The sequence below is a fragment of the Streptomyces sp. NPDC031670 genome, from assembly GCF_055580545.1.
This window is the reverse complement of the sequence record NZ_JBVILC010000001.1, coordinates 131,718-245,634: the sequence shown is the minus strand read 5'-3', so window position 1 is coordinate 245,634 and position 113,917 is coordinate 131,718. Positions and strand designations below refer to the sequence as shown.

Below are 113,917 nucleotides of genomic sequence, written 5' to 3'. Positions count from 1 at the left end.
GGGCTTCGGCGTGACCTGGACCGGCGGCGTCGCGGTCTGCGGACTCGCCCTGGCGGCGGTCGGCTCGGCGGGGAGCACGGCGGGGATCGCGGCCCTCACCGCCGTCTTCCTGGGCTGCGTGAGTGTCTCCGGGACCTGCTCGATGTCGCTGCGGCAGGAGGTGACCCCGGACCATCTGCTCGGCCGGGTCACCTCGGCCTTCTGGACCATCCACTATTCGGCGGCGCCCATCGGCGCGGCCGTCCTCACCTGGGCCGCACAGCGGTACGGCACGGGGCCGGTGTGCTTCCTCGCCGGGGTGTGCTGTCTGCTGGTCGCGGTACTGGCGCTGTTCACCCCGGTCCGCACGCGCCGTCCCGAACAGGCGCGGCCGGTCGTGGGCGGCCCTGTCCCGAGCGCCCCCGGCCAGGCCCAGACCCATAGTGGATCATGTCGGGATGACTGATGACGCACAGTTCCCGACGTCCGCCCCGCTCTTCTCGCCGGCCACGGTGGAGCGGCTGACCGGATACACCCCGGCCGACCAGAGCGAGATCCTGGGCGGCGGCGCCGACCCGTTCGGGGTCGCGCACACCGGTCTGACCTGGCTGCCCAAGGAGGACCACTTCGGTGTACGCCACGGGGGCCGGCTGGTGGCGCACGCGGGACTGCTGCCGCTGCGGATGTTGCTCGGCGGCGTCGGCGCACCGGTGATGGGCCTCGGCGGGGTGGCGGTCGCCCCCGATCTGCGCGGCCACGGTCTGGCGCGGCTGGTCGTCGGCGCGGCGCTCGACCACGCGCGCACCAGGGGACCGCGGCACGCGCTGCTGTTCTGCCGGCCGCCGCTCGTCGCCCTCTACCGCCGCCTGGGCTGGCGGACCCTCGACCGGGACGTCGAGGTGGAGCAGCCGGCGGGACCCGTCGTCATGCCCTTGGTGACCATGTGGATACCGCTGCACGACGACGAGCCCTGGCCGGACGGCCCCGCGCGGCTGCTCTCGTACCCGATGTGAGGCCCGGGGGCGCGCTCAGGCCATCTGCGGCGCGGGCTTGAGGACGGCGAAGGGCGCGCCGTGCGGGTCGGACAGCCAGGCGATGCGCCCGACGCCCGGTACGTCCGCCGGGGGCATGAGCACCGAGCCGCCCCGCTCGCGCGCCCGGCCGGTGGTGGCATCGGCGTCGGCCACCGCGAAGTACGGGATCCACCGCGGCTCCATGCCCTCCCGGGCCGTGGCGAGTCCACCGAACGTGGCGTCCTGCTGGTCGCCCTCGGCGGTGGAGAGCACGGTGTAGGTCATGCCCGGCGCCTCCATCTCCTGGGAGCGCCAGCCGAAGAGCGAGCGGTAGAAGGACAGCGCGGCCGGTACGTCCTTGGCGTGCAGCTCGGCCCAGCACAGCGAGTCCTCCTGGGACGTCTGCTCAAGGCCCTTGGTGGAGGCGGGCTGCCAGACGGAGAACTCGGCGCCGCCCGGGTCGGTGAGGCACGCCATCCGGCCCGCGTCCATGACGTCGAAGGGCGCCACCCGGACGGTCCCGCCGGCCTGCTCGACCGCCTTCGCGGTGGCGTCCGCGTCCGGGGTCTGGAAGTACACCGTCCAGGCCGGGCTCGCGCCCTCGTCGTTCAGCGCGCCCAGGGCGGCGACCGTCCGGCCGCCCTTCTGGAAGAAGCCGTACCCGCCGGCCTCGGGGCCCGCGGACTGGAAGTCCCAGCCGAAGACTCCGCTGTAGAACTCCGCGGAGGAGGCCGTGTCGGGGCTGCCCAGATCGAGCCAGTTGGGTGCGCCGGTGACGAAATCGGTGGTGAGCATGGGTGAGTGCCTGCCTCTCGCGGATCCGGCCGTACGGGCGGGAAGTCCGCGGCCGGGCCGGTGTGCTCCCGGGGGCGAACCAGCCCATACCGGATCGTAGTGACAGAGCCGCGCGCCGGGAACGCGGAAGGGCGGAACGGGTGACGGCCCGGAGGGCCGCCCTCGTCCGCCCGCGCTCGGCGCAGGGGCCGCGCACCACCTCTACCGCGGGCTGTCAGCGGCGCGGCACCGCGGGCCGCCGCTCACCGAAGCGCCACGGACGGCGGGTCCGGACCGCCTTGCGCTCCTCGCGCGGCGGCTCCCCGAGGTGGTGGAAGCCGCGCCCCACCCGGCGGCCCAGCAGCAGATAGCCGAGCAGCGCCCCGGTGGTGTTGAGCAGCACGTCGTCCACGTCGAAGGCACGCCCCTCGACGAGCGCGCCCTGCACCAGCTCGACGAAGACCATCACGGCGACCGTGTACAGCAGGACGCGTACCGCCCGCAGCCGCCGCCGCACCAGCACCGGCAGGATCAGCCCGAAGGGCACGCCCAGCAGCAGGTTGCCGCCGATCTGCCGGCAGGCGGCGAGGAAGGTGTAGTCGTCGGCGTACTCGCGCAGCGAGTGGCCGGGCCGCAGGTTCGACCCCGCGATGTTCCGTGAGGCGGGCGAGGGGGTGAGGGTCAGCTCGGCGAGCACGACGGAGAACGCCACCAGCGCTGCGACCGCCACCAGCATGATCAGAACGCGAACTGCCGTGACACGCCGGTTCGTTCGCGTCTGTTCCCGCTCGGCTTGAGTGGTCATGCCGAGCGGATTCCCCGTAACGCGGACGGTACGCCCCGGCGTGCGGGGCGCGCCTCACGCGAGCAGGGTGAGGGCTCCCGGCAGGACGCGCGCGGTGACCGGCAGGACGGCCTCGACCTCGCCGTCCGCCCCGTACGGCAGCGGTCGGTCCGCCTCGATGCGCACCTCGCGCCCGCGCAGGACCTCCACCTGGGGGCGGCGGACATGGCTGCCGTCCTCCAGCTCCCTCATGACGGTGAAGAACAGTCTGCGGGGCGAGTCGTGGAGGATGACCACGTCCAGCAGTCCGTCGTCCACGGCCGCGCCGGGCGCGATGTGCCGGCCGAAGCCGTAGAACCCGGAGTTGGCGGCGATGACGCTGTAGCCGCTGCGCTCGTGGACCGTGCCGTCGACCGTGACGCGGTAGTGGGCGGTGCGCCAGCCGGCCACCGCGCGCAGTCCGCCCATGTAGTACGAGGCGGCGCCGCGCAGCCGCGAGGCGTTGGCGTACCGGTTGGCCACCGCGTCCACCCCGGCGTAGACGCTGCCGAGGACGGCGACCTTGTCGTGCACGGCCGACTCGACCTCGATGGCGTCGACCTTCCTCGGCTCGCCGCGCAGCAGGATCCCGGCCAGCGCGCCGGGCTCGGAGGGCAGTGCGAGGGCGCGGGCGAAGTCGTTGCCGCGCCCGGCCGGCACGATGCCCACCAGGGCGTCCGTTCCGGCCAGAGCCCCCGCCACGCAGCCCGCCATACCGTCGCCGCCCACCCCGAGCACCACCCGGCCCCGCTCCGCCGCCCGGCGGGCGAGCGTGCGCGCGTGATCGAGGCCGCGGCTGTACTCGACCTCCAGCTCCGCGCCTCCCTCACGCAGCAGCCGGGCCAGCGGGATCAGGGCGGCGGCGCCCTGTGACCCGCCCGCGGTGGGGTTGACGACGGCCGTGAACTGTCGCATGGCTACGCTCCGATGGGCGACGACGGTGTGCTTGCGGGCGGGGGGAGTGGGGTGCCGCGCGCCTCAGTGGGCGGGCAGCGGCGGCAGCAGGATGCCGGGGTTGAGGATGCCGGCCGGGTCCAGCCGGTCCTTGACCGCGTGCAGCACCTCGACGCCGAGCGGGCCGATCTCCCGCGCGTACCAGTCGCGGTGGTCGGTGCCGACGCCGTGGTGGTGGCTGATGGTGCCGCCCGCGCCGAGGATGGCGTCGTTGGCCGCCCGCTTGGCCGGGGCCCAGTGCGCCACCGCGTCGGCGCCCTGGGCGCTGACCACCGTGAAGTACAGCGAGGCGCCCGCCGGGTAGACGTGCGAGACGTGGCACATCACCAGCGGCGGGGTGCCCGCCTCGGTGAGGGTGGTGGTGAGGGCGGTGCGCACGGCCTCGTACAGGGCCGGGATGTCGGACCAGAACGCGGCCGTCTCCAGCGTCTCGGCGAAGGCGCCCGCGTCCAGGAGCGCGTCGCGCAGATAGGGCGCGTTGTAGCGGCCGTGGGCCCAGCCGGTGCCGGGGTCCTCGCCGAGCGGTTCGCCCCCCGCCGCGCTCAGGGCCGTGTGTGCGCGCGCCCGGCGGTGGGCGACCTCCTCGGCGGTGCCCTCGTACCCGACGACGGCCAGGCAGCCCGCGTCGGCGGAGAGGCCGCTGCCGATGGCGTCCGGCTTGGCCAGTCCGATCATGGTCTCGGTCTCGTCGGAGAGCCGCAGCACGGTGGGCAGCGGCCCGTCCTGGGCGAGGGTGCGCAGGGCGGCCCGCCCCTCGGCGAAGGACGCGAAGCGCCAGCCCTCGTAGATCTTGGTCGCGGCCGTGGGGTGGATGCGTACGGTCACCGAGGTGATGACGCCGAACGCCCCCTCGGAGCCCAGGACGAGCTGGCGCAGATCCGGTCCGGCGGCCGAGCGCGGGGCCCGGCCGAGGTCCAGGGTGCCGCGCGGGGTGGCGACCTGAAGGGCCGTCACCATGTCGTCGAAGCGTCCGAAGCCCGCCGAGGCCTGGCCGCTGGAGCGGGCGGCGGCGAACCCGCCGACCGTCGCCCACTCGAAGGACTGGGGGAAGTGGCCCAGCGTGTAGCCCCGTCCGGCGAGCAGCGCCTCCACCTCGGGGCCGCGCAGACCGGGTTGCAGGGTGGCGGTGCGCGAGACCTCGTCGAGGGCGAGCAGGCGGTTCATCCGGCGCAGGTCGAGCGCGACGAAGGCAGGCTTCTCGTCGGTGCCGTCGGTGCCGTCGGGAACCTGGGGAGCCAGTCCGCCGACGACGGAGGTGCCGCCGCCGAAGGGGACGACGGCCACGCGGTGCTCGGTGCAGGCCGCGAGGACGGCCAGGACCTCGTCGTGAGCGGCGGGCAGCACCACGGCGTCCGGCGCGTCGGTGACCTCGCCGGAGCGGATGCGCAGCAGGTCGGGGGTGGACTTGCCCCGGGTGTGGCGCACCCGGGTCTCGTCGTCGCCGCGGACGTGCGCCTCGCCGACCGCCGCCACCAGGGCGGCGCGGGCCGCGTCGGTCAGCCGGGAGGGGGCGGGCGCGACGGCCGCCAGCTCCTTCGCCGGGGCGTCCGCCGGGCGCACGCCCAGCAGGTCCCGCAGCAGCCCCGTCACCTCGCCGGGCAGTGGTGCCGCCTTGGCCGGATCGCCCCAGCCGCTCCACAGCATGTCCACCGAACCCACCTGATCACCCGCTTCGTCGCGCAGTCGTTCCGGTCCCACGGCGTGGGGGGCGGCTTGCCGTCGCCCGTTCCGTCGTTACACTGTGACAGATGAAGCCCATTCGTCACAACCGTCGGGACGACGAGGCGGTGCTCGACGCCGCCCGGGACTGCGTTCTCGCCGTCGGCGTCCGCCGGACGACCCTCACCGACGTCGCCCGCCGGGCCGGGGTGTCCCGGATGACCCTCTACCGGCGCTGGCCCGATGTGCGCACCCTGGTGGGCGACGTCATGACACGGGAGTGGGTGTCCGTCACTGTCGGGGACACTCCGCGCACCGACACCAACCGTCCCGTGCGCGAGCAACTGGTCGAGGGACTCGTGACGGGGCTGCGCGCCTTCCGGGCCCATCCCCTGCTCCGCAAGATCCTCGACGTCGACCCGGAACTGCTGCTGCCGTACCTCTTCGACCGGCGCGGCGCCAGCCAGGACGCGCTGCTCGCCTTCGTGCAGGAGGCGCTCGAACAGGGGCACGCCGACGGGTCCGTCCGCGCGGACCACCCGCTGCGCCAGGCCCGGTCCCTCTTCCTGGTGATCCAGTCCTTCGCGCTCTCGCTCCAGACCATGACCGACGCGGCGGACCCCGACCTCGCCGACGAAGCGTTCTACGACGAGCTCCGGCACATCCTCGAGAGGACCCTCGCCCCATGAGCCGTACCGAACCCCGCTCGGACTCCTTCTCCCTCACCGCCACCCGCCGCTCCCGCGACCTGGACCGGCTCGCCGCCGGGACGACCGTCGACGTGCTGGTCATCGGCCTCGGCGCGACCGGCGCGGGAGCCGCGCTCGACGCCGCCTCGCGCGGTCTGTCGGTCGCCGCGATCGACGCGTACGACCTGGCGTTCGGCACCTCCCGCTGGAGCTCCAAACTCATCCACGGCGGACTGCGCTACCTCGCCTCCGGGCAGCTCGGCGTCGCACACGAGAGCGCGGTGGAGCGCGGGGTGCTGATGGAGCGCACCGCCCCCCATCTGGTGCGCGCGCAACCGTTCGTGCTGCCGCTCACCTCGCTGACCTCGCGGCGCAACGCGGCGCTCGCCCAGGCCGGGCTGCGCGCCGGCGACCTGCTGCGCGTCTCGGCGGGCACCGCGCGGCGCACCCTGCCCGGCCCGCGCCGCCTGTCGGCCGTCGAGACCCTGCGCTCCGCGCCCGGACTGCGCCCGCACGGTCTGTACGGCGGACTGCTCTCCTGGGACGGCCAACTGGCCGACGACGCCCGCCTGGTGACCGCCATCGCCCGCACCGCCGCCGGACACGGCGCCCGCGTCCTCACCCGCACCCGCGCCCTGTCCGTCACCGGCTCCGGCGCCCTCGTACGCGACGAACTGACCGGCCAGGAGCTCACCATCCGGGCCCGGGCGGTCGTCAACGCCACCGGCGTCTGGGCGGACCAGCTGGTCGACGGGGTCAAGCTGCGCCCCTCGCGCGGCACCCACCTGGTGCTGCGCGGCACCACCCTGCCCGGTCTGACCGCCGGGCTGCACATCCCCGTCCCCGGCGAGAGCAGCCGTTTCGTGCTGGTCCTGCCGCAGGGCGACGGCCGGGTGTACGTGGGGCTCACCGACGAGCCCGTCGACGGACCGCTCCAGGACGAGCCCACACCCCCCGAGTCCGACATCGGCTTCCTGCTCGACATCCTCAACACGGCCCTGGACACCCCGGTCCACCGCGACGACGTGGTGGGCGCCTTCGCCGGGCTGCGCCCGCTCCTGGACGACGCCCCGGGCGACGCGGCGGGCAGCCGCACCTCCGACATCTCCCGGCGGCACGCGGTGCTGACGTCGAGCGAGGGCGTCGTGACCATCGTCGGCGGCAAGCTGACCACCTACCGGCGCATGGCGCAGGACGCCCTCGACGCCGCGCTGGCCGCCCGGGGCATGGAGGCCGCGCCCTGCCGAACCGCCCGGCTGCCCCTGGTGGGCGCCGCGGCTCCGGCGGAGCTCGCCGCCCTGCCGGTACCGCGCAGACTGCTGACCCGGTACGGCACCGAGGCCACCGCCCTGCACGCGCTCGGCGAGGCCGACCCCCGGATGCGGGAGCCGGTGGCGGACGGGGTCGAGACCACCCGGGCCGAACTGTGGTGGGCGGTCCGGCACGAGGGCGCGCTCGACGCGTCCGACCTCCTGGACCGGCGCACCCGTGTCGGCCTGGTGGCCGCCGACCGCGCCGCCGCCCTCGACGCGGCGCGGGAGACGCTGGACGCGGCGGCGCACGCGCCCGCCGGGCCCTAGTACTGCAACGGTTCTTTTCCTGATGGTTGGCCAGGTGCGGGTGGTGTGTGGCCGCGTCGTTGGTAGTGGCTGATGCGGGCTTGGTGTTGTCGTCGGCGACGCCAGTGTGACCAGTGCAGGACGTGGTCGAGCGTGGCTGGTCGGCGGTGGGTGAGCCGGTGGATCAGACGTCTGAGTTCGGGAAGGCTCAGCGCGACGAGCCCGGAGGATCCGTTTCTGCTTTCCCGGCGTCGAGCTCGCGGGCCCGCAGGACGGTCAGGCAGGCGTGGGCGGCCATGGCCAGGGTCATGTGGCGGTGCCATCCGGGGTAACGCCGGACCTGGTAGTCGTCCAGACCGCACTCCTGCTTGGCGGTCTGGAAACACTCCTCGACCGCCCACCGGCTGCCGGCGACATGAATGAGCTGGTCAAGTGTGGTGTCCGCGGGGCAGTAGGCGATGTAGTAGGAGATCTCCTGGGGCCGACGGACACTGCGGCGGGCGATCACCCAGTGCCGCCGGTTTTCCCGGTGCCAGGGCCGGACCTCGCCCCTTGCCCAGTCGAATACGCGGGGCCCATGCGAGCCGTTCCCGCAGGACCGGCGCTTCCACTTCTGCCGGGGCAGATCGTGGAACAGGTCGTGAACAGGGTGGTCGATGGCCCAGCGGGTCACGACGGTGTCGTGCCGGGTGGTGGCCATGACGTGGAAGACGTCCGCCTGCTCCAGCTCGGTCCGCCAGCTCTTGGAGTAGCCGTAGCCGGCGTCCGCGGTGACCCATCCGAACGGGATCTTCTCCTCGATCGCCCGGCGGATCATCGCCCGGGCCGTGGCGACCTTGGTCTCGAAGGCGACCGTGTCGTCGATGCCGGCCCGTCGGCGCCGTTCCCGGTCGTCGGTCCAGGACGCCGGGAGGTAGAGGCGCCGGTCGATGAGGGTGCGGCCACGATCGGTGGCATAGGCGAGGAAGACTCCGACCTGGCAGTTCTCTGTCCGGCCCGCGGTCCCGGAGTACTGCCGCTGGACCCCGGCCGAACGGTCTCCTTTCTTCAGGAAACCGGTGTCGTCGACGATCAGTACCGCCTTCGAGTCGCCGAGATGCTCGACGACGTACTCACGCACGTCGTCCAGGACCGCGTCCGCGTCCCAGCCGATCCGGTTCAACAGCCGGTGGATCCGGTCAGGTCCCGCATGACCTGCCTCTTCCGCCAGCGTCCAGCCGTTCTTCCGTTCCAACGGAGCGATCAGCCCCCGCATATACGCGAGCGCTGATTCACGCGGCTCCGACCTGGCAAAACGGTGAACGAACCGCTCGTGCAGAGCCCTCAGTTCACCCGCCCACGACCAAACCTCAGACAGTTCCCCACCCATGACCAGACCAACGAACCACCCGCCCAACCGTCACGACAAAGACCGTTGCAGTACTAGGGCGTGTTGTGAAGGTCCCGCCTGCCCCGCGGGCGCACGGCGCCACTTTCGCAACACGCCCTCGCCGCCGCCGGCACCCCGCTCCTCGCACGGGCGGTGCTGGGGGCCGGATGGAGCAGCGCGAAGGCGACCGGCGGCCCGGCGTCTGATGCTGGATCAGGGGAGACGGGCGAGCCGGACTCGGCCGCCGCCATGCCTTCAGGAGGTACCCACGTGGTCGCACACCTGCCCGGACGCCGCGCCCGGCTGCCGCTGGCCGTCGCCGCTCTCCTCGCCGCCGCGTCGGCCGGCGCGCTCGTTCAGCCCGCGCAGGCCGCGCAGACGCCCCCCGCGCCGCACGACCGTACCCTCCAACGGGACCTCGACCGGCTCGTGGGCGCGGTCGGCGGCCCGCCCGGGGCCATCGCGGTCCTCACCCGTGACAACCGCGCCGAGGTCTACCGGGCCGGGGTCGCGGACATCCGGACCGGGCAGCCGCCCCGGCCCACCGACCACATGCGGATCGCCAGCGTCGCCAAGGCGTTCAGCGGCGCCGTGGCCCTGCGCCTCGTCGACCAGGGGCGGCTGACCCTGGGAACCACCCTCGGCAGCCGTCTGCCGCACCTGCCCGCCGCCTGGCACGCGGTCACCCTGCGCCAACTGCTCCAGCACACCAGCGGACTCCCCGACTTCACCGCCTCTCCCGAATTCCGCGAGATCCTGACCGAGGACCCCCACCACGTCTTCGACTCGCGTCGGCTGCTGGAGTTCGCGGCCGACGAGCCGCTCGCCTTCCGGCCGGGCTCGCGCTACCAGTACTCCAACTCCGACAACATCGCTGTCGCGCTGCTGGCCGAGGCGGCGACGGGGTGCCGCTACGAGGACCTGCTGAAGCGCCTCGTGTACCGCCCCCTGGGCCTGGAACAGACCAGCCTGCCCCACGGCTTCCGGCTGCCCCGCCCCTATCTGCACGGTTACGCGGTGGACCCGCCCGCCCCGCCCGAGGACGTCACCGAACTCTTCGACACCTCGGGCGTCTGGGCGTCCGGCGCCGTCGTGTCGACCCCGAGGGACCTGAGCCGGTTCATCCGGGGCTACGCCGGGGGCAGCCTCTTCTCCCCGTACACCCGAAAGGAGCAGCGGACGTTCCTGCCCGGCGCCGCCTCCGAACCGGCCGGTCCGGGCGCCAACTCGGCCGGACTGGCCCTCTTCCGTTACGCCACCCGCTGCGGTGTGCTCTACGGCCACACCGGCAACACCGCCGGGTACACCCAACTGGCCGCCGCGACACCGGACGGCAGGAAGTCCCTCACCTTCTCGATCACGACCCAGACCAGCAAGAGCCTCAAGCCGGCACTCCTGGCCCAACTGCGCAAGGTCCAGGAGACCTTCGCGTGCGCGCTGCTGCGCCGCTGACGACTGACGGGTAGTCAGCCGATGTCGAGGGTGAGGGGCGGTCGTGCCGGACGTCCTCGGCGGGCGGCGGGACGGCCCGAGCGTCGGGGCGCGCTCTCGCGCTGACGGACGTGACCTGCGCGTACGCCACCGCGAGACGGTCCGGCCACCGGGTCGCGCGCCCTACACTCGTGCCACCACGACGACAGGACGGAGCCGGATGTCCGCCCCCACCGAGCCGAGCAGCGCCTCGGGAGCGCCGGGCCGCGGGCCCGATCCGCGGGCCGAGCGCAGCCGCGCCGCCGCCCTGGCCGCCGCCCGCGATCTCCTCATCGAGCAGGGCTGGTCGGCGGTGACCCATGTCGCGGTGGCCGCCCGCAGCGGCGTGGGCCGTACGACCCTCTACCGCCACTGGCCCGACGCCTCGGGCCTGGTCCGCGACGTCATCGCCGCGCGGATCTCCACCGCGCACACCCCGCCCACCGGCGTCCTGCGCGACGACCTGATCCGTGAACTCGACGGGCTGCGGAGCCTGCTGCACGACCCGGTGAGCGACCGCGGGCTGCGCGCGGTCATCGAACGCGCCGGGGTCGACCCGGTCTTCGCCCAGCTCAAGGAGGCGCTCTACCGCGAGGGATCCCGCGTCTTCCGTACCGTCCTCGACGCCGCCAAGGCACGCGGCGAGCTGGCCGCGGAGCTCGATCCGGACCTGGCCGTCGACCAGCTGGCGGGCCCGCTGATGTACCGGCGGCTGCTGGCCGGGCGGCAGGTCACCGCCGAGTATGTCGAGCGTGTGGTCGACGACTTCCTGGTGGCGCACGCCCCCTGCTGAGCCCCGGCCCGTCCCGGCAGGCGTAGGGGGAGCGCGCGAGGACGCGGCTTCTCCCCTTGACCTTGTCACTGGCGGCAGGGTTGAAAAATCCTCGCCATGAACACCGCGACCACCGCACCCACCGCGTCCCGACCCACCAGGACCGTCGTCGTCACCGGAGCCGGTACCGGCATAGGCCGGGCCACCGCGCGTGCCTTCGCCGACGAGGGGGCCCATGTGCTGGCCGTGGGGCGGCGGCCGGAACCGCTGCACGAGACCGCCGACGGCCGGGCAGGGATCACACCGCTGGTCGCCGACATCACCGCCGAGGGCGCGCCCGCGCGGATCGTCGGGGCCGCGCTCGACCTGCACGGACGCCTGGACGTGCTGGTCAACAACGCCGGTATCGTACGCAGCGGTTCGCTCGCCGGCCTCGACCCGGAGGGGATCGCACCGCAGATCGCCACCAACCTGGTCGCGCCCGCCCTCCTCGCCCGGGCCGCTCTGCCGTCCCTGGAGGCGTCCGGCGGGGTGATCGTCAACATCAGCACCTCGGTGGGGCAGCGGGGCTGGCCCGGGAACTCGCTCTACGCGGCGACCAAGGCGGCGCTGGAGGCGCTGACCCGCGGCTGGGCCGTGGAGCTGGCGCCCCTGGGCATCCGGGTGGTGGCCGTCGCCCCCGGAGCGATCGAGACCCCGATAGGTGAGCACCAGGGCCTGACGCCGGAGCGGCTGGCCGCGTTGCGCGCGTGGCAGCGGGCGCACACCCCGCTGGGCCGGATCGGCCGGCCCGAGGAGGTCGCCCGGACCATCACCCACCTCGCCTCGCCCGCCGCGTCGTTCGTCACGGGAGTGATCCTCCCGGTCGACGGAGGGGCAGTGGTGGCGTGATAGGAGTTGCCCCGGAGGTGGGGCGGGTGCGGATCGGTGAGTTGGCGCGAGAGACCGGGACGACGGCGCGGGCGTTGCGCCACTACGAGCAGGCCGGTCTGATCACGTCGGAACGGGCCGCCAACGGTTACCGCGTCTTCGACGACCGTACGGTGGTCCGGGTCCGCAACATCCGCCATCTGCTGGGCGCGGGGCTCACCCTGGACGACGTCCAGGTCTTCCTGCCCTGCCTGGACGGCGACGTGGCCGCAGCGCCTCCCTCGGACCGGGGGCTGCGGGTCGCCCGGGAGCGGCTCGCGATCCTCGAAGAACGCATCGCCGCCCAGACGGAAGCCCGGGACCGGCTCCGGGCCGCGCTCCACGGGCGAGCAGGCGACCGGATCCGTCCGGGGGCCTGACTCCGGCCTGAACGGGTCCTTCGGGCGGCGCCGGGCCCCCGGGACGGGCACTTCGGGCGGCGCCGGGCCCCTCGGCGCCAGTACTCCCGCCGACAGGGGACCCGCCCCCGGCACGGGGGACTCCCGCCGAACGCCGCGCCACAGCCCCGCCGTTCCGCCGCCCGGGCAACAGTTTTACCCGCCCCTGATGGCATGCCCCGGTCAAATCTGCCAGGCTTTCCGGCAGCCGCCGCCCCGGACCGCCCCGGGGAGGCGCGCACGAAATCTCACCGTACGAATCTCACCGCAGGAAATCTCACCGCAGCCATCGCGCGAGCGATGTCCGCAGTCCGCGGCCCGCCTCCGGCGCACCCCAGCCGTCGGGCGGGCACCGAGCACGCCGGAACCCCGGCCGCGTCAAAGGAGTTACGTGTGAGACCCACCCCCCACCAGGCCCTCGCCGTGAGCGCGCTGTCCGTGGCCGCGCTGGCCGCCTTCTCGCTCGCGGGCACCGCGGCGGCAGCCGCACCGCGGCACACCTCACGGGCCGCAGCCGCGTGCACCCCCGCGCAGGTCGTCGCCAACGGCGGCTTCGAGAGCGGTACTTCGCCGTGGAGCCAGTCGCAGTCCGGCCTGATCACCAACCGGGCCGGCCAGAGCGCCCACGGCGGCGGCTACTTCGCATGGCTGAACGGCGTCGGCAGCACCCACACCGACACCCTCTCCCAGAGCGTCACGATCCCCTCCGGCTGCGCCACCGCCACCCTCACCTTCTGGCTGCACATCGACACAGCCGAGACGACGTCGTCCACCCAGTACGACAAGCTCACGGCGAAGATCGGCAGCACGACCCTCGCGACGTACTCGAACCTGAACAAGAACACCGGCTACGTCCAGAAGTCCTTCGACGTGTCGTCCTTCGCGGGTCAGACCGTCAACGTCGCCTTCACCGGCACCGAGGACTCCAGCCTCCAGACGAGCTTCGTCATCGACGACGTCGCCCTCAACACCTCCGGCGACACCACACCGCCCGGTGACTCCACCCGTACACCGGCCTCGCCCGCGTACACCGTCAGCCTCAGCAGCAACACCAGCGGTACGGTGTGGACCGGCCACGAGAGCGCGACCTTCACCAACGCCTCCGCCACCGCGCTCAGCGAGGTGTATCTGCGGCTGTGGGACAACTACCACGGCACCTGCTCCGCCATGCCGATCACCGTCACCAACGTCACCGGCGGCACCGCGGGCTCCCTCTCGGTGGGCTGCACCGCCCTGCAGATCGCCCTGCCCACCCCGCTCGCCCAGGGGCAGAGCGCCACGATCGGCTTCGACCTGGGCATCACCGTCCCCAGCGGCGCCGACCGCTTCGGCCACGACGGGGCGTTCAACAACATCGGCAACGCCCTGCCCGTGCTCGCCGTGAAGGACGGGGCCGGGTGGCATCTGGACCCGTACACCAACAACGGCGAGTCGTTCTACTCCCTGGCCGCCGACTTCAACGTGACCCTCGACCACCCCACCGCACTGCTGGTGCCCGCCACCGGCACCTCGGTCGACACTCCTGGGTCCAGCGGCCGTACGGTCACCACCGCGACCGCCTCCAAGGTCCGTGACTTCGCCTGGGCGGCGGGTCCGTTCAGCAAGATCTCCGGCACCTCGCCCGCCGGGACCGCGATCAACATCTACTCCGTCTCGGGCATCAGCTCCACCGACGCCCAGTCGATGCTGAGCACCGCCAAGAGCGCCGTGGACACCCACGCGGCACGCTTCGGCGCCTACCCGTACGGCGAGCTGGACGCGGTGATCGACAACAACTACTGGTTCGGCGGCATGGAGTACCCCGGCTTCGTCCTCGACCTGGTCAGCACCACCGCGCTCACCCATGAGATCGGCCACCAGTGGTTCTACGGCATCGTCGGCGACGACGAGTACACCAGCCCCTGGCTGGACGAGGCCTTCACCGACTACGCCACCGACCTGGCGCTGAACAAGACGGGCAGCGGCTGCTGGAACAGCGTCTCCTGGGCCTCGTCCGCCGAGAAGATCACCAACTCGATGGCCTACTGGGACGCGCACTCCTCGCGCTACTCCACCGTCGTCTACGGCTACGGCAAGTGCGCCCTGCACGACCTGCGACGGGTCCTCGGTGACACCGCCATGGCCAAGCTCCTGAAGGACTACGCCACTTCGCACTGGTACGGGGTGTCGACGACCGCCGAGTTCAAGGCGGCGGCCCAGGCCGCCACGACCACGGACCTGACGTCGTTCTGGACGCAGCACCGCATCGACGGCTGACACCATCCGCGCGGTCCGCGCGGATCACTCCCGCCCGTCACGGCAGCGGCTGTGGCGGGCGAGGGCCGGTGTAGTGGGCACTGGGACGCATACGCAGCGGGGTCTCCCCGTACTCCTCCAGGGCGTGGGCGATCCAGCCCGCCGTACGGGCCACCGCAAACACCGTCTCGCCCGCCTCGGCGGGCATACCGCACGCCACGCTGAAGACGGCGAGCGCGAGATCGACATTGGCGTGCAGCTCCGTGTGCCGGGCCGTCGTGGCGATCACGTCATGGGCCGCGGCCAGCGCCTCCTCGGCCTGCGGGACCTCCGCGAGCAGCGCGAACAGGGCCTGGGCACGCGGGTCCTCGCCGGGGTAGAGCCGGTGGCCCAGACCCGGCACCCGGCGGCCCGAGCGCAGATGCGCGGCGACCACCGGGGCCGCGCCGCCGCGCTCCAGGACCTCGGCGAGCATCTGGTGGGCGAGTCCACTGGCGGCCCCGTGCAGCGGCCCGTCGAGCGCGCCGAGCCCGGCCGAGACGACCGCGTACGGATGGGCGCGTGCCGAGGCCGCCACCCGGGCGGCAAGGGTTGACGCGGCCAGATCATGGTCGATCAACAGGGCGAGGGCCGTGTCCAGTACGTTGACCGACGCCTCGTCGGGGAGCCGGGGCGTGAGCCGGTGCCACAGCTGCCAGGCGAGCCGCTCGGCGCCGCGCTGCCGCCTGCCCGCCGACGGCAGCGCCCCGACCAGGGTGGGGATCAGCATCCGGGCGCAGCCGAGCACCGCCGCCGGCTCCAGGTCGAAGCGGAGCGGATCGGCGGCCGAGACGGCGACCGCGGCGGCCCGCAGTCGGTCCATGGACCCGCTGTGGGCGGGCAGCGCGCCGACCGCGAGGCGCGCCGCGTCGAGGAACGGCTGGGGCGCGGTGAACCGGGCGCCGCGCGGCAAAGTGCCCGTCCACACCCACTCCGCGACCTCCTCGAAGCCGTAGGCACCGGCGAGTTCCACCGCGTCGACCCCGCGGTAGTAGTAGCGGTCCTTGTCGATGAGCGTCAGCTCGGTGCGGAAGTTCAGCTCGCCGCCGCGCACGGCGGGCTCACGGCGGGCGCCGCGCCGGGCCAGCGCGTCCACCTCCTTCGCGTCGAAGGTGGAGCCCCGTCCGCCGGGCGCCCGCTCGCTGCTGAGCTGGCCGCGGCTGACGTACGCGTACACCGTCTCCGGCTTCACGCCGAGGCGGTCGGCCGCCTCGCGGGTGGTGAGTCGCGACTGATCCGTCATGGGGTCACCGTATCCAAGATCGATCAATGTTGATTCAATCAATATTGACAGCCATCTCGTCAATCATAGACAGTCGAATCAACATTGAGGGAGGAAGAGAGATGTCGACCACCACCACGGCAGTACCCCGCGGACTCGCGGGCGTCGTCGTCACGGACACCGCACTCGGGGACGTCCGCGGGCGCGAGGGCTTCTACCACTACCGCCAGTACTCGGCCGTGGAGCTCGCGCACAGCCGCGGCTTCGAGGACGTATGGCACCTGATGTTCCACGGCGAACTGCCCGACGCCGCCGCCCGCGCCGAGTTCACCGCCCGCACCGCCGCCCTGCGCCATCTGCCCCGGGAGGTCGGCGAGGCGCTGCCCGCCATCGCGGCGGCCGGCGCGGCCTCCGGGCCGCTCGCCGGACTGCGCACCGCGCTCTCCCTGCTCGGCGCCGCCCAGGGCTTCCGCCCGGTCTACGACCTCGACGCCGACCGGCGCCGCGAGGACGCCCTCGCCGCCTGCGCGGCCGTCCCCACCCTGCTCACCGCGCTGTACCGGCTCGGCCAGGGCCTCGACCCCGTCGAGCCGCGCGACGATCTGTCGTACGCCGCCAACTACCTCTACATGATGACGGGTTCGCAGCCCGCGCCCGACCGCGTCCGGGCGATCGAGCGCTACCTCATCTCCACCGTCGACCACGGCTTCAACGCCTCGACCTTCACCGGGCGCGTGGTCGCCTCCACCGGCGCGGACATGGCGGCGTCCCTGGTCGCGGCGGTCGGGGCACTCTCCGGTCCGCTGCACGGCGGCGCCCCCAGCCGCGCCCTGGACACCCTCGACGCCATCGGCTCGCCGGAGCGGATCGACGCGTGGGTGCGCGAGCGCGTCCTCGCGGGCGAGCGGATCATGGGCTTCGGCCACCCCGTCTACCGCACCGAGGACCCGCGCTCACGGATGCTGCGCGGTATCGCCGAGGGCATCGGCGGCCCGCTGGTGGCGTTCGCCGTCGAGGTGGAGAAGCACGTCGAGGCGATCCTCGCCGAGCTGAAGCCCGGCCGGGAGCTGCACACCAACGTGGAGTTCTACGCGGGTGTGGTCATGGAGCTGTGCGGGGTGCCGCGCGAGATGTTCACCCCGACGTTCTGCGCGGCCCGGGCGGTCGGATGGAGCGCCAACATCCTGGAACAGGCGGAGGACTCGAAGATCATCCGCCCGGCGGCACGCTATGTGGGGCCGCCCCCGCCGCAGCCGGTACCGGCGCCCTGAGAAGGGCCCGCCCCGCCCGGTGGACACGGGATCCGGTCGCGCGGGGCGCCGCCGCGACCGGGCCGGACGCCGCGGCGCTCCCGCGCGGGCCGGGGCCCGGGCGGGAGCGCCGCAGGACGCGGGTTCCGGCCGGGAGCGCTGAGAAGCGGGGCCCGACCGGGTACCGGCGTCAGCGCCAGATCGTCTGGACCGAGTCGAACTGGACCCAGGTGATCGGGTTGCCCGTGTTGCCGCCGAAGATGGTCACCGAACCGGCGGTGTTCACCTCGAAGCGGCAGGAGTTGATGCCGGCGCTGTTGTTGCGCGGCGCGGTGGCGCGGATGTACGACGTGGGCCGCGCCATGGCGGCGGGCAGCGTGGCCACCTTGGTGTCGGCGGCGAAGTTGCCGTTGATGATGCCGCGGCCCTGGAGGAACGTGGTGCCCGCGATGGTGACGAGGCGGACCTGCGGGGTCGCGCCGGTCTGCGCGGTGACACCCGGCTCCAGGACCAGGTCGGCCCAGTCGCCGGCCTCCACACCGGCGGCGGACGCGGGGGACGCGGCGGCGAGGTTGGCGACCGCGACGGCGGCGGGCACGGCGAAGGCGGCACCGAGGATGCTGCGGCGGTTGTAGGACATGGTGGTTGGTCTCCTTGGCGAGGCCTGGTGCGAAATGACGGGGAGGAGCGCGGGCGCGGTCAGCGCCAGACGGCGCTGAAGCTGTCGAGCTGGACCCAGGTGATGGCGTTGGTGTCACGCCCGCCGAACAGGCGCAGCGCGCCGTCGGTGCCTGCCTCGACGCGGGCGACGCAGTAGCCGCCGCTGTTGTTGCGCGGGACGTTGCAGCGGGCCGCCACGCTCGGCGTCAGCGTGTCGGGCAGGGTGCCGAGGACCGCGTCCCCGTCGAAGGTGCCCTTGACACCGCCGCTGAGCTGCAACGTCGTGGTTCCGGCGACGCTGATGAGCCGGCCCTGGGGCGGGTTCACGTCGGCGGTGACACCCGCGGCGAGCGCGATGGGCGTCCAGTCGGTCATCACCTTGACGCCGTCGACCTCGGTGGTGTCGGGGATCGTCAGCAGGGTGCAGGTACGCGGCCCGGGGTCCTCACAGGCGAAACCGAAGTGCAGGTTGGTGACACCGTTGCGGGTGTCCACGTGCATGCCCTCGGGCTCGCGCCATTCGAGCCCGGGCGCGGCGGTGATGAACTGCTGGTCCAGCACCTTGCCGGTGGCCCACTCCTGGGCGGTGATGTAGGTGTTGCCCGGGGGAGGGTTGCGGGTGGCGGTGCTGGACTCGCCGTTGAGCATGTACAGCACGCCGCGGTGGGACGCGTACCCCTGGAACACGCCCAGGTTCGCGGGCATCTCGATGCGCTGGAGCGGCTCGAAGACGCCCGCCGAGGCCTTGGCCAGGTCGTACCGCTCGAAGTGCGTCGCGCCGTCGGAGTAGAAGCGCACCACGAGCTCGTTGGAGCTGCGGTCGATGGTGGGCGTGGCGAAGAGCGCGGTCGGCGTGGGGCGGTACGGCTTCGCGTGCAGCGAGGAGCCGTAGTCGAGCACCGAACCCGAGCGGAAGTCGAAGTTGGTGATGGAGGTGCCGAAGCCCTCGTTCTTGCTGTTGGGCTGCGACGCCGTCTCGGTCCACAGCCGGATGGTGCCGTTGCGGTTCTCGACGCCGAGGTTGACACCGTGGCCGAAGCCGCGCAGATACATGTACCCGGTGATCGTGCCCGCCCGGTTGAGGCGCGTCACGCACATGTCGCCGTTGCGGTTACGGGTGTCGTAGTCGACCGGCGCGGACTCCCCGCTGAGGGTCAGACCGCCCTGCATCAACTGGAGCACGAAGATGTCGCCCGACACCGGATCGGTGTGGAACCCCTGCATCACGGTGCTGTTCTTGAGCGGGCGGCGGTGCAGCAGCTTGCCGACCGGTCCCGCGATGTCTATCTGTCCTTCAATGGTGACGCTCAACGACGCCGCTCCTTCATGCACGCCTCGGTGCTGCCGTGATCGGAACGGCGTCAGTGTCGCATGGGTGTTCCCGTGCCGGGAGCCTCGGTGCGCCGTTCACGGTCTGGACCCCGTCCGGCGCACCAGCAAGCCCGACATGTCGGGAACGGCTCTGCGGTGGCCCCGGCTCAGCCGGTCGGCGTGGCCTTGGAGCGCATCGCCAGGAAGTTGCCGCGGTAGGCGTCGTGGGTCGCGGCTCCCTCGACGCGCAGCAGCGCCTCGTCGTTCTCCCTGAGCGAGGAGAGGTCGAGGTTGTGGGAGCCGGTGAACGTCCACTTGGTGTCCGGATGCCCGGCGTAGTTGCCCTCGATGAGCAGGTACTTGGAGTGCACGAACAGGTCGTCCCCCTCGGTGTCGGCCGTGCCGTTGTCGAGGTGGAGGCGGTACGGCTTGATCCGCGGGTGGTTGCCGAGGGTCGCGAGCTGGCTGGTGTCGTTGTAGACGACCTCGATCCAGCAGTCCTGGTCGGCGAGCTGCCGCAGTCTGCTCGCCACCTCGGCGCGGGTGAAGGCGTAGGCGGCGACGCGTACGACGGTCTTGTGCGAGGCGGAGCCGACCGTGGTGTTGCCCGTGCAGGAGACGTTGTCCAGTACGTCGACCATGAGGTCACCGGTCTGCTGGGGGAAGAAGTAGTACTTCTCGCCCCCGGACGTGGTGCCCTGCCGGTAGTAGTCGGTGGTGCGCTTCTCCGCGGCGAGGTCGTTGAAGTACGCCGTGTAAGCGGTGTAGAGGTCGGTGTTGCCCACCGAGGTATAGGCGTTGTTCCAGAAGCGGGAGGTGTTCGCCGCGGTCTGGTTGGCGGACGTCTGGATCACCACGTCCTCGGCGACGCCGGGGTCTCCCACCCGGGAGAAGAGGAAGAACTTGTTGTGGTTGATGTGGTTCTTGCCCGGATCGAGCGTCGTGTCCGCGATGCACGCGCGGTCCTTCGGGCACACATGCAGCCAGGACGGCTGGGTCATGTCCTTGCCGAGGGTGTCGGCCAGCTGGGTGGCGGCCGTGGAGGTGGAGTACGTGTAGTCCAGGACGACCCGGACCTGGACGCCCCGGTCGTGGGCGCGGCGGAGCGCGTCGCTGTAGCCGGTGTCGGTCAGGGCGTACATCGCGGCGCGCAGGGTGCGCCCGCTCTGGGTGTTGTCGATCGCCCCGATGATGTGGTCCTTGATCGCGTTCTGCTCGGCCGCGGTGCCCTGCGGGTCGTTGAAGACCGCGCCCGTGGTGGGCATCGGCGCCGGGTCCGCCACGGCGGCCGGGGACGGGACGAGCAACGCGGCCAGGAGGGAACCGGCGAACAACGCGGCGGAACATATACGTCTGATGTCTCTCACTCCTCGACGAAGGCCTTCGGTGAAGATCGATCCTGCTGTGAGCAGGTGCACGATAGCCCCCTGGGGCCGGCGCCCCGACGGCACCGAGCGAAATCGGTTGCTTCGCACGCGGTGTGTCTTGCGTCACACCAGCCCCGTCTGTTGCGTTGCTGCCGATTTGCGCAATCTCGGGTCCGCGTCGGGCGTGGTCCGCTCCAGCGGCAGGTCAGGGCTTCGCTACCGAGGGTAACCAGGCAGTGCCAGCAGGGGAGTTGAGGTAGCGGCAGGGCACTGCAAACGCATGTTCGCCTTCGGAACGCAAGTGCCCGGCGACCTTTCCGGGATCCGCGGTTGCACATTCCGGCGCCGCCGGGCGTCATCTGTTCGAAGGCCCGCACCGGTGCCTTCCGGGGCCGTCGGGGGGCGGGACGGGCGGGCCCCGACGTGCACCAGGAAGGAGCCGAAGGTCTCGTGACGATCGATCGGGTAGGCGATGTGGTCCTGGCAGTTCTCGCGATGCGGGTGTTCGGCCGCGACGCGGCCCTGTTACTGCGGCGGGCGGCTGCCGCCGGCGTCCGTACCGGCGTGAGCGAGTTGCTGCGCACGGACGGCGAGGGAGACCGGTGAGCCAGGATCTTCCGCACCGCGCGCCGGGCAGACCCGCCATGACGAACCAGCAGCTTCCGGTGGACTTCAGCGCCTTCCACCATATGCACCGGCCGGTCTATCTGCGCTGGGCGCAGACCGTCCTCAACCACCGCGCGGACGCCGAGGAAGCCGTCGACGCCGCCTTCGAACAGCTCCTGATGATCTGGACGGTCGTCCTGTCGAAGGAGAACCCCGCCGCGTACGCCTGGAGCGTGCTGCGCAGCCGCACCCTCGACCTCGCCCGCGCCCGCAGCCGGCGCCCCGCCCTGCTGGAGGAGGCCGCCTTCGAGACGGTGGCCCTGGCCCGCACCGCCGACCCGATCGGCCAGCTGGAGGAGAGCCTCGCGCTCTTCCACGCCGTACGCCAGCTCCCGCCGCGCCAGATGGACGTCATGCTCCTCCTCCACCTGCACGGCCTGACCCCCGCACAGGTCGGCGACCACCTCGGCATCACCGCCGCCGCCGTCCGCTCCACCGCCCGTCACGCCAAACGCCGCCTGCGCCACACCCTCGGCCTCGCGGCCCAGCACACCGAGGAGGGACACGCTGATGACGTCGCCCATTGACCAGGTGCTCGCCCGTGCCCGCCTGTCCCACCCGCCCTGCACCGAGGCCGACGTCGAGGCCGCCGAGCAGCGCCTCGCCGCCCGCGTCGGCGCCGCGGCACCCGCCTGCGGGGCCCGGCCGGGCCGTTCCCGGCGGGCCGCCTGGCGAGCCCTGCTGTCCGAACCGGGGCCGCGACTGGACGAGGTGAGCGCCGCCCAGGACCTCACCGTCGTCTGCGAGATGTTCGTCATCCACCCCGACGCGCTCGACGACCTCAAGCTCTTCTTCGCCCGCGCGCTGCCCGAGCCGGCCGGCGCGCGCGTCCTGGGCTGCATGCTGCATCTGACCGGCCGCCCCGAGTCCGCCCGGTTCTGGTGGCAGTACGCGGCCGGCGCCGGGGACGCGGCTGCCACCTTCTGCCTGGGCCTGCACCACCGCGCCCTGGGAGAACACCCCGAGGCCGACTGGTGGCACATCCAGACCGACACCCTCAGCACCCACCGGGCGACCGCCGGGGCCGCCGATCCCATCACCACCCTGCGCATCCTGCGCGCCCTGCGCACCGGCCCGCTGCCGGTGCCCGACCTGGTCCACGCCGTCCTCGACTACATCCCCGCGGCCCTCAGCTACGTCGACGACGACCTCGACCTGCCGCTGCCCGACCCCGACTTCACCGACCACATCACGGCCCTCACCACGCACGCCGCCACCACGAGCTCCCCCCGCACCCCGCCCGGCCGCACCCCGGCGCCCCTGCCGGAGCGCCCCACCCGCGCCCGCCCGACGCCCTTCACGACGGGCCGGCGCGTCAGGGGCGAGCCGTGACCGCACGGCCTCCCGGGCGGCCGAGGAAGGCGAGGACGCGCCGGGTGAGCAGCGCCGCAGCCTCCTCCTCGTACGAAGGCAGACCGCTGTCGGCGAAGAGGTGCTCCTTGCCGGGGTAGAGGAACAGCTCGGCGTCCGGGGCCGACTCCACCAGGGCACGGGCCGCGTCCACGTCCCCCTCGTCCATGAAGAACTCGTCCGCGTCCATCCCGTGGATCTGGACCGCAACCCCCTGCGGCCACGCGTCGCCGAACTCCGTGACCGGGACGCAGGAGTGGAACAGCAGCGCGCCCCGCGCCCCCGGCCGGGTCTGGGCGAGGGCCTGCGCGGGCAGCACGCCGAGCGAGAACCCCGCGTAGACCAGCTCGGCGGGCAGGTGCTCGGCGGCTGCCCGCCCCCGCTCGACGAACGAACCGAAGCCCTTCTCCTGCGCGTAGGCCGCACCGTCCGCCAGCTCGTCGAAGACCTGGCCGTCGTAAAGATCCGGGACGTGGACGGTGTGCCCGGCCGCCCTGAGCGACTCGGCGAAGGCGAGGACCCCGGAGGTCAGGCCCTGCGCGTGGTGGAACAGCAATACCTCGGCCATGTCTGTCCTTTCGGGCACGGAACGCGGGCGGCTCCCATGGCACCGAGTATGGACGCGGGCACTGACAATCCTCCGTCCCCCCCGTCGGGCGCGGCCGGCCCGCCGACCGTCACGTCAGCCCACGGGCTGGGGGCGCAGAGACGGCCGGGACGGCTGGGACGGTCCGGGCGCGCCGGGCGTCGGAGCGGTCAGGGTGCCGGCTCCCGGTGGGACGGGAACCGCCGCGAAGATCGCGTCCTGCTGCGCCTGGAGCTCTCGGGCCCGCTCGGCGCTCGTGGTGGGCAGCCGCTGCTCCTCGTACAGCTTGTGCGTGGTCTCCTGGGCGTACTTGCTCGCCGGAGTATGGAACTGCACCTCGAAGAGGTGCCGCGAACGCGGGGCGCGCCAGCCCGAGTTGATGGCCCTGTAACCCTTGGCGCGGGCCCAGGTGTTGGACCACTTGGTGGTGTCGTTGCCCCACGCGGACAGCGCGGAGGCGGCGAGCGCGACGCCCTTCGTGTAGCGGCTGTCGGGCCACTGCAACGTGTAGCGGACCGAGTCGCTGATCCCGGCCAGCGCGTCGTTCACGGGCTGCCCCGGGTGCTCCAGCAGCGAGGTGGCGACCTTGCGCTTGAGCGAGTCGGGGGACTTGAGGCGGTGGTCGAACCCGATCAGCTCGGCGCCGCTGAGCAGCGCGGCCGTCCGCACCTCGGGGCTGATGGAACGTTCGGCGTTTTTGGCCCGCTCGATGAAGGCGTCGACCTGGGCGTTGTCGGCGGCGTTGAGCGAGAGCCCGTCACCCGTCCAGCCACCGCCCTCCTTGAATACGGGGGCGGTCCCGGGGGCGGTGGCGGCGACCGTACGGCCCGTTCCCGCACGCTCGGCCGGGGAAGCGGAGGCCGCGCCCTGCACCGGGCCCATGCCCAGTGCCGCGGCCAGCGCGGCGGCGGTCGCGGCCCGTGAAACGGTACGACTGATGTTCATCGGTACCCGGTGTTCCTCTCTCAACTGCGGCCGTCCGCCGCCCGGGGAGAGATCCCGGGCGGCGAACGGCCTCTGACGAGAGGCACAACAGGAGGAAGGGGCGGCGAGTTGTCACCCGGGCCCCGGCTGGGTGAATGCTGTCCTGATCACACCGCGGTACGGCTTGATCGTGGCAGGTCCCTGGCGGGGAACGCGGTGGCTCAGCGGCAGACGGCGCCGAGGTGCCGGTAGAGCGCCTCGTGCCCCTCGGCCGCCGGGTGCAGACCGTCGACGAGCAGGTCGCTCCTGCCGTGCAGCGGCTCCCACATGTCCACGTGGTCGATGTGGTTGCGCCGGCACCAGGTCCGTACCGACTCGCGCAGCTCCAGCGCCCGCGCCTCGGTGAAGCGCAGACCCCCGTAGTCCCGGGTACGTTGCTCGTCGAGCCACACCGGTCCCATGACGACGAGCCGGGCGTTGTGCGCGAGGGCGGTGGCGGCGAGGGTGTCGAGGCTGTCCGCGAGGCGCGCCGGGCCGTCGTCGTCGGCGGGCCGCGCGGGGGAGAGGGACACGGCCGAGTCGTTGATACCAGCGGCGACCAGCAGGGTGTCCGGCAGACGGGGACCCAGCAGCGCCGGTGTCTGTTCGCTGACCTCCGCCAGGGTGCTGCCCGGGATGGCCAGGTTGAAGACCCGGTGGTCGGCCTCGTTCGCGGCGATGTGGCTCGCGGCCAGACGTGCCGCCCACCCTCCCCGCGGATCGCAGCGCCCGTACGCGATGCTGTCGCCCACGATCACGATCCGCGCCGCCGGGCGCAGCGGCTTCGCGTCCAGGTACGCCCAGGCGCTCTCCCCGGAGGAGAGGAGGACGCGACGGCGTGCGTAGTCGTCGACCTCGTAGGCGTCGGCCGCGGCGAGGTCCTGTTCGGTGAGACGCAGGACCGCGCCCTCGACCACGGCGCCGTACGCGCGCTCCAGGGTGAGATGGACGTTCAGGCCACTGGTGGCGATCACGGACGGATCGCTGATCGGCAGCGGCCGGGTGGTGTAGCCGCGCAGCGACGCGGCGGCCGTAGGCACGGCCCGTCCGAACAGGGCGGTCTGCACCCGCTCGTCCCTCAGCGTGCCGAAGGAGAAGAGGGCGTGGGGGCGTGAGGCGGTCACGGTGGGGTGCGGGGCCTTTCTCGACGGGTTGATCAACATCAACCCTAGTCGTTCTCCCGGACCCCCAGGTGGGCCTCCACACGGGCGTCGAGCAGAGCCGAGCAGAGCCGAGCAGAGCCCCGAAGAGCCCCGAAGAGCCCCGAAGAGCTCTCCCACCGCCCTTTCACCCGCACGTCGGCATCGCTTCACGTATCCGTCCCCCCACGGCCGGTCCACGGCCCGCACACTGACCACCAGTCCGCGCGCGAACGGTGACGAGAACCGGCCACCGTGCCGCGACCGGGCGCGTCGACCCGATCCCGCCCCTTCGCCCAAGGACACCAGGCCCGTGCCCGAACCCGTCACCCTCCACGGCCGCACCCTCCGGCTCGAACCGCTCGCCGAACACCATATCGAGGCTCTCGCCCTGGCCGGCGCCGAGGACCGCGGCAGTTATGTGTTCACCCCCGTGCCCCACGGGGTCGAGGCGACGCGGCGGTATGTCGCCGACGCGCTGGCGGCAGCGGCCACGGGGCGGGCCCTGCCGTTCGTCACCGTGCGGGCCGTGGACGGGCTGGTCGTGGGCTCCACGCGCTTCTGCGAGCTGGACTACTGGCAGGGCCCCGTGCCCTGGCCGCCGGCCCCGCGCGGACCGCTGGGCCCGGTGGCCACGTCGATCCCCGACGCGACGGAGATCGGCGGCACCTGGCTCTCGGCCCGCGCCCAGGGCACCGGCGTCAACACCGAGGCCAAACTGCTGATGCTGCGGCATGCCTTCGAGACCTGGGGGGTGCGGCGCGTGTCCCTGCGTGCCGACGCCCGCAACCTGCGCTCCCGCGCCGCCGTCGAACGCCTCGGCGCGACCCTCGACGGCGTCCACCGCGCCCACTCGCGCGGTCTCGACGGCAAGGTCCGTGGTACGGCCTTCTACTCCATCCTCGACGAGGAGTGGCCGAGGATCCGCGAACGGCTCGAAGAGCGCGTCGGCGCGTGGCCGAGGCCGACGGACGTACGCTCGCTCATCCCTGCGTGAGGGCGGGCGCGCGGAAAACGGTTTGACGCCGGAGGCCGTCCGCCGGTCGGATGGCGAACCATGAGCACAGCGCGCACGCACCCCGGTCCCCACCCCGCCGACGAGGCGCTGGTACGGCGGTTGGTCGCCGGGCGGTTCCCGCGGTGGGCGGGGCTTCCGGTGGCGCGGTACCCCTCCGGCGGGACCGTCAACGCCGTGTACCGGCTGGGCGAGGACATGGTCGTACGGCTGCCGCTGGAGCAGGGCGGGGCCGAGGACGTGGTGCTGGAGCAGACGTGGTTGCCCCGGCTCGCGCCACTGCTGCCCACGGCCGTCCCCGAGGTGCTCGGAGCCGGGGAGCCGACCGAGGAGTTCACCCGGGCGTGGTCGGTGTACCGGTGGCTGGAGGGTGAGCACCCCGAGGCGGGCGCTCTGGAGCAACCCGTGGCGCTGGCCGAGGACTTGGCCGGGTTCGTGGAGGCGATGCGGAGCATCACCCTGCCGGGCGCGCCGCCGGCGTACCGCGGCGGGCCGCTCACCTCGCTCGACACCTCGACCCGGGAGGCGATCGAGGAGCTGCGCCGCATCCCCGGGGAAGGGGTCGACTGCGACGCCGTGCTCGCCGTCTGGGAGGACGCGCTGCGGGCCCCCGACTGGGACGGCCCGCCGGTGTGGCTGCACGCCGATCTGATGCCCGGCAATCTGCTCGTGGACGGCGGCCGGCTCACCTCGGTGATCGACTTCGGGTGCATGGGCGTGGGCGACCCGGCCTGCGACCTCTTCCCCGCCTGGAACCTGCTGCCCGCCGACGCCCGGAAGGTCTTCCGCGACGCGCTCGGCGTGGACGACGCGACCTGGAGGCGCGGCCGGGGGCGCACCCTGTCCCAGGCCGTGATCGCGCTGCCGTACCACCGCACGGCCAACCCGGCGATGGCGGACAACGCCCGGCACGTCATCCGATCGGTGCTGGACGAGAGCTGAGAGCAGCCCCCGCCGGTGCTCCCGCGACGCCAACCCCCCTACGCCGAAGGGGGGTTGGCGTTCGCCGTGCTCCGGTGGGCCAGCCGGTCGGCCGCCCGGCGGCCCCGGGGCTACGACTGGGACGCCGAGGTGATTCGAGCGGGTGCTGCGGGCGCTCCAGCGCCCCGCCCAGAGGGAGGAGTCGGCCCGGCGGTACGGGTTGTAGAGCACCCGTGGGGTGGGTCGGCCGGCGCCGCCCCACCCCGTTCACATCAGCGCTGCACCGACGAGAAGTTGTCGAGCTGGACCCAGGTGACCGGGTCCGAGGCCTGCGGGCCGTAGACCATGACGCGGCCCGCCGTGTCGGCCTCGACACGGGTGGCGTTGACGCCGAGGTGGTTGTTGCGCGGGCAGACACCGCGGGTCGTCTTCGGCGGACGGATGGTCGCCGGGAGGGTACCGAGCTGTGCGTCACCGGAGAAGTTGCAGGTGACGATGCCGCGCAGCTGGAGGAACTCGGTGCCCGCGATGCTCACCACCCGGGCCTGCGCGGGCGTGCCCGCGCTCGCGGAGACACCCGCGGCGAGCGCGATGTCCGTCCAGTCCACCACCGTCTGGACGCCGGTGGCGGCAGCGGCGGCGGGCGGGGCGGCGAGCAGCGGCACACCGACGGCGGCGGTCGGGACCGCGAGGGCCGTGGCGAGCAGGGAACGGCGGCTGGTGGCGCGCGAGGGCATGGTCGATCCTCCGGATCGCGAAAGGTGGTGAGGGCGGAAGGGATCCGGCGCGGTCATCGCCAGGCGGCCGAGAAGCAGTCGAGGTCGATCCAGGAGATCGCGTTGTCCGCGGTGGCGCCGAAGGCCCACAGCTCGCCCAGCTTGTTCGCCTCGACCCGGCACACCCCGACCCCGTAGTACATGTTGCGCGGGGTGTTCTGGCGTACGGGCCGGGTGGGGAAGAGCCGCTGCGGCAGCGTCGCGACGAGGGTGTCGGCGGTGAAACTGCCGGAGAGCGTGCCGCGCAGCTGGAGGTAGGTGGTGTCGGCGAGGGCGACCAGCCGGCCGCGCGGGGCCTCGGCGCCCGCCTTGACACCGGCGGCGAGAGTGAGGTTCTCCCAGTCGGTCAGCACCTTCACCCCGTCGACGGCCGGCTGCGTCGGGTACCAGCCGATGGTGACGTTGCGCCGCCCGGTGGTCCCGGGGACGGTGTCGCTGAAGCCGAACAGCAGCCGCGTCTCACCGGAACCGGGGTCCACCTCGACGGCCAGTCCCTCCGGCTCGCGCCGCTCCAGACCGTCGGCGCCGGTCACCACCTGCGAGTCGATCCTCGCCTGGGTGTCCAGTGAGTACGAGGTGATGTACGCGGTTCCCGGATAGGTCGTGGTCGGGTCCTTCTTCCACTGGTAGACGTAGAGGACGCTCCCCAGGGTGGTGTACCCCTGGAAGGTGAGCCCCGTCTCCGCGCCCGCCGGCAGTTCGAAGGTGCTGCCCACCTCCACCCACTCGCCCCGCGCCGCCTTCGCCAGGTCGTAGCGGGTGAAGCAGCGCACGCTGCCCTTGAAGTAGACGATCGTCAGGGTGTTGTTGGCGAGATCCACCGACGGGCCGGTGTTGCGACCGCCCGGCGGGCAGAACTTCTGCGCGGCGGGCACGTCGGCCTGGTCGAGCGTGGCCCCGTCGACGAAGCGGAACCGGGTGACGGCCTGACCGAAGGCGTTGCTGACGCCGTCGTTGGGGGAAACCGGACCGACCTCGGTCCACAGGTAGGTGTCCGTCCCGACCGGCTCGGCCCCCATCGAGATCCCGTGCCCGAAGCCCGTGAGGTACATGCTGCCCGTCAGCCGGCCGGTGGTCCGGTCGATGCGGTTGAGGTACATGTTCCCGAGCGGCGTCTTGGCGGCGCTCTCCATCTGGAGGACGAAGACGTGTCCGTTGGCGGCGTCGGTGGCGATCGCCTGCGGAGCGGGGTTCTTCGTCAGTGCGACGGTCTGGATGAGCTTGCCCGTCACTCCGGACAGATTGATGCCGTTTATGTCGGTAATGGCCATGGGTTCCCCTTCTGTGGGGCGCGATCCCGCCCCACCGACCGAGATCGTACGCATGTGCCACACCCGAAAACGCACCGGAGCGGGGGGGGGGGGGGGGGGGGGAGGGGGGGGAGGGGGAGGGGGGGGGGGGGGGGGGGGGGGGGGGGGGGGGGGGGGGGGGGGGGGGGAGGGAGAGGGGGGGGGGGGGGGGGGGGGGGGGGGGGGGGGGGAGGGGGGGGCGGGGGGGGGGGGGGCCCCCCCCCCCCCCCCCCCCGCCCCTCCCCTCGTCCATTGAGTCGTGCGCTCGACCTACGAGGGCATGGACTTCATTTACGTAGGTGAAGTTTCCCTACGTAAGCAAGGTCCCCCACGGTTTCCACCCGCGTAGATCAAGGTTCGGCCGCGCTCCTCACATCGGGCCCGAACATCTCGTGATGTCCGACATCGGAGGCGTGCCGCAGTCGCACACAGGTGCTCACAGCATCGGGGCGCGTTTAGTGTGGCCGACGTAACCACTCGTGATCGCCGCACGTGACATCGAAGTAACGGGCATTTCGTACGGTCGGAGCCCAAGGGATCCCGGCCGAGACGAGAGGGGACACCCGTTGACCGCACAGGGCACGCGGGCCGCCACCGACCAGGTGCGCACGGTCTGCTCGTACTGCGGTGTGGGCTGCGGGATGGTCCTCGACATCACCGTGGGGCCGGATGGCCGGCGCACGGTGCTCAAGGCCTCCGGCGACAAGGCACACCCCGCCAATTCCGGTCGGCTGTGCACCAAGGGGGCGACGACGGCGGACATGCTGGCGGCTCCCGGCCGCCTGAGCACCGCGCTGGTACGGGGTGAACGGGGGGCGGAGCCGGTGCCGGCCGGGGTCGACGCGATGATCGCCGAGACGGCGGGCAGGCTGCGGGCGATCGTCGACGAGCACGGCCCGGATGCCGTCGCGCTGTATGTGTCGGGCCAGATGAGCCTAGAGGCGCAGTATCTGGCCAACAAGCTGACCAAGGGCTTCATCGGGACCAACCAGATCGAGTCCAACTCCCGGCTGTGCATGGCCAGTGCCGGCAGCGGCTACAAGCTGTCGCTCGGCGCGGACGGCCCGCCCGGCTCGTACCAGGACTTCGAGAAGGCCGACGTCTTCCTGGTCATCGGCTCCAACATGGCCGACTGCCACCCCATCCTCTTCCTGAGGATGATGGAGCGCGTCAAGGCGGGGGCGAAGCTGATCGTCGTCGATCCGCGCCGCACCGCGACCGCCGCCAAGGCCGACCTCTTCCTCCAGATCAAGCCGGGTACGGACCTCGCCCTGCTCAACGGTCTGCTCCATCTCCTTCAGGAGGGCGGGCACACCGACCCCGCCTTCATAGCCGCGCACACCGAGGGCTGGGAGGCCATGGGCGAGTTCCTGGCCGACTACCCGCCCGGCTGTGTCGCCAAGACCACCGGCATCCCCGAGGACGACATCCGTACGGTGGCGCGGTGGATCGGCGAGGCCGGCGAGTGGATGAGCTGCTGGACCATGGGGCTCAACCAGTCCACGCACGGCACTTGGAACACCAACGCCCTGGTCAACCTGCATCTGGCGACGGGCGCGATATGCCGGCCGGGCAGCGGCCCGTTCTCGCTCACCGGTCAGCCGAACGCCATGGGCGGTCGAGAGATGGGCTACATGGGCCCTGGGCTGCCCGGTCAGCGCTCGGTACTGGTCGACGACGAGCGGGCCTTCACCGAGGAGCTCTGGGGGCTGGAGCCGGGCACGCTGCGTACGGACGGGGCGGGGCTCGGCACAGTCGAACTGTTCCGGCGGATGGCCGACGGTGACATCAAGGCGTGCTGGGTGATCTGCACCAACCCGGTCGCCTCCGTCGCCAACCGGCGCACCGTCGTCGAGGGGCTGAGCGCGGCCGAGTTCGTCGTCGTTCAGGACGTGTTCGCCGATACAGAGACCACCGCCTACGCGGATGTGGTGCTTCCGGGCGCCCTGTGGACGGAGGCCGAGGGCGTCCTCATCAACAGCGAGCGCAACCTCACCCTCGCCCGGCAGGCCGTCGACCCGCCCGGTGAGGCGCTGCCCGACTGGCAGATCATCGCGCGCGTGGCGTGCGCGATGGGGTACGAGGAGGCGTTCACATACACCGGTCCCGAGGACGTCTTCGAGGAGATCAAGCGCGCCTGGAACCCGAAGACCGGCTACGACCTGCGCGGGGTCACCTACGAGCGGCTGCGCGCCACACCGGTGCAGTGGCCCGCCCCGACCGCCGAGGGCCCCGACCGCAACCCCATCCGGTACGTGCCCGAGGACGGCGGCGGCCCGGTGTTCCCGACGGCGAGCGGACGGGCCGTCTTCCACGCGCGCCCGCACCTCCCGGCCGCCGAGATGCCCGACGACGACTTCCCGTTCGTTCTCAACACCGGGCGGTTGCAGCACCAGTGGCACACCCTCACCAAAACGGGGAAGGTGGCCAAGCTCAACAAGCTCAACCCGGCGCCGTTCGTGGAGGTGCACCCCCAGGACGCCGAACGCCTCGGTATCAGCGACGGCGACGGGGTGGAGATCGCCTCCCGGCGTGGCCGGGCGGTGCTGCCCGCCGTGGTGACCGACCGGGTGCGGCCGGGCTGCTGCTTCGCGCCCTTCCACTGGAACGACCTGTACGGCACGGATCTGAGCATCAACGCGGTGACCAGCGACGCGGTCGACCCGATCTCGCTCCAGCCCGAGTTCAAGGTGTGCGCGGTGTCGCTGACGAAGGCGGCGGCGGAAGTGACACGGCCCGTCATGCCGGGGACGGCGACGGGGCTGGGCGGGACGGCGGCAGCGGCGGGCGACGGATCGGGCGGGGCGGGCCTCTCCGGGACGGCGGGACTGGCCGCAACGACGGGCCTGCCCGGGACGGCGGGGATGCTCGTTTCGGCGGGCGTGGGCACGATGGCGGCGGCAGGGGCGAGCAGCGCGCCAGGCGCGAACGGAACAGCAGGCGCGAGCAGCATGGCTGGGGCGCCCGCCGCAGGCACCGCGCTCCTCGATGCCCCCGCACCCCTCCCCCATGCCGTCCCCACCCAGCGCACGGCCCCCGACGCACACCTGTCGGCAGGCCAGGGTGCCGCGCCGGCCGTCGTGTTCGGGCTCGGCACGCCCCCGCCGGTCCTCACCGGGCCCGAACGCCAGTACCTCGCCGGGTTCCTGGCCGGACTGGAGTCGGGCGCGCCCGGCATCCCCGTACTGCCTCCGACGGCGCCGTTCAGCGAGGAGCACGCGCTGTGGGTGAACGGCGTGCTGGCCGGGATGTACTCGCGCACGACCCCGCGCCCCGCCCCCGCGCCCGTCGTGCAGCCTCCCGCCCCCAGGGGCCGGGACGTGCTTCTGCTGTGGGCCTCGCAGACCGGCAACGCCGAGCAACTCGCGGTGGCCGGCGCCGAACAGCTCGCCGCCGCCGGGCACCGCATCCGGCTCGTCGCCATGGACGACACCACCCCGGACACGCTGCCCACCGATGCCGAGATACTGCTGATCACCAGCACCACCGGGGACGGCGAGGCACCCGACAACGGCGCCGCGTTCTGGGACGCGCTGGCCGACGACGGGGCGCCGCGTCTGGAGGGGCGCCACTACGCGGTCCTGGCCTTCGGGGACTCGTCGTACGACGAGTTCTGCGGCCACGGCCGACGCCTGGACCAGCGCCTGGCCGAGCTGGGCGCCGTACGGCTGCTGCCCCGCACCGACTGCGAACCGGACTTCGAGGACGGGGCGCAGGAGTGGCTCGGCGGGGTGCTGGCCAAGCTGGAGGAGCTGTCGGCCGCTGCCGCCGCGGCTTCCGGCGCTGCGGCCGGTCCCCCGTCCGATGGCGCGGTCGCCGGTCACTCGCCGGATACGGCGCTGGGTGCCCCCGGCATCATCGTCCCCGGCGCGCCCGGAAATACGTCCGGGGAATTCGCGGAGGGGCGGGAACTCGCGGCGCTGGCCGCCCGTTCACCGGGTACAGCGACAGCCTCGGTCCTCAACACCACCACCATTCCCTCCAGTTCCGGGACGTCCCGACCCCAGGGCATCCCCTCCGTCTCTCTCCCCACCGTCCCGCTCCCCAGCTCCCGTGCCGCCGCCATCACGGCCCGGCTGACGGGGAACTCACTGCTCAGCCTCCCCGGGTCGAGCAAGGAGGTGCGACGGTTCACCTTCGACACCCGCGCGAGCGACATCCCGCTCACCTACGCGGCCGGGGACGCGCTCGGCGTGCACCCGGTCAACTCACCCGATCTGGTGGCCGAGTGGCTGGCCGTCACCGGTCTGGATTCCAGCACGCCCGTCGAGATCGGCGGGGTCGGCGAAGTCCCGTTCGGTACGGCGCTGCACGAACACCTGGACATCACCCGTATTGGACCCGACCTGCTCAAGTTCGTGGCCGAGCGGACCCACGACCGTCGTCTGAAGGACTTGCTGCGCGCCGACAACAAGTGGCAGCTGGCGCAGTGGTCCTGGGGCCGCCAGGCGGTGGATGTGGTGGCCGAGCACGGGGTGCGCGCGAGCGCGTCCGAGTGGGCGGGCGTGTTGCGCGGCCTGCGCCCCCGGCTGTACTCGATATCGTCCAGTCCGCTCACCGACCCGCACGAGGTGTCCCTGACGGTCTCGGTCGTCCGGTACGAGAACCGCCTGGGCCATGCGCGTGCGGGCGTGTGCTCGGCACTGCTGGCGGACGCGCCACCGGACGCGCCGGTGCCGGTGTACGTCCAGCGCACCCGGCACTTCCGGCCGCCCACCGATCCGGGGACGCCGATGGTGATGGTCGGCCCCGGCACCGGGGTCGCCCCGTTCCTCGGTTTTCTGTACGAGCGCCGCGCCCTGGGCCATCACGCCCCGAACTGGCTGTTCTTCGGTGAGCAGCACCGTGCCACCGACTTCTACTACGAGGACGAGCTGACCAAGCTGAGCGCGGAGGGCACGCTCACGCGCCTGGACACCGCGTTCTCCCGTGACCAGCGCGCCAAGGTGTACGTGCAGGACCGGATGCGCGAACACGGCCCGCTGCTGTGGTCCTGGCTCCAGGACGGGGCGCACTTCTATGTGTGCGGTGACGCCTCCCGTATGGCCAAGGACGTCGACCGGGCGCTGCGGGACATCGCGATGGCGCACGGCGGGCTGGACGAGGAGTCGGCGGCGGCGTATCTGAAGCGGCTGACGGCCGGGAAGCGGTACGTCCGGGACGTGTACTGAGCGGGGCCCCGAGCCCCGGGCGTACGAACGGAAAACGGAGACCACTGCCTGACAAGGCGGCGTAGGCGGGGACGCCGGCGCCCAGGCCCGGCCGACGACGGACGACGCTGCCGCCCCCCGCTCACACGCTCACACGATGGACTCGCCAGGACGCCCAACTATATGTTCGGGGAGATCGACTGGAAGATCAGCAAGGTTCGGCAAGGCCCCGGAAGGAACCACCACGCATGGGTCGCAGCACGACCAGCGCACTCCCGACCACCGACGCCGAGGCGGACCACGTCCTGCTGGCCGTCCACGGCCGGGCCGCCCACATCACCCTGAACCGGCCGAAGGCGCTCAACGCGCTGACCCACGCCATGGTCCGCCGGATCGACGAGGCGCTGACGGGCTGGGAGCACGACCCGGACGTGGCGACGGTCGTCCTCACGGGGGCCGGCGAACGCGGGCTCTGCGCGGGCGGCGACATCCGCGCGATCTACGAGGACGCCCGCGCGGGTGGCACGGCCTCGGCGGACTTCTGGCGGGACGAGTACCGTCTCAACGCCCGGATCGCCCGCTGGCCCAAGCCGTACGTGGCGGTGATGGACGGCATCGTGATGGGCGGCGGGGTCGGGGTCTCGGCCCACGGCAACGTGCGCGTGGTCACCGAGCGCTCCCGTGTCGCGATGCCCGAGACGGGGATCGGCTTCGTTCCGGACGTGGGCGGTACGTATCTGCTCAGCCGCGCTCCCGGCGAACTGGGCACTCATCTGGCGCTCACGGGCACGCAGGTGGGGGCGGCGGACGCGCTGCTGTGCGGGTTGGCGGACCATTACCTGCCCTCACCCCGACTCCAGGACTTCCTGGCGGAGCTGGAAAGCACCCCCGTACAAGAGGTACTCCCCCGCCTCACCCACCAGCCCCCGCCCGGCGAACTGGCCGCACACCGCGACTGGATCGACCACTGTTATGCGGCGGACACGGTGGAGGAGATCGTGGATCGTCTGCTGGCCACGGGCGCCCAGGAGGCGAAGCAGACGGCCGAGACGCTCCTGACGAAGTCCCCCACGTCTATGAAGGTCACGCTGGCGGCGATGCGTCGGGCCCGCGCACTGCCCACCTTGGAGGCGGTGCTCGCCCAGGAGTACCGCGTCTCCTGCGCGGCCCTGAGCTCGCCGGACCTGGTCGAGGGCATCCGCGCCCAGGTCATCGACAAGGACCGCGAGCCGAAGTGGCGCCCGGCGGCGCTGGGGGATGTCCGGGCCGGGGATGTGGAGAGGTTCTTCGGCGGTTCGGATGCCGGGGAACCCTTGTTCGCGTCCGGCAGTTGAGGGCCGGCGCCCGGCCCCCGCAGGACACTCTCGGGCCTCGGTCACTACGGGACCAGGACGACCTTGCCGACCACGGTGCCGGATTCCGCCAGCCGTACCGCTTCCCCGACCTCGGTGAGCGGTACGCGCGCGGCGACCTGGGGGACCAGCCGGCCGTCGGCGAGGAGGGCCAGGACCTGGGCCAGATCGGTGTGCAGCTTGGCTCGGAAGGCGCCGAGCCTGCGCCGCCCGGCCCAGATGTTGTAGAAGTGGGCGCCCTTGCCGCCGGGCAGCGCGTTCCAGAGTGCCAGGCGGGCGAACAGCTTGAGGACCGGCGCCTTCGACGAACCCTCGACGTCTCGGGTCGAGGCGCTGCCGTACGAGACGAGGGTGCCCTTGGCGGCGAGCAGGCGGTAGGAGGCGACGATGCCCTCGCCACCGACGTGGTCGAACACGGCGTCGTACCCCTGCGGGGCGTGGGCGCGCAATTGGGCGTCCATGTCGGGGGCGCGGTAGTCGACGGGGACCGCGCCCAGTGCCCGGACGGCGTCGTGGTGCTTGGCGGAGGCGGTGCCGACGACCCGGGCGCCCGCGATACGGGCGAGCTGGACGAGCGTTGAGCCGACACCGCCGTTCGCGCCGTGTACGAGGACGGTGTGTCCGGGGCGGACCTTCGCCAGGCGGTGGAGCATCTGCCAGGCGGTGATGCCGTTGACCACGAAGGTCTCCGCGTCGGCGGAGTCGACGGCGGCGGGCACCTCGGTCAGGTCGCCGGCGTCGACGGTCACATGGCTGGCCCAGGCCCCGGTCTTGGTCAGGACCGCGAAGCGCCGCCCGAGCAGTTCGCCGGGGACACCCTCCCCCAGGCCGACGGCCCGTCCGATGAGGTCGTAGCCGGGGACGAAGGGGAAGGGCGGCTGGTCGTAGTACTTGCCGCGGCGCATCTGCTGCTCGGCGAAGGAGACCCCGGCGGCCTCCATCGCCAGCACGACCTGCCCGGGACCGGCCGGACGGGCGGGCCGGGTGCGTACCTGGATGCCGTCCGGATCCACGATGCCGGGCAGCACCGCTTCGGTGACGATGGTGGTGCCGATGGTGGTGTCGGCGGGGACGCGGGGCTGGGAGTCGTCCATGGGTGTTGAGCTCCTTGTCAGTTGGCGAGCGTGCGTGGGGGCGGGCAGCGGGCCGCGGTGGGGCTGTAGGCGGTGAGGACGACCTCAGGCAGCCATGTGTGGTCAACCACTCACTCTGGCCCCACAAAAGGGCCCGGGTGTGCCGACACCGGAACCGCCAGTCGGCGGGCGGCGGCGGACAGCGGGTCAGTAGTGCGTGATCCCAGCGGTCAGAGTGCGGGTCCAGGGCGCGGAGATCGCTTCGGCGTCGAGGGAGACGAGCAGATGACAGAGCATGCCGGTGGCGAAGAACTGCTGGACCTGTTCGTCGCTGCCCCCCGAGGCGCTGCGGACGTATTCGACGGTACGGGCGTACCCCGCCCGGACCGCCTCCCGGATCGCCGGCTCGGAGACGGCGGCGGCCTGGGCGTGCAGCTGAACCAGCATGAGGTCGTTGTCGCTGATCAGGCGGGCGTACGCGTCGCCCATGGAGGCGAGGACCACTTCCGGGGCACTGCTCTCGGCATTCGCCGCGCCACCTTCGAGGGCGGCGCGAACCCGTACGAAGCAGTGCTCGACGACCGCGGTGAACAGCACCTCCTTGTTCGGGAAGAGGCGGTAGACGTAGGCCTGCGAGATGCCGGCGGCCTTGGCGACCTCCGTGGTGGTGGTCCCGAAGTAGCCCCGGGCCGCGAACGCCCCGATGGCCGTACTCAGAACGGTTGCTCGGCGTTCGTCGGCTGTGGACAGCTGGCGGCGTTCCGTCTTCATGTGAGTACTCAATCACTCACTCCTCAGGTCGTCAAGCGCGAGCAGTGGAAAAACGAGCGCCAGTAGTGAGGAAACACCCGCCTCTGACCGGACTGAGTGTCGCGGACCTGGAACTCCGGCACGCCGGCGCGCCCTCAGTTCCGGGCGAGCCTCGCCTGAGCGAGGCCCCGCCCGGAACTCACAGCCACAGAGACTCAGGCGTCTCAGACGTCCTTGGCGACCGGCACCGGCTCAAGAATCGCCACGCACTCCACATGATGCGTCATCGGGAAAAGATCGAACGCCCGAAGCGTCCGCACCCTGTACCCGCCCTCCGCGAAGTACCCCAGATCCCGGGCCAGCGCCGCCGGGTCGCACGCCACATACGCGATGCGGCGCGCGCCGAGGCCCGACAGGTAGCGGACCGTCTGCTTGCCCGCGCCGGCGCGCGGCGGGTCCAGGACGATCAGGTCCGCTTCGGTGATCTTCGTGCGGGGCAGGACCTGCTCGACCTTGCCCTGTTCCACGCGGACGCGCGGCAGGTCCGCCAGGTTGTGGCGGGCGTCCTCCACCGCGCGCTTGGAGGACTCGATGCCCAGCACCGCGCCCTGCTCGCCGACCCGCTCCGCGATCGCGCCCGCGAAGAGGCCGACTCCGCAGTACAGGTCGAGTGCCATCTCGCCCTTGCGCGGCATCAGGCCCTGCATCACGGCCTTGACCAGGGTGTCCGCCGCCTGCGGGTGGACCTGCCAGAAGCCGCCCATGCCGACGCGGTAGGTGCGCTCGTCCGCCCGCTCGCGGACGAAGGCGCGGCCGTGGACGCGGTGGACGCCGCCGTCCTTCTCCTCGACCCGCAGGACCGAGACCGGCTTGTCGAGTTCGACGAGGGGGAGGCGGCCTCCCGCCCGCGGGGTCAGGACCACCTGGCGGTCGTGCGAGCCCGTCGCCGCGATCGCCTCGACGGACTCCATCTGGGGCCACTCGCGCTTCTCGATGCCCAGCTCGCTGACGCCGGGCGCCGCGATCATGCAGTGGTCGATGACCTGGACGTCGTGCGAGCGGTGCTTGCGCAGGCCGGCCCGGCCGTCCTCGTCGACCGCGTACTGGACGCGGGTGCGCCAGGCCGGGACCTCGCCCGCGGGGAGCTTGTCGCCCTCGGCGGGCATGACCGTGCCGTCCCAGCCGGCCTCCTCGGGCGTCAGCCCGGCGAGCCGGCGCAGCTGCTCGGTGATGACCTCGCCCTTGAGGCGGCGCTGCGCGCCCGGCTTGGCGTGCTGCCAGTCGCAGCCGCCGCACTTGCCGGGGCCCGCGAACGGGCACGGCGCCTCGACCCGGTCCTTGGACGCGGAGAGGATCCGCACCGCGTCGGCGCGCAGGTAGCGGGAGTCCTCGTCGCCCTCGGTGACGCGCGCCACGATCTTCTCGCCCGGCAGCGCGTGCCTGACGAACAGCACCCGGCCCTGCTCCGTGCGGGCGATGCAGTGCCCGCCGTGCGCCACGGGGCCGACCTCGACCTCGTACTCCTGCCCGACCAGCGAAGCCGAGGACGGGGACGAAGACGAGGACGAGGACTCAGGCTCGTTCTGCATGAGGGCGGGACTCCAGGGTGCCAAGGGGAAACGCGGAAGGGGGCCGCCGTCCCCGTGCGGGCCCCTTCGCGGGTCCCCTGCGGACGGCAGCCCCCCAGTCTACGTCCCCGCGGGGACAGGACCGGCCGCTCAGCCCTTGCCGGTCGGCTCCTTCGGCCGGTGCGCGGAGACCGGGCCCCGCCGCACCGAACCCGGCGCGTTCCACTCCTGCCGCCTGCGGGCCCGCTTCTTGGCCACCTCGGAGGACTGGAGCTGGTACGGGACCGACGTCACCATCACGCCGGGCGTGAAGAGCAGACGGCCCTTCAGGCGCAGCGCGCTCTGGTTGTGCAACAGGTGCTCGTACCAGTGGCCGACCACGTACTCGGGGATGTAGACGCTGACCGCGTCGCGCGGGCTCTCGCGCCGCAGGCCCTTGACGTACTCGATGACCGGGCGGGTGATCTCGCGGTACGGCGAGTCGATGATCTTCAGGGGGACGTCGATGCCGCGCCGGTCCCACTCGTCCTTGAGCGCCTTGGTCTCGGCGGCGTCCACGCTGACGCTGATCGCCTCCAGCTGGTTGGTGTGCAGCAGCTTGGCGTAGGCGAGGGCGCGCAGGGTCGGCTTGTGGAGCTTGGAGACCAGGACCACGGAGTGGACGCGCGAGGGGCGGACGTACTCGTCGGGGCGCTCCTCGGCCGCCGCGATCTCCTCGGCCACCTTGTCGTAGTGCTTGCGGATCGCGGTCATCGTCCCGTAGAAGATCACCATCCCGAGCAGCGCGACCCAGGCGCCGTGGGTGAACTTGGTGGCGAGCACCACGACCAGGACCAGGCCGGTGAAGAAGGCGCCGAAGGTGTTGATGGCCCGGCTGCGGACCATGTGGCGGCGCTTGGCGGGGTCCTGCTCGGTGGCGAGGTGGCGGTTCCAGTGCCGCACCATGCCGGTCTGGCTCAGGGTGAAGGAGACGAAGACGCCGACGATGTAGAGCTGGATCAGCCGGGTCGAGTCGGCGCCGTAGATCACCACGAGCAGGATCGCGGCCCCGGCCAGCAGCACGATGCCGTTGGAGAACGCGAGGCGGTCGCCGCGGGTATGCAGCTGGCGCGGCAGGTAGCGGTCCTGGGCGAGGATCGAGCCGAGCAGCGGGAAGCCGTTGTAGGCGGTGTTCGCGGCCAGGAACAGCACGAGGGCGGTGGCCGCCGCGAGGATGACGAAGAGGAAGCTGCCCTTGCCGAAGACGGCCTCGGCGACCTGGGAGATCACCGGGTTCTGGACGTAGCCGGAGCCCACCGGGACGCCGTTGTGCAGCAGGTCGGTGGCGGGCTTCTCCGCCATCCGCACCTTGGTGGCCATGGCCAGCGCGATGATGCCGCAGAACATGGTGACCGCGAGGGCGCCCATCAGGGCCAGCGTGGTCGCCGCGTTCTTGGACTTGGGCTTGCGGAAGGCCGGGACGCCGTTGCTGATCGCCTCGACGCCGGTGAGCGCGGCACAGCCGGAGGAGAAGGCGCGCAGCAGCAGGAAGACGAGCGCGAAGCCCGCCAGGCCCTGGTGCTCGGCGTGGATCGTGTAGTCGGCCGTCGGGGCCTTCATGGTGTGGTCGAGGACCATGCCCTTGAAGGCGCCCCAGGCGATCATGACGAAGACGCCGCCCACGAAGACGTACGTGGGGATGGCGAAGAGCTTGCCGGACTCCTTCACCCCGCGCAGGTTCATCAGGGTCAGCAGGACGATCACGACGACCGCGCACAGCACCTTGTGCTCGACGACGAACGGCACGGCCGAGCCGAGGTTCTCGATGCCGGAGGCGATCGAGACGGCGACGGTCAGGACGTAGTCGACGAGGAGCGCGCTGGCGACGGTGAGTCCCGCCTTGGGCCCCAGATTGGTGGTGGCGACCTCGTAGTCACCGCCGCCGCTGGGGTACGCGTGCACGTTCTGCCGGTACGAGGCGACCACGGTGAACATCAGCACCACGACCGCGACGGCGATCCAGGGGCTGAAGTGGTACGCCGACACACCCGCCACGGACAGCACCAGGAGGACTTCTCCAGGTGCGTACGCAACGGACGAGAGGGGGTCGGACGCGAAGACGGGGAGCGCGATGCGCTTGGGGAGGAGCGTTTCTCCCAGCTTGTCGCTGCGCAGCGCCCGGCCGATCAGGATCCGTTTGGGCACGTCGGTCAGTTTGGACACAACAGAGAAGCGTAAGGGCATCGTGTTGACGCGGCCCACCCGCCACCCCCCATCGGTACGAGAGAGCCGCCCACACGGCGGTGGCGGCGTGTCGGCGCGCCCCGCGCGGCGGCCCGTGCGGAGGCCCGAGCAGGAGCCCGAGCAGCGGCCCGAGCGGCGCGGCCGGGCCGTCGTCGGCGGGGCGCCGGCCCGCGAAGTGATCCCGGACACCTCGCGCGGCGACCGGCGCGGCGGACCCCGCGGCGCCACCCGGCGGGCCCGGGGCGCGGGCCCGGGGCGCGGGCCCGGGGCGCGGCTTGGCCGACTTCGGTGCCCGGCCGCAGTGAACGCCGTCCCGCTTTCCCGCGTCTCAGCCTGCGCGACGGGTGTGCGGAGGACGGGGTCCGGTGGGATGCTCACCGACTGCGCCGGGGGAAGTACCGACGCTGGTGAGTGCATCGCGCCGTGAGCCGCATAAGCTCGTCACCGGGCAACGCCGAGAAGGAAGTATGTGAGGGGACGTGCACATCGTCATCATGGGCTGCGGGCGAGTGGGAGCCGCTCTCGCGCAGACCTTGGAGCAGCAGGGGCACACGGTCGCCGTCATCGACCAGGACCCCACGGCCTTCCGCCGGCTCGGTTCCGGGTTCAGTGGGCGCCGGGTCACCGGCGTCGGCTTCGACCAGGACACCCTGCGTGAAGCGGGGATCGAGGAGGCCGGCGCGTTCGCGGCGGTCTCCAGCGGCGACAACTCCAACATCATCGCGGCCCGGGTGGCCCGGGAGATGTTCGGGATCGAGAACGTCGCGGCCCGTATCTACGACCCGCGCCGCGCCGAGGTGTACCAGCGGCTCGGTATCCCGACGGTCGCCACGGTCCGCTGGACCGCCGACCAGATGCTGCGGCGGCTGCTGCCGTCCGGCGCGGAGCCGCTGTGGAGCGACCCGAGCGGCGCTCTGCAGCTGGCGGAGGTGCACACCTCCGCGGCCTGGATCGGCCACAAGGTCAGCAAGCTGCAGGAGGAGACGGGCGTACGTGTCGCCTTCCTCACCCGGCTGGGCGAAGCGGTGCTGCCGAGCTCCCAGACGGTCCTGCAGGAAGGCGACCTCGTCCACGTGATGCTGCGGACGGACGAGATCGAAAAGGTGGAGGCGGCCTTCGCCCAGGGTCCCGAGGAGGGCGATCACTGATGCGCGTCGCGATTGCCGGGGCCGGCGCGGTGGGTCGTTCCATCGCGGGCGAGCTGTTGGAGAACGGCCACGAGGTGCTCCTCGTGGACAAGGCGCCCACCGCCATCTCGGTGGAGCGGGTGCCGCAGGCGGAGTGGCTGCTCGCCGACGCCTGCGAGATCACCTCGCTGGACGAGGCGGCGCTCCAGCGCTGCAACGTGGTCATCGCGGCCACCGGCGACGACAAGGTGAACCTGGTCGTCTCGCTGCTCGCGAAGACCGAGTACGGCGTGCCGCGCGTGGTGGCCCGGGTCAACAACCCGAAGAACGAGTGGCTGTTCAACGAGTCGTGGGGCGTGGACGTCGCCGTGTCGACCCCGCGTCTGATGTCGGCGCTGGTCGAGGAGGCCGTGAGCGTCGGCGACCTCGTACGGCTGCTGCGCTTCAGCCACGGGGACGCCAACCTCGTCGAGCTGACGCTGCCGCCGGAGTCGGCGCTCGCGGGCACCCAGGTCGGGGACGTGGCCTGGCCGCAGGACACCTCGCTGGTCACGATCATCCGCGGTACGCGGGTGCTCACCCCGCAGCCCGAGGAGACCCTGGAGGCCGGTGACGAGCTGCTGTTCGTGGCCGCGCAGGCGCGCGAGGAGCAGTTGGAGGACCTGCTGTCGGTCCGGCGGGAGGACGCGGCGGGCTGACGCCCGCTCACCTCACCAGCGACGCTCACATCACAGGGAAGGGGCGGGGAGTACGTGACGTACTCCCCGCCCCTTCCCTGTGGCGTGTCACCGGCGAGGGCCGGAACGGGCCCCGCTCCCCTACTGCGCCGCCTCGGCGGCCTTCGCCGCCTGCGCCGCCTTGGCCGCTTCCTCCTCGGCCTCCATCTCCGCGAACACGTCGATGGGCGGCGGGGCCTTGGCCAGGAAGATCCAGGTCAGCCAGACAGCGAGCAGGAACGGCGGGATCTTCAGGGCGATCAGCACCCAGCCGAGCTGGGAGGTGTTGGCCCACCAGTAGAGCGGGAAGAGGATCGCGCACTTGGCGAGCAGGATCAGGCCCCAGGCCCAACTCGCCTTGGCGTACGCCTTCTTGCGGCCGGGGTTCCTGGTGCGCCAGGACAGGTTCTCCTTGAAGACCGGGCCCAGCATGAGGCCGATCAGCGGGACCCCGAAGACCGTCGTCACCAGGTACGCCAGCGCCAGGCCCAGCGTGTAGAGCATGCCCGGCAGATAGAAGTCCTTGGCGTTGCCCGTCATCATGGCGAAGACCACGCCGAAGGCCACCCCGAAGACGCCGCTGAAGGCGTGCTTGACGGTGTCCTTGCGGACCAGCCGGACCACGACGAGCAGCAGCGACACCGCTACGGCGGCGATCGCCGAGCTGTGCAGGTCCTTGTTGACCGTGAAGATCGTGACGAAGAGGAGGCCGGGCAGGCAGGTCTCCACCATGCCCCGGATCCCGCCGAACGCCTCGAAGAGGGCGGCTTCGGTGACGGCTTTGGCGTCGGCGGCGCTGCGTGCGTGCTGAGCGGCGGTCGTGGTGGTCGGCTTGTCGACTGACGTCACCGGCTACTCCTGTCCGAGCGGTCGGAGTTCGTATTTGGGGTTGAACAGCACCCGCCGGCCGTGGCTCATCGAGATCCGGCCCGAGGCGATCAGCTTGCGGCCCGGCTCTATGCCCACGATCGAGCGCCGTCCCAGCCACACCACGTCCAGCGGGGCGGTCCCGTCGAAGAGCTCGGCCTCCAGCGCCGGGACGCCCGCCCTCGGGCGCAGGGTGACCGTCCGCAAGGTACCAGTCACCTTGACTATCTGGCGGTCGTCGCAGTCGGAGATGCGGGTGCACCCCGTGGCCTGCGTGTCCTCCTGCAGTTCCGCGGAGTGCAGTTCCTCCTGCGAGGTGGACAGCCGGTCGAGCATCCGGCGGAAGCGCCCCGCGGGCTTCTCGGTTCGAAGGTCAGCACTCATACAGAAAGCGTACCGGCCCCTACCGACACGGGAGGTGTCCGCGCCCGCTCCCCTCCCGGGGGCGTTCCGGGCCCGTCACCGCACGGGCACGGCCGCTCACGGTTCGAAGCGGTAACCCATGCCCGGCTCGGTGATGAAGTGGCGCGGGTGCGAGGGATCGAGCTCCAGTTTGCGGCGCAGTTGGGCCATGTAGACACGCAGGTAGTTCGTCTCCGTCCCGTAGGAGGGGCCCCAGACCTCCTGGAGGAGCTGCTTCTGGCCGACCAGTCGGCCGGTGTTGCGCACCAGCACCTCCAGCAGGTGCCATTCGGTGGGCGTGAGGCGTACGTCCCGGCCCTCCCGGTTGACCTTCTTGGCGGCCAGGTCGACCGTGAAGCCCTCGGTCTCGACCGTCACCACGTGGTCCGCGCCCTCGCCGCCGACCGGTTCGGCGCGGCGGACGGCCGCCCGCAGCCGGGCGAGCAGCTCGTCCATGCCGAACGGCTTGGTGACGTAGTCGTCGGCGCCCGCGTCCAGCGCCTCGACCTTCTCGTCGGAGGTGTGGCGGGCCGAGAGGACCAGGATCGGCACCCGGGTCCAGCCGCGCAGCCCCCTGATCACCTCGACGCCGTCCATGTCGGGCAGACCGAGGTCCAGGACGACCACGTCGGGGTGGCGGGCCGCCGCGAGGTGGAGCGCGGTCGCCCCGTCGGGCGCGGCGTCCACCTCGTACTTCCGCGCCTTGAGGTTGATCACGAGGGCGCGGACGATCTGCGGCTCGTCGTCCACCACGAGCACCCGGGTCATACGGGTCCTGCTTTCTGTCGAGGGGCCGTACGTCATGAGGCGGCCCGGGCGGAGAGGCCGGCGGCGACCGGGGCGCGGCCGGGGACCGCCCTGAGGGTGAGGACCATGGTCATGCCGCCGCCGGGGGTGTCCTCGGCGGTGAGGGTGCCGCCCATGGACTCGGCGAAGCCGCGGGCCACCGCGAGCCCCAGTCCCACTCCGGCGCCGCGCGGGGCGTCACCGTAGCGCTGGAAGGGCTCGAAGATCCGTTCCTTGCTGTCGTCGGGGACGCCGGGGCCGCGGTCGGCCACCCGGACCTCCACCCGGTCGCCCAGCGCGCTCGCGGCCACCAGGACGGGCACGCCCGCGGGGCTGTACTTGACGGCGTTCTCCACGAGGTTGGCGACGGCCCGCTCCAGGAGTCCGGCGTCGACGGCGACCATCGGCAGGCTCTCCGGCACGTCCAGTTCGACGCTGTCCTCGGGGACGCCGCCGAGCGCCATGGGGACGACCTCGTCGAGGTCGATCTCGCGGATGATCGGGGTGACCGTGCCGGTGTTGAGGCGGGACATGTCGAGCAGGTTGCCGACGAGGTGGTCGAGCCGGTCGGCGCCCTCCTCGATGCCCGCCAGGAGCTCGGCCTCGTCGTCCTCGGACCAGTCCACGTCGTCCGAGCGCAGCGAGGTGACGGCGGCCTTGATGGAGGCCAGCGGGGTGCGCAGGTCGTGGCTGACGGCGGCGAGCAGCGCGGTGCGGATGCGGTTGCCCTCGGCGAGCTTGCGGGACTCCTCGGCCTCGTCGACCAGGCGCCGGCGGTCGAGGACGACGGCGGCCTGCGCGGCGAAGGCGCCGAGCACCCGGCGGTCCTCGGCGGGCAGCACCCGTCCGCTCAGGGCCAGCGCCATGTGGTCGCCGACCGGCATGTCGACGTCGGCGTCCTCGGGGCGGGCGACGGGGTGCGGCCCCACGCTTGCGGCGCGGGTCCACGGATCGAGGTCGCCCGCCCGCTCCAGCAGGGCGACGGACTCCATGGCGAAGGTCTCGCGGACCCGTTCCAGGAGCGCGTCGAGCGCGGTCTCGCCGCGCAGCACACTGCCCGCGAGGAAGGAGAGGATCTCGGACTCGGCGCGCAGCCGGGCCGCCTGGTGGGTGCGGCGGGCCGCGAGGTCGACGACGGAGGCCACCGAGACGGCCACCAGGAAGAAGATCGCGATGGCGAGGAAGTTCTTGGGGTCCGCGATGGTGATCCGGTGCAGCGGCGGGGTGAAGTAGTAGTTCAGCAGGAACGAGCCGAAGGCCGCCGAGGCGAGCGCCGGGAGCAGTCCGCCGAGCAGGGCCGCGGCGACGGTGAGCGTCAGGAAGAGCAGCATGTCGTTGGCGAGCCCGAGGTCCGCGTCGACGTTGGTCAGCAGCAGGGCGAGCAGCGCGGGTCCGGCCACGCCCGTGAGCCACCCCGCGACGCTGCGGGCCCGCCCCAGCCGGGCGCCGCGCGCCACGGGCAGCCCGCGCCCCTTGGCGGCCTCCTCGTGGGTGACGATGTGGACGTCGAGGTCGGGCCCCGACTCGCGGGCCACGGTCGCGCCGACGCCCGGTCCGAAGACGTACTGCCAGCTCTTGCGGCGGCTGGAGCCGAGGACGATCTGGGTGGCGTTGACGCCCTGGGCGAACTCCATCAGGGAGGCGGGGACGTCGTCGCCGATGACATGGTGAAACGTTCCGCCGAGGTCTTCGACCAGCGTGCGCTGGACGGCCAGATCGTTGGGCGAGGCCGAGGTCAGCCCGTCGCTGCGCGCCACGTACACCGCGAGGATCTCGCTGCCGGAGCCCCGGGCGGCCATCCGGGCCGCGCGCCGGATCAGGGTGCCGCCCTCGGGCCCGCCGGTCAGCCCGACGACGATCCGCTCCCGGGCCTGCCAGGTGGAGCGGATGCCGTGCTCGCCCCGGTACCGCAGGAGGTACTCGTCGACCCGGTCCGCGACCCACAGCAGCGCGAGTTCGCGCAGCGCGGCGAGGTTGCCGGGGCGGAAGTGGTGGGACAGGGCCGCGTCGACCTTGTCGGAGGTGTAGATGTTGCCGTGCGCCATCCGCCGGCGCAGCGCCTGCGGCTCCATGTCGACCAGCTCGATCTGGTCCGCCCGCCGCACCACCTCGTCGGGCACCGTCTCGCGCTGGCGCACGCCGGTTATCGAGGCGACGACGTCGCCCAGCGACTCCAGGTGCTGGATGTTGACGGTGGAGACCACGTCGATGCCCGCCCGGAGCAGCTCCTCGACGTCCTGCCAGCGCTTGGCGTTCCGGGTGCCGGGGACGTTGGTGTGGGCGAGCTCGTCCACCAGGGCGACGGCGGGCCGGCGCGCCAGGACCGCGTCGACGTCCATCTCGGTGAAGGCCGCGCCCCGGTACTCGATCTCTCGGCGCCGGACCTGCTCCAGACCGTGCAGCACGGCCTCGGTGCGGGGGCGGCCGTGGTGCTCCACGAACGCCACCACGCAGTCGGTGCCGCGCTCCACGCGCCGGTGGCCCTCGGAGAGCATGGCGTACGTCTTGCCCACGCCCGGTGCCGAACCGAGGTAGATCCGTAGCTTGCCGCGTGCCATGGCCCCATCGTCCTTCGAAGAACTGCTGCGTACGCGGTGCCGACCTTACGGGCACCGATTCCGGCAAACCGGACGGGGGGTCCGGCTGAGCCGCCGTATTGACGCGATTCTGATGGGGGCGGGCCGGGCGGTCAGCCGTGGTCGGTGATCCGGCCGTCGCTCAGCTCCAGGACGCGGTCCGCCAGTCCGAGCAGCTGGGTGTCGTGGGTGGCGACGAGGGCGGTGACGCCCTCGCTGCGTACGACGGCGCGCAGCAGCTCCATCACGGAGAGCCCGGTCTCGGCGTCGAGCTGGCCGGTGGGCTCGTCGGCGATCAGGAGAGCGGGCCGGTTGGCGAGCGCCCGGGCGATGGCGACGCGCTGCTGCTGACCGCCGGAGAGCTCACCGGGCCGCTGCTGGGCGTGGTCGGCGAGGCCGACCAGGGCGAGCAGCAGCTCCACGCGCGCGTCGCGCTCGGCCGGGTCGGCCTTGCGCAGCCGCAGCGGGACGCCGACGTTCTCGGCGGCCGAGAGGATCGGGATCAGGCCGAAGGACTGGAAGATGAAGCCGATCCGGTCCCGGCGCAGCGCGAGGAGCCCTTCCTCCCCCAGGTCGGCCAGGTCGGTGGAGTCGACGGTGATCCTGCCGCCGTCCGGCCGGTCCAGTCCGCCGACCAGGTTGAGCAGGGTCGTCTTGCCCGATCCGGAGCGCCCCTTGAGGGCGACCAGCTCGCCGCGCGGCACCTCGAAGGACACCCCGCGCAGCGCGTGGACGGCGGCGGCGCCCTCCCCGTAACTGCGGCGCAGGTCCGCCACGCGGACCATCGGCCCGCTGCCCGGCTGCTCGGCCACGGCCGTGCCGCGCCCGCTGGTGCTCTCGCCCATGCCCGCTCCCCCGTACGTCCGTTCCCCGGCCGCGCCAGTATGTGCAGCGGACACGGTTGCGGGCAATGCGCACGGGCCGGAAAACGCCGACGGGCCGCGCCCCCGGAAGGGGACGCGGCCCGTCGAAGGACCGGTGGGGTCAGCGCACCTCGGTGATCTCCGGGCCGCGCTGGAGCTGGCCCATGCCGCCGGAGAAGCGCGAGCCCTCCTGCTCCTCCTGCTGGACGCCGTCGGGCATCATCTGCGCGTCGTCGGGGAGCTTCAGGACGATCGGGTCGCGCGGGGCCATCGGGCCCTCGCCGCGCACCACGACCGTGTCCTGGAAGATCTGCTCCAGCAGCCCGGCGGCCTGCGGCTGCACCGCGCCCTGGCCGGAGATGACACCGCGCAGGAACCAGCGCGGGCCGTCGACGCCCACGAAACGGACGAGCTGCACCCCGTTCGTACCGTCCGGGAGCTGGACCGGCACCTGGGCGCGCAGCTCCCAGCCCAGCGGACCCTCGACCTCGTCGATGATGCCGCCCTGCTGGGTGATGCCGGAGGCGATCTCCTCGCGGACCTCGCCCCAGATGCCCTCGTTCTTGGGAGCCGCGAAGGCCTGCAGCTGTACGGCGCTGTCGCGCAGCACGACGGTCGCCGCGACGATCGCGTCGCCCGCGACCTCGACCCGCAGCTCCATGCCCTCGACCCCGGGGACGAACAGGCCGCCCAGGTCGACCCGGCCCTCGCCGGGCTCGGAGACCTCGGAGACGTCCCAGGGACCGTCCGGCCGGGGCGCCGGCGGCAGGTTCACCCTGCGCGGCTCGTCCCCGTCACCCGCGTAGTCGGCATCGGCGTAGTCGCCGTCTCCAGCATCGATGCCGTCGACGACCTGCTCGGCCTCGCCCGCCGTGTCGTCGGCGGAGCCGCTCTTCTTGCGACGTCCGAACACGTCACTGTCCTTCCCGGTCGGATACGACCGAAGCGTATCGATTCCCACCCTGTTCACTGCCGAGGGCCCTGCCCACCGCGGCATGACCGCCGGTGGAACCGAAGCCCCCCTCGGCCCGCGCCGAACCGGGAAGCTCCGCCACCTCGTGGAAGCGGACCTTCTCGACCTGCTGGACGACAAGCTGGGCAATCCGGTCGAATCGCTCGAACCGCACGGTCTCGCGCGGGTCGAGATTGACCACGATCACCTTGATCTCCCCACGGTACCCGGCATCCACCGTCCCCGGGGCATTCACCAGGGCGACACCGCAGCGTGCGGCCAGGCCCGACCGGGGGTGCACGAAGGCCGCGTACCCGTCGGGCAGGGCGATACTCACCCCGGTGGGGAGCACGGCCCGCTCCCCGGGGGCGAGTTCGGCGGCCTCCGTGGTGACGAGGTCGGCCCCCGCGTCGCCGGGGTGCCCGTACGCCGGAATCGGCACCTGCGGGTCTACTCGGCGGATGAGGACGTCTACGGGGTTACGGCTCACGGGTTCACCTCGAAGGCGCGGGCGCGCCTGACCTGGTCGGGGTCGGACATGACGGCCTGGATCTCCTGCGGGCGGCCGTTCTCGATGAAGTGGTCGACCTTCACCTCGATGAAGAGGGCGTCGGCCCGCACCGCCACCGGCCCGTCGGGGCCGCCTATCCGCCCGGTCGCCGTGGAGTAGATCTTCCGGCCGTCGACGGCGGTGACCTCGGCCGCCAGGAACAGCACGGTGTCCACCGGCACGGGCCGTACGAAGTCGGTCTCCAGCCGGCCGGTCACCGCGATGGTCTGGAGCAGCCAGTTCAGCGAGCCGAGCGTCTCGTCGAGCGCCGTGGCGAGCACCCCGCCGTGCGCGAGACCGGGCGCGCCCTGGTGGGCGGCGCGCACGGTGAACTCGGCGGTCACCGTCACGCCCGCACCGGCCCGCGCCTGAAGGTGCAGTCCGTGGGGCTGTCCGTCGCCGCAGCCGAAGCAGTGCTCGTAGTGCGCGCCGAGCAGTTCGCCCGGGGCGGGCGCGTCGGGGTGCCGGACCGGCGGTTTCGCGTCGGCCGGGGGCGTCAGGGACGCAGATCTAGCAGTCACAGCCGCTGACCTTACCCGCGCTCCGGGGCGCCGGTCGCGCCGTGCCAAGCTTGCTGTCATGCAGCCGAACGCCCCTCAGTACACCGAACGCCTCACCGCTCCCCGCTCGTGGTGGCTGATCGCCGCTCTGGTGGGGGTGGCCTGCGCGCTGATGCTGCTCCCGCTGGGCGGGCTGCCGCTCCTGGCGGGCCTCATCGGCGGGACGGCGGTCGCGGCGGTGGTGGTGAGTTCCTACGGCTCGGTACGGATCCGGGTGGTGGCGGGCACGCTGGTGGCGGGCGACGCCCGTATCCCGGTGACCGCGCTCGGTGAGCCCGAGGTGCTGGACGCGGAGGAGGCCCGCGCCTGGCGGCTGCACAAGGCCGACCCGCGCGCCTTCATGCTGCTGCGCAGCTACGTTCCGACGGCGGTACGGGTGGAGATCACCGACCCCGAGGACCCGACCCCGTACGCCTACCTCTCCACGAGGAACCCCGAGGCCCTGAAGGCGGCACTGGACGGGGTGCGGGCGGGCCTCTGAACCCTCGGAAGGCCGGCTGGGCCGCGGCCGACGTGGTGCGCGCCCTCAGCGGCGCGGAGCCGTGCGGTCGGCACCGCCGGTTCGGGGGCGGAGGACCGGCCGGGAGGGGACGGCGGTCAGTGCCCGAGCTCCTTGGGCAGCTCCCCCGGCCGCAGCGGATCGGCGGGCTGCTCCAGGGGCGGGAGCGAGGGCAGCGCGTCCCACGGCACCTGGTGCTTGCTCAGGTCCGCCCGGACATGCGCGGCCACCTTCTTCGTGTCGCGCCGGTTCATCACCGCGCCCACCGCCGCTCCGACCATGAACGGTGTCAGGTTCGGCAGGTTGCGGACCATGCGCTTCATGATCTGCTGGCGCAGCTCACGCTTCATCTGTCCGCCGAGCGCCGCGTTGAGGGTCGACGGCTTGGTCATCCGCACGCCGCGCTCCTCGGTCCAGGACGTCAGATACGCCATGGAGCGCTCTTTCAGTCCGCCCGGCGGACGCAGCCCGTAGACCTCGTGGAGCTCGGCGATGAGTTTGAGTTCGATGGCGGCGACGCCGGTGACCTCGGCGGCCAGCTCGGCCGGCATGGCCGGCGGAACGGGGAGCATCGCGGCGGCGCCCACGCCCGCGCCCACCATCGAGGTGGCGTTGGCGGCTCCGGAGATCAGTTTGTCCGCGATCTCCTCCGGGCCGAGGCCCGGGAAGTGCCGGCGCAGGGTGGCCAGGTCGCGGACCGGAACGCGCGGGGCGATGTCGATGACGCGGTCGGCGAGGTGGCCGATTGCGGCCCAGGCGCTCGCGCCGCTTCTGCGGACCCCCTTCTTGAGGGCCGGTACGCCCTTGGTGGCGGCGGCTCTGCGCAGGGCGCCCAGGCGTCGGGCCCCGGCCGCGGGCCCCGCCTGGCCGTCCAGTGCTGCTTCGAGCGAGGCCGGTCGGCCCCGCTCGTCCTCATGTCCACGTGCGGCAGAGCTCACCGCGGGGAGAGCGGAGGGCTCGGTGGGCGCCTGCGCGCCCCCTGCCGGGCCTGTGCCGCCCTGTGACGCCTCGGGTGAACCCGGGGCACCCTTTCGCCGGAACGGTCGCTTCCGGGGCGGTTCGGCGCCTGCCACGACCTGCCCGATCAGTCGCAGTCGCGGCAGATCGGCTGGCCGTTCTTCTCCCTGGCCAGCTGGCTGCGGTGGTGCACGAGGAAACAGCTCATGCAGGTGAACTCGTCGGCCTGCTTGGGCAGGACCCGGACGGCGAGTTCCTCATTGGAGAGGTCCGCGCCGGGCAGTTCCATGCCCTCCGCGGCCTCGAAATCGTCCACGTCGACGGCCGAGGCGGACTTGTCGTTCCGCCGGGCCTTCAGTTCTTCAAGACTGTCGGAATCGACGTCGTCGTCGGTCTTGCGTGGGGTGTCGTAGTCCGTTGCCATGTCGCTCTCCCCCTCTGGGTGGTTGCGGTGTCTCCAGCGCACGTAACGCGTGAGAGGCCGGACTTGTGCCCGACCCGAGGCGGAGATTTTGCCTCACATCAAGGTCTGTTACTCAATCGACACCCAGCCGCACTCCTCAAGAGTGATCGTCCTGGATGGCGATCGGGACCGTACACGGTCCGAATGTCGCACTTCACGGGCGTCACCCCGTGTACTTCCCGTGATCTCACCCCCCGGAAACCCGGACTTTTCCCGGTTTTACGGGGGAAGCCTTGATCACGGAGAGTAGATGGCCGGAAAATTGCCCCTGTGATTGATCACACACGGATATCTTCGGAACAGGTCCCGAAAATTCCGCTCAAAGCGAACTTCTCGACTGGGTCGAAAAGCGTCTCAGGCAGGCAGGGTGACACGCATCACGAGCCCGCCTCCCTCACGGGGCTCCGCGATGATACGGCCTCCGTGGGCCCGCGCGACCGACCGGGCGATGGACAGGCCGAGTCCGACGCCCTTGTCGCTCCCGGTCCGCTCGGTGCGCAGCCGCCGGAACGGCTCGAAGAGGTTGTCGATCTCGTACGCCGGAACCACCGGCCCCGTGTTCGAGACCACCAGCACCGCCTGCCCGTCCTTGAGCTCGGTGGTGACCGAGACCCAGCCGTCGTCGGGCACGTTGTAGCGCACGGCGTTCTGCACCAGGTTCAGCGCGATCCGCTCCAGGAGCACGCCGTTGCCCTGGACCACCGCGGGCGCCCGCTCGCCGCGGATCTCCACGCCCTTGGCCTGGGCCTCGCCGCGGGCCTGGTCGAGGGCGCGGGTGGCGACCTCGGCCAGGTCGACCGGCTTGCGGTCGACGATCTCGTTCTCGCTGCGGGCGAGCAGCAGCAGGCCCTCCACCAGCTGCTCGCTGCGCTCGTTGGTGGCCAGCAGCGTCTTGCCGAGCTGGTGGAGCTCCATGGGCGCGCCGGGGTCGGAGAGATGGACCTCCAGGAGCGTGCGGTTGATCGCCAGCGGGGTCCGCAGCTCGTGCGAGGCGTTGGCGACGAACCGCTGCTGGGCGGTGAAGGCCCGCTCCAGGCGGTCCAGCATGTCGTCGAAGGTGTCCGCGAGCTCCTTGAGCTCGTCGTCCGGGCCGTCCAGCTCGATCCGCCGGGTCAGGTCGGTCCCGGCCACCCGGCGGGCGGTACGGGTGATCCGGCCCAGCGGCGACAGGACGCGGCCCGCCATCGCGTATCCGAAGGCGAAGGCGATGACGCTGAGGCCGACCAGCGCCATCAGGGAGCGGGTCAGCAGGTCGTCCAGGGCGTGCTGGCGCTGCTGGGTCATACACGCGCTGATGGCTTCGTTGAACTCCGTGATGTTGCCCGGTGTGGTCGGGAGCTGGCAGCTGCCGCTCGTCACCGTGACGTTCTGGCCGCCGACGATCTTGAACGGCTGGTTCCCGCCGGTGTGCAGCGCGGAGGCCGCCAGCAGGTAGATGATCGACAGCAGCAGGATGCCCGCGATCATGAACATGCCGCCGTAGAGCAGCGTCAGCCTTATCCGGATGGTCGGGCGCACCCAGGGGAAGGGCGGCTCGGCGCCCCGGGGGTCCCAGGTGGGCTTCGGTGGCGCCGTGGGTGGCGCTGGCGTCGTCGCCATCGCCGTCAGATCCGGTATCCCGAGCCGGGCACGGTGACGATGACGGGCGGCTCACCGAGCTTGCGGCGCAGGGTCATGACCGTCACGCGCACCACGTTGGTGAACGGGTCCGTGTTCTCGTCCCAGGCCTTCTCCAGGAGCTGCTCGGCCGAGACCACCGCGCCCTCGCTGCGCATCAGCACCTCCAGGACCGCGAACTCCTTGGGGGCCAGCTGGATCTCCTTGCCGTCGCGGAAGACCTCGCGCCGGTTGGGGTCGAGCTTGATGCCGGCGCGCTCCAGGATGGGCGGCAGCGGCACGGTGGTACGCCGGCCGAGCGCCCGCACCCGGGCGGTCAGCTCGCTGAAGGCGAACGGCTTGGGCAGATAGTCGTCGGCGCCGATCTCCAGGCCCTCGACCCGGTCGCTGACGTCGCCGGAGGCGGTGAGCATCAGGACCCGGGTGGGCATGCCCAGCTCGACGATCTTGCGGCAGACGTCGTCGCCGTGCACCAGGGGGAGGTCCCGGTCGAGCACGACCACGTCGTAGTCGTTGACCCCGATGCGCTCCAGGGCCGCGGCGCCGTCGTACACGACGTCGACGGCCATGGCCTCCCGGCGCAGTCCGGTGGCCACGGCATCGGCGAGCAGCTGCTCGTCCTCGACGACGAGTACGCGCACGGCGCATTTCCTTCCCTAGTGGGCCCTCGCGGGCCTGCTGATGTCCCCTGGCGCCCGGGGGGCACGCGCGGGCGTTCCTGAGCCCGTACGGGCCGTCCTGTGGGCGCGGGAGCGGTGACTGTGTGCGTCCATCCTGCCCCTTAGGGCCATAAACCGGCGGTAAGACGGTGCTGGCCCCCGGGCGCCGCCCGACCTGCGGGTTCCGGGGCCGCCCGGGAATTCCCGGGATTGCCGGGCGAGTTGAGGTTTCTCGCGGACCGGGCCGGGGGAGGACGACTGCACACCCGCGATCACGCCCTGTATGGGGTATGCCACTGCCTGCTGCTCGTGATCGTGATCCACCGTCGGCACACCCCCGTGCCACCCGCCACCGACCCACGACGAGGGGGCGCACCATGGACGCATTCACCGCAGGACTTCTGCAGCGCATCAGGGCCACGGAGACGGACCTCACGCGGGCCCGCGAGACCGGCGACGACTTCCTCGCGGAGGTCGAGCAGGCCGAGCTCGACGATCTCCACCGCCTCGCCGCCGAGCACGGCGTCGAGGTGGCCGCCGCGGCACACTGACGCGACGCGAACTGCGCGGGCCCCCGGCACAGCAGGACGGTGCCGGGGGTCCCCGCTTGTCCGGACCGGACCGGACCGGCCGGCCCCGGCCCCGGCCCCGGCTCAGTCGTGCCAGGCGCCGTACTCCTCCAGGAGGGCCTGGAGGGGGCCGAAGAGCTCCGGGGTCGCCGCGATCGTCAGCTCCCGCGAGGGCGGGTCGCCCGCGCGCCCGCCGGTCACGGCGCCCGCCTCGCGGGCGATGAGGTCGCCCGCCGCCAGGTCCCAGGGGTTGAGGCCGCGTTCGTAGTACGCGTCCAGACGCCCGGCGGCCACGTCGCACAGGTCGATCGCCGCCGAGCCGCCGCGCCGGATGTCCCGGAACCGGGGGATCAGCCGCTCCACGACGGCCGCCTGGTGGACCCGGACCGACTGGACGTAGGCGAAGCCGGTGCCGAGCAGGGACTGCTCCGGCGGGGCGGCCGGGCGGCAGCGCAGCCGCCGCTCCCCGCAGAACGCGCCGCCGCCGAGGACCGCGTGGTACGTCTCGCCGCGCATCGGGGCCTCGACGACGCCCGCGACCCGCACCCCGTCGCGCTCGGCGGCGATGGAGACGGCCCAGGTGGGGAGCCCGTAGAGGTAGTTGACGGTGCCGTCCAGCGGGTCGATGACCCAGCGGATCCCGCTGGTGCCCTCGCTGGAGGCGCCCTCCTCGCCGAGGAAGCCGTCGGCGGGGCGGCGCTCGGAGAGGAAGCCGGTGATCAGCTTCTCGGCGGCGATGTCCATCTCGGTGACGACGTCGATGGAGCTCGTCTTGGTGGCGGCCACGCCCAGGTCGTCCGGGCGCCCGTCGCGCAGCAGCGCTCCGGCCCGGCGGGCGGCCTCCAGGGCCAGGGCGAGCAGCTCCCGGTTCTCCTCGTGTTCGGTCCGCCGGGTGTCGGGCTCGGTCATGGTGGCTCCTTACGCGTACGGGCTGTCGGCGCCGGCCGCGGCGGGCCGGGGGGCGCGGGCCGGGCAGCAGCCGACCGGGCAGAGGTCGTGGGAGGGGCCGAGGGCGCCCAGGGCGCAGCGCTCGGGGCGCTCGCCGCGCTCGGCGGCGGCCCGCTCCAGGACGAGGTCGCGGACGGCGGCGGCGAACCGGGGGTCGGCGCCGACGGTGGCCGAGCGCACGACCGGCAGTCCGAGCTCGGCGGCCTTGGCGGTGGCCTCCGTGTCCAGGTCGTACAGGACCTCCATGTGGTCCGAGACGAAGCCGATGGGCACCATCACGGCCGCGGGCACGCCCTTGCCGTGCAGCGCCTCCAGGTGGTCGCAGATGTCCGGCTCCAGCCAGGGGGTGTGCGGGGCGCCGGAGCGGGACTGGTAGACCAGCTCCCAGGGCCGCTCGACCCCGGTCTCCTCGCGCACCGCGTCGGCGATCAGCCGGGCCACGTCCAGGTGCTCGCGCACATAGGCGCCGCCCTCCCGGTGCTCCTCGGCGGGGCCGGAGGTGTCGGCGGAGGCGCTCGGGATCGAGTGGGTGGTGAACGCCAGGTGGGCGCCGGCGCGGACCCCCTCGGGCAGCCGCTCCAGCGCGGCGAGGACGCCGTCGACCATCGGCCGCACGAAGCCGGGGTGGTTGAAGTAGTGCCGCAGCTTGTCCACGCGCGGCGGCTCGATGCCCTCGGCGGCGAGCGCCGCCAGCGCGTCCGCCAGGTTCTCCCGGTACTGGCGGCAGCCCGAGTACGAGGCGTAGGCGCTGGTGGTGAGCACGGCGATCCGGCGGTGGCCCGCCAGGGCCATCTCGCGCAGGGTGTCCGTCAGATAGGGCGCCCAGTTCCGGTTGCCCCAGTGCACCGGGAGGTCCAGGCCGACCCGGGCGAAGTCCTCGCGCAGGGCGTCCAGCAGGGCGCGGTTCTGGTCGTTGATGGGGCTGACCCCGCCGAACAGGAAGTAGTGCTGCCCCACCTCCTTTAGCCGCTCCCTGGGGATGCCCCGGCCGCGCGTCACGTTCTCCAGGAACGGGACCACGTCGTCCGGGCCCTCGGGGCCGCCGAAGGAGAGCAGCAGCAGGGCGTCGTACGGAGCCGCTTCGCCGGCCGCTCCAGGAGCTTGATCGCGCAGATCGGACATGGCACCGATCCTGCCATCCGCCACTGACAGGCGCGGAACCGGCCGGAACCGGAGCGGGCCGGGCAGGGTGCGCCGGGAGGGGGTGGGAAAACCGTATGCGCGGGGACACCGGACACCGTAAGTTCAACACCGTAAGCTTTAGGTATTAAGTACACGCTTCAGCCTCACGGGCTGAGCAGGCAGCCGGAGCACCCATGCCCAGTCCCTACCGCGCGATCTTCACCGCGCCCGGCACCAAGCGGTTCTCCGCGGCCGGGCTGCTCGGCCGGATGCCGCTGTCCATGATGGGCATCGGCATCGTCACGATGGTCTCGCAGCTCACCGGCCGCTACGGCCTGGCCGGGGCGCTCTCGGCGACGCTCGCCATGTCGGCCGCCGTACTCGGCCCGTACATCTCGCGCCTGGTCGACCGGCACGGCCAGCGGCGCGTGCTGCGGCCCGCGACGCTCGCCGCGGTGGCCGCCGTGGCCGGACTGCTCGTCTGCGCCCAGCAGGGCGCCCCCGACTGGGCGCTGTTCGTCTTCGCGGCTGGCGCGGGCTGTGTGCCGAGCGTCGGCTCCATGGTGCGCGCCCGCTGGGCCGAGCTCTACCGGGGCGACGGGCAGAGCCTGCACGCCGCGTACTCGTGGGAGTCGATCGTCGACGAGCTCTGCTTCATCGTCGGGCCGATCCTCTCCATCGGGCTCTCCACCGCCTGGTCCGCCGAGGCGGGACCGCTGATCGCGGCCGGCTTCCTGGTCGTCGGCGTCTTCTGGCTGACCGCGCAGCGCGCCACCGAGCCCGTGCCGCACCCGCGCGAGCACCACACCGGCGGCGCCGCCCTGCGCTCCCCCGGGCTCCAGGTCCTGGTCGCCACCTTCGTCGCCACCGGCGCGGTCTTCGGCGCGGTCGACGTGGTCACCGTGGCCTTCGCCGACGAGCGCGGCCACAAGGCGGCGGCCAGTCTGGTGCTCGCCGTCTACGCGCTGGGCTCCTGTCTCGCGGGAGCCGTCTTCGGGCTGCTGCGCCTCAAGGGCGCTCCCGCCACGAGGTGGCTGGTGGGGGTGTGCGCGATGGCGGTGAGTATGATCCCGCTCCAACTGGCCGGGAGCCTGCCGTTCCTGGCCGTGGCGCTCTTTGTCGCGGGCCTGTCCATCGCGCCGACGATGGTGACGACCATGGCCCTCGTCGAACAGCATGTACCGCGCAGCAAGCTCACCGAGGGCATGACCTGGACGAGTACCGGGCTGGCGGTCGGTGTGGCGCTCGGGTCGTCGGCCGCCGGCTGGGTGGTGGACGCGGCGGGCGCGCGCTCGGGGTATCTGGTGCCCGTCGTCTCGGGAGCGCTCGCGGCCACGGTGGCGTTCCTGGGGTACCGCCGGCTGCGCAGGCCGGCGCCGCAACGGGAGGGGCTCGGAGCAGATGAGCGGAGCGACCAGCAGCACGTGGCGTAACTGGGCGGGCAACGTCACGGCCCGGCCGGTGCGGGAGGCCTCCCCCGCCTCGGCGGCCGAACTGGCCGAGGTGGTGCGCCGGGCCGCCGAGGACGGCCTGAAGGTGAAGGCGGTCGGCACCGGCCACTCCTTCACCACGGCCGCCGCCACCGACGGCGTGCTCATACGCCCGGACCTGCTCACCGGGATCCGGGAGATCGACCGTACGGCCATGACGGTGACCGTCGAGGCGGGCACGCCCCTGAAGCGGCTGAACGCCGTCCTCGCGCGCGAGGGCCTCTCGCTCACCAACATGGGCGACATCATGGAGCAGACGGTGGCGGGGGCCACCTCCACGGGCACCCACGGCACCGGCCGCGACTCCGCCTCGATCGCCGCGCAGATCGCCGGGCTCGAACTGATCACGGCCGACGGTTCGACGCTGACGTGCTCGGCGAAGGAGAATCCGGAGGTCTTCGCGGCGGCCCGGATCGGCCTCGGGGCGCTCGGCGTCGTCTCGGCGATCACCTTCGCCGTGGAGCCCGAGTTCCTGCTCACCGCGCGCGAGGAGCCGATGACCTTCGACAAGGTCACCTCGGAGTTCGACGCGCTGCACGCCGAGAACGAGCACTTCGAGTTCTACTGGTTCCCGCACACGGGCAACTGCAACACCAAGCGCAACAACCGCAGCGCGGGCCCCACCGCCCCGCCCGGCAGGGTGAGCGGCTGGATCGAGGACGAGTTCATGTCGAACGGCCTCTTCCAGGTCGTCTGTTCGCTGGGGCGGGCCGTCCCCGCGACCATCCCCGCCATCGCGAAGGTTTCCAGCCGAGCTCTCTCCGCCCGTACGTACACCGACATTCCGTACAAGGTCTTCACAAGTCCCCGCCGGGTGCGGTTCGTCGAGATGGAGTACGCGCTGCCGCGCGAGGCCGTCGTGGCGGCGCTGCGCGAAGTGCGGGCGCTGGTCGACCGGTCGAACCTGCGGGTGAGCTTCCCGGTGGAAGTGCGCACCGCCCCCGCCGACGACATCGCGCTCTCCACGGCCTCGGGGCGCGACACCGCGTACATCGCCGTACACATGTACAAGGGCACGCCCTACCAGGCGTACTTCACCGCCGTGGAGCGGATCATGACCGCGCACGCGGGGCGCCCGCACTGGGGCAAGGTGCACAGCCGTGACGCCGAGTACTTCGCCGGGGTCTATCCGCGCTTCGGCGAGTTCACCGCCCTGCGCGACCGGCTCGACCCCGACCGGCTCTTCGGCAACGCCTACCTGCGCCGCGTCCTCGGCGACTGAGGGCGCCCGGGGACCGACGTCCTACGGAGACGGGGCCGCGTCCGGGCCCGCTCCCGGTCCGGTGCCGGGGCCGACGGGGTCCGGCCGCGGGGACTTCGCGTCCGTGGAGGCGGACGGCGTCGAGGGGGCCGAGGGGGCCGGGCCCGGGGTGCCGCCCGGGGAGGCCGTACCTCCGGTGGAGGGGGTCGGGGACGGGGTGGGGCTCGTCGGGCCGGCGCCGCCGGTCGCGGGCGTCCCGCCGGGGTCCGGGGTGGCGGACGGGCCCCTGTCGCCGTCCTTGCCGGGGGTGGGTGGGGCGGACCGCCCGGGTCCGGAGTCCCGCCCCGGCTCCGGCGCGCCGTCCCCACTTCCGCTCCCGCTCCCGCTGACCACCGAGCCGACGGTGGTGCCGCCCCCGCCGCCGAGCTCCGCGCCGGACGCCAGTTCGTACGTGGTGATGCCGCCCATCGCGACCGCGAAGACGACGGCCGCGGCGAGCCCCGAGCGCTTCCAGCCGCGCATCCGGGTGCCGTGGACGGTGGCCGCGCCGAACTCGCCCTCGCGGGTGGACTCGTACGCGGGGCGGGCCGGATCGCGGCGCGCTCTCGGCAGTGACTGGACGGTGACGTCGCGCAGTTGTTCCCCGGTACGCCGGAACAGGTGCTGGAAGACCGTGCCGCCACAGGTGGCGACGACGCTCACCACGCCGGCGCCGACGATCGTCCCGTAGACACCGAGCCGGGAGGCGAGCACGGCAGCCGCGATGGCCGCGAGCGCGCTGCCCGCGACCTGGGGCACACTCAGGTCCAGGCGCCTTTCATCCAGTTTGGTCCCGGTATCCGGCTTCTCACCCATCTACAACCTCTGTTCGCCCTTCTCCGCCAGCTTGTACGTAGGGGGGACCTATGGGCGAAGCGATTAGTTCCGTTTCTGGCGATTCTGTGAAGCACGCCACGTAGGAAGTGCGTATTCGCCCGGCGCGCGGCGTCCAACTCCCGCCCCCGGGGAGAACTTCGGCGGCGCGGCGGTCCACCCACGTGGCCCGAATGGAGTACTGTGGCGAGCCCTGGGCCTGGTCTCCCTCACGGGTTTCCGGGCTCTGCGGGAGGGGGCCGAAAGCGGCACTCGAACCGGCGGCGCCGCGGCACCGCACGGGCGCCTGCTGTGCGGAGCGACCATGTCGGTCACTCTGCGTCGCGAACAGGTAACCGTGCCATAACGGCGTTCCAGGGCCCATGCCCGACACGCCGGGCAACTCGGCAAGGTTGTGGCAGGCTGCACCCGGGCAGGCCACACTCGACTAGCGGAAGCAGCGACGCAGGTGACGTCGGCAGGCACCACCCGGGAGGTCCCCATGCCCGAACTGCGTGTCGTGGCCGTCTCCAACGACGGCACACGACTGGTGCTCAAGGCTGCGGACAGCACGGAGTACACGCTTCCGATCGACGAGCGGCTGCGCGCCGCCGTGCGCAACGACCGCGCCCGGCTCGGGCAGATCGAGATCGAGGTCGAGAGCCACCTCCGGCCTCGCGACATCCAGGCACGGATACGTGCGGGTGCCTCGGCCGAGGAGGTCGCCCAGCTCGCCGGGATCCCGGTGGACCGGGTCCGGCGCTTCGAGGGCCCGGTGCTCGCGGAGCGTGCCTTCATGGCCGAGCGGGCGCGCAAGACCCCCGTGCGACGCCCCGGCGAGAACACCGGCCCCCAGCTCGGCGAGGCCGTCCAGGAGCGGCTGCTGCTGCGCGGCGCCGACAAGGACAGCGTCCAGTGGGACTCCTGGCGCCGCGACGACGGCACCTGGGAGGTCCTGCTCGTCTACCGGGTGGCCACCGAGCCGCACGCCGCCAGCTGGACCTACGACCCGCCGCGCCGGCTCGTCCAGGCCGTCGACGACGAGGCCCGCTCGCTGATCGGCGAGACCGACGACACCCCCGAGCCGAGCTTCCCGTTCGTGCCGAGGATCGCCAGGCTGCCCCGGGACCGGCCGCTGGACCGCGCCCTGGACCGGCAGTTGGAGCGGCCGATGGAGCGGCCCACCGCTCCCGTGGCGCCCGAGCCCGTGGCCGCCGCGGACGAGAGCGACTCGCTCACCAGCCTCCTGGAGGCCGTGCCGAGCTTCCGCGGCGACATGGTGGTGCCCGAGCGGCCCGCCCTGCCCGCGGAGGCGCCGGAGGGCGAGCCCGAGGCGGAGCCCGAGGTCGAGGAGCCGCCCGCACCGGCGGCGTCGGCAGGCGCCGGCGCGGCGTACGCGGACGTCCTGATGCCCCGTTCGGTCACCGGCCACCGCGACCGCCTCACCGGCACCACGGACCGCCAGGCCGAGGCGGACGGCGTCCGGCCCGGACGGCGGGCCGCCGTACCGAGCTGGGACGAGATCGTCTTCGGGACACGGCGCAAGAAGCAGGAGTAGGACGGCCCGTACGTCCGCCGCGCGGTACGTGCGGCACCGGGGGGCCCGCGCCCGGCGCGGGCCCCCCGGTGTGCGCTACTGGGGGTCGGGGCCGGTCGCGACCGGACGCGACTCGTCCGAGGACCACTGCGACCAGGACCCGGCGTAGAGCGCGGCGGGAATGCCCGCGACCGCCAGCGCCAGCACCTCGTGGGCGCCGGAGACCCCCGAACCGCAGTACACCCCGACCTCCGTGCCCGAGGCGCCCAGGGACTTGAAGCGGTCGGCGAGGACCTCGGGGGGCAGGAAGCGTCCGTCGGGGCCCACGTTCTCGGTGGTGGGGGCGGAGACCGCGCCGGGGATGTGGCCGCCCACCCGGTCGATGGGCTCGACATCGCCGCGGTACCGCTCCCCCGCCCGGGCGTCCAGCAGCAGTCCGGACCGGGCGAGCGCCGCCGCCCCGTCCGCGTCGAGCAGGCCGACCGCGCCGGGCTCGGGGACGAAGTCGCCCTCGGCGGGCGCCGGGACCTCGCTCGACAGGGCGCCCGTCCAGGCGGCGAGGCCGCCGTCGAGCACCCGTACGTCCCGGTGACCCGTCCAGCGCAGCAGCCACCAGGCGCGGGCCGCGGCCCAGCCCTGCCCGCCGTCGTAGACGACGACCGGCCTGCCGGCCGACACGCCCGCGCGGCGCATCACGGCGCCGAACGCGGTGACGTCGGGCAGCGGGTGGCGGCCACCGGCGCCGGGCGGTCCCGCCAGCTCCGCGTCGAGGTCGACGAAGACCGCACCGGGCAGATGCCCGGACTCGTACTCGGCCCGGCCGTCGAAGGGGGCGGCGCCGGCCGCCTTCGCCAGACTGAGCTGCCAGCGGACGTCCAGGAGGACCGGGGGACGGTCCCCGGCCAGCTCGTCCGCCAGTTCGGATGCGCTGATGATGGCGTTCATGAGGCCATCCTCGCGCAGCGCGCGGCGCCGCGTAACGGCCGTGAAACGGATGAGAAATGCCAAAGCGGGCATCCTCCTTCGGGAACGCGCCAAATGCGGCGCGGCCGGGGCGCGCTTGGCCGTCGGTGGTGCAAGCATCTGCGGGAAGGCGGGCGTCGGCGTGGCCGGGTCGCCCGTCTCTTCAGGGCGCGTTCTCACAGCGATGGTCCGAGGAGAGAGTCACGATGTCCCAGGCAGAGACCCGGCGCACGCCCGGCACACCCTGCTGGGTGAGCCTCATGGTGCATGCCCTGGCTCCCACCCAGGAGTTCTACGCGGCGCTGTTCGGCTGGGAGTTCCGGCCGGGGCCCGCCTCGCTCGGCCCGTATGTGCGGGCCCTGCTCGACGGCGCGGAGGTGGCGGGCATCGGGCAGCTCCCGCCCGACCAGCATCTGCCGATCGCCTGGACCACGTATCTGGCCACCGACGACGCCGACGCCACGGCCGAGACGATCCGGCACTGCGGCGGCACGGTCGGCGTCGGTCCCCTGGAGGCGGGCGACGCGGGGCGGCTGGTGATCGCCTCCGACCCGGACGGCGCGGTCTTCGGCGCGTGGCAGGCCCAGGCGCACGTCGGCACGATGGTGGCGGGCGCCCCGGGCACCCCCGTCTGGAACGAACTGGTGACCCGTGAGACGGCCTCGGTCGTCAAGTTCTACGAGTCGGTGTTCGGCTACGAGAGGGAGGCGGTGGTCCCGGCCGACCCCGACCATGTGACGCTGCGCATCGAGGGCCGCCCGGTCTGCTCCCTGCACGGCGTGGGCCATGCGCTGCCCCGGGACAAGGGCGCGCACTGGATGACGTACTTCGAGGTCGCGGACACCGACGAGGCGGCCCGGCGGGTGACGGAGCTGGGGGGCCACGTCCTGCAGTCGCCCCGGGAGGGGGCGAGCGGCCGGGTGGCGACGGTGACGGACCCGGAGGGAGCGGTGTTCACGCTGGTGAGGTCGACGGTCTGATCCCCGCGCCGGGTCCCCGCCGGCCCGCGGGCCGGGCGAGGCGGCCCGGACGCGCTACGCGTCGATGGGCAGGACGTCCGGCGACAGCGCGGCGGCCCGCGCCGCCGCCGCCGTCATCCGGCGGCGGTGGTGGCGCCGGCACAGCACCTCGTACCCGATCTCGTCCTCGGACTGGTTCACGTCACCGACCACGACCTGCGCGCCCTCGACCACCATCTCCCCGCCGCGGGTACGCGCGTTGTGGGTGGCGCGCGCCCCGCACCAGCAGAGCGCCTCGACCTGGAGCACCTCGACGCGGTCCGCCAGTTCGACCAGCCGCTGCGAGCCGGGGAAGAGCTTGGAGCGGAAGTCCGTGGTGATGCCGAAGGCGAAGACGTCCAGGTCGAGGTCGTCGACGACCCGGGCGAGCTGGTCGATCTGGCCGGGCGCGAGGAACTGCGCCTCGTCGGCGATCACGTAGTCGCAACGGCCGCCCTTGGAGAGGTGGGCGACCAGGTACCCGTAGAAGTCGAAGCCCTCCGCGGCCTCGACCGCGTCCGTCACCAGCCCGAGCCGGGAGGACAGCTTGCCCTCGCCCGCGCGGTCGTCCCGGGTGAAGATCATGCCCTGGAGGCCGCGCGCGGAGCGGTTGTGCTCGATCTGAAGAGCGAGGGTGCTCTTTCCGCAGTCCATCGTTCCGGAGAAGAACACCAGCTCGGGCATGGGAGGGTGACGGCCTTTCGGATCTGCGCACGCGTCCGCGTACAGGAGACGGAGGAGAGACAGGGGGAGGGGCGGGGAAGAGAGGTTACGAGCGTACTTCGAGGAGCGGCACCAACTGCTCGACGGGGGTCATCGAGCCGTGCATCCCGACCATCGCGGACTCGTGCGGCTCGTTCCGCGAGGCGATGATCACCACATCGGCGTGGGCGGCGGCGACGACGTCACCAATCCTCCCGTACACCCGCTCGTCGCAGGCGCCCGGCTGTCCGAACCAGCCCGCCGCGATGGCCTCGTCGCGGCTCGCCACCCAGAACTGCTCGCCGAGCACCTCGCGCCAGACGGTGAGCACATCGGACTCGGCGCCGGGAACCGCGTACACATGGCGGGCCCGGCCCTCGCCGCCGAGCAGGGCCACTCCCGCGCGCAGCTCCCAGTCCTCGTCGAAGTCGATACGGGACTCCTCGTCGAAGGGGATGTCGATCATGCCGTGGTCGGCGGTGACATAGAGCGCGGAGCGCGGCGGGAGCTGCTCGGCGAGCCGCTGGACCAGCCGGTCGACGTACATCAGCTGGCCCCGCCAGGCGTCGGAGTCCACGCCGAAGCGGTGGCCCTTGCCGTCGACCTCGCTGTAGTACGTGTACACGAGCGAGCGGTCCCCGGCGGCGAGTTGGGCGGCGGCCAGGTCCATGCGGTCCTCGCCGGTCAGCCTGCCGTGAAACGTTCCGCCACTGAGCGCGACCTTGGTGAGCGGGGTGTGCTCGAAGGTCGGCGAGGACACCTGGGCGGTGTGCACGCCGGCCGCGTCGGCCAGCTGGAAGACCGTGGGGTAGGGCTGCCAGGTGTGCGGGTCGGTCCACGGCTTCCAGCGGAGCTGGTTCATCAGCTCGCCGGTCCGCGGGTCGCGCGCGGTGTAGCCGGGCAGGCCGTGCGCGGCGGGCGGCAGGCCGGTGCCGACGGAGGCGAGCGAGGTGGCGGTGGTGGCCGGGAACCCGGCCGTGATGGGCCGTCCGGTGCCGCCGCGCGAGCCGGCGAGCAGCCCGTGCAGATAGGGCGCCTCGTCGGGGTGGGCCTTGATCTGCTCCCAGCCGAGCCCGTCGATCAGGAACACGCAGTTCCGGTCGGCCGGGGTCAGCTCCGCGATGGCGGTGGTCGTCCCGGGCACGCCCATGCCCGCCGCGAGGGTGGGCAGCAGATCGGCGAGCGAGCCGCTGCCGTACTCGGGCAGGGGGGCGGTGTCGAGGGCGAAGGGCTCGGGGTCCTGCCAGGTGGGCTGGACCATCAGCGGGCGGTGGCCGCGGTGGCTTCGGAGAGGGCCTGGGCGAAGCCGAGGGTCTGGCGCACGGTGTCCGGGCCGTCCCCGGCCTCGCTGACGCGCAGGCTCAGGTCGTCGGCGGTGGAGCTGCCGGTGTAGCCGTGGTCGGCGTCGCAGTTCGGGTCGCCGCAGGCGGCGGGCTCCAGGTCGATCCGGGAGACGGCACCCCAGCCGATGGTCAGGACGACCTCGCGGGGCAGGGTGCCCGGGGTGTACGACTCGGGGTTGGCCACCACGCGGCTGACGACGACGGACGAGATCCGGTCGAGCTTCACGGACTCGGTGGAGGTCGTGGCGTACGGCGTCGGGGAGCTGGTGTCCGCGTTCTGCTCGTCGGTGTGGCTGACGATGAAACGGTTGTCCGTCAGGACCAGGACCGTCACATGGCGGCGGACCTCGTTGGCGTCGAAGGTGGTCTCCTGGTGGACCAGGTACGACGCGATCGGCTCACCACCGACGGCGGCCTCCACCGCCTCGGCCACAAGGGCCGGGTAGTAGCCGCTGCGCTCGATCGCCGCGCGCAGCCCCTGGGTCATCGTGCCGGTCTTCGCCATGGACTCCATCCTACGGGGCCCCGGGGCCCGATCGACTCAGTAGCTGGGCAGGCGCCTCGGGCCCAGGTCGGCGCGGGGCGGCGGGGGCGCGAGCCGCAGGCCGGCGCCGAGTACGGACAGCCCCTGCTGGGCGACGACGACCGGTTCCAGGGAGACGACGACGACCTCGGGGTGGTCGTCGACCAGCCGCGAGACCCGCAGCAGCAGCTCTTCGAGGGCCGCGGTGTCCACCGGGGCCGAGCCGCGCCAGCCGAAGAGGAGGGGGGCGGTCCGGATCGACCGGACCAGTTCGGCGGCGTCCCGGTCGGTGGCGGGGACCAGGCGGTGGCCCATGTCGCCGAGCAGCTCGGAGGCGGCCCCGGCGAGGCCGAAGGAGAGCACGGCGCCGACGGCCGGGTCGATGGCGGCGCGCACCACGGTGTCCACGCCGCGCGGGGCCATCGCCTGGACGACCGGCTGGAGCTCCTCGGGCTTGCCGAGGGCGTGCGTCAACTCCGCGTACGCGCGGCGCAGTTGCTCCTCGTCGGCGAGGTCGAGGCGGACGCCGCCGAGATCGGGGCGGTGGCGCAGGTGCGGGGCGGTGGTCTTGAGGGCGACGGGGTAGCCCAGGCGGGCGGCGGCCGTGACGGCGGCGTCGGGGTGGGGGGCGGGCAGGGCGGGGCGTACGGGGATGCCGTACCGGGCGAGGAGGGCGGCGGCGTCGTCCGGGGGCAGCGTGGTGCCCCTGGGGTCGGCGCTCCCGAGCAGCCGCTCGATGTCGGCCGCCGCGCCGGTCTCGTCGATGTCGTCGTACTGCGGCACCCTGCCCTGCTCGGCGGCCTGGCGGCGCCACTGTCCGTAGCGGACGGCTTCGGCGAGCGCGCGGACCGCGCGTTCCGCGGCGGGGTAGGCGGGGATGCGGTGGGGGGTGGCGGGGGGTGCGGGTACGGGTGCGGGTTCGTGGTGGCCGGCGGGCTGTCCCCCGCCCCGCTCCTTCCCGAGACCCTCCGGGGGTGGGGGTGGGCTGAGGAGGGAGGAGTTCCCCGGTGGCCGCGCCCCCGGACCCGCCGCGGGGTTTCGCCCCGGGGCCCCTGTGGGGGTGTGCCCTTGTGACCCTGCGGGGGTGCGGTCCGGGGGCTCGGCGGAGGTGTGCCCTTGCGGCCAGGCGGGGGCTGAGGCGGTCGGGGGCTGTGCCTCCGGGAGCGTCGGCTGGACGCGCGGGGGCGGCGGCGTGCGGCGGGCCGTGCTCGCCGCGCTTGCCAGGGCCTCTGCCAGGCCGCCCAGCTCCACGTGAACCACCGCCACCGGCTTCGTGGGGGCCGTCGTCGTGGCCTGGTGGAGAGCCGTGGCCAGGGCCTCGTCGGGGTAGCCGGGCTCGCCCACCCAGGGGATCGCCGTGACCACCACCGCGTCGCAGAACTCGTCCGCCAGGGCCCGGGCCAGGGCGTCGCGGAAGTCCTCGGGGGTGGCCGCCGTCGTCAGATCGACCGGCGGGTGGGGCCGCAGGCCCTCCGTGAGACAGGCGTCGTACGTGAGGAGGCCGAGGGACTCCGAGTTGCCGAGGATGGCGACGCGCGGCCCCGCCGGGAGCGGCTGGCCCGCGAGGAGCACGCCCGCGTCGACCAGCTCGGTCACCGTGTCCACCCGGATCACGCCCGCCTGGCGCAGCAGCGCCGAGACCGCCGCGTCCGGCACCCGGGTCACCGGGACCGCGTGCCCGGGCGGGGTCGAGCCGCTGTGGCGGGCGCCCTTCACCGCGACCACCGGCTTCACCGCCGCCGTCCGCCGCGCGAGCCGGGTGAACTTCCGCGGGTTGCCGATCGATTCGAGGTACAGCAGGACGACGTCCGTGTCCGCGTCCTCGTACCAGTACTGAAGGATGTCGTTGCCCGAGACGTCCGCCCGGTTGCCGGACGAGATGAACGCCGACAGGCCCGCGCCCCGCCGGTGCAGTCCCGACAGGAGCGCGATGCCGATCGCGCCCGACTGGGTGAACAGGCCGATCCGGCCCCGCTGGGGCGGCTCGGGCGCGAGGGAGGCGTTCAGGCGCGTCCCGGGCGCGGTGTTGATGACGCCGAACGCGTTGGGCCCGATCAGCCGCATCCCGTACGACCGCACCTGCCGCAGCAGTTCGCGCTGGCGCTCGCGTCCGGCGGCGCCGCTCTCGGCGTACCCGGCGGACAGGACGACCAGTCCCTGCACCCCGTGCTCGCCGCACTCCGCGACCGCCTCCGGCACCCGTTCGGCCGGGACCGCGACGACCGCGAGGTCGACCGGCTCCCCGAGCTCGCCGAGCGAGCGGGCCGCGCGGACGCCGTCGATCGTGGAACCGCCTCCGGGCAGGGCCCGGTTGACCGCGTACACCTGTCCGGTGAAGCCCGCGCCCAGGAGGTTGCGCAGCACCGTGCGGCCCACTCCGCCCGGCGCGCGGCCGGCGCCGATCACGGCCACCGAACCGGGGGCGAGCAGCCGCTGCACCGAACGGGCCTCGGCGCGCTGCTCACGCGCGCGCTGGACGGCCAGTGACTCGGCGGTGGGCTCCAGATCCAGCGTGAGATGGACCGAGCCGTCCTCGAAGGAGCGCTTCTGCTGGTAGCCCGCGTCCGTGAACACCTTGATCATCTTGTTGTTGGCGGGCAGCACCTCCGCCGCGAACCGTCTGATCCCCCGCTCGCGCGCGACCTCCGCGATGTGTTCGAGCAGCGCGGAGGCGACGCCGCGCCCCTGGTGGGCGTCCTGGACCAGGAACGCCACCTCGGCCTCGTCGGCCGGGGCCGAGGCGGGCCGCCCCTGGGCGTTGATCCGGTCGTAGCGGACGGTCGCGATGAACTCGCCGCCCACCGTCGCCGCGAGTCCCACCCGGTCCACGTAGTCGTGATGGGTGAAGCGGTGCACGTCCTTGGCGGAGAGCCGGGGGTAGGGCGCGAAGAAGCGGTAGTACTTGGACTCGTCCGAGACCTGCTCGTAGAACGAGACGAGCCGCTTCGCGTCGCCCGTGGTGATGGGCCTGATCCGCGCGGTCCCCCCGTCGCGCAGCACGACGTCGGCCTCCCAGTGGGCCGGGTACGCGGGGTCCTGCGTCTTCTCCTGCGGAGCCTGCATACCGGCAGCCTACGGGTCGCGGGGCCGGTTGGGTCGGGTCAAGGTAGGGGGCAGGGTGGAGAGGGTGGCCAGGGCCGAGGGGCCGCCGGATCCGGGCACCGACGTCGGCACGAGCACCGCACAGGACATGAGAGACTGGTCTAGACAACCGTGAGAGATCTCGAAGGGCATCACCATGGCTGAGCGCCGCGTCAATGTCGGCTGGGCCGAGGGCCTGCACGCCCGCCCCGCTTCCCTCTTCGTCCGCGCCGCCACGGCCTCCGGCGTCCCGGTGACGATCGCCAAGGCCGACGGCAACCCGGTCAACGCCGCCTCCATGCTCGCGGTGCTCGGCCTGGGCGCGCAGGGCGGCGAGGAGATCGTGCTGGCCTCCGAGGCGGAGGGCGCCGAGGCGGCTCTGGACCGGCTGGCCAAGCTGGTCGAGGAAGGTCTCGAGGAGCTCCCCGAGACCGTCTGACGGCTGACCGCACCCGGCCGGCCGGACCACCGGCCCCGGAGCGCCGCGTCACCGCACTGCGTGCCACCGCACTTCGCGATCGGAGCCGCGGACCCTGAATTCCGGGTCCGCGGCTCCTTTCCTTTCCCCCCGCGTAGGCTCCGGCTTATTCGCCCAGTGACACGGACCCGCCGCCCCCGCCCCCACTTTCCGGGCTGATTTCGGGCAGCACGGAAGAACCCCGCCGAATCACTTCTTTGTATACGGCGACCTTGTTAAGCACGGACGCTCGCGGTGTTTACTGCATGTTGCGGGATCCTCACGTCCGCCGGACGCCGCAGCCGATGGGCGGAAAACGCGCGCTCGGCGTGGCGGGCGGCCAGCGACCTGGCCCGTTCGGCGTCGCCGCGCGCCAGCGCGTCCACGATCGCCGCGTGCTCCGCCCAGCACTCGGCGGGCAGCGCCGGCCGCTCCACCACGTACATCCAGGCGATCTTGTGTCGCAGCTGGGTGAGCAGCGCGATGAGGCCGGGGCTGCCGGAGGCCTGGGCGAGCGTCTCGTGGAACCAGCCGTCCAGCGAGCGCAGATCCTCGCCCTGGGCCCGCCGGACACGGTCCTGGCCGAGCCTGACCAGCCCGCGCAGCACCTTCAGATGGGCCTCGGTGCGCCGGGCGGCGGCGCGCGAGGCGGCCAGCGGCTCCAGCATGGCGCGCAGTTCGAGCAGGTCGGCCGCCTCCTGCTCGGTCGGCTCGGCGACGCAGGCACCGGCGTGCCGGCGCGTGGTGACGAACCCCTCGGACTCCAGCGTGCGCAGCGCCTCGCGGACCGGGACGCGGGAGACCCCGTACCGCCGTGCGAGCACTTCCTCGGTGAGCCGGCTGCCGCGCGCGAAGAGCCCCGCGACGATGTCGTCGCGGATTGCCGTGCATACCGATTGCGCGGGAATGCGCATGACCGAACCTCCGCCTTAATCCCCGCGAAACGCGGTCGATCGACGCCTGTTCGGCGACTCTATTCCAGCGCCTGTTAATTCCCGGTGACGTGCCGTATGCAATGCATATCTTTTGGCCACCGGCGGGGTACGTGCGCCGGACGGCACGCCGAAGCCCCCGGCGCGACGCGGCGGGGGCTTGCGGTTCGGTGCGGGGACGGCCGGGTCAGACGTTGACGCCGTGCGAGCGCAGGTACGCCATCGGGTCGATGTCCGAGCCGTACGTCGGGGCCGTGCGGGCCTCGAAGTGGAGGTGCGGGCCGGTGGTGTTGCCGGTGTTGCCGGAGAGGGCGATCTGCTGGCCCGGCTCGACGCGCTGGCCGACGTACACCCCGATGGACGAGAGGTGGCCGTACTGCGTGTACGTGCCGTCGTTCATCCGGATCACGATGTTGTTGCCGTAGGCGCCGCCCCAGCCCGCCTCGACGACGGTGCCCAGGCCGACCGCGTGCACCGGGGTGCCCTCGCCCGCGTGGAAGTCGATGCCGGTGTGGCTGCCGGAGGACCAGATCGAGCCGCCGGTCTTGTAGCCGGTGGAGACGTAACCGCCCTCGATCGGGGCGACGAAGGAGTTGAGGCGCTTACGCTCGGCCTCGCGGGCGGCGCGCTCCTTGGCGGCGCGCTCCTCCTTGGCCCTCGCCTCGGCCTTGCGCTTCGCCTCGGCGGCGGCGCGGGCCTTGTCGGCGGCGTGCTTCTGGGCGGCGGCCTGGGCGTCGATCCGGTCGGCGAGGGAGTCACCGATCACGATGGCCTGGGTGATGCCGGTGTCCTCGACCGAGGCGGCGGCGGGCGCCGAGCTGTCGGCGGCCATGGCCGGCGAGGCGAGGGTGCCCACGACTCCGGCGGTGGCGAGGGTGGCGATGCCCGCTATGTTCGCGCTCTTGCGCGACACGGCGCTGGGCCGACGGTGCTTCCCGGTGGCACGGGTGAACGCCATGGAGAGGCGGTTCCTTTCCTTCCATCTCGCCTACCGGGTTAGCTGACGGGTTCGGAGCTGGAAGGTCTCCTACGGGCCCCTCCGCGGGACGGAGGCGTCCGATTCACCCCAGGGACTGAGTGGGTCCCCGGCTCCCCTGGCTCGCGCCAGTTGGGGACTCGGCGATGACTGTCCGGTGCCGCGGCTGCGACGGGTGGTGACGGACAGCCGGACTGACGCTAGACGGCTGATCTTTCAATCACCAAACAGACACGACTTTTTGTTGCGCACGCCACATGACAGACAGGCAACCTCCCCAACAAAACGGGCATAAAGGGGGACCCCGGTGGCCACTCGGCCACCGGGGTCCTCACCCGAATCGTCCGCCCGTCCTCGGCGGACGGCTCAATCAGCCCGCCACGACGGTGACTTCACCGATTCCGAGGGCCTTGACGGGCTCCTCGATCTGCGCCGCGTCTCCGACGAGGACCGTCACCAGACGGTCCACCGGGAAGGCGCTGACGACCGCGGCCGTGGCCTCCACGGTGCCGGTGTCGGCCAGGCGCGCGTACAACTGCGCCTGGAAGTCGTCCGGGAGGTGCTGCTCGACCTGGTCGGCCAGCGTCCCGGCGACGGCGGCGGCCGTCTCGTACTTCAGCGGGGCCACACCCACCAGGTTCTGCACGGCGGTCTCGCGCTCGGCGTCCGTCAGCCCCTCGGCGGCGAGCTTGCGCAGCACCGTCCACAGGTCGTCCAGGGCCGGGCCGGTGTTGGGCGTGTCCACCGAGCCGCTGATGGCGAGCATGGCGGCGCCGGTGCCCTCCGGACCGGAGCGCAGCACCTGGCCGTACGAGCGCACTCCGTAGGTGTAGCCCTTCTCCTCGCGCAGGACGCGGTCCAGGCGGGAGGTGAGCGTGCCGCCCAGGCAGTACGTCCCGAGGACCTGGGCGGGCCAGACGCGGTCGTGGCGGTCCGGACCGATCCGGCCGATCAGGAGCTGCGTCTGGACGGCGCCCGGCCGGTCCACGATGACCACGCGGCCGGTGTCGTCGGCGGTGACCGGCGGCATCGGACGCTCCTCGGCCGGGGTGCCGGTCCAGGCGCCCAGGGTGTCCGCCAGGATGGCGTCCAGGTCGGTGGCGCCCAGATCGCCCACGACCACCGCGGTGGCCGCGGCGGGGCGTACGTACGCCTCGTAGAAGGCCCGTACCGCCGCGGCGTCGATCCGCGCGACGGTCTCCTCGGTGCCCTGGCGCGGGCGGGACATGCGCGCACTGGCCGGGAAGAGCTCCCGGGAGAGCTGCTGGGCGGCGCGGCGCGCCGGGTTGGCCAGCTCGTGCGGGATCTCGTCGAGGCGGTTGCGCACCAGGCGGTCGACCTCGGCGTCGGCGAACGCGGGGGCCCGCAGCGCCTCCGCGAGCAGCCCGAGCGCCTTGGGGAGCCGGGAGACCGGCACCTCCAGGGAGACCCGGACGCCCGGGTGGTCCGCGTGCGCGTCCAGGGTGGCGCCGCAGCGCTCCAGGTCGGCGGCGAACTCCTCGGCGGAGCGCTTGTCGGTGCCCTCGGAGAACGCGCGCGCCATGATCGTGGCGACGCCGTCCAGACCGGCCGGTTCGGCGTCCAGCGGGGCGGCGAGGAAGATCTCGACGGCCACGACCTGCTGGCCGGGGCGGTCGCAGCGCAGCACGGTCAGCCCGTTGGGCAGGGTGGAGCGGCCGGGGGCGGGGAAGGCCCAGGGGCGCGCGGTGCCGGCGGCCGGCTGGGGGTGGAACTGCATGGTCACGCCGGTCTCGCTCACTGCTCTGCTCCCTCTGCGGCGGCCTCGGCCGCCTCGTCTGCTGCCGCGGTGGTCGGCTCGTAGACCAGCACCGCCCTGTTGTCCGGGCGCAGGGTGGCCCGGGCCACGTCCCGCACCTCCTCGGCGGTGATGTCGAGGACCCGGTCGACGGCGGTCAGCGCGAGCTGGGGGTCGCCGAACAGCACCGCGTACCTGCAGAGTTCGTCGGCGCGGCCCGCCACCGTGCCGAGCCGGTCCAGCCACTCGCGCTCCAGCTGGGCCTGGGCGCGCTCCATCTCCTCGGCCGTGGGGCCCTCTTCGGCGAACCGGGCGAGCTCCTCGTCGACGGCCGACTCGATGTCGGGGACGTCGACGCCGCCGGACGTCTTCACGTCCAGCCAGCCGAGCGAGGGGGCGCCGGCCAGGCGCAGCAGACCGAATCCGGCCGCGACCGCGCTCTGGTCGCGGCGGACCAGACGGTTGTGGAGGCGGGAGGACTCGCCGCCGCCGAGGACGGTGAGCGCCAGGTCCGCGGCGTCGCACTCGCGGGTGCCGTCGTGCGGCAGCCGGTAGGCGGCCATCAGGGCGCGCGCGGGCACGTCCTCGTGGACGACCTCGCGCAGCTGCTCGCCGATGACGCCGGGCAGCGTGCCGTCGCGCGGCGGCTGCTTGCCGTCGTGGGAGGGGATGGAGCCGAAGTACTTCTCGATCCAGGCGAGCGTGCGATCGGGATCGATGTCGCCGACGACCGAGAGGACCGCGTTGTTCGGCGCGTAGTACGTACGGAAGAAGGCGCGCGCGTCCTCCAGGGTCGCCGCGTCCAGGTCGGCCATGGAGCCGATCGGCGTGTGGTGGTACGGGTGGCCGTCCGGGTAGGCCAGCGCGGTGAGCTTCTCGAAGGCCGTGCCGTAGGGCACGTTGTCGTACCGCTGGCGGCGCTCGTTCTTGACGACGTCGCGCTGGTTCTCCATGGACTCCTCGTCCAGGGCGGAGAGCAGCGAGCCCATGCGGTCGGCCTCCAGCCAGAGCGCGAGCTCCAGCTGGTGGGTCGGCATGGTCTCGAAGTAGTTGGTGCGCTCGAAGCTGGTGGTGCCGTTGAGGGAGCCGCCGGCGCCCTGCACCAGTTCGAAGTGGCCGTTTCCGTGGACCTGGTGCGAGCCCTGGAACATCAGGTGCTCGAAGAGGTGAGCCAGGCCCGTACGGCCCTTGACCTCGTGGCGGGAGCCCACGTCGTACCAGAGGCAGACCGCGGCGACCGGGGTCAGGTGGTCCTCGGAGAGCACCACGCGCAGGCCGTTGGCCAGCCGGTGCTCGGTCGCTGTCAGGCCGCCGGAGCCGGCCTGGGCGGTGGCCGTGTGACCCATGGGCATGTACGTCCCTTCGATCGCGGTGAAGAAGTCCTGCCACTGTATGCAAGCGCACCGACACCTGGCGAAGTTCCCGGGTCGCGGTCCGCGTTGTCAGTGGGACGGTCCACAATGGTCGGCGTCAGCAGCAGACCTTGTTGGTGGTCGCTAAGAAGAACACGTTGGTGAAGGAGCCGCAGCCGCGATGGCCCGCCGCAGCACGAAGACCCCGCCGCCGGACGATTTCGAGGAGAAGATCCTCGACATCGACGTCGTGGACGAAATGCAGGGCTCCTTTCTCGAGTACGCCTACTCGGTGATCTACTCGCGGGCCCTGCCGGACGCCCGCGACGGCATGAAGCCGGTCCACCGCCGCATCGTCTACCAGATGAACGAGATGGGCCTGCGCCCCGAACGCGGCTATGTGAAGTGCGCGCGCGTGGTCGGCGAGGTCATGGGCAAGCTCCACCCGCACGGCGACGCGTCGATCTACGACGCGCTGGTGCGGATGGCGCAGCCCTTCTCCATGCGCCTGCCGCTCGTCGACGGCCACGGCAACTTCGGTTCGCTCGGCAACGACGACCCGCCGGCCGCGATGCGGTACACCGAGTGCAGGATGGCCGACGCCACCCAGCTGATGACCGAGTCGATCGACGAGGACACCGTCGACTTCTCGCCGAACTACGACGGCCAGGAGCAGGAGCCGGTCGCCCTTCCCGCCGCCTTCCCGAACCTGCTGGTCAACGGCGCGACCGGGATCGCGGTCGGCATGGCGACCAATATGCCGCCGCACAACCTGGGCGAGGTCATCGCCGCCGCCCGCCATCTGATCCGGCACCCCAACGCGGACCTGGAAGCGCTGATGCGCTTCGTCCCCGGCCCCGACCTGCCCACCGGCGGCCGGATCGTGGGCCTGTCCGGCATCAAGGACGCGTACGAGTCGGGCCGCGGCACCTTCAAGATCCGCGCCAAGGTGTCGGTGGAGAACGTGACGGCGCGCCGCAAGGGCCTGGTCGTCACGGAACTGCCGTTCACGGTCGGCCCGGAGAAGGTGATCTCCAAGATCAAGGACCTGGTCGGCTCCAAGAAGCTCCAGGGCATCGCCGACGTCAAGGACCTCACCGACCGCTCGCACGGTCTGCGCCTGGTCATCGAGGTCAAGAACGGCTTCGTCCCGGAAGCCGTCCTGGAGCAGCTCTACAAGCTGACGCCGATGGAGGAGTCCTTCGGCATCAACAACGTGGCGCTGGTGGACGGCCAGCCGCTCACCATGGGCCTCAAGGAGCTCCTGGAGGTCTACCTCGACCACCGCTTCGAGGTGGTGCGCCGGCGCAGCGAGTTCCGCCGCACCAAGCGCCGTGACCGGCTGCATCTGGTGGAGGGCCTGCTCGTCGCGCTCCTCGACATCGACGAGGTCATCCGTCTCATCCGGTCGAGTGACAACTCGGCGCAGGCCAAGCAGCGCCTGATCGAGCACTTCTCGCTCAGCGAGATCCAGACGCAGTACATCCTGGACACCCCGCTGCGCCGCCTCACCAAGTTCGACCGCATCGAGCTGGAGAGCGAGCGCGACCGCCTCACCGGCGAGATCGACGAGCTGACCGGCATCCTGGAGTCCGACAGCGAGCTGCGCAAGCTGGTCTCGGCCGAACTGGCCGCGGTGGCCAAGAAGTTCGGCACCGAGAGGCGCACGGTGCTCCTTGAGTCGGCGGGCGCCCCGGTCGCGGCGGTGCCGCTGGAGGTCGCGGACGACCCGTGCCGGGTGCTGCTCTCCTCTACGGGCCTGCTGGCGCGCACCGCGAACGCGGAACCGCTCGCGGAGGCCGAGCGCCGCGCCAAGCACGATGTGATCGTCTCCGCGGTGCCCGCGACCCAGCGCGGTGACATCGGCGCGGTCACCTCGGCCGGGCGGCTGCTGCGGCTCGCCGTGATCGACCTGCCGCAGCTGCCGGACACGGCCGCCGCGCCCAACCTCTCGGGCGGCGCCCCGGTCTCGGAGTTCCTCTCGCTGGAGGCCGACGAGACCCTGGTGTGTCTGACGACGCTGGACGAGTCGTCGCCGGGGCTGGCGATCGGCACCGAGCAGGGCGTGGTCAAGCGCGTGGTGCCCGACTATCCGGCCAACAAGGACGAGCTGGAGGTCATCTCCCTCAAGGACGGCGACCGGATCGTCGGCGCGGTCGAGCTGCGCACCGGCGAGGAGGACCTGGTCTTCATCACGGACGACGCCCAGTTGCTGCGCTACCAGGCCTCGCAGGTGCGCCCGCAGGGCCGCCCGGCGGGCGGTATGGCGGGCATCAAGGTCGCCGACGGCGCCAAGGTGATCTCGTTCACCGCGGTCGACCCGGCGGCGGACGCCGTGGTGTTCACGGTGGCGGGCTCGCGCGGCACGCTGCTCGGGGACTCGGCGGCGACGGTCAAGCTGACGCCGTTCGACCAGTATCCGCGCAAGGGCCGGGCCACCGGCGGCGTGCGCTGCCAGCGGTTCCTGAAGGGCGAGGACATGCTGGTACTGGCCTGGGCGGGCGCTGCCCCGGCGAAGGCGGCGCAGGCCAACGGCACCCCGGTGGAGCTCCCGGAGCCCGACCCGCGCCGCGACGGCTCGGGCACACCGCTGGGCCACACGGTGTCGGTGCTGGCGGGTCCCGCGCTGTAGCCGGGGCGGACCGGCGGGGCGCGACAACGGGGCCGGCGGGCCGCGGGCGGGGGCTACTCCTCGCCCGGGGTCCCGTCGGCCCCGTCGGCTTCCTCCTCCTCGGGGACCGCCCGCGACTCGTCGGCCTCCTCCGTCTCGTCCCGCTGTACATAGCGCAGGACGCCCCACATGGCGGCCTCGTCCGGGGTGTCCCGCGGCTGCGCCGCCACGGCCGCGTCCAGGGAGGCGCGCAGCCCTCCGGTGTCGATGCCGGAGCCGATCAGGACGAGCTGGGTCAGCCGCTCCTCGCCGGACGGCCAGGGCTCCGGGTAGAAGCGCAGGAACGGGCCGACGGCATGGACGCCGTACCGGTTGAGCGGGTCGGCCGGGCCGAAGTCGACGAACCCCTTGAGGCGGTAGAGGCCCTCGGGGCGGCTGTCGAGGAAGGCCATCAGCCGGCGCGGGTCCATGGGCACGGCCGAGGTGAAGGCGACGGACTCGTACGCGGTGTGCAGATGGCCCGTGTGGGCGCACCCGGGCCCGCACTCCTGCCCATGCGCCCCTTCGTGCGCCTCTTGGTGCGCCTCTTCATCGTCCAGCAGATCCTCGAAGGCGAGCTGGCCGACGCGCTCGGTGCTGGGCCGGCGGTCGAAGAACAGCTCGGGGTCCACCCGCCCGTACACGGCCTCCACCACCGGGGCGCCCCCGTCGAGGGACGCCCGCAGCCGGTCGAGCTCCGCCCCGGGAACGCGGTCGGTCTTGTTGAGCACCACCAGGTCCGCGACCGCGAGATGGCGGTCGATCTCGGGGTGCCGCGCCCGGGTCGCGTCGTACTCGGCCGCGTCGACGACCTCGACCAGCCCGCCGTACACGACCCGCGGGTTCTCACTGGCCAGCACCATCCGCACCAGTTTCTGCGGCTCCGCGAGACCGCTCGCCTCGATGACGAGGACGTCCAGCCCGGCCGCGGGCCGGGTCAGCTTCTCCAGATACACGTCGAGCTCGCTCGCGTCGACGGCGCAGCACAGACAGCCGTTGCCGAGCGAGAGAGTGGAGTCGCCGAGCTGTCCGGCCACGGTCATCGCGTCGATCTCGATGGATCCGAAGTCGTTGACGATCGCCCCGATCCGGGTGCCCCTGCCGGCCCGCAGCAGATGGTTGAGCAAGGTGGTCTTGCCCGAGCCGAGGAAGCCCGCGAGGACCACGACGGGGATCTGCTGGGTCGGACCGGTCGGACTCACGAGGGGGCCTTTCTGGGCGGGCGCGTACGGGTGGGGCGCGGGGTGCTCCTCGGGGCAGGAGGAAGCCCCTGTGGCCCCGCCCCAGGATATGGGCGGCCCGGGCGCGGCCCCCCGGGCGCCCCGCGTACACCCGAGCGGCTACCGCGCCCGGCCGGTATGCGCGTGGCCGCCTCCCCGGCCGTGCGTCGCCCGGGAAGGACGCGGGCAGATTGAGTGCCGCCACGACCGGCGCGCGCACCTACCCGGGAGGTCCCCGTGACAGCGACGACAGCACCGCACGCCTGGCTCCGCCCCGCCGCGAGGTTCGCCCTCTGGACGGCGGCCACGCTCGTCGGCACCGCCCTGGTGAGCGCCGCCGCCCTCCTGGTGAGCGGCTGGCTCATCGACACCGTGCAGCGGCGCGAGGGCGGTCTCGACCGCGCCGAGAGCCGTAGCCAGATCGGTAACTATTTCGGCGCGGCGAGCGCGGTCTTCTCCGGCCTCGCCTTCCTCATACTGGTGGTGGCGCTGCTGCTCCAATACCAGGAACTGCGTATGCAGCGGCGTGAACTCGCGGACCAGCGCGAGGAACTGTCCCAGTCCCGCCAGGAACTGCACCGCAGTGCGGAGGCCGATATGCGCTCGCTGCATGTGCAGCTGACCCGGATGGCCATGGAGGATCCGTCGCTCGCGGCAGTGTGGAACGGCTTTCCGGGTATCCCTCACGAGGAGGCACGACAGTACCTGTTCGCCAACCTGACGTTCGGGCACTTGTTGCTCGCCCGCCAGTGGGGCAGCTATTCCGACGAGGAACTGCGCGTACACGCCAGGTCATTACGGAGCAGCGAGCCCTATCTGCGGTACTGGGAGCTTTCCCGGGACCGGAAATTCGCGCTCCCCGGGGACAGCCACGAAAGGAAATTGGCGGAGCTGATCGACGAGGAGATCAGGGCCAACCAGGGGCCGCCCGCTGCCCCACAGTAGTCACAGTCGTACGGGAGAAAAGACATGACCAGCCAGCACAGAAACGGACAGCACGACGGCACGGCGACGACGGTGGCGCTCGCGGCGGGCGCCGTGGCGCTGGCCGCCGCCCTCAGCCTGGCGCTCGGCGCCGGGTTCCACGCGCTCGCCCCGGCGGCCGGCGCGGCCTCCGCCGGCGGTGTCTTCGCCGGGCTCGCGATCGCCGCGGGCGCCACCGGGCTCGCCCTGCAACAGCGGCTGCTGGCCCGCCGGCTCACCCTGACCCACCAGCACCGGCTCCACTTCGATCTGCTCAGCAAGGCCATCGACGATCCCGAGCTGGCCGCCGTCCTCGACACGTTCGAGGAGGAGGTGCCCCCCGTGAAGCAGCGCCAGTTCCTGTACGCGAACGCCCTCTACAGCAATGTGCTGCACGCCTACCGCACCGGTTCGACGAGCGAGAGCGAGATCGGCGGACATCTGCACGTCATCTGCCGCAGTCCTATTTTCCGCGAATACTGGGAGTTCACGCGCCAGCACCGGGCCGTACTCCAGGAGGGCTCGCAGGAGGCACGCCTGGGACGGCGTGTCGATGAGATCGTGCGAAACATCAGCCAGTTGAGGTAATCCGCATCAATTCCCAGGAGGCCTACCGCGACCTGCGCGAGTCTGGTTATCTGTCCTACGTGCCAGACTCCTCCGAGCCATTGGAACGGTCCCTGGTGAATATCGTGCGCAGGGTCGGTGCTTCCCCACGAGAACGCGGCAGTCTGTCGGGGCAGACATGCCCCGACATCTTCGAGCTGAGCGACGGCAGCTTCGCCGTCATCGGTGTCGACATGACCGAGAGCCTGGACGGCAAGCTGCCGATCGACGCCGGGCGTGCCGATTGCGAGCGGATCGTCGTCATCACCCGCGACACGCTGGTGCGTGCCAGGGCGGACATCCCCGAGGCATAAGGAATTGATAACACGCGACCGAGCGCACACAGGAAACTCACAGGAATTCGTGCCCGAAGCCGTACGGCGCCCGAAGCCGTACGGCGGTGCCGCGCGGCAGCCGCCTTGTACGGCGTCTCGGTGACCGCCGGCTGGAGCCGGGCACGCCCGGCACGGCCGCACGACCGCACGGGCGTGCCCACGGTGCGAACAGATTTCGGAATGCGTCGATCCGCCGTCTACCGTGCATAGGCATGAGTGCCGTCCCCAGCGCGCCCCCACCCGGACGGCGGCGGTTCGGCTGGCCCCAGCGCGTCTTCTCCCAGGTGCTGCTGATGCAGCTGGCCATCGCCGCCGGTGTCACCGTGCTCGCGACCGGCCTGTTCCTCGCCCCGCTCAGCCATCAGCTCGACGACCAGGCGATGCGCCGCGCCCTCGCCATCGCCCAGTCCACGGCCGCGCAGCCGCAGCTCGCGGCCGACCTCGTTGCATCAGGGCCCGCTGTCGGCGGCCCCGTGCAGCGCGAGGCCGAGCGGATCCGCCGGGCCACCGGCGCCGAGTACGTGGTGGTCATGGACCGGCGCGGGGTGCGCTGGTCGCACCCGGACGGCGACCTGCTCGGCAGGGTCGTCTCCACCGATCCCAGCGAGGCGCTGGCGGGCGAGGACGTCATGGAGATCGACAGCGGCACGCTGGGCCGCTCCGCGCGCGGCAAGGTGCCGCTGCGGGACGCCGACGGGGCCATCGTGGGGGCGGTGTCGGTCGGGATCGAGTACGACAGCGTGCGCGCCCGGCTCCTGGCCGCCATCCCCGGCCTGCTCGCCTACGCGGGCGGCGCCCTCGCGGCCGGCGCGCTCGCCGCGTATCTGATCTCCCGCCGGATCCAGAAGCAAACCCGTGACCTGGCCTTCTCCGATATCTCGGCGCTGCTGGCGGAGCGCGAGGCGATGCTCCACTCGATCCGCGAGGGGGTGGTGGCACTCGACCGGAACGGCCGCGTCCGGCTGCTCAACGACGAGGCGCAGCGGCTGCTCGGGGTCGGCCCCGAGGCCGCGGGGCGCCCTCTGGACGAGGTGCTGGGCGCCGGGCGGACCACCGATGTGCTCACCGGGCGCGTCTCGGGCACCGACCTGCTGACCGTACGCGGCCACCGCGTCCTGGTCGCCAACCGGATGCCGACCGACGACGGCGGCGCCGTAGCCACCCTGCGCGACCGTACCGAGCTGGAGCGCCTGGGCCGTGAGCTGGACTCCACCCACGGACTCATCGACGCGCTGCGCGCCCAGGACCATGAGCACGCCAACCGCCTGCACACCCTGCTCGGTCTGCTGGAGCTGGAGATGCACGAGGAGGCGGTCGAGTTCGTCACCGAGGTCGTGGGGGTGCACCGGACCACCGCCGAGCAGGTCACCGAGAAGGTCCGCGATCCACTGCTCGCGGCGATGCTGGTCGGCAAGGCAACCGTGGCCGCCGAGCGCGCGGTCGCGCTGCGCATCACGCCGGACACCTCGCTCCCGGACCGGCTGATCGACCCGCGCGGGCTCGTCACCGTGGTCGGGAACCTCGTGGACAACGCCCTGGACGCCGCAGCCGGCACTCCGGACGCCTCGGTCGGGGTGACTCTGCGCGCCGAGGGCCGTACGGCCGTACTGCGCGTCGTCGACAGCGGCCCCGGCGTCCCCGACGACCAGCGCGAACTGATCTTCACCGAGGGGTGGTCCACCAAGGAGCTGCCGTCCCACGGCAAGCGGGGTCTGGGGCTCGCCCTGGTCCGCCGGTTCGCCGAGCGGCAGGGCGGCCACGCGCGCGTGGCGGCGGCGCCCGGCGGCGGGGCGGAGTTCACCGTCGTCCTGCCGGAGGCGCTGAGCGAGGCACTGGACGAGGCGGTGGGCGAGGCGCTGGACGGTTCCGTACCGGCTGAGGACCGGAGCAGTCCCGTACCGGCGGGGGGTCCGGACGGGACCTCCCTGGACAAGGAGTCGCGATGATCGACGTTCTCGTCGTGGACGACGACCGGCGGGTCGCCGACATCAATGCCGCCTACGTCGGGAAGGTTCCCGGCTTCCGGGTGGTGGCGTCGGCGCACTCGGCCGCGGAGGCGCTCGCGCTCCTCACCGAGCGCCCCGTCGATCTGGTCCTGCTGGACCACTACCTGCCGGACGAGAACGGTCTCGCCGTCGTACGCGAGCTGCGCCGCCTCGGCCGCCACACCGACGTGATCATGGTGACCGCCGCCCGTGACGTGGCCACCGTCCAGGCCGCGATGCGCCAGGGCGCGCTCCAGTACCTCGTCAAGCCGTTCACCTTCGCGGGGCTGCGCACCAGACTGGAGGCGTACGCCGCGCTGCGCCGCACCCTGGACGGCGGCGGCGAGGCGGAACAGGCCCAGGTGGACCGGATCTTCGGCGCCCTCTCCGTCTCCGTCGAGCCCGACCTGCCCAAAGGCCACTCCCCCACCACCGCCGAGCTGCTGCGGCAGGTGCTGCTCGCGGCCGAGGGCCCGCTCTCGGCACAGGAGATCGCCGAGCGGGCGGGGGTGAGCAGGCAGACGGCCCAGCGCTATCTGAAGCTTCTGGAGCGGACGGGCCGGGTGCGGCTCGGTCTGCGCTACGGCGAGACCGGCCGCCCCGAGCACCGCTACACGTGGGCGACCGGCCACTGACCCACGCGGCTCGCCCCTCGGCCACCGGGCTGACGGACGCGGCGGCATCCGTACGCCTGTGCGGGCCCCCGGCGAGGACGGTCCGTCTCCCGGCCAGAGCCGCCAGGGGGGCCGCCAGGGTCGTCGTCGGAGGGCCGCCAGGACCGTGGGGGCCGTGAGGACCGCCAGGGCAACCAGTGCCGGCCAGGACCGCCAGGCCGCCAGGCCGCCAGGCCCACCAAGGGCCCCACCCGCCCGCTACACCGCCCCCGCCCCCGTCAGCGACCGCACCTCCGTCTCCGCGTGGCGTGCCGCGTCCGGCGGCTCGGGTGAGGTGACCGTGCCCATCCAGCCGGCGAGGAAGCCGAGAGGGATGGAGACCAGGCCCGGGTTCTCCAGCGGGAAGAACTGGAAGTCCACCCCGGGGAACAGCGCGTGCGGGTCGCCCGAGACCACCGGCGAGAGCACCACCAGGACCAGCGCCGGGACCAGCCCGCCGTAGACCGACCAGACCGCGCCCCGAGTGGTGAAGTTCCGCCAGAACAGCGAGTAGAGCAGCACGGGCAGATTGGCCGAGGCGGCGACCGCGAAAGCCAGCCCGACCAGGAACGCCACGTTGAGGTCCCGGGCCAGCAGCCCCAGGCCGATGGCGACCGCCCCGATCCCGACGGCGGCGATCCGGGCCACCGTCACCTCGCTGTGCTGCTTGGCGTGGCGCCGCCGCAGCGAGGCGTACAGGTCATGGGCGACCGAGGCGGACGACGCCAGCGTGATCCCGGCGACGACCGCCAGAATGGTGGCGAAGGCGACCGCGGCGACGATCGCGAACAGAACCGTTCCGCCTGTGGAGCCCGCACCACCGCCCAGATTGAGCGCCAGCAGCGGTACGGCCGTGTTCCCCGCGGCGTTCGCGGACCTCACCTCGGCGGAGCCGACCACGGCCGCCGCACCGAAGCCCAGCACGATCGTCATCAGATAGAAGCCGCCGATCAGACCGATCGCCCAGACGGCCGAGCGGCGCGCGGCCCGGGCCGTCGGCACCGTGTAGAAGCGGGAGAGGATGTGCGGCAGCCCCGCCGTACCGAGCACCAGGGCCAGGCCCAGGCTGATGAAGTCGAGCCGGGCGGTCCACCCCCCGCCGTATCTGAGCCCCGGGGCGAGGAACTCCTTTCCGTGCCCGCTCCGCTCGGCCGCCGTGTTGAGCAGCAAGTTGATGTTGCCGTGGAAGCGCGTCAGCACCAGGACCGTGAGCGTGACCGTGCCGGCCATCAGGAGGACGGCCTTCACGATCTGGATCCAGGTCGTCGCCCGCATCCCGCCGAGCGACACATAGATCACCATCAGCGCGCCCACGCCGATGACGGTCCACGCGCGGGCCGCGCCGCTGGAGCCGCCGAGCAGCAGCGCCACCAGACTGCCCGCACCGACCATCTGCGCCACCAGATAGAGAACGGACACGGTGACCGAGGAAGTTCCCACCGCGATGCGGACGGGGCGTTCGCTCATCCGGGCGGCGATCACATCGGCGAGGGTGAACCGCCCGCAGTTGCGCACCAGCTCCGCCACCAGCAGCAGCACCACCAGCCAGGCCACCAGGAAACCCACGGAGTAGAGCACCCCGTCGTATCCGAAGAGCGCGATGAGACCGGAGATGCCCAGGAACGAGGCGGCCGACATGTAGTCGCCCGCGATGGCGAAACCGTTCTCCATGGGGGAGAAGAGCCGCCCGCCCGCGTAGAACTCCTCCGGTGAGCCGTGCCGGTCACGGCTCACCCAGGTGGTGATCGCCAGCGTGGCCGCCACGAACGCGCTGAACAGCAGCAGCGCCAGCCCCTGATGGTCCCTGCCGACACTCACCTGGCCACCCCCCGTGTCATCTCCTGGGTTTCCCAGCGCAGTTCGAGCGCGGCCCTGTCCCGGCGCAGTCGCGCATGACGGGCGTACGCCCACGTCAGCAGGAAGGTGGAGAGGAACTGGCCGAGCCCCGCGACCATGGCGACATTGACCGCCCCGACCACCTGATGTGCCATCAACTCCGGTGCGGTGGTCGCGGCGACGACATACGCGATGTACCAGGCGAGGAACGCCAACGCCGCCGGGACAACGAACCCGCGGTAGCGGGCGCGCACCTCCTGGAAGGCTGCGCTGCGCTGCACCTCCAGGTAGACGTCCGCCGCGCTGTGCCCCGGGGCGGGCTCGGCCGCCCGCTGCGTCGGTGGGGCGAACGCGGGGACTGTGCCGTCCAGTTCGCCCCAGCCGGACGCGAGCGCGTCGTACCAGGGGTCGTCGATCCGTGCCGCCGCCGGGTCGTGCCCTTCCTGCTTCTCCACCGAACAACACTCCTTAGTCCACGGCTCTGTTCGGCCGCGTGCCCAAGGATGGGCAGTGGGGACGCCCCCGCACTCTTCAACGTCCCCGCTTCACCCCATCAGGTGATGGCCGGACCCGGTGGACGAGTGAGGCCGTGCTGATAGGCATACCGCACGGCCTGCGCCCGGTCCCTGGCTCCCGTCTTGGCGAAGATGTTGTTGATGTGCGTCTTCACCGTCGCCGTGGAGATGTGCAGCGCGCGGGAGATCTCGGGGTTGGACAGGCCCTCCGCGACCAGGCCGAGCACCTCGCCCTCACGCCCGGTGAGCCCGTCGGGCAGCACCGCCGGACCGGCCGCGGGCTCGGGCGCCGTCATCCGTTCGAGCAGCCGGCGCTGCACCGAGGGCGCCAGGCCGGCCTGTCCGGCCAGCACGTCCTGTATGGCCCTGACGATCTCGTCGCCGCCCGCGTCCTTGGTCAGATATCCGCGCGCCCCGGCCCGCAGCGCCGGGAAGAGCGAGTCGTCGTCGGCGTACGTCGTCAGGATCACCACCTGGGTCCCCGGATATTCAGCGCGGATACGGCGGGTGGCCTCGGCCCCGTCGCAGCGCGGCATCCGCAGATCCATCAGGACCACGTCCGGGGCCACTTCGGCGACCAACGCGACCGCCTCCTCGCCGTCCCTGGCCGCGCCCACCACCTCGACACCCGGCAGCAGCCCGAGGAGCATCACGATCCCCTCGCGCACCACCGACTGGTCGTCCGCCACCACCACACGGATCGCGCGCGCCGCGTCCTTGGCACCGTCCGCGGGGCCTCCTGTCGTCACACCGCCCCCTTCGCCGGTCATGCCGGCACCCTCAGCCGCACCACAAAGCCCTCCTCCTCCGGTCCCGCCTCCAGAGTCCCGCCGAGCAGTTCGGCGCGCTCCCTCATCCCCAGCAGACCGTATCCGGAACCGCTCCGTCCCAGATCATCGGCGACCTCCCCGCCGCCCGAGTCACGTACCTCCAGGGCCACTTCGTCCGGCAGATACTCCAGCCGGACGGCCACGGCGGCGCCCGGGGCGTGCTTGCGTACGTTCGTCAGGGCCTCCTGCGCCACGCGTCGCACCGTCTGTGACGCCTCGGCCGTCAACGGCCGCCGCTCCCCCGCCACTTCGACCCCCGCCGGACCGCCGGGGCCGCCGCCCTCGACCAGCGTGTGCAGAAAGTCCTCGACCGGGGTGATCTCGCCGCGCAGCGCGGAGAGCGCCTGCCGGGTCTCGGCGAGGCCCTCCCGCGCCATCGACCGGGCGGCGACCACCCGCTCCAGGATCCGGTCCCGGAAGTCGCCGGCGGGCTCGCGCTCGATCATCAGCCGGGCCGCCTCCAGATGCACCAGCTGCGCGGAGAGGCTGTGCGCCAGCACATCGTGGATCTCGCGGGCGATCCTGGCCCGCTCGGCGAGCGCGGCCGACTCCGCCTCGGCGGCCCGGGCGGCCCGCTCCTGGGCCAGGAGCCGCTGCGCGCTGCCCCGCGCCTCGGCGTCCAGCCGCAGCACGTATCCGGCGAGACCCAGGCCCGCCGTGGTCAGGGCGGTGGTCGGCCAGTCGTCGGTGTTCGCCGCGGCATACGCCCCGAGGGCCACCAGGGTGGAGGGGATGGCGGCGCCCAGCGGGAGCCGCTCCAGGGCGGAGACCGCGCAGCCGCACCACCCGATGGCCGCGAAGATGCGCCAGTCCGTCTGCTGCGCGCCCACCGCCGACGCCATCAGGAGCGCGAGCAGCCCCAGCGACGGCCACAGCCGGTGGGCGAGGGTCTGCCGCCAGAACGCCCGGGCCAGCACGACCATCACCGCCACCATGGCGACGCCCACGGCCCACGACCAGTTCCGCGGGCCCTTCTCGCTGATCGCGGTCCACAGCATCCCGCCGAGCAGCAGCCCGCGCACGCTCCACATGATGCCGATCCGCGCGCGGCTGAGCCCCTCGTGGGAGAGCGCCTCCCGCGAGGGCCAGCTGAACCAGACGTCGGTGGTCACACGCGGTCCTTCCACAGCGGCCGGGCCGGGTCGGCGGCAACACCGTACGACGCGGGCAGGGACCGGGCGCGCCGTGCCAGGACGCCGCCGCGGACCAGGAGCGAGACGGCCAGGCCCAGCAGCAGGGCGCCCGTGCCCATCCGTATCCCGGCCAGGGCGGCGATGACGGCGAGCCCCACCCGGACGGCGATGCCCAGGACCCAGACGGCCGCGGTCGCCCTGGTGCCCTTGGTCCACACCGAGCCGTCCGGCTCGGACCACACCTTGCTGGTCCAGGCCCAGGCCGCGCCCATGAGGAGCCCGGTCGCGATCTCGAGGCCGAGCAGCACGACCGAGACCAGGTGGTGGTCCGGGTCGACCAGACCCTTCTGCCGTATCCCCAGCCAGACCAGGACCACCGGCACGACCCACCAGCGCTTGGCGTCGGCCAGCCGCTGGGGCCGCACCTGGCGCGAGACGATCAGCGCGACGACGGCCACCGCCACGAGCACATTCACGAGCGAGGACATCTGGGCCTCCGGAACCACGATCGGCAGAATTTCCCTCTGCCCTCGAAGCTACGGAAACGGCCTGGTCGGACGCATCGGATCAGGGGTGGGTCGTGGGTGGATCCCTCGGCTCCACCCACGGGTGGAGCCCCCACCCGGACAGTCCGCCGCGGCTGCGGTCACGGCCGGACAGCGGCAGGGCCGGGCCCCGCGCCGCGACCGCGACGCGGACCCCGGCCCTCGCCGTGGTCCTGGCACTCCCCCGGCCCCGGACCGGCCCCGGCCCCGGCCCGAGCCGTGGCCTCGCCGTGCTCGCGGCTACGCGTCGATGCGCGACCGGTCCAGTGTCGCCGCCGAGCTGGTGATGAACTCCTTGCGGGGCGCCACCTCGTTGCCCATCAGCAGGTCGAAGACCTGCTCGGAGGCCTCCAGGTCGCCGATGTTGATCCGGCGCAGGGTGCGGAAGCGCGGGTCCATCGTGGTCTCCGCCAGCTGGTCGGCGTCCATCTCGCCGAGGCCCTTGTAGCGCTGGATGGAGTCCTTGTACCGGACGTTCTTGCGCTGGAACTCCAGCAGGGTCTGGCGCAGCTCGTTGTCCGAGTACGTGTACACGTACTTGTCCTGGCCCTTCTTGGGCTGGACCAGCTCGATGCGGTGCAGCGGCGGGACGGCGGCGAAGACCCGGCCCGCTTCGACCATCGGGCGCATATAGCGCTGGAAGAGGGTCAGCAGCAGGATGCGGATGTGGGCGCCGTCGACATCGGCGTCGACGAGCAGCACGATCTTGCCGTACCGCGCCGCGTCGATGTCGAAGGTACGGCCCGAGCCCGCCCCTATGACCTGGATGATCGCACCGCACTCGGCGTTCTTGAGCATGTCCGAGACGGACGCCTTCTGCACGTTGAGGATCTTGCCCCGGATCGGCAGCAGCGCCTGGAACTCCGAGTTCCGGGCGAGCTTGGCGGTGCCGAGCGCGGAGTCCCCCTCGACGATGAAGAGCTCGCTGCGCTCCACGTCGTCGCTGCGGCAGTCGGCCAGCTTGGCCGGCAGCGAGGAGGACTCCAGGGCCGTCTTCCGCCGCTGCGCCTCCTTGTGCTGACGGGCCGCGATCCGGGTCCGGGCCGCCGCGACGATCTTGTCGAGCACCGCTCGGGCCTGGGCCTTGGCGTCGCGCTTGGTGGAGGTCAGGAACGCCTTCAGCTCCTTGGCGACCACGTTGGCGACGATCCGGTTGGCCGCCGAGGTGCCGAGCACCTCCTTGGTCTGGCCCTCGAACTGCGGCTCGGCGAGCCGGACGGTGACCACCGCCGTGAGGCCCTCCAGGGCGTCGTCCTTGACCACGTCGTCCTCGGCGACGCGCAGCAGCTTCGCCGAGCGCAGCACCTCGTTGACGGTCTTGGTGACCGAGCGCTCGAAGCCGGCCACGTGGGTGCCGCCCTTGGGGGTGGCGATGATGTTCACGAACGACTTCAGGTTCGTGTCGTATCCGGTGCCCCAGCGCAGCGCGATGTCCACGCCCAGCTCACGGGTGACCTCGGTGGGGGTCATGTGGCCGCGCTCGTCCAGAACCGGGACCGTCTCCTTGAAGCTGCCCTGGCCGGTGAGCCGCAGCACGTCGCAGACGCCCTTGTCCTGGGCCAGGTACTCGCAGAACTCGCTGATCCCGCCGTCGAAGCGGAACGTCTCTTCCTTCTTGCCCTCGCCGTCGATGCCTCGCTCGTCGCGGACGACGATGGTCAGGCCGGGGACCAGGAAGGCGGTCTGCCGCGCCCGCTGGTGCAGCGTCTCCAGGGAGAGCTTGGCGTCCTTCAGGAAGATCTGGCGGTCCGCCCAGTAGCGGATACGGGTGCCGGTGCGGGTCTTGGGCACGCGCTTGCCCTTGAGCAGCCCGCTGGACGGGTCGAAGGGGGCGTCGGGGCCCTGCTCGGTGAACATACCGGGCGTACCGCGCCGGAAGCTGATCGAGTGCGTCGCGCTGTTGCGGTCGACCTCGACGTCGAGGCGGGCCGAGAGCGCGTTCACCACGGACGCGCCCACGCCGTGCAGACCGCCGGAGGCGGCGTAGGAGCCGCCGCCGAACTTGCCGCCGGCGTGCAGCTTGGTCATGACGACCTCGACGCCCGACAGACCGGTCTTGGGCTCGATGTCGACCGGGATGCCCCGGCCGTTGTCCCGCACCTCGACCGAGCCGTCGTCGTGCAGGATCACCTCGATGAAGTCGCAGTACCCGCCCAGGGCCTCGTCGACGGAGTTGTCGATGATCTCCCAGAGGCAGTGCATCAGGCCGCGGCTGTCGGTCGAGCCGATGTACATGCCCGGGCGCTTGCGGACCGCTTCGAGGCCTTCAAGGACGAGCAGGTGCCGCGCGGTGTAGTTGGAGCCGTCCCGGTCGGCGCCGGAGAGCAGCGCAGTGGACGGAACGGACGTCTCGGCGGTCACGCAGTTCGCTCCTCGCTGAATTTCAATTCGCCCCCTGGTGGGTAGGGGGCCGGCGTCGGTCGCCGGTCAGAGGGTACCGAGGCCTGGTAGAGCCGTTGTCACGCCACCCTCGGCAATACTCATGCTAGTCCAGCGTCGTATGCATGTTCGATCCCTCGTGGGGGTGATACAGATGTCACGTTCCCATCCAGGCATGAACCATTTAGGCTCCGGGCACGTCCTCATGAACAACCGGCAACCCCGCCGGGAGGACCAACCGAGACAAGCAACGCGAAACCGTAAAGCACCGCAATACGGCTCATTCGCCGCCAACCGGCAGCAGACAGCCACCTTGACCAAGAACTTTCAAGGAAAAGGCACGAGCGGGAACGTTTTCGGCCTGGTTGGATGTTGACCCTGGTACGACAGCTCGTCGAGCTAGAGAAGAGGCGACGTGACTACTGTTCTGACCCCCGCGAGCCCCCTGACGGCCGCTGACCGTTGCGACCGCTGCGGCGCACAGGCATACCTGCGTGTCCTTCTGACCAGCGGCGGCGAACTGCTCTTCTGCGCTCACCACGGACGTAAGTTCGAGCCGGAACTGAAGAAGATCGCCGCTGAGATACAGGACGAGACGGACCGCCTCACCGCGGTGCCCGAATCCGCAGGCGAAGAGGATCGCTGAACCTCGCACTGACGACGAGCCAGGGCCGGTCCAGGACCGGCGACGGGCGGTCGCCCCCGCGTGGGGCGACCGCCCGTTCTCGTGCTCGCACGCCGCTACAGGGGCGCCGCGTTCCGTGACGGGCCGACGAACGCGGAGATCCGGGTGTAGACCCCCGGGTTCTCCGCCTCCCCGCAGCCGCTTCCCCAGGACACCAGGCCGATCAGCCGCCCCATGGCCACCAGGGGGCCCCCGCTGTCGCCCTGGCAGGCGTCGTGGCCGCCCGCGGGGTCGCCCGCGCACAGCATGGTGGCCTTCGTGTACGCGCCCTCGGCGTTGTGCGGGTAGGCGCGCTCACAGGCCTGGTCCGCCAGCACCCGCACCCGCGTGGAGCGCAGCGACAGGGCGTAGGTGCCGCGCCCCGTGGTGTCGCCCCAGCCGTAGACCGCGGCCGGGGTGTCCGGGGCGTACGCGGGATCGCCCGGCCCCGCGAGGCCGATGACGTACGACTCGGGCAGCGCGGTCGCCAGGGTCAGCATCGCGATGTCACCCGCGTTGCTGACCGGGTCGTAGCCCGGGTTGACCCAGGTGTCCCGTACCGCGACCTCCTGGCCGGTGGTGCCGCGCAGCTCGGAGCGGCCCGCGATGACCTTCAGGTCCGCCATCCCGTTGGCGCCGAGCACCTCCCTGCTGAGGCAGTGCGCGGCGGTGACCACCTTCGTCGGCGCGACCACCGCTCCCCCGCAGAACTGGCCCGCGCGCGTTGAGCCGAACCGGGTACGGCTGGAGAGCGCGACGGCGTAGGGACTGTCCTTGACGGAGGCGGGCGTGCCCCCGATGACCACACTGTCGGCGGCGGCCGGTACCGGCGCGGCCAGCGGTACGGCGGTGGCCGCCGCCGTGAGGGCCAGCGCCCCGCGCAGCGCTCGGACGGTGGGGCGTCGCATACGGTCTCCTGACTCCGGGTGACACGGGCACACCCAGAGTCAACGAGGCATTGACGCCTCGCACCCGCTCAGACACGCGCGAGGGCCCGGTTACCTTACGGAAACCGGGCCCTCGGTCATATCCGACTCGTACGACGAGCGTACGAACGCGACCTAGTCGAGGTAGTCGCGCAGCACCTGCGAACGCGACGGGTGGCGCAGCTTCGACATGGTCTTGGACTCGATCTGGCGGATGCGCTCACGCGTCACTCCGTAGACCTTGCCGATCTCGTCCAGGGTCTTCGGCTGACCGTCGGTGAGGCCGAAGCGCATGGAGACCACGCCCGCCTCGCGCTCCGAGAGGGTGTCGAGGACCGAGTGCAGCTGCTCCTGCAGAAGCGTGAAGCTGACCGCGTCGGCCGGGACGACGGCCTCGGAGTCCTCGATGAGGTCACCGAACTCGCTGTCGCCGTCCTCACCCAGGGGGGTGTGCAGCGAGATCGGCTCACGGCCGTACTTCTGGACCTCGATGACCTTCTCCGGGGTCATGTCGAGCTCCTTGGCCAGCTCCTCCGGGGTGGGCTCACGGCCCAGGTCCTGGAGCATCTGGCGCTGCACGCGCGCGAGCTTGTTGATGACCTCGACCATGTGCACCGGGATACGGATGGTGCGGGCCTGGTCGGCCATCGCGCGGGTGATCGCCTGACGGATCCACCAGGTGGCGTACGTGGAGAACTTGTAGCCCTTGGTGTAGTCGAACTTCTCGACCGCGCGGATCAGACCGAGGTTGCCCTCCTGGATGAGGTCCAGGAAGAGCATGCCGCGGCCCGTGTAGCGCTTGGCCAGCGAGACCACGAGACGGAGGTTGGCCTCCAGCAGGTGGTTCTTGGCGCGGCGGCCGTCCTCGGCGATGATCTCCAGCTCGCGCTTGAGCTTGGGGGCGAGCTTGTCGGCGGCCGACAGCTTGTCCTCGGCGAACAGGCCGGCCTCGATGCGCTTGGCGAGCTCGACCTCCTGCTCGGCGTTGAGCAGCGGGACCTTGCCGATCTGCTTCAGGTAGTCCTTGACCGGGTCGGCGGTGGCGCCGGCGACGGCGACCTGCTGGGCGGGAGCGTCGTCCTCGTCGTCGTCGGAGAGGACGAAGCCCTTGTTCTCGCCCTCGGCCTCCTCTTCGTCACCCTTGCCGGGCGCGACGTCCTCGAGCAGCTCCTCGCCCTCGATGACCTCTTCGTCGCCCTTCTTGCCGGCGGTCTTCTTCGCCGCCGTCTTCTTGGCGACGGCCTTCTTGGCGACGGTCTTCTTCACGGCCGTCTTCTTGGCGGCGGCCTTCTTGGGCGCCTCGACGTCGTCCGCCGACGCGTCCACGGTCTCGGCGGCCGGGGCCGCGGTGGCCGCGACCGTCTTGGTCACGGTCGTCTTGGCCGCGACCGTCTTGGTGGCGGTGCGCTTCGCCGGGCTCTTCGCTGCGACGCTCTTCCGGGTGCGCTTGGGAGATTCCGCGGCACTGACCATCAGCGTCACACCCTCTTCCTCGAGGATCTGGTTGAGGCTGCGCAGAACATTCTTCCACTGGGTTGGCGGAATCTGGTCGGCTTCGAAGGCCCGACGCACGTCATCGCCGGCGATCTGCCCATCAGCCTTTCCCCGCTCGATGAGCGCCATCACAGACTCTGACTCGGCGATCTCCGGCGGGAGCGTACGGGATGTGCTGGCCGACACGAACAACCTCTCGGAACGATGGAAAACGGCTTCCGGCCCCGCCCATGATCGGGCCGGAGCCGACGACCGCCGGCTGGGGATTGTGCCGACGACGCGGGCTGAACCTCGGAGCTGCACAGCGCCGCGAACGGCGGCTGTATTCCTTCCTCGGCTGTTACCTCTTAGGTCATCGCACGGTTCCGAGGAGTGTTACGCCCAATCTACGTGGCCCGAGTCACACCCCATGTCCGACATAAACGGCCAGTGGGGACAAAGTATCCATAATCACGGTCCGACCGTAGCGGTCCCACCATCGCGTCGCCGGACCCCCGAGGTCCGGCGACGCGTGCTTCCTCCGGACGGGGCGGCGAGGTCTCGCCCGGCAGCGCTCCGCCCTCAGTGCTCGCGCGGCGCGGGAACGACGCGCTCGACCTCGGGGTGGACGGTGAGCAGCTGGCGCATCGCCGTCTCGGCCGCCGACCCGTCGGCGGCGGCCAGAGCGTCCACGATCCGCCCGTGGTGGGTGAGGGCGGCCTCCGAGTGGCGGTCACAGCCGGTGACCGGTCCGCCGGAGACCTGGAGGGCGGCGCCGACGATGCCGGAGAGGTGCTCCAGCATCCGGTTGCCCGCGGCCTGGATCAGCAGGGAGTGGAACTCCGCGTCGGCCCGCGCGAAGGTGATCACATCGCCCTGGGTGAGGGAGTGACCCATGATCTCGACCATGTCGCCGAGGCGCTGCTGGAGGTCCTCGCGGCCGTGCCCCGCCGCGAGCCGGGCGGCCAGCGGCTCGATCGTCCAGCGCAGCTCGCTGAGCTCGCGCCGCTGGTCGTCGCGCTGCGGCCCGAAGGCCCGCCACTCGATGATGTCGGGATCCAGCAGGTTCCAGTCGCTGACCGGGCGGACCCGGGTGCCGACGTTGGGGCGCGCGCTGACCAGGCCCTTGGCCTCCAGTACGCGCAGCGACTCGCGGACGACGGTCCGGGAGACCTCGAAGCGCTGGCCGATCTCCTCGGGGACCAGCGGGCGGTCGGCGCCGAGATCGCCGGAGACGATCATCTGGCCGAGCTGCTGGACGAGTTGGCCGTGCAGTCCTCTCCCGCGGCTGCCCGCCGCGCGGCGGCTCACCCGGCCGAGGTCTGCCTCGGCTCCGTCCCAGGCGGGGAGGGAGACGCGGTCGGCGCCGCGCGCCTCCGCGTAGGGGTAGCGGTCGAGTTCGCCCGGTCCTGCGAGGCCGGAGTCGGCGGCGCGGGCGGTGGTCATCATGGTGTGCGCAAGGGTACTCACGCATCCTTTGTCGGCGGGTCTTCCACGGCCCTTGAGGTCTTTGGTGAAAAGCACACGAAAGGGTGATCTCCGCACCCCACGCAATTGACGCTTTATCGGAAAGAAGCGGGCATTGTCTGGGGAGTTGTGACGCTCCGTACACACCGGGGCCGGAAGGGGATCACCAACGGGCCCTCCCGCGAAGGCCGGTGACCACGTAGGCGCAGAGCAGCACGGTGAGCGACAGCGCGAGGGCGGCGCCCTGCGGCCGGGCGAGCAGGTGCAGCGCCGAGGCCAGCGCGTCGTCCAGCAGACGCGGCCAGCGCAGCCAGGCCACGTCCCGCAGCCGGGCCGGGAGTCCGGCGACCGAACGCGCCTGCGGGGCCGACAGCGCCTTCTGTACGAGCGGTACGACGGCGACCGGTACCGCCAGGACGGCGGCGAGCCCGGCGGCGGTGGCACGGAAGATGCCGGCCGCGAGCAGCCCGGCCCAGGCGCAGCCGACGGTCAGTCCGGCCCAACTCGCCACCAGCGAGGGCCAGTCGGGGGGAACCCGCACCACGTCACGGCCGTAGACCAGGCGCAGGGCCTGTGCGTCCAGGGCGACGGTGAGCGCGGCCAGCAGCAGGGCGGCCCCGGCCGAGACGCCGAGTTTGGCGAGGAGGAGTCCGAGCCGGCGCGGGACGGTGCCGCGGTCGGCGGCGAGCGCGGGGTAGCGGTACTCCTCGCCGAAGGCGAGCGCCCCGAGGATCCCGGCGGCCAGCGCCGCGGGCGGCAGCGGCAGCAACCCGGGCCAGGCGGCCACCAGGTGGGGCAGCGGGGTGTGCCCGGAGCGCCCGAGTACGGCGGCGAGCGCGACGGAGCCGAGGAGCGCGGCGCCGATGAGCAGGTATGCCGTACGGACGCCGAGGAGGCGCCGGAGTTCGTAGCGCAGGGGGCGGAGTGGGGTGCGGGGCAGGGCGGGAGTGATCGGGGGGCGCGGGTGGGGGACGGAGGCGCCGACCGGGGCCGCGGAGAGATCGTCCGGGGCGGTGGCCGGGGCCGGGCGGGGGGCCGGCTCCGCCGGGCCGGTATCGGCGACCTCGTCGGTGAGGCGGTGGACGAGCACGCCGTGGCGGAACGCCGTTTCACCGACCTCGGCGCAGCTCGCGCCGTAGACGGAGAGGTGGCTGCCGTCCTCCGCGACCACCTCGACCGAGCGGCGCGCGGCCCGGGCCTCGCGGCTGACCAGGGACCCCAGACGGGCGGCGTGCGGGGTGGCGACGGCCACCCGGGGGCGCAGCCGGGTGCGGGAGAAGTCCGTCACCTCCTGGTCGGCGACGAGGCGGCCCCCGTCGACGGTCACGACCCGGTCAGCCACCCGGGCCGCCTCCTTGGGGTCGGCGAAGGTGCACAGCACGGTGCCGCCCTGCTGGGCGTGGCCGCGCAACAGCCCGTACAGCCAGCTGTTCTCGCGTGGCGAGAGGCCCTCGGCGGGCTCGTCGAGGACCAGGGTGTGCGGGTCGCCGAGGAGGGCGGCGGCCAGGCCGAGCCTGCGGTCCATGCCGAGCGAGAGGGTGGCGAGCCGCTGGTCCCCCAGGCCGTCGAGGCCGACGACGTGGAGCATCTCCTCGGCGCGGGCGGCCGGGACCCCGGCGACCGCGCACATCAGACGCAGCTGCCCCCGGACGGTACGGGCGGGGTGGCCCGGCACGTCGCCGAGCAGGGTGCCCACCTCGCGGGCCGGGTGGGCGATCCTGTGGAGGGGGCGGCCCCGGAAGTAGGTGATACCCCGGCCCGGTTCGAGCTCCAGCATCAGGCGCAGAGCCATGGTCTTGCCGGAGCCGGGGGCGCCGAGCAGGGCGGTGATCAGGCCCGGCCGGGCCTCGAAGGTCAGGTCGTCCACCTCGGGCGGACGGTCGCGGCGGGGTGTGCTGGTGAGTCCGATGGCCTGGAGCATCGCTTCTCTCCCGGGGGTGAGACCGCTCGACGGCACGGCGGGAGGACGGGTACCGGAGTAACATAACGCGACATTTCGGACTTTTTATGCAACCTCGGGCATGCGCGTGCCCGCGCCGGGCGCGTGTCCGGTGCGACGGGGGCCGGGGGCCGGGCGGGGACGACCGGCGCCGAGTCGAGCCCGCGCCGGGTCGGTCAGACCTCCGGGCGGAGCATCGGCGGGTTCAGCAGGGTCGCGCCGCCCGCGCGGAAGAGCTGGGCGGGACGGCCGCCCTGACGGGTCGTGGTGCCGCCGGCCGGGACCAGGAAGCCCGGGGTGCCGGTCACCTTGCGGTGGAAGTTACGGGGGTCGAGCGCGACTCCCCACACCGCCTCGTACACCCGCCGCAGCTCCCCCACGGTGAACTCGGCCGGGCAGAACGCCGTGGCCAGCGACGAGTACTCGATCTTGGAGCGGGCCCGCTCCACGCCGTCCGCGAGGATCCGGGCGTGGTCGAAAGCGAGGGGAGCGGGCTGCTCGTCCTCACGGCCGAAACCGCCCTCCTGGCTCAGCAGGTCCTCCACGGGCGCCCAGCGCGCGCTGTGCGCGTCGCCGCCCGCGCGGGGGGCGGGCAGATCGGGGGCGAGCGCCAGGTGCGCCACGCTGACGACCCGCATCCGGGGGTCGCGCCGGGGGTCGCCGTATGTGGCGAGCTGCTCCAGATGGGCACCGTTGCCGGGCGCCGGGGCGGTGGCCGCCGGGTCCTGGGCGCAGAGACCGGTCTCCTCGGTCAGCTCGCGGGCCGCCGCCGCCGACAGGTCCTCGTCACCCCGAACGAAGCCGCCGGGCAGCGCCCAGCGCCCCTGGAACGGCGGCTCCCCGCGGCGGACGACCAGCGCGCACAGGGCGTGGCGACGCACGGTGAGCACGACCAGGTCGACGGTCACGGCGAAGGGCGGGAAGGCCGACGGGTCGTAGGGAGACATGGGGCGATCATAGTCGTCTCCCTGACGATAAACACGCCCCCGGGCACGGCCGGTCGTACCTTCTTCCCCGTCCGCCACACGGCTCCCCACAGGGCCGGTCCGGCCACGGCTCCTCACCGCGTCGGGCCTCTCGCCGTCGGCGCCCCCCGCCCGCGCCGCGGCGACCGGTGCGGCCTCCCGCCCGGTCCCGGATTCACTCGGCATTCCCTCAGCCTCCCAACTGGAGCCGGTCGGCGGCCTGCTCGACCATGCCGACACCGAGCCTGCTGACCCGCACGGCGAACGGCTCCCCCGCCACGCTCAGCCCGGACAGCCGCACCGCGCCGAGCGGCGCCGACCGTACGGGGCACAGGGCGACCGTGCCCGCCGGGGCGTCCGGGCGGATGCCCGTCAGCGCGGTGAGCAGATGGACCGCCGAGGCCGCGGCGACGGCGGCCGGGCGGCACGCGGCCGGGTGCGGCAGCGGAGCACTCTCGGCGGTGCGCTGCTCCCCCGCGAACATCTCGGGCAACCGGTAGCCGAACGTCTCGGCCGCGTCCAGGAGTCCGCGCAGCAGTGCGCTCGCCTCCTTCTCGTACCCGGCGACCGCCAGTCCCGCCACGGCGACGGCCGTGTCGTACACCCGCACCGCGCCCGCGCGGTGGCCGAACGGGTTGTAACCCGGCTCCTTGGCCCCCAGGCCGCGCAGCCCCCAGCCGGTGTCCAGGGCAGGGGCGCCCAGCAGGCGGGCCAGCTGTTCCGTCTGCACCTTGTCGAGCAGCCCCGGGGCGAGCCGTCCGGCGCCGAGCAGGCCGGTGTCCAGGAGGTGGGCGGCGCCCGCGCCGAGCGGTGGCAGCCGGCGGCCGTCGGCGGTGCGGGCGGCGGCGGGGCGCCCGCCCGCCGGGTCCTCGATCCAGAACTCCTCCCGGAACCGCTCGCGCAGCCCCGCCGCCCAGGCGGCGCACTCCTCCGCCCCCGGTCTGCGGCACTCGCGCAGCAGCTCGGCGCCCAGGACGGCGGCGCGGTGGGCGTGGGCCTGGGTCTCGGCCCGCACGAGGCCGCCCGCCGGGCCGGGCTCGCCCAGGTACCCGTGGTCACCGGCGCACGCGCGCAGCCAGCGCAGGCACCGCTCGGCCGTCGGCAGCAGCTCGGCCACCTCGGTCTCGGCCAGCCCCCAGCGACGGGCCTCGGCGAGCACCACCGGGAACGCGAGGGTGGCCTCCACGCCGGTGCAGCTCGGCGGCAGATGAGGTCCCGCGTCCCGCGACGGGCCCGGGATGAGCCCGAACTCCCGCTCTCGGCCCTTCAGTTGCGTACGGGCGACGGCGCGCAGGGTCGCCGCCGCCAGCCGGGTGGAGAGCGGCAGGGCCATCCGCGCGGCCCACAGCGCCTCGGCCGGGGCGGGGCCGGTGCGCCAGGGGACGCCCGCCGCCACGTATACGTCCAATGGATGCGCCGGGTCCCGTACGAGCAGGGCCCGCAGGTCGTCCAGGCCGTTCCGGAGCAGCGGGCCGACGCGGGGGTCGTCGCCCTCCGCCTCGGCCCGCGGCAGCGGATGGGTCGCGGCCTGGCCGGGCAGCCGGGCGGGGCGGTCGGTGCGGATGCGCAGCTCGATCGTGTACGAGCCGGCCGGGGGCAGCTCCACGTCCCAGCGCAGGACGCCCGCCGAAGCGAGCGCGTCGGCCGGGGACGGGTGGGCGCTCACCACCGCGTGGGCGCCGGGTGCCGTCCAGCGCATGCCCGAGCCATGGACGCTGCCCGGCAGTTCGGGTCCGGCCCGGCCCGCCGCGACCGCCCCCAGTTCGGCCAGGTCCGTCCCGAGCGCGATCTCCACGGGGAGCCGCAGCGGGCGGGGCGAGGAACTGCGCAGGGTGATCCGCTCGCTGCCGTCGGCCTGGCGCAGCCGCTCGATGGTGATCTCGGGGTCGGGGCCGCTGTCGGCGGGGGTGCGCACCACCGCGAAGAAGCGGGCGCGGTCGGCCGATATCGATCTGCCCTGAAGGGCGATCGGCTCCCGCCCGGCCACCTTCAGCTCACAGCGCGCGAGCAGTCGGCGCCCGTGCCGGTAGAACCCCTCCAGCCCGTGCCCGGTGAGCTGGCCGTGCTCGGCCGAGACGACGAGCCCGGGCAGGGCGACGGAGATCAGGGCGGCGTGGAGTGGGGGAAGCCCGGCGAATCCGGGACCGGGCGGCGGGGCGGGAGGCCGGGAGGCGGGTCTGGGTGCGGGGGCGGGGAGCCGCGAGGCGGGTGCGGGTGTGGGGCGCCGCCCCGGGTCCGGTTCGAGCGCGCGCCCGGATGCGGGACCAGGGCCAGGACCAGGACTGGGTCCGGGTTCCGCCCCGGCCCCGCGTCGCGCTCCGGGCGAAGCGACACCGGCCCGGGGAGAAACGCCGGCCCCGGGTAGGTCACCGGCTCGGGAAGAGATACCGCCCCAGGAAGGACTACCGGCCCGGGAAGGGACACCGGACCAAGAAGAACCACCGGCCCGGGGAGGGACATTGAACGTCATACCTTGCCTTCCGAGCGCTCCGGCCGCGTACGTGCGTCGGGCGGACCGCCCTCGCGCGGCGCCCCCCACGTGAACGCGGCCGACCGTGCGCGGGTCACGGAGCGACACGGCGTGGCGTCGGCCCGGTGTCATTGGTCCGTCCCGTCCCGCCGCACCGTCCGGTTGCTCCGCCGGGTCCCTCGCCGGGCAGCCCCGCCCGCCGCGGAACCGTTGCCATCGGGAAGGGCCGGGGCGGGCAGGCCGTCCTTTCGGTTCGGGGCGGGCACCCCGTCCTTCCGGTTCACCGGAGCCTTACCCGGCGCCTTGCGGCGCAGCTTGAGCCGGCGCGCGGGCATGGCCGCGCCCATGTCCAGCGCCGAGATCGGCGCCGCGACGTCGGGCCCGCAGGCCGGGGCAATCTCAACGGCCGGGGCAACCCCAACGCCCATGGGGCGTACGGGACTTGGCGCCGACGTACCAGGCCCGCACACCGGGGCCCCCGTGACGCCGGATCCCCATGCCGTGTCCGCCGCCGCGTCCTCCCGCTCCCGCCTCTCCTCCCGCAGGCACCTGCGCAGGGCCTCCGGGTCCAGGCCCTGGTTGCAGGCCTGGTGGAGGAGTTGGGCGAACTGGTAGTCCGGGTCCGCGCGCAGGGCCAGGCCCAGGGCGACCCGGGCGGCCGGCTCATCGCCCGTCGACCAGGCCACCCAGCCCGCCAGCGTCAGCGGGACCGCCGCGTGCTCCCCGTAGCGGCCCACGCAGCGGCGGGCCAGCGCGCGCCACAGGCGCAGGGCCAGGACCGCGTCCGGGCCCTCCATCCACTCGGCCGCGCGGTCCCGGGTGGTGCGGTCCTGGAGGCCGAGGAGCAGGGCCGCCGCCTCGTCGTGGGTGATCAGGCCGTCGTCCAGCGCGTCCCCGTCCGTACGGCCCGCGGCCGGGGGCGCGCCGGCGAGGCGGCGCATCAGCCTGCCCGCCAGGTCGAGGGTCTCCCGGCCGACCCGCAGCCGCTCCTCCTCGTTCAGGACGCGGGGCACGAGCGCCGCCTCGGCCGCCGCGAGCGCCCGCTCCTGGTCGGCCGCCGCGGGGCGCCGCCACGGGGTGAGGCGTGCCTCCATCTCCCGCAGGGAGCCCCGGACCTGGAGGCCCGCGAAGGTCGCGGCTGCCGCCAGCACAGACGTACCGGGCAGAGCCAGTACGTTCCCCTCCGGCGGGCAGCAGCGCGCGTCCGGGCAGCAGTACGACCAGTACCTGCCGTCCGAGATGCACAGCGCCTCCAGGACCGGGACGTCCAGGGCGCCGCACGCCGTCCGCAGCAACTGCGCCAGCGGACGGAGCCGCTCCATCACGTGACCGGCTGTCGCGTCCCCGGCCGGGTCCGGGTCCTGGCAGAGGAACACGATGATCCCGTCCGGGCGCGGCCCGCGCCGCTCGCTCCCCGCCACCAGGCACTCGGCCAACTGCGCGGCGACATGCGGCCATTCACCCGGCGCACGGGGAATGCCGAGCCGGAGCCGCCCGCCGAAGCGGCCCCGGCGACCGTGGAGGGCGACCATCACGATCGAGTCCGTCGGATGGAAGCCCATCAAATAGGGCAGGGCGTCGGCCAGTTCGGCCGGGTTGCGCAGGGTGAGCTGCGGGTCGTCTTCGGGCAGACCGTGGGAGCCGTGCGATTCGCGGTGCTTGTTCATGCTCCGACGGTCCCGCGCCGGGCCACCCCTCACCAGCCCTGTGGATAACGTTGTCCACAGGCGAGAACAAGCCATCGAGAATACCTTCAGACTGAGGGGCGGGGGGGGGGGGGGGGGGGGGGGGGGGGGGGGGGAGGCCCCCCCCCCCCCCCCCCTTCCCCCCCCCCCCCCCCCCCCCCCCCCCCCCCACCGCCCGCTCTGTCCAGCTCCGCAGCCGCGCCCCGGTCCGGGTCCGGTTCCGCTTCCGGGCGGGGCGCCGGGTCCGGCGGGGCCGTGCCGCACACCTCGCTAGACCGCGTCTACCACTTCTGGCCGGCCTGCTGCTTCGTCGTGGCGTTGAGCCGGTTGAACAGGTTGCTGACGGCGATGTGCAGCACCAGCGAGGCCAGCTCCTGCTCGTTGAAGTGCTTGGCGGCCTCGTTCCACACCGCGTCCGGGACCGGGTCCTCGCGGTCGTTCAGGCGCGTGACGTGCTCGGTGAGCGCCAGCGCGGCGCGCTCGGAGTCGGTGTAGAAGGGGGTTTCGCGCCACGCGCCGACAGAGAAGATCTTCTCGTCGCTCTCGCCCGCCTTGCGCGCCTGGCCGGACGCCGACTCCACACAGGGGCTGCAGCCGTTGATCTGGCTCGCGCGCAGGTGGCTGAGCGCCAGCAGACCCGCCGGGACGCCGCCCGCGTAGGTGGCCTTGTACAGGCTCTGGATGGCCTGCATCGCGTCGGGGAGGACCATCGCCGGGTTCTGCATCCGTGCTTCCATGACTGCTCTCCTTCAGAGATCTCAGCGATCGCTTTCAGCCGATCGCTCAGCGGTGACGCCGGCTCGATTCCTTCGGTCGGAATCCCGCGTCACAGAACTGACGGGTCCCGCCTCAGGAGTGTGACCGCGGAAGGAGAAGGATTTTGCGCGCGGCCGTCGAGCGGGCCCCGCCAGGCCCCCGAAACGGCCTCGCCACACGGACGTCGAAGCGGCCCCGCAGGGCGTCAGGAGCCTTGCGGGGCCGCTCGTCGCACACCGGCCGGAACCACCGGCCGACACCGGCCCCGGCGTCAGGACCAGGACCGGGTCACGGCCGGAACCGGGCCCGGGGCGGCATCAGCTCCGGGACCGGGACCGCGTCCGGATTACTCGGTGACCTTGATCAGCTGCCCCTCGGTGCCGACCGAGTTGTTGGTCACGTAGATCTCGTTGTTCGGACCCACGGCCAGACCGGTGGACATCGCCAGCTTGCCGTCGGTCGGGATCTCGGTGACCGCCTTGGTCTTGGTGTCGATCCGGTTCAGCTTGCCCGGCAGCGGCGGGCCCTGCTGCTGGAAGCCGCTGGTCAGCGTCAGCGCGATCAGGTTGCCGTTCTTGTCGGCCGCGAGGTCGCTGACCGCGGTCAGACCGCTGGCGAAGACCTCGGCGCGGTGCCCCGGCACCAGCCGCCAGATGCGCGAGCCGCCCGGGCGCAGACCGCCCATGTCGGCGATGTAGAACGCGCCGTCCGCGCCCTTGACGATGCCGCTGGGCACCGACTGGACCTTGACCGTGCCGTCGGCGGCGACGGTCTTGGTCTGCGGGGCGAGCGACTCCAGGACCTTCTTCTCCTTGGCCGACGGGGCCGTGCCGGCGCCGCCCGGGGCGGGGAGCTCGTTGTCCGGGAAGATCGCCTCGGTCGTGGTGCGACCGCCGAAGCCGACGCCGATCAGGTCGTTGGCACCGGCGTCCGTGACCAGGAAGCCGCGGCCGTTGCGGGCGAAGCGCCAGGCGTTGCTGTGGATCGACGCCTCCTCGCCGCCCGCCGGGTGGCCCAGCACCCAGTCGGGGTCGAGCAGTGTCTCGTGCTTGACCGGGTCGCCGACGACCCAGCCGCTGGCCGTCTGGAGCGTGCCGAGCTTGGCCGCGTCCGCCCCGAGCTTGGCGCGGTCGTCCGTGCCGCCGCCGAAGCCGCTGAGGACGAGGTAACCCGATCCGTTGGCCTCGACGTCGTTGGGACCGGCGGCCGAGATCGGCTCGTACGGGTTGGTCGGGGCCACCGCGGAGGACGCCAGGCCGGTGACGACGCGGCCCTGCTGGGTGCCCTTGACACGGTAGACGGAACCGGTCAGTCCGACACAGTGGGTGCCCGGCGCGCAGCCCGGCTTGCCCACGCCCGACTCGGCGATCAGGATCGTCCCGTCCGCCTGGACGGAGAGGCCGCGGGGGTTGTTGAGCTTGCTCGCGATGACCTCAATGTTGGCGGCAGCGGCCCTGGCCTCCTTCGGCGAGGACGGCGAGGCCTGTGCCGGGCCCGGGATCAGCGTGACGGCCAGCGTGCCCACGGCCGCCGCTGCCACGAAGGCCCCACTCCAAGACCTGCGTATTCTCGACATGTCTCTCCCTCATCATGGCGTGCCCCCGTCATTGGGAGCCGACTCAACGGGCGCCACGATAGACGCTTCTACCTCAACAGTCCTGTATTCACAGGTAAGTTGTAAGCCTGTCCGACTGCGATGCATCCGCAGTTGCACACTTGATTCGCGCTCGGAATTCACTGGTGCCGAACTCGGGTCGGCATTTCGGCCAACTCGGGCCTGTTTCTCGCGCGTTGAGTGGTTGTTCGCCGCCGTGCTCGGCTCTAGAGTCTGCCGGGCGACGCCCATAGTTGACGCCATAGCTGACGCCGTAGTTTCCGGTATCCCGGCAATTGAGACTCCGATACCGCTGCGCAACCGCCCACGGAGGATACGCATGCCCCCAATTCCGCCCGCCCGAGTCGTCCGCATCGTCGAAGGGGTGCGCGCGCGGGTGCAGCGCCTCGCCCAGCTGATGGTGCCCGCGCCGATCGCCGTCCTCGAACTGGCCCAGGGCGCCTGGGTGTCCCAGGCGATCTACGTGGCGGCCGAGCTCAAGATCGCCGACCAGCTCGCCGACGGCCCGCTGTCCTCGGAGGAGATCGCCCGGCGGATCGAGGCCGACCCGGACGCGGTCCACCGCCTGCTGCGCGCCCTCGCCGGCTACCGCATATTCAGTGAGCAGAGCGACGGCCGGTTCAAGCTGACACCGATGGCCGACGCACTGCGCACCGGCACGCCGACGTCGATGCGCGACATGGCCCTGTTGACAGGTCACCCCGCGAGCTGGGAGGACTGGGGTGCGCTCATCCACACCGTGCGCACGGGCCAGCCGAGCCTGGAGAAGAACCGCGGGATGCACGCGTACGAGTACCTGGGCCAGAACCCGGAATTCGCGGAGATCTTCCTCAACGGCATGGGCACGCTCTCGAATATGGAGACCGAGCCCATTCTCGCCGCGTACGACTTCTCCAAGTACAAGACCCTCGTCGACGTCTTCGGCGGTCGTGGCGGTCTGCTCTCGGCGATCCTCAAGAAGACACCCCAGTCGAAGGGCATCCTCTTCGATTCCCGGGCGGACGAGCTGGGCGCCCACACGTTTCTCTCGGAAGAGGGTGTGGTCGACCGGGTCGAGATCGACAAGGGCGATCTCTTCGGTCCGCTGCCCGCCGGTGCGGACGCCTATCTGCTGAAGCACATTCTGCATGAATGGCCGGAGCCGAAGGCGCTGGAGATCCTCAAGAACACGCGTGAGGCAATCAGCCCCGACGGCCGGCTGCTCGTCATGGAATTCGTTCCTCCGGAGGGCAACGCGCCGCACCCAGCCAAGCTCGTCGACCTGTGGCTGATGATCCTGGTCGGCGGCAAGGAGCGCACCGCCCGCCAGTACTCGGAGATCCTGCGGGCCACCGGCTTCCAGCTCGACCGGGTGGTGCAGACCGCCGCGGGCGTCTCCATCGTCGAGGCGCGCCCGGTCTGACCGGCCCCGGGTCACTCGCCCGTACGAAGAAGCTCCTGGCGGATCGTTTCCGCCAGGAGCTTCTTCCGTTACGGGAGCACGCGCTACGTCAGCCCCGCCAGCCTCAGCAGCAGCCCCTTCACCTCGGTGGCCGCCACCTCGTCGCCCACCGCGTCCGGAGCCGAGCACAGCAGCAGCGGCCCGTCCCGCGGGTCGTCGGGCAGCCGCCCGTGGCTGCCGCGCACCGGTGAGGGGTCCAGCGGCACGACCGCCATCCGGTAGCGCATCCCGAGCTTCTTGCGGGCCAGCGCCTTCGCGGCCCTGACCTTCACATACGGGTCGAGCGGGTCCATGAACAGCTCGACCGGGTCGTATCCGGGCTTGCGGTGGATCTCGACGAGCTGGGCGAAGTCCGGGGCGCGGTCGTCGTCGAGCCAGTAGTAGTACGTGAACCAGGCGTCCGGCTCGGCGATCGCGACCAGTTCGCCCGAGCGCGGGTGGTCGAGACCGTGGCTCTTCTTGCCCTCGTCGTCGAGGAGCCGCTCGATCCCGGGGACGTCCGCGAGGGCCTCGCGGACGGCTTCGAGGTCCTCGGGCCCGCGGACGTAGATGTGCGCGAGCTGGTGGTCGGCGACCGCGAAGGCACGGGAGGCCATCGGGTCCAGGTACTCCATCCCGTCCTGGGTGTGCACCTCCAGGAGACCGGCGCGGCGCAGGGCGCGGTTGATGTCCACGGGCCGGCTGACGCGGGTGATGCCGTACTCCGAGAGCGCCACCACCGTGCGGCCGGCCGCCTCGGCGTCGTCGAGCAGGGGCGCCATGGCCGCGTCGAGCTCGGCGGCGGCGCGGTAGGAGCGCGGGTCGTCGGGCCCGTACCGCTGGAGGTCGTAGTCCAGGTGCGGCAGATAGCACAGCGCGAGGTCCGGGGCGCGGGTCGCCAGGATGTGCCGGGTGGCGTCGATGATCCACTGGGAGGAGACCAGGTCGGCGCCGGGTCCCCAGAAGTGGAAGAGGGGGAACGTGCCGAACTTGTCGTGGAGTTCGTCGTGGAGGGCCGGGGGCCGCGTGTAGCAGTCGGGCTCCTTGCGGCCGTCGGCGTAGTAGACCGGACGCGGGGTGACCGTGATGTCGGTGTCCGCGCCCATCGCGTACCACCAGCAGATGTTGGCCACCGTGTAGCCGGGGTGGGCGCGTCGCGCCGCGTCCCACACCTTGTCGCCCTCGACCAGGCCGTTGTGCTGGCGCCAGAGCAGGACCTCGCCGAGATCGCGGAAGTACCAGCCGTTGCCGACGATGCCGTGTTCGGCGGGGAGCGTGCCGGTGAGGAAGGTCGACTGGGCCGCGCAGGTCACGGCCGGGAGCACCGTGCCGAGCCGGGCCCGGGAGCCGGAGCGGCCGAGCGCCTTGAGCCGGGGCATGTGCTCCAGCAGCCTGGGGGTGAGGCCGACGACGTCCAGGACGAGGAGCGGGGTGGGTGCGGGGGCGTCGGTCATGGCAGTTCCTTGAGGCCGAGGTCGGTCAACAGGTCCCGGGCGAGCGCCAGTTCGGCGGCGATGCCCTCGGCGAGCCGGTCCCGGTCGCGCGGGCGCAGCTCGGCGGGCAGCGCCTGCCAGGTGTACGTCTCGACTTCCAGGTGCCGGGTGCGCGCGACCGGGCCGCCGACCAGGACGGCCAGGGCCTCGCGCAGTACGGGCAGGGTGGAGGTCAGCGGCGCCGCGGGGCGCGCGTGCAGCGGTACGTGGAAGTGGGCGCGCCAGGGGGCGCCGTCCGGCAGGGCCCCGTCCGTCAGGGCCGTGCCGAGGTCGTCGGTGCCGAGGAGCGTTTCGCCGTTCCTGGTGCGGGTCTGGTGCAGGAAGCGCGGTTCGGCGAACTCGGCCAGTGCGGCGCGCACTTCCGGCCTGGACGGCTCCTCGGCGTGCAGCGCGGCCGACAGCTGGGCCTTGGGGACCGTGAGTCCGGCGGTGCGCAGCGCGTCGAGCGCCCGGGTCGGATCCTCGAAGGAGGTGGCCAGATGGCAGGTGTCGACGCAGACGCCGACCCTGGGCGAGCCGATCGCGGTGAGCGGGGCGACGGCGTCGGCGGTGGTCTCGACCGTGCAGCCGGGCTCGGGCTCCAGACCGATCCGGATGGACTTCCCGGTCTCCTCCTCCAGCGCGTCGAGGCGCGCGGCCAGCGTGCGCAGCGCGGTGTGCGCCGTCTGGGCCGCGGCGCCGTCGAAGCCGGTGCGCCAGGCGAGCGGGAGGGTGGAGATGGTGCCCTCGGTGACGTCGTCGGGGAGCAGCCCGGCGAGCAGGCGGGCGAGGTCGGTCGTGTACGCGAGGCGTTCCGGTTCGGTCCAGTCCGGCTTGTAGACGCGGTACTTGACCTCTTCGGCGCCGAACCCCTCGTACGGGAAGCCGTTGAGGGTGACGACCTCAAGGCCGCGTCCGTCGAGTTCGCGGCGCAGGCCGCGCAGCGCGGCGGGGTCGGCGCTCAGCTCCCCGGCCGCGCCCCGGGCCAGCCACAGACCGATGCCGAGCCGGTCGGTGCCCAGGCGTCGGCGCACCGGCTCGCAGTGGTCGCGCAGTTGGGCCAGGACGCCGTCGAGGGTCTCGGCCGGGTGGACGTTGGTGCAGTACGCGAGGTGGACCGTGGAGCCGTCGGGGTGGCGCAGTCGCATGGGCTACTCGCCGCCGCGCAGGATGGAGTTGCCCTCGTGCAGGGTCGGCGGCGCGGCCACCGAGAGGTCGAGACGGCCGCTCAGCCCGTAGAAGGCGACCGGGTTGCGCCACAGCACCAGGTCCACCGCGTCCTCGTCGAACCCGGCCTTCAGCATGGTGTCGGCCACCCTGCGGGTCTTGAGGGGATCGCTCCTGCCCCAGTCGGCGGCCGAGTTGACGAGCACCTTCTCCGGGCCGTACTCGTCGAGGATCGCGACCATCCGGTCCTCGTCCATCTTGGTGTCGGGGTAGACGGAGAAGCCGAGCCAGGCGCCGCTGTCCTTGGCCTCGCGCACGGTCGTCTCGTTGAGGTGGTCGAGCAGCACCCGGTCCGGGGCGAGCGCCGACTCGCGTACGACGTCGATGGTGCGGCGCAGACCGGTCAGCTTGTCGCGGTGCGGGGTGTGCACCATCGCGGGCAGGCCGTGCTCGGCGGCGAGCTGGAGCTGTACGGCGAGGGCGTGGTCCTCGGCGGGCGTCATCGAGTCGTAGCCGATCTCGCCGACGGCGACCACCCCGTCCTTGACCAGATAGCGCGGCAGCTCGTCGAGGACGGGCGTACAGCGCGGGTCGTTGGCCTCCTTGGGGTTGAGGGCGATCGTGCAGTGGTGGGCGATGCCGTACTGCGCGGCCCGGAACGGCTCCCAGCCGAGCAGCGCGTCGAAGTAGTCGAAGAAGCTCGCGGGCGAGGTACGGGGCTGGCCCAGCCAGAAGGCGGGCTCGACGACCGCGCGCACGCCCGCCGCGTACATCGCCTCGTAGTCGTCGGTGGTGCGGGACGTCATATGGATGTGCGGGTCGAAGATACGCATGGTCAGGACTCCTCGGCCCCGGTGAGGGCCAGTACGCGGTTCAGGTCGTCGGGGACGGGGCGGCCGGCGGCGGCCCGCTCCTCGGCGTAGTCGCCGAGCATCCGGGCGAGTTCCGTGTCGCCGTGGGCGCGCTCCCCCAGGGCGGCCACGGCGTCCACCGGCACGGCGGTGAACAGGCACTTCAGTACGGCGTGCCGCCAGGCGTGCGGGTCCAGATGGGCCGCCGCGTAGGTGCCGACGGCCGCCGCCACCAGCCGGGTGTCGTTGGCGCGCAGGGCGTCCTCGACGAGCGGCACCCCGGCGGCCGGGTCGATGCCGAGCTCCGGGAGCGCCAGCAGGACCGCGCGGCGCTCGGCGGCGCTGCCCTGCCGGTAGAGCCGGGTCGCGGTGGCCGCGTCCACCCGGGCGGTGCGCAGCAGCAGGACGCGTGAAGCGTCGACGGCGTCGGCGTCGGCGCCGAGGTGGCGCCCGGCCGAGGCGAACCGCAGCTCCCAGGGGGCGGTGCCGAATCCGGCGGACGGGCGCTCGGCGGTGTGCGCCGCCTCGGCGAGCGCCTCGTCGAGCCAGGCACGGGCGGCGCCGCCCAAGCGGGCGTCGAGTTCCGCACGAGGTATCACGGCTGTACTCCCTTCAGGGGCGTTGCGGCGCCCGTGACGAGCGGACGCAGGAACTCCATGGACCGGCGGGCCTGTTCGGGGCCCGCGTGGGAGTGGCGGGGCAGCTCGACGACGGTCAGGCCGCGGTATCCGGTGGCGTCCAGCGCCGCCAGGACGGGCGGGAAGTCGATCTCGCCGTCCCCGAACGGCAGGTGTTCGTGGACCCCGCGCCGCATGTCCTCGATCTGGACGTGCCGCAGCCAGGGCGCGGCGGCCCGGACGCACTCGGCGGGCGGCAGCGGCTCCAGGCACTGGCAGTGCCCGATGTCGAGGGTGAGCCCGAGCGGTTCCGGGTCGCCCAGCTGGGCGCGCAGCCGGTGGAAGTCCGCGAGGGTGGCGAGGAGATGGCCGGGCTCGGGTTCGATCGCGAGCGGCACACCGCTCGGCGAGGCCGCGTCGAGGACCGGCTCCAGGGCCTCCCCCAGGAGCTTCCAGGCGGTGTCGTCGTCGAGGCCCGCGGGGGTGATGCCGCTGAAGCAGTGCACGGCGTGCGCGCCGAGGTCGGCGGCGACACGGACGGCCGTGACCAGCAGCTCGGTGCGCCGGGCCCGGGCCCGGGGGTCCGGGTCGAGCAGGGACGGGCCGTGCTTGCGCCTCGGGTCCAGGACGTACCGGGCGCCGGTCTCCACGGTCACGTCGAGGCCGAGCTCGCCCAGGCGCCGGGCCACCGCCGCCGTGCGCGCGCCCAGTCCGGGCGCGAGCGGGTCGAGGTGCATGTGGTCGAGGGTCAGCCCCACGCCCTCGTACCCGAGGTCCGCGAGGAGGCCGAGGGCGTCGTCGAGGCGCAGGTCGGTGAGGCCGTTGCTGCCGTAGCCGAGGCGGATGCTCATGTGGGGCTGACCTTTCGTGCGAGCGTGCGGGCCACGGGGACGAGGGCGGCCAGGGCGGCGGCGGTACGCACCGAGCCGGCCCGCGCCGCGAGGGCCGCCTGGAGCGGGATCATCGCCTTGATCCCGCCGCCGACCGCCCGCTGGGTGAGCGGGGGCGAGGGGTTGAGGACGGCGTGGAAGAGGGGCCTGGCGGCGGTGGCGGCGTAGGTCGCGGCGAGGCCCGCCCGCGCCAGGTCGGCCGGTGCGGGGCGGGTCCACGGCGACGGCGCGGGCCGGGCCGTGAGCGCCCCCAGGGCCAGTGCTCCGGCCAGCGCCGCCAGCGGCGCGGCCACCGAGCCCCCCTGTGTCTCGTGGCGGGAGACGGTGGTGACCGCGTAGGTGTGCGCGCCCAGCGCCGCGGCCGGGAGCAGGGACGGCCGCGCCACCGTGCCCCCGGTGGCCGTCGCGCCCAGGAGGAGGTCGAGGGAGCGGGCCGCGGCCATCGCCGCCGGGCCCGCCGCGGTGTGCTTCAGACGCAGGTCGTACGCCCACACCGTGCCCGCGAGGGCGGTGGCCACCAGGCCGGCCGGGCGACCCGCGCGATGGGCGAGCGCCAGGCCCGCGCCGGTGAGGCCGGCCGCCGCCACCAGGGCCGCGGCGGGCTTCACCCGGCCGGACGGGATCGGGCGGTGCGGGCGGTCGACGGCGTCCTCGGCGCGGTCCGCCCAGTCGTTCAGGGCCATGCCGGCCTCGTACAGGCACAGCGAGGAGCCGACCGCGAGCGCGGTGCGCCGGTTGGGGCGCAGCCCGGCGGATGCCGCCCCCGCGAGGGCGTCGCCGGGAACGGTGAACAGCGCGGAGACGCGCAGCAGTTCGGCCCAGGCGCGCAAGCCCTGCTTCACCGGACCTCCCGCAGCCGCTCGGCGAACTCCAGCAGCACGCCGTACTGCTCGGCGAGGGCGGAGGAACCGCCGTCCGGGTCCTTGAAGTAGAAGCCCAGCTCGGGGCGGGGGCCGGTGAGTCCGGCTTCGTGGGCGCGGGCGGTGAGGCGCGCCAGGTCCAGAACGAGCGGCGCGGCGAGCGCCGAGTCGCAGCCCTGCCAGATGGTCTGGAGGACCATCCGCGAGCCGAGGAAGCCCTCGAAGACGATGTGGTCCCAGGCGGTCTTCCAGTCCCCGAGCGCGGGCACGTCGTCGATGTGCACCTCGCCCTCGGGCAGCATGCCGAGGGTGTCCTCCAGGACGCGGTTCTTGCCCGCGTTCTTGGCGGCGGCTGCGGCCGGGTCGGCCAGCGAGGCCCCGTCCCCGCCGCCGAGCAGATTGCTGCCGGACCACGCCCGTACGGCCAGGGCGCGCTGGCGGAACATCGGCGCGAGCACCGCGCGGAGCAGGGTCTGGCCGGTCTTGCCGTCGCGGCCCGTGTACGGGACGCGGGCCTCCTCGGCCGCGGCCTCCAGGTCCGGGTGGCGCAGACCGGTCGAGGGGGTGAAGTTGACGTACGCGCACCCGGCGCGCAGCGCCGCCGCCGCGTAGAGGGAGGAGGCGGGCAGCCGGGGGTCGCCGTCGGCGGGCGCGGGCTCGGTGGAGGAGACGTTGACGACGACGGTACGGGCGACTCCGGTGCGGCGGGCGAAGTCGGTGAGGTCGGCCGTGAACGCGGCGATCAGCTCCTCGTCGCCGCGGGTGTCGCCGGGCAGCGGGCCGCCCATGCGTATTTCCTCGTCGGCGGCGGCGAGTTCGGCGCGCACGGCGGCGGGCAGGGTGTGCGGGAGCACTCCCTGGGTGGCCAGTTCCTCGGCGCGCTTTGGCAGGGGGCTGCTGGCCACGTCGTGGCCGCCGAAGACGAAGGACGACAGCTCGGGAAGGCCGGTGCCGGTGAAGTCGGGGCTCTCGGTGACCATGCCGGTGGCGGGCTGGAGCCCGGCGGCGACGGCGGCACAGCCGGCGACCGCCGTGGTGGCGACGGAGCCGCGGGCTCCGATGAACCAGACCCCCGTCCGGGGGCCGTTGTCGCGGGTATCTGCGTAAGGGGACATGGACAGCCTCCTGGGTACGTCAGCGCGTTGAAGCCTTTCCAACCTGACGGCAGGGACGGCTGGTTGGGCAGCTGTTCGAACGTATCGATGATCCGCCCGCCGACGGACGGTTGCGGGTGTGCCGCAGTTGCACGCGGCCAACGGGCGGAGTGGGGGGGGGGGGGGGGGGGGGGGGGGGGGGGGGGGGGGGGGGGGGGGGGGGGGGGGCGGGGGGGTGGGGGGGGGGGGGGGTGGGGGAGGCCTTGC

Annotated in this window: 99 protein-coding genes and 1 riboswitch (1 of these 100 running past the window's edge); of the genes, 34 read left to right on the top strand and 65 right to left on the bottom strand. The window is 72.7% G+C overall.

Features of this window, described 5'->3' with window-relative positions:
• Together ACZ5ID_RS01080 and ACZ5ID_RS01075 are read left to right on the top strand one after the other, a co-directional pair.
• Positions 1–445, top strand: the 3' end of a protein-coding gene (locus tag ACZ5ID_RS01080; RefSeq protein ID WP_468892240.1) for an MFS transporter. It extends 893 nt beyond the left edge of the window; 445 of the gene's 1,338 nt are visible here — the last part of the coding sequence; the start codon falls outside the window, past its left edge; it ends in the stop codon at positions 443–445.
• Positions 438–992 (top strand): GNAT family N-acetyltransferase, encoded by a 555-nt coding sequence (locus ACZ5ID_RS01075; protein ID WP_468892238.1) that lies wholly within the window; start codon positions 438–440, stop codon positions 990–992. Before ACZ5ID_RS01080 ends, ACZ5ID_RS01075 begins: the two co-directional genes overlap by 8 nt.
• Positions 993–1,007: 15 nt before the next feature.
• On the opposite strand, the gene ACZ5ID_RS01070 is transcribed toward ACZ5ID_RS01075, so the two are convergent.
• From ACZ5ID_RS01070 to ACZ5ID_RS01055, 4 genes are all read right to left on the bottom strand, one after another.
• A complete protein-coding gene (locus tag ACZ5ID_RS01070; RefSeq protein ID WP_468892236.1) occupies positions 1,008–1,787 on the bottom strand; it encodes a VOC family protein in 780 nt (259 codons plus the stop codon).
• A 214-nt stretch (positions 1,788–2,001) separates the two neighbouring features.
• Positions 2,002–2,502: a VanZ family protein gene (locus ACZ5ID_RS01065; protein ID WP_468893132.1), complete on the bottom strand. Its 501-nt coding sequence runs from the start codon at positions 2,500–2,502 to the stop codon at positions 2,002–2,004.
• A 123-nt stretch (positions 2,503–2,625) separates the two neighbouring features.
• Complete coding sequence (locus ACZ5ID_RS01060; protein WP_468892234.1) at positions 2,626–3,504, bottom strand: diacylglycerol/lipid kinase family protein; 879 nt, start codon at positions 3,502–3,504, stop codon at positions 2,626–2,628.
• Between the two features lie 63 nt (positions 3,505–3,567).
• Positions 3,568–5,193 (bottom strand): FAD-binding oxidoreductase, encoded by a 1,626-nt coding sequence (locus ACZ5ID_RS01055; RefSeq protein ID WP_468892232.1) that lies wholly within the window; start codon positions 5,191–5,193, stop codon positions 3,568–3,570.
• A 98-nt stretch (positions 5,194–5,291) separates the two neighbouring features.
• Between ACZ5ID_RS01055 and ACZ5ID_RS01050 the strand changes: the two genes are divergently transcribed.
• A complete protein-coding gene (locus ACZ5ID_RS01050; protein ID WP_468892230.1) occupies positions 5,292–5,891 on the top strand; it encodes a TetR/AcrR family transcriptional regulator in 600 nt (199 codons plus the stop codon).
• Positions 5,888–7,471, top strand: coding sequence for a glycerol-3-phosphate dehydrogenase/oxidase (locus tag ACZ5ID_RS01045; protein ID WP_468892228.1), 1,584 nt, complete (start codon positions 5,888–5,890; stop codon positions 7,469–7,471). The genes ACZ5ID_RS01050 and ACZ5ID_RS01045 overlap by 4 nt, the downstream gene beginning before the upstream one ends.
• Before the next feature lie 187 nt (positions 7,472–7,658).
• Here the strand turns inward: ACZ5ID_RS01045 and ACZ5ID_RS01040 are convergent, their stop codons facing one another.
• A complete protein-coding gene (locus ACZ5ID_RS01040; RefSeq protein WP_468892226.1) occupies positions 7,659–8,819 on the bottom strand; it encodes an IS701 family transposase in 1,161 nt (386 codons plus the stop codon).
• A gap of 249 nt (positions 8,820–9,068) precedes the next feature.
• On the opposite strand from ACZ5ID_RS01040, the gene ACZ5ID_RS01035 reads away from it, so the two are divergent.
• The 5 genes from ACZ5ID_RS01035 (at position 9,069) to ACZ5ID_RS01015 (ending at position 14,624) form a co-directional block, all read left to right on the top strand.
• Positions 9,069–10,271, top strand: coding sequence for a serine hydrolase domain-containing protein (locus tag ACZ5ID_RS01035; protein WP_468892224.1), 1,203 nt, complete (start codon positions 9,069–9,071; stop codon positions 10,269–10,271).
• A 199-nt stretch (positions 10,272–10,470) separates the two neighbouring features.
• Complete coding sequence (locus ACZ5ID_RS01030; RefSeq protein WP_468892222.1) at positions 10,471–11,082, top strand: TetR/AcrR family transcriptional regulator; 612 nt, start codon at positions 10,471–10,473, stop codon at positions 11,080–11,082.
• A gap of 96 nt (positions 11,083–11,178) precedes the next feature.
• Positions 11,179–11,952 (top strand): SDR family NAD(P)-dependent oxidoreductase, encoded by a 774-nt coding sequence (locus tag ACZ5ID_RS01025; RefSeq protein ID WP_468892221.1) that lies wholly within the window; start codon positions 11,179–11,181, stop codon positions 11,950–11,952.
• Between the two features lie 26 nt (positions 11,953–11,978).
• The gene (locus ACZ5ID_RS01020; protein WP_468893130.1) at positions 11,979–12,350 is read left to right on the top strand and encodes a MerR family transcriptional regulator; all 372 of its coding nucleotides are present in this window, start codon (positions 11,979–11,981) and stop codon (positions 12,348–12,350) included.
• Between the two features lie 411 nt (positions 12,351–12,761).
• Positions 12,762–14,624 carry a M1 family metallopeptidase gene (locus tag ACZ5ID_RS01015; protein ID WP_468892219.1) on the top strand — a complete coding sequence of 621 codons (1,863 nt, stop codon included), beginning with the start codon at positions 12,762–12,764 and terminating at the stop codon, positions 14,622–14,624.
• A gap of 37 nt (positions 14,625–14,661) precedes the next feature.
• Here ACZ5ID_RS01015 and ACZ5ID_RS01010 read toward each other — a convergent pair whose 3' ends face one another.
• A complete protein-coding gene (locus ACZ5ID_RS01010) occupies positions 14,662–15,885 on the bottom strand; it encodes a citrate/2-methylcitrate synthase (RefSeq protein ID WP_468892217.1) in 1,224 nt (407 codons plus the stop codon).
• A gap of 101 nt (positions 15,886–15,986) precedes the next feature.
• On the opposite strand from ACZ5ID_RS01010, the gene ACZ5ID_RS01005 reads away from it, so the two are divergent.
• Positions 15,987–17,135: a citrate synthase gene (locus tag ACZ5ID_RS01005; RefSeq protein WP_468892215.1), complete on the top strand. Its 1,149-nt coding sequence runs from the start codon at positions 15,987–15,989 to the stop codon at positions 17,133–17,135.
• Between the two features lie 169 nt (positions 17,136–17,304).
• Here ACZ5ID_RS01005 and ACZ5ID_RS01000 read toward each other — a convergent pair whose 3' ends face one another.
• From ACZ5ID_RS01000 to ACZ5ID_RS00990, 3 genes are all read right to left on the bottom strand, one after another.
• Positions 17,305–17,754 carry a hypothetical protein gene (locus ACZ5ID_RS01000; protein WP_468892213.1) on the bottom strand — a complete coding sequence of 150 codons (450 nt, stop codon included), beginning with the start codon at positions 17,752–17,754 and terminating at the stop codon, positions 17,305–17,307.
• A 59-nt stretch (positions 17,755–17,813) separates the two neighbouring features.
• A complete protein-coding gene (locus tag ACZ5ID_RS00995) occupies positions 17,814–19,085 on the bottom strand; it encodes a phage baseplate protein (protein WP_468892211.1) in 1,272 nt (423 codons plus the stop codon).
• A 167-nt stretch (positions 19,086–19,252) separates the two neighbouring features.
• Entirely contained in the window at positions 19,253–20,419 is a 1,167-nt protein-coding gene (locus ACZ5ID_RS00990; RefSeq protein ID WP_468892209.1) for a phospholipase D-like domain-containing protein, read from the bottom strand.
• 483 nt (positions 20,420–20,902) lie between these two features.
• Here ACZ5ID_RS00990 and ACZ5ID_RS00985 point away from each other — a divergent pair, with 483 nt between their 5' ends.
• The 3 genes from ACZ5ID_RS00985 to ACZ5ID_RS00975 are packed head-to-tail and all read left to right on the top strand — an operon-like array spanning position 20,903 to position 22,450.
• Positions 20,903–21,058: a hypothetical protein gene (locus ACZ5ID_RS00985; RefSeq protein ID WP_371649695.1), complete on the top strand. Its 156-nt coding sequence runs from the start codon at positions 20,903–20,905 to the stop codon at positions 21,056–21,058.
• Positions 21,055–21,645, top strand: coding sequence for an RNA polymerase sigma factor (locus ACZ5ID_RS00980; RefSeq protein ID WP_468892207.1), 591 nt, complete (start codon positions 21,055–21,057; stop codon positions 21,643–21,645). The genes ACZ5ID_RS00985 and ACZ5ID_RS00980 overlap by 4 nt, the downstream gene beginning before the upstream one ends.
• Complete coding sequence (locus ACZ5ID_RS00975; protein ID WP_468892205.1) at positions 21,629–22,450, top strand: hypothetical protein; 822 nt, start codon at positions 21,629–21,631, stop codon at positions 22,448–22,450. Before ACZ5ID_RS00980 ends, ACZ5ID_RS00975 begins: the two co-directional genes overlap by 17 nt.
• Here ACZ5ID_RS00975 and ACZ5ID_RS00970 read toward each other — a convergent pair.
• The 3 genes from ACZ5ID_RS00970 to ACZ5ID_RS00960 form a co-directional block, all read right to left on the bottom strand.
• Entirely contained in the window at positions 22,434–23,036 is a 603-nt protein-coding gene (locus ACZ5ID_RS00970; RefSeq protein ID WP_468892203.1) for a dienelactone hydrolase family protein, read from the bottom strand. The genes ACZ5ID_RS00975 and ACZ5ID_RS00970 overlap by 17 nt on opposite strands.
• 114 nt (positions 23,037–23,150) lie before the next feature.
• Positions 23,151–23,999, bottom strand: a complete 849-nt coding sequence (locus tag ACZ5ID_RS00965; protein ID WP_468892201.1) for an ATP nucleotide 3'-pyrophosphokinase — start codon at positions 23,997–23,999, stop codon at positions 23,151–23,153.
• Positions 24,000–24,199: 200 nt separating this feature from the next.
• The gene (locus tag ACZ5ID_RS00960; RefSeq protein WP_468892199.1) at positions 24,200–25,141 is read right to left on the bottom strand and encodes a GDSL-type esterase/lipase family protein; all 942 of its coding nucleotides are present in this window, start codon (positions 25,139–25,141) and stop codon (positions 24,200–24,202) included.
• Positions 25,142–25,469: 328 nt separating this feature from the next.
• Between ACZ5ID_RS00960 and ACZ5ID_RS00955 the strand changes: the two genes are divergently transcribed.
• Positions 25,470–26,153, top strand: coding sequence for a GNAT family N-acetyltransferase (locus tag ACZ5ID_RS00955; protein ID WP_468892197.1), 684 nt, complete (start codon positions 25,470–25,472; stop codon positions 26,151–26,153).
• Positions 26,154–26,213: 60 nt separating this feature from the next.
• Complete coding sequence (locus ACZ5ID_RS00950) at positions 26,214–27,113, top strand: aminoglycoside phosphotransferase family protein (protein WP_468892195.1); 900 nt, start codon at positions 26,214–26,216, stop codon at positions 27,111–27,113.
• Positions 27,114–27,364: 251 nt separating this feature from the next.
• Here the strand turns inward: ACZ5ID_RS00950 and ACZ5ID_RS00945 are convergent, their stop codons facing one another.
• A complete protein-coding gene (locus tag ACZ5ID_RS00945) occupies positions 27,365–27,829 on the bottom strand; it encodes a hypothetical protein (RefSeq protein ID WP_468892193.1) in 465 nt (154 codons plus the stop codon).
• 53 nt (positions 27,830–27,882) lie between these two features.
• Positions 27,883–29,139 carry a phage baseplate protein gene (locus tag ACZ5ID_RS00940; RefSeq protein ID WP_468892191.1) on the bottom strand — a complete coding sequence of 419 codons (1,257 nt, stop codon included), beginning with the start codon at positions 29,137–29,139 and terminating at the stop codon, positions 27,883–27,885.
• A 584-nt stretch (positions 29,140–29,723) separates the two neighbouring features.
• Between ACZ5ID_RS00940 and ACZ5ID_RS00935 the strand changes: the two genes are divergently transcribed.
• Entirely contained in the window at positions 29,724–34,328 is a 4,605-nt protein-coding gene (locus tag ACZ5ID_RS00935; RefSeq protein ID WP_468892189.1) for a molybdopterin-dependent oxidoreductase, read from the top strand.
• 227 nt (positions 34,329–34,555) lie between these two features.
• Positions 34,556–35,641 (top strand): enoyl-CoA hydratase/isomerase family protein, encoded by a 1,086-nt coding sequence (locus ACZ5ID_RS00930; RefSeq protein WP_468892187.1) that lies wholly within the window; start codon positions 34,556–34,558, stop codon positions 35,639–35,641.
• A 44-nt stretch (positions 35,642–35,685) separates the two neighbouring features.
• Here ACZ5ID_RS00930 and ACZ5ID_RS00925 read toward each other — a convergent pair whose 3' ends face one another.
• The 4 genes from ACZ5ID_RS00925 to ACZ5ID_RS00910 all read right to left on the bottom strand — a co-directional run bounded on the left by ACZ5ID_RS00925 (position 35,686) and on the right by ACZ5ID_RS00910 (position 41,252).
• On the bottom strand, positions 35,686–36,753 hold the full coding sequence (locus ACZ5ID_RS00925) for a medium chain dehydrogenase/reductase family protein (RefSeq protein WP_468892185.1): 1,068 nt from the start codon (positions 36,751–36,753) through the stop codon (positions 35,686–35,688).
• Positions 36,754–36,939: 186 nt separating this feature from the next.
• On the bottom strand, positions 36,940–37,503 hold the full coding sequence (locus tag ACZ5ID_RS00920; protein WP_468892184.1) for a TetR/AcrR family transcriptional regulator: 564 nt from the start codon (positions 37,501–37,503) through the stop codon (positions 36,940–36,942).
• 203 nt (positions 37,504–37,706) lie between these two features.
• Positions 37,707–39,071: a class I SAM-dependent RNA methyltransferase gene (locus tag ACZ5ID_RS00915; RefSeq protein WP_468892182.1), complete on the bottom strand. Its 1,365-nt coding sequence runs from the start codon at positions 39,069–39,071 to the stop codon at positions 37,707–37,709.
• A gap of 129 nt (positions 39,072–39,200) precedes the next feature.
• Entirely contained in the window at positions 39,201–41,252 is a 2,052-nt protein-coding gene (locus ACZ5ID_RS00910; RefSeq protein ID WP_468892180.1) for an APC family permease, read from the bottom strand.
• A 500-nt stretch (positions 41,253–41,752) separates the two neighbouring features.
• Between ACZ5ID_RS00910 and ACZ5ID_RS00905 the strand changes: the two genes are divergently transcribed.
• Both ACZ5ID_RS00905 and ACZ5ID_RS00900 read left to right on the top strand, forming a co-directional pair.
• Positions 41,753–42,421 (top strand): potassium channel family protein, encoded by a 669-nt coding sequence (locus tag ACZ5ID_RS00905; protein ID WP_468892178.1) that lies wholly within the window; start codon positions 41,753–41,755, stop codon positions 42,419–42,421.
• The gene (locus tag ACZ5ID_RS00900; protein ID WP_406552512.1) at positions 42,421–43,098 is read left to right on the top strand and encodes a potassium channel family protein; all 678 of its coding nucleotides are present in this window, start codon (positions 42,421–42,423) and stop codon (positions 43,096–43,098) included. Before ACZ5ID_RS00905 ends, ACZ5ID_RS00900 begins: the two co-directional genes overlap by 1 nt.
• A gap of 120 nt (positions 43,099–43,218) precedes the next feature.
• On the opposite strand, the gene ACZ5ID_RS00895 is transcribed toward ACZ5ID_RS00900, so the two are convergent.
• From ACZ5ID_RS00895 to ACZ5ID_RS00860, 8 genes are all read right to left on the bottom strand, one after another.
• Positions 43,219–43,965 (bottom strand): DUF3159 domain-containing protein, encoded by a 747-nt coding sequence (locus tag ACZ5ID_RS00895; protein ID WP_468892176.1) that lies wholly within the window; start codon positions 43,963–43,965, stop codon positions 43,219–43,221.
• Between the two features lie 3 nt (positions 43,966–43,968).
• Entirely contained in the window at positions 43,969–44,367 is a 399-nt protein-coding gene (locus tag ACZ5ID_RS00890; protein ID WP_079126363.1) for an OB-fold nucleic acid binding domain-containing protein, read from the bottom strand.
• 96 nt (positions 44,368–44,463) lie between these two features.
• Positions 44,464–45,153, bottom strand: coding sequence for a response regulator (locus ACZ5ID_RS00885; protein WP_468892174.1), 690 nt, complete (start codon positions 45,151–45,153; stop codon positions 44,464–44,466).
• Between the two features lie 32 nt (positions 45,154–45,185).
• Positions 45,186–47,729 carry an ATP-binding protein gene (locus ACZ5ID_RS00880; RefSeq protein ID WP_468892172.1) on the bottom strand — a complete coding sequence of 848 codons (2,544 nt, stop codon included), beginning with the start codon at positions 47,727–47,729 and terminating at the stop codon, positions 45,186–45,188.
• A 131-nt stretch (positions 47,730–47,860) separates the two neighbouring features.
• Positions 47,861–48,592: an ABC transporter ATP-binding protein gene (locus tag ACZ5ID_RS00875; RefSeq protein ID WP_468892170.1), complete on the bottom strand. Its 732-nt coding sequence runs from the start codon at positions 48,590–48,592 to the stop codon at positions 47,861–47,863.
• Positions 48,593–48,731: 139 nt separating this feature from the next.
• Positions 48,732–49,523: a DUF3710 domain-containing protein gene (locus ACZ5ID_RS00870; RefSeq protein ID WP_468892168.1), complete on the bottom strand. Its 792-nt coding sequence runs from the start codon at positions 49,521–49,523 to the stop codon at positions 48,732–48,734.
• A 1-nt stretch (position 49,524) separates the two neighbouring features.
• Positions 49,525–50,052: a dUTP diphosphatase gene (dut, locus tag ACZ5ID_RS00865; protein ID WP_468892166.1), complete on the bottom strand. Its 528-nt coding sequence runs from the start codon at positions 50,050–50,052 to the stop codon at positions 49,525–49,527.
• Positions 50,049–50,633, bottom strand: a complete 585-nt coding sequence (locus ACZ5ID_RS00860) for a PaaI family thioesterase (RefSeq protein ID WP_468892164.1) — start codon at positions 50,631–50,633, stop codon at positions 50,049–50,051. Before ACZ5ID_RS00860 ends, dut begins: the two co-directional genes overlap by 4 nt.
• 58 nt (positions 50,634–50,691) lie before the next feature.
• Here ACZ5ID_RS00860 and ACZ5ID_RS00855 point away from each other — a divergent pair, with 58 nt between their 5' ends.
• Entirely contained in the window at positions 50,692–51,153 is a 462-nt protein-coding gene (locus ACZ5ID_RS00855; protein WP_468892162.1) for a DUF3093 domain-containing protein, read from the top strand.
• Positions 51,154–51,269: 116 nt separating this feature from the next.
• Here ACZ5ID_RS00855 and ACZ5ID_RS00850 read toward each other — a convergent pair whose 3' ends face one another.
• The 4 genes from ACZ5ID_RS00850 to ACZ5ID_RS00835 form a co-directional block, all read right to left on the bottom strand.
• On the bottom strand, positions 51,270–52,244 hold the full coding sequence (locus ACZ5ID_RS00850) for a hypothetical protein (protein ID WP_468892160.1): 975 nt from the start codon (positions 52,242–52,244) through the stop codon (positions 51,270–51,272).
• Positions 52,245–52,255: 11 nt separating this feature from the next.
• A complete protein-coding gene (locus tag ACZ5ID_RS00845; protein WP_067165176.1) occupies positions 52,256–52,552 on the bottom strand; it encodes a DUF4193 domain-containing protein in 297 nt (98 codons plus the stop codon).
• Positions 52,553–52,945: 393 nt separating this feature from the next.
• On the bottom strand, positions 52,946–54,190 hold the full coding sequence (locus ACZ5ID_RS00840; protein ID WP_406552522.1) for a sensor histidine kinase: 1,245 nt from the start codon (positions 54,188–54,190) through the stop codon (positions 52,946–52,948).
• A 5-nt stretch (positions 54,191–54,195) separates the two neighbouring features.
• Positions 54,196–54,849 carry a response regulator transcription factor gene (locus tag ACZ5ID_RS00835; protein ID WP_067165171.1) on the bottom strand — a complete coding sequence of 218 codons (654 nt, stop codon included), beginning with the start codon at positions 54,847–54,849 and terminating at the stop codon, positions 54,196–54,198.
• Between the two features lie 395 nt (positions 54,850–55,244).
• On the opposite strand from ACZ5ID_RS00835, the gene ACZ5ID_RS00830 reads away from it, so the two are divergent.
• Complete coding sequence (locus tag ACZ5ID_RS00830; protein ID WP_406552523.1) at positions 55,245–55,418, top strand: hypothetical protein; 174 nt, start codon at positions 55,245–55,247, stop codon at positions 55,416–55,418.
• A 102-nt stretch (positions 55,419–55,520) separates the two neighbouring features.
• On the opposite strand, the gene ACZ5ID_RS00825 is transcribed toward ACZ5ID_RS00830, so the two are convergent.
• Together ACZ5ID_RS00825 and ACZ5ID_RS00820 are read right to left on the bottom strand one after the other, a co-directional pair.
• On the bottom strand, positions 55,521–56,345 hold the full coding sequence (locus tag ACZ5ID_RS00825) for an inositol monophosphatase family protein (RefSeq protein ID WP_468892158.1): 825 nt from the start codon (positions 56,343–56,345) through the stop codon (positions 55,521–55,523).
• Positions 56,346–56,354: 9 nt separating this feature from the next.
• The gene (locus ACZ5ID_RS00820) at positions 56,355–57,506 is read right to left on the bottom strand and encodes a ferrochelatase (protein ID WP_468892156.1); all 1,152 of its coding nucleotides are present in this window, start codon (positions 57,504–57,506) and stop codon (positions 56,355–56,357) included.
• Between the two features lie 194 nt (positions 57,507–57,700).
• Here ACZ5ID_RS00820 and ACZ5ID_RS00815 point away from each other — a divergent pair, with 194 nt between their 5' ends.
• Together ACZ5ID_RS00815 and ACZ5ID_RS00810 are read left to right on the top strand one after the other, a co-directional pair.
• Complete coding sequence (locus ACZ5ID_RS00815) at positions 57,701–58,939, top strand: MFS transporter (RefSeq protein ID WP_468892155.1); 1,239 nt, start codon at positions 57,701–57,703, stop codon at positions 58,937–58,939.
• Positions 58,908–60,218: a D-arabinono-1,4-lactone oxidase gene (locus ACZ5ID_RS00810; protein WP_468892153.1), complete on the top strand. Its 1,311-nt coding sequence runs from the start codon at positions 58,908–58,910 to the stop codon at positions 60,216–60,218. Before ACZ5ID_RS00815 ends, ACZ5ID_RS00810 begins: the two co-directional genes overlap by 32 nt.
• A gap of 21 nt (positions 60,219–60,239) precedes the next feature.
• Here the strand turns inward: ACZ5ID_RS00810 and ACZ5ID_RS00805 are convergent, their stop codons facing one another.
• On the bottom strand, positions 60,240–61,052 hold the full coding sequence (locus ACZ5ID_RS00805) for a hypothetical protein (RefSeq protein ID WP_468892152.1): 813 nt from the start codon (positions 61,050–61,052) through the stop codon (positions 60,240–60,242).
• 466 nt (positions 61,053–61,518) lie between these two features.
• Here ACZ5ID_RS00805 and sepH point away from each other — a divergent pair, with 466 nt between their 5' ends.
• Entirely contained in the window at positions 61,519–62,607 is a 1,089-nt protein-coding gene (gene sepH / locus ACZ5ID_RS00800; RefSeq protein ID WP_468892150.1) for a septation protein SepH, read from the top strand.
• Positions 62,608–62,682: 75 nt separating this feature from the next.
• On the opposite strand, the gene ACZ5ID_RS00795 is transcribed toward sepH, so the two are convergent.
• Positions 62,683–63,531: a sulfurtransferase gene (locus tag ACZ5ID_RS00795; protein ID WP_468892148.1), complete on the bottom strand. Its 849-nt coding sequence runs from the start codon at positions 63,529–63,531 to the stop codon at positions 62,683–62,685.
• A gap of 224 nt (positions 63,532–63,755) precedes the next feature.
• On the opposite strand from ACZ5ID_RS00795, the gene ACZ5ID_RS00790 reads away from it, so the two are divergent.
• Positions 63,756–64,529, top strand: coding sequence for a VOC family protein (locus ACZ5ID_RS00790; RefSeq protein ID WP_468892146.1), 774 nt, complete (start codon positions 63,756–63,758; stop codon positions 64,527–64,529).
• A gap of 54 nt (positions 64,530–64,583) precedes the next feature.
• Here ACZ5ID_RS00790 and ACZ5ID_RS00785 read toward each other — a convergent pair whose 3' ends face one another.
• The 4 genes from ACZ5ID_RS00785 to ACZ5ID_RS00770 all read right to left on the bottom strand — a co-directional run bounded on the left by ACZ5ID_RS00785 (position 64,584) and on the right by ACZ5ID_RS00770 (position 70,178).
• Positions 64,584–65,231 (bottom strand): thymidine kinase, encoded by a 648-nt coding sequence (locus ACZ5ID_RS00785; RefSeq protein ID WP_468892145.1) that lies wholly within the window; start codon positions 65,229–65,231, stop codon positions 64,584–64,586.
• Between the two features lie 85 nt (positions 65,232–65,316).
• Positions 65,317–66,510, bottom strand: coding sequence for an alkaline phosphatase family protein (locus tag ACZ5ID_RS00780; protein ID WP_468892143.1), 1,194 nt, complete (start codon positions 66,508–66,510; stop codon positions 65,317–65,319).
• Positions 66,510–67,097 carry a DUF5998 family protein gene (locus ACZ5ID_RS00775; protein ID WP_406555411.1) on the bottom strand — a complete coding sequence of 196 codons (588 nt, stop codon included), beginning with the start codon at positions 67,095–67,097 and terminating at the stop codon, positions 66,510–66,512. The genes ACZ5ID_RS00780 and ACZ5ID_RS00775 overlap by 1 nt, the downstream gene beginning before the upstream one ends.
• 36 nt (positions 67,098–67,133) lie before the next feature.
• Positions 67,134–70,178: a bifunctional acetate--CoA ligase family protein/GNAT family N-acetyltransferase gene (locus ACZ5ID_RS00770; protein WP_468892141.1), complete on the bottom strand. Its 3,045-nt coding sequence runs from the start codon at positions 70,176–70,178 to the stop codon at positions 67,134–67,136.
• Between the two features lie 175 nt (positions 70,179–70,353).
• Between ACZ5ID_RS00770 and ACZ5ID_RS00765 the strand changes: the two genes are divergently transcribed.
• Positions 70,354–70,635, top strand: coding sequence for an HPr family phosphocarrier protein (locus ACZ5ID_RS00765; protein ID WP_358834300.1), 282 nt, complete (start codon positions 70,354–70,356; stop codon positions 70,633–70,635).
• Positions 70,636–70,889: 254 nt separating this feature from the next.
• Here the strand turns inward: ACZ5ID_RS00765 and ACZ5ID_RS00760 are convergent, their stop codons facing one another.
• From ACZ5ID_RS00760 to ACZ5ID_RS00745, 4 genes are all read right to left on the bottom strand, one after another.
• Complete coding sequence (locus ACZ5ID_RS00760; protein WP_468892139.1) at positions 70,890–71,567, bottom strand: GntR family transcriptional regulator; 678 nt, start codon at positions 71,565–71,567, stop codon at positions 70,890–70,892.
• 205 nt (positions 71,568–71,772) lie between these two features.
• Positions 71,773–72,543: a M23 family metallopeptidase gene (locus tag ACZ5ID_RS00755; protein ID WP_468892138.1), complete on the bottom strand. Its 771-nt coding sequence runs from the start codon at positions 72,541–72,543 to the stop codon at positions 71,773–71,775.
• Between the two features lie 12 nt (positions 72,544–72,555).
• Positions 72,556–72,717, bottom strand: a riboswitch (cyclic di-AMP (ydaO/yuaA leader).
• Between the two features lie 214 nt (positions 72,718–72,931).
• Positions 72,932–74,299, bottom strand: a complete 1,368-nt coding sequence (locus ACZ5ID_RS00750; protein WP_468893128.1) for a M16 family metallopeptidase — start codon at positions 74,297–74,299, stop codon at positions 72,932–72,934.
• 17 nt (positions 74,300–74,316) lie between these two features.
• Entirely contained in the window at positions 74,317–75,669 is a 1,353-nt protein-coding gene (locus ACZ5ID_RS00745; RefSeq protein ID WP_468892136.1) for a M16 family metallopeptidase, read from the bottom strand.
• A 181-nt stretch (positions 75,670–75,850) separates the two neighbouring features.
• Between ACZ5ID_RS00745 and ACZ5ID_RS00740 the strand changes: the two genes are divergently transcribed.
• Positions 75,851–78,301 carry a DNA gyrase/topoisomerase IV subunit A gene (locus tag ACZ5ID_RS00740; RefSeq protein ID WP_406555967.1) on the top strand — a complete coding sequence of 817 codons (2,451 nt, stop codon included), beginning with the start codon at positions 75,851–75,853 and terminating at the stop codon, positions 78,299–78,301.
• A 53-nt stretch (positions 78,302–78,354) separates the two neighbouring features.
• Here ACZ5ID_RS00740 and ACZ5ID_RS00735 read toward each other — a convergent pair whose 3' ends face one another.
• Positions 78,355–79,521: a CobW family GTP-binding protein gene (locus ACZ5ID_RS00735; RefSeq protein WP_468892134.1), complete on the bottom strand. Its 1,167-nt coding sequence runs from the start codon at positions 79,519–79,521 to the stop codon at positions 78,355–78,357.
• A gap of 255 nt (positions 79,522–79,776) precedes the next feature.
• On the opposite strand from ACZ5ID_RS00735, the gene ACZ5ID_RS00730 reads away from it, so the two are divergent.
• From ACZ5ID_RS00730 to ACZ5ID_RS00710, 5 genes are all read left to right on the top strand, one after another.
• Positions 79,777–80,484, top strand: coding sequence for a DUF6082 family protein (locus tag ACZ5ID_RS00730; RefSeq protein ID WP_468892132.1), 708 nt, complete (start codon positions 79,777–79,779; stop codon positions 80,482–80,484).
• A gap of 24 nt (positions 80,485–80,508) precedes the next feature.
• On the top strand, positions 80,509–81,090 hold the full coding sequence (locus tag ACZ5ID_RS00725; protein WP_468892130.1) for a DUF6082 family protein: 582 nt from the start codon (positions 80,509–80,511) through the stop codon (positions 81,088–81,090).
• Between the two features lie 95 nt (positions 81,091–81,185).
• The gene (locus ACZ5ID_RS00720; protein ID WP_468892128.1) at positions 81,186–81,422 is read left to right on the top strand and encodes a hypothetical protein; all 237 of its coding nucleotides are present in this window, start codon (positions 81,186–81,188) and stop codon (positions 81,420–81,422) included.
• A 233-nt stretch (positions 81,423–81,655) separates the two neighbouring features.
• Complete coding sequence (locus ACZ5ID_RS00715; protein ID WP_468892126.1) at positions 81,656–83,389, top strand: sensor histidine kinase; 1,734 nt, start codon at positions 81,656–81,658, stop codon at positions 83,387–83,389.
• Positions 83,386–84,063 (top strand): DUF7342 family protein, encoded by a 678-nt coding sequence (locus tag ACZ5ID_RS00710; protein ID WP_468892124.1) that lies wholly within the window; start codon positions 83,386–83,388, stop codon positions 84,061–84,063. Before ACZ5ID_RS00715 ends, ACZ5ID_RS00710 begins: the two co-directional genes overlap by 4 nt.
• A 237-nt stretch (positions 84,064–84,300) precedes the next feature.
• Here the strand turns inward: ACZ5ID_RS00710 and ACZ5ID_RS00705 are convergent, their stop codons facing one another.
• The 6 genes from ACZ5ID_RS00705 to ACZ5ID_RS00680 all read right to left on the bottom strand — a co-directional run bounded on the left by ACZ5ID_RS00705 (position 84,301) and on the right by ACZ5ID_RS00680 (position 91,301).
• Entirely contained in the window at positions 84,301–85,899 is a 1,599-nt protein-coding gene (locus ACZ5ID_RS00705; protein ID WP_468892122.1) for a solute symporter family protein, read from the bottom strand.
• A complete protein-coding gene (locus tag ACZ5ID_RS00700; RefSeq protein WP_468892121.1) occupies positions 85,896–86,372 on the bottom strand; it encodes a DUF485 domain-containing protein in 477 nt (158 codons plus the stop codon). The genes ACZ5ID_RS00705 and ACZ5ID_RS00700 overlap by 4 nt, the downstream gene beginning before the upstream one ends.
• 98 nt (positions 86,373–86,470) lie before the next feature.
• Positions 86,471–87,202, bottom strand: coding sequence for a response regulator transcription factor (locus ACZ5ID_RS00695; protein ID WP_468892119.1), 732 nt, complete (start codon positions 87,200–87,202; stop codon positions 86,471–86,473).
• Positions 87,199–88,374, bottom strand: a complete 1,176-nt coding sequence (locus ACZ5ID_RS00690; protein ID WP_468892117.1) for a sensor histidine kinase — start codon at positions 88,372–88,374, stop codon at positions 87,199–87,201. Before ACZ5ID_RS00690 ends, ACZ5ID_RS00695 begins: the two co-directional genes overlap by 4 nt.
• Positions 88,371–88,883: a DUF1453 domain-containing protein gene (locus ACZ5ID_RS00685; RefSeq protein ID WP_468892115.1), complete on the bottom strand. Its 513-nt coding sequence runs from the start codon at positions 88,881–88,883 to the stop codon at positions 88,371–88,373. The genes ACZ5ID_RS00690 and ACZ5ID_RS00685 overlap by 4 nt, the downstream gene beginning before the upstream one ends.
• A 297-nt stretch (positions 88,884–89,180) precedes the next feature.
• Complete coding sequence (locus ACZ5ID_RS00680) at positions 89,181–91,301, bottom strand: DNA gyrase/topoisomerase IV subunit B (protein ID WP_468892113.1); 2,121 nt, start codon at positions 91,299–91,301, stop codon at positions 89,181–89,183.
• A gap of 433 nt (positions 91,302–91,734) precedes the next feature.
• On the opposite strand from ACZ5ID_RS00680, the gene ACZ5ID_RS00675 reads away from it, so the two are divergent.
• The gene (locus ACZ5ID_RS00675) at positions 91,735–91,965 is read left to right on the top strand and encodes a DUF7455 domain-containing protein (RefSeq protein WP_067165114.1); all 231 of its coding nucleotides are present in this window, start codon (positions 91,735–91,737) and stop codon (positions 91,963–91,965) included.
• A gap of 95 nt (positions 91,966–92,060) precedes the next feature.
• Here ACZ5ID_RS00675 and ACZ5ID_RS00670 read toward each other — a convergent pair whose 3' ends face one another.
• The 9 genes from ACZ5ID_RS00670 to ACZ5ID_RS00630 all read right to left on the bottom strand — a co-directional run bounded on the left by ACZ5ID_RS00670 (position 92,061) and on the right by ACZ5ID_RS00630 (position 105,204).
• Positions 92,061–92,891, bottom strand: coding sequence for a serine protease (locus tag ACZ5ID_RS00670; protein WP_468892112.1), 831 nt, complete (start codon positions 92,889–92,891; stop codon positions 92,061–92,063).
• Between the two features lie 153 nt (positions 92,892–93,044).
• Positions 93,045–94,589 (bottom strand): RNA polymerase sigma factor, encoded by a 1,545-nt coding sequence (locus tag ACZ5ID_RS00665; protein ID WP_468892110.1) that lies wholly within the window; start codon positions 94,587–94,589, stop codon positions 93,045–93,047.
• A gap of 375 nt (positions 94,590–94,964) precedes the next feature.
• A complete protein-coding gene (locus tag ACZ5ID_RS00660; RefSeq protein ID WP_468892109.1) occupies positions 94,965–95,852 on the bottom strand; it encodes a FadR/GntR family transcriptional regulator in 888 nt (295 codons plus the stop codon).
• Between the two features lie 160 nt (positions 95,853–96,012).
• Positions 96,013–97,770, bottom strand: coding sequence for an ATP-binding cassette domain-containing protein (locus tag ACZ5ID_RS00655; protein WP_468892107.1), 1,758 nt, complete (start codon positions 97,768–97,770; stop codon positions 96,013–96,015).
• Positions 97,771–97,964: 194 nt separating this feature from the next.
• Positions 97,965–98,735: an NUDIX hydrolase gene (locus ACZ5ID_RS00650; protein WP_406556543.1), complete on the bottom strand. Its 771-nt coding sequence runs from the start codon at positions 98,733–98,735 to the stop codon at positions 97,965–97,967.
• Between the two features lie 208 nt (positions 98,736–98,943).
• Positions 98,944–100,860 (bottom strand): glycogen debranching N-terminal domain-containing protein, encoded by a 1,917-nt coding sequence (locus ACZ5ID_RS00645; protein WP_468893126.1) that lies wholly within the window; start codon positions 100,858–100,860, stop codon positions 98,944–98,946.
• Positions 100,861–101,351: 491 nt separating this feature from the next.
• Entirely contained in the window at positions 101,352–102,890 is a 1,539-nt protein-coding gene (locus ACZ5ID_RS00640; protein WP_468892105.1) for a DUF4192 domain-containing protein, read from the bottom strand.
• Positions 102,891–103,189: 299 nt separating this feature from the next.
• A complete protein-coding gene (locus tag ACZ5ID_RS00635) occupies positions 103,190–103,645 on the bottom strand; it encodes a carboxymuconolactone decarboxylase family protein (protein ID WP_358837865.1) in 456 nt (151 codons plus the stop codon).
• Between the two features lie 365 nt (positions 103,646–104,010).
• Positions 104,011–105,204, bottom strand: a complete 1,194-nt coding sequence (locus ACZ5ID_RS00630; protein WP_468892103.1) for a ScyD/ScyE family protein — start codon at positions 105,202–105,204, stop codon at positions 104,011–104,013.
• Positions 105,205–105,598: 394 nt separating this feature from the next.
• On the opposite strand from ACZ5ID_RS00630, the gene ACZ5ID_RS00625 reads away from it, so the two are divergent.
• A complete protein-coding gene (locus ACZ5ID_RS00625; RefSeq protein WP_468892101.1) occupies positions 105,599–106,681 on the top strand; it encodes a methyltransferase in 1,083 nt (360 codons plus the stop codon).
• An 83-nt stretch (positions 106,682–106,764) separates the two neighbouring features.
• Here ACZ5ID_RS00625 and ACZ5ID_RS00620 read toward each other — a convergent pair whose 3' ends face one another.
• Genes ACZ5ID_RS00620 through ACZ5ID_RS00590 form a run of 7 tightly spaced genes read right to left on the bottom strand, consistent with a single transcriptional unit; the run spans position 106,765 to position 113,671 of the window.
• Positions 106,765–108,153: an alkaline phosphatase family protein gene (locus ACZ5ID_RS00620; protein ID WP_468892099.1), complete on the bottom strand. Its 1,389-nt coding sequence runs from the start codon at positions 108,151–108,153 to the stop codon at positions 106,765–106,767.
• Positions 108,150–109,319, bottom strand: coding sequence for a metabolite traffic protein EboE (gene eboE / locus ACZ5ID_RS00615; protein ID WP_468892097.1), 1,170 nt, complete (start codon positions 109,317–109,319; stop codon positions 108,150–108,152). Before eboE ends, ACZ5ID_RS00620 begins: the two co-directional genes overlap by 4 nt.
• 3 nt (positions 109,320–109,322) lie before the next feature.
• On the bottom strand, positions 109,323–110,171 hold the full coding sequence (locus ACZ5ID_RS00610; RefSeq protein ID WP_468892095.1) for a TatD family hydrolase: 849 nt from the start codon (positions 110,169–110,171) through the stop codon (positions 109,323–109,325).
• A 2-nt stretch (positions 110,172–110,173) separates the two neighbouring features.
• Positions 110,174–110,788, bottom strand: a complete 615-nt coding sequence (locus tag ACZ5ID_RS00605) for an EboA domain-containing protein (protein ID WP_468892093.1) — start codon at positions 110,786–110,788, stop codon at positions 110,174–110,176.
• Positions 110,785–111,657: a sugar phosphate isomerase/epimerase family protein gene (locus ACZ5ID_RS00600; RefSeq protein WP_468892092.1), complete on the bottom strand. Its 873-nt coding sequence runs from the start codon at positions 111,655–111,657 to the stop codon at positions 110,785–110,787. The genes ACZ5ID_RS00605 and ACZ5ID_RS00600 overlap by 4 nt, the downstream gene beginning before the upstream one ends.
• A complete protein-coding gene (locus ACZ5ID_RS00595) occupies positions 111,654–112,538 on the bottom strand; it encodes an SCO3242 family prenyltransferase (protein WP_468892090.1) in 885 nt (294 codons plus the stop codon). Before ACZ5ID_RS00595 ends, ACZ5ID_RS00600 begins: the two co-directional genes overlap by 4 nt.
• On the bottom strand, positions 112,535–113,671 hold the full coding sequence (locus ACZ5ID_RS00590; protein WP_468892088.1) for an inositol-3-phosphate synthase: 1,137 nt from the start codon (positions 113,669–113,671) through the stop codon (positions 112,535–112,537). Before ACZ5ID_RS00590 ends, ACZ5ID_RS00595 begins: the two co-directional genes overlap by 4 nt.
• Positions 113,672–113,917: the final 246 nt, after the last annotated feature.

Bases quoted from the DNA above. Each gene is read 5' to 3' on its own strand.
- ACZ5ID_RS01010 (WP_468892217.1), bottom strand. From the start codon at position 15,885: ATGACGGATCAGTCGCGACTCACCACCCGCGAGGCGGCCGACCGCCTC.
- ACZ5ID_RS00655 (WP_468892107.1), bottom strand. From the start codon at position 97,770: ATGCTCCAGGCCATCGGACTCACCAGCACACCCCGCCGCGACCGTCCG.
- ACZ5ID_RS01070 (WP_468892236.1), bottom strand. From the start codon at position 1,787: ATGCTCACCACCGATTTCGTCACCGGCGCACCCAACTGGCTCGATCTG.
- ACZ5ID_RS00710 (WP_468892124.1), top strand. From the start codon at position 83,386: ATGATCGACGTTCTCGTCGTGGACGACGACCGGCGGGTCGCCGACATC.
- ACZ5ID_RS00885 (WP_468892174.1), bottom strand. From the start codon at position 45,153: ATGACCCGGGTGCTCGTGGTGGACGACGAGCCGCAGATCGTCCGCGCC.
- ACZ5ID_RS00945 (WP_468892193.1), bottom strand. From the start codon at position 27,829: ATGCCCTCGCGCGCCACCAGCCGCCGTTCCCTGCTCGCCACGGCCCTC.
- ACZ5ID_RS00845 (WP_067165176.1), bottom strand. From the start codon at position 52,552: ATGGCAACGGACTACGACACCCCACGCAAGACCGACGACGACGTCGAT.
- ACZ5ID_RS00825 (WP_468892158.1), bottom strand. From the start codon at position 56,345: ATGACCGAGCCCGACACCCGGCGGACCGAACACGAGGAGAACCGGGAG.
- ACZ5ID_RS00715 (WP_468892126.1), top strand. From the start codon at position 81,656: ATGAGTGCCGTCCCCAGCGCGCCCCCACCCGGACGGCGGCGGTTCGGC.
- ACZ5ID_RS00840 (WP_406552522.1), bottom strand. From the start codon at position 54,190: ATGGCGACGACGCCAGCGCCACCCACGGCGCCACCGAAGCCCACCTGG.
- ACZ5ID_RS00805 (WP_468892152.1), bottom strand. From the start codon at position 61,052: ATGGGTGAGAAGCCGGATACCGGGACCAAACTGGATGAAAGGCGCCTG.
- ACZ5ID_RS00875 (WP_468892170.1), bottom strand. From the start codon at position 48,592: ATGGGCGAGAGCACCAGCGGGCGCGGCACGGCCGTGGCCGAGCAGCCG.
- ACZ5ID_RS00670 (WP_468892112.1), bottom strand. From the start codon at position 92,891: ATGCGACGCCCCACCGTCCGAGCGCTGCGCGGGGCGCTGGCCCTCACG.
- ACZ5ID_RS00755 (WP_468892138.1), bottom strand. From the start codon at position 72,543: ATGGCGTTCACCCGTGCCACCGGGAAGCACCGTCGGCCCAGCGCCGTG.
- ACZ5ID_RS00635 (WP_358837865.1), bottom strand. From the start codon at position 103,645: ATGGAAGCACGGATGCAGAACCCGGCGATGGTCCTCCCCGACGCGATG.
- ACZ5ID_RS00725 (WP_468892130.1), top strand. From the start codon at position 80,509: ATGACCAGCCAGCACAGAAACGGACAGCACGACGGCACGGCGACGACG.
- ACZ5ID_RS00830 (WP_406552523.1), top strand. From the start codon at position 55,245: ATGGACGCATTCACCGCAGGACTTCTGCAGCGCATCAGGGCCACGGAG.
- ACZ5ID_RS00760 (WP_468892139.1), bottom strand. From the start codon at position 71,567: ATGCGCATTCCCGCGCAATCGGTATGCACGGCAATCCGCGACGACATC.
- ACZ5ID_RS00685 (WP_468892115.1), bottom strand. From the start codon at position 88,883: ATGTCCTCGCTCGTGAATGTGCTCGTGGCGGTGGCCGTCGTCGCGCTG.
- ACZ5ID_RS00815 (WP_468892155.1), top strand. From the start codon at position 57,701: ATGCCCAGTCCCTACCGCGCGATCTTCACCGCGCCCGGCACCAAGCGG.
- ACZ5ID_RS00740 (WP_406555967.1), top strand. From the start codon at position 75,851: ATGGCCCGCCGCAGCACGAAGACCCCGCCGCCGGACGATTTCGAGGAG.
- ACZ5ID_RS01005 (WP_468892215.1), top strand. From the start codon at position 15,987: ATGTCGACCACCACCACGGCAGTACCCCGCGGACTCGCGGGCGTCGTC.
- ACZ5ID_RS00810 (WP_468892153.1), top strand. From the start codon at position 58,908: ATGAGCGGAGCGACCAGCAGCACGTGGCGTAACTGGGCGGGCAACGTC.
- ACZ5ID_RS00855 (WP_468892162.1), top strand. From the start codon at position 50,692: ATGCAGCCGAACGCCCCTCAGTACACCGAACGCCTCACCGCTCCCCGC.
- eboE (WP_468892097.1), bottom strand. From the start codon at position 109,319: ATGCGACTGCGCCACCCCGACGGCTCCACGGTCCACCTCGCGTACTGC.
- ACZ5ID_RS01030 (WP_468892222.1), top strand. From the start codon at position 10,471: ATGTCCGCCCCCACCGAGCCGAGCAGCGCCTCGGGAGCGCCGGGCCGC.
- ACZ5ID_RS01000 (WP_468892213.1), bottom strand. From the start codon at position 17,754: ATGTCCTACAACCGCCGCAGCATCCTCGGTGCCGCCTTCGCCGTGCCC.
- ACZ5ID_RS00940 (WP_468892191.1), bottom strand. From the start codon at position 29,139: ATGGCCATTACCGACATAAACGGCATCAATCTGTCCGGAGTGACGGGC.
- ACZ5ID_RS01050 (WP_468892230.1), top strand. From the start codon at position 5,292: ATGAAGCCCATTCGTCACAACCGTCGGGACGACGAGGCGGTGCTCGAC.
- ACZ5ID_RS00600 (WP_468892092.1), bottom strand. From the start codon at position 111,657: ATGAGCATCCGCCTCGGCTACGGCAGCAACGGCCTCACCGACCTGCGC.
- ACZ5ID_RS00650 (WP_406556543.1), bottom strand. From the start codon at position 98,735: ATGTCTCCCTACGACCCGTCGGCCTTCCCGCCCTTCGCCGTGACCGTC.
- ACZ5ID_RS00925 (WP_468892185.1), bottom strand. From the start codon at position 36,753: ATGGACGACTCCCAGCCCCGCGTCCCCGCCGACACCACCATCGGCACC.
- ACZ5ID_RS00900 (WP_406552512.1), top strand. From the start codon at position 42,421: ATGCGCGTCGCGATTGCCGGGGCCGGCGCGGTGGGTCGTTCCATCGCG.
- ACZ5ID_RS00930 (WP_468892187.1), top strand. From the start codon at position 34,556: ATGGGTCGCAGCACGACCAGCGCACTCCCGACCACCGACGCCGAGGCG.
- ACZ5ID_RS00780 (WP_468892143.1), bottom strand. From the start codon at position 66,510: ATGGTCCAGCCCACCTGGCAGGACCCCGAGCCCTTCGCCCTCGACACC.
- ACZ5ID_RS00975 (WP_468892205.1), top strand. From the start codon at position 21,629: ATGACGTCGCCCATTGACCAGGTGCTCGCCCGTGCCCGCCTGTCCCAC.
- ACZ5ID_RS01075 (WP_468892238.1), top strand. From the start codon at position 438: ATGACTGATGACGCACAGTTCCCGACGTCCGCCCCGCTCTTCTCGCCG.
- ACZ5ID_RS00745 (WP_468892136.1), bottom strand. From the start codon at position 75,669: ATGCCCATGGGTCACACGGCCACCGCCCAGGCCGGCTCCGGCGGCCTG.
- ACZ5ID_RS00770 (WP_468892141.1), bottom strand. From the start codon at position 70,178: ATGCAGGCTCCGCAGGAGAAGACGCAGGACCCCGCGTACCCGGCCCAC.
- ACZ5ID_RS00775 (WP_406555411.1), bottom strand. From the start codon at position 67,097: ATGGCGAAGACCGGCACGATGACCCAGGGGCTGCGCGCGGCGATCGAG.
- ACZ5ID_RS01045 (WP_468892228.1), top strand. From the start codon at position 5,888: ATGAGCCGTACCGAACCCCGCTCGGACTCCTTCTCCCTCACCGCCACC.
- ACZ5ID_RS01025 (WP_468892221.1), top strand. From the start codon at position 11,179: ATGAACACCGCGACCACCGCACCCACCGCGTCCCGACCCACCAGGACC.
- ACZ5ID_RS01060 (WP_468892234.1), bottom strand. From the start codon at position 3,504: ATGCGACAGTTCACGGCCGTCGTCAACCCCACCGCGGGCGGGTCACAG.
- ACZ5ID_RS00970 (WP_468892203.1), bottom strand. From the start codon at position 23,036: ATGGCCGAGGTATTGCTGTTCCACCACGCGCAGGGCCTGACCTCCGGG.
- ACZ5ID_RS00820 (WP_468892156.1), bottom strand. From the start codon at position 57,506: ATGTCCGATCTGCGCGATCAAGCTCCTGGAGCGGCCGGCGAAGCGGCT.
- ACZ5ID_RS00765 (WP_358834300.1), top strand. From the start codon at position 70,354: ATGGCTGAGCGCCGCGTCAATGTCGGCTGGGCCGAGGGCCTGCACGCC.
- ACZ5ID_RS00950 (WP_468892195.1), top strand. From the start codon at position 26,214: ATGAGCACAGCGCGCACGCACCCCGGTCCCCACCCCGCCGACGAGGCG.
- ACZ5ID_RS01040 (WP_468892226.1), bottom strand. From the start codon at position 8,819: ATGGGTGGGGAACTGTCTGAGGTTTGGTCGTGGGCGGGTGAACTGAGG.
- ACZ5ID_RS00915 (WP_468892182.1), bottom strand. From the start codon at position 39,071: ATGCAGAACGAGCCTGAGTCCTCGTCCTCGTCTTCGTCCCCGTCCTCG.
- ACZ5ID_RS00610 (WP_468892095.1), bottom strand. From the start codon at position 110,171: ATGCGTATCTTCGACCCGCACATCCATATGACGTCCCGCACCACCGAC.
- ACZ5ID_RS00695 (WP_468892119.1), bottom strand. From the start codon at position 87,202: ATGACCGGCGAAGGGGGCGGTGTGACGACAGGAGGCCCCGCGGACGGT.
- ACZ5ID_RS00890 (WP_079126363.1), bottom strand. From the start codon at position 44,367: ATGAGTGCTGACCTTCGAACCGAGAAGCCCGCGGGGCGCTTCCGCCGG.
- ACZ5ID_RS01065 (WP_468893132.1), bottom strand. From the start codon at position 2,502: ATGCTGGTGGCGGTCGCAGCGCTGGTGGCGTTCTCCGTCGTGCTCGCC.
- ACZ5ID_RS00785 (WP_468892145.1), bottom strand. From the start codon at position 65,231: ATGCCCGAGCTGGTGTTCTTCTCCGGAACGATGGACTGCGGAAAGAGC.
- ACZ5ID_RS00590 (WP_468892088.1), bottom strand. From the start codon at position 113,671: ATGTCCCCTTACGCAGATACCCGCGACAACGGCCCCCGGACGGGGGTC.
- ACZ5ID_RS00920 (WP_468892184.1), bottom strand. From the start codon at position 37,503: ATGAAGACGGAACGCCGCCAGCTGTCCACAGCCGACGAACGCCGAGCA.
- ACZ5ID_RS00750 (WP_468893128.1), bottom strand. From the start codon at position 74,299: ATGCAGTTCCACCCCCAGCCGGCCGCCGGCACCGCGCGCCCCTGGGCC.
- ACZ5ID_RS00625 (WP_468892101.1), top strand. From the start codon at position 105,599: ATGCCCCCAATTCCGCCCGCCCGAGTCGTCCGCATCGTCGAAGGGGTG.
- ACZ5ID_RS00965 (WP_468892201.1), bottom strand. From the start codon at position 23,999: ATGAACATCAGTCGTACCGTTTCACGGGCCGCGACCGCCGCCGCGCTG.
- ACZ5ID_RS00795 (WP_468892148.1), bottom strand. From the start codon at position 63,531: ATGAACGCCATCATCAGCGCATCCGAACTGGCGGACGAGCTGGCCGGG.
- ACZ5ID_RS00640 (WP_468892105.1), bottom strand. From the start codon at position 102,890: ATGAACAAGCACCGCGAATCGCACGGCTCCCACGGTCTGCCCGAAGAC.
- ACZ5ID_RS00880 (WP_468892172.1), bottom strand. From the start codon at position 47,729: ATGGCACGCGGCAAGCTACGGATCTACCTCGGTTCGGCACCGGGCGTG.
- ACZ5ID_RS01035 (WP_468892224.1), top strand. From the start codon at position 9,069: ATGCCTTCAGGAGGTACCCACGTGGTCGCACACCTGCCCGGACGCCGC.
- ACZ5ID_RS00790 (WP_468892146.1), top strand. From the start codon at position 63,756: ATGTCCCAGGCAGAGACCCGGCGCACGCCCGGCACACCCTGCTGGGTG.
- ACZ5ID_RS00620 (WP_468892099.1), bottom strand. From the start codon at position 108,153: ATGACCGACGCCCCCGCACCCACCCCGCTCCTCGTCCTGGACGTCGTC.